This window comes from Pseudonocardia sp. Cha107L01, assembly GCF_052566575.1.
Window position 1 is genome coordinate 6,597,542 of sequence record NZ_CP199579.1, and the last position, 115,343, is coordinate 6,712,884.

The window sequence follows — 115,343 nt, forward strand, 5'->3', positions numbered from 1 at the left end:
GACGCTCGGCGGCGTTGTCCTCGGTCTGCTGACCATCCTGAAGATCCTCGACTACGGTTTCGGAGCGGTGCTCGCCCGCCCGTTCGACCCGGTGCTCGACTGGACCCTGACCGGCGACGCCGCGGCGTTCCTCACTGCCTCCCTCGGCCGGGCGGGCGCGATCGGCACCGGGTTCGCGGTGGTGTGCCTGGTCGCCTGCGTGCTCGTGGTCATGACCCGGTCGGTACTGCGCCTGACCCGACTCGTCGCCCGGCACCGAAGGGCGGCGATCCGGGCCGTGGCGGTGCTCGCGCCCGTCTGGGTCGCCTGCGCCGTGCTCGGCTCGCAGATCGTCACCCCGGTGCCCGTCGCCGCCAGGAGCCTGGCGTCCCTCGCCTACTCCAAGGCCCGCCAGGTGCCGGTGAGCCTTCACGACGAGCAGGTGTTCGCCCGCCAGGCCTCGGTCGACGCCTTCCGCGACACCCCGGGCGATCAGCTGCTGACCGGACTGCGCGGCAAGGACGTCCTCTTCACCTTTGTCGAGAGCTACGGGCGCGACGCGGTGCAGGACCCCGAGTTCGCGCCGAAGGTCGGTGCGGTGCTCGACGACGGGAACCGCCGGCTGAGCGCGGCCGGGTACGCCTCCCGGAGCGCCTTCCTGACCTCACCGGTGGCCGGCGGCGGCAGCTGGCTGGCCCACGCCACGTTCCTGTCCGGCCTGTGGATCGACACCATCCAGCGCGACCGCACCCTGGTCTCCAGCGACCGCCTGACCCTCACCGGCGCCTTCCGGCGGGCGAACTGGCGGACGGTCAGCGTCATGCCGAACACCGGTGGGGCCTGGCCGGAGGGCAAGTTCTACGGCTACGACCAGGTCTACGAGTTCGAGAACTTCCCCTACCGCGGCCCCAAGTTCGGCTGGTCCACCATGCCCGACCAGTACGCCCTGTCGGCCTTCGACCGCACCGAGATGGCCAGGCCCGGCCGCGGCCCGTTGCTGGCGGAGCTCGTCCTCACCTCCAGCCACATGCCTTGGACCCCCCTCCCCCGGATGATCAACTGGGCCGACGTCGGGGACGGCTCGGTCTACGGCCCGATGGCCGAGGAGGGCGAATCCGAGGGCGCTGTGTGGCGAGACCGGGCCAAGGTGCGCACCCAGTACGAGCGTTCCATCGAGTACTCGCTGAACAGCCTCATCTCCTACGTGGAAACCCACGGCAGCGACAATCTGGTGCTGGTCTTCCTCGGCGACCACCAGCCGGCCCCGATCGTCACCGGCGAGGGTGCCAGCCGGGACGTCCCGATCACGATCGTCGCCCGCGACCGGGCCGTCCTGGACCGGATCTCCGGGTGGGGCTGGCAGGACGGTCTGAAACCGGGCCCGAACGCCCCGGTCTGGCGAATGGACGCCTTCCGCGACCGGTTCCTGACCGCCTTCGGATCCCAGCCCGAGCCCGCCGCCGCATCGAGGTAGCCGTGCGCGACCGCCCTCGCCCGGAGCGCGGAGCCAGCGGCCGGCGCGGTGCGACCTCCGTCATGTCTCCCGCTCGCGGTGAACCGCAACCGCGTCGAATCCGTGCTGAGAACCGTGTATAGAGACTCCATGATGACCGTGATGGCCACGGCCCTGCCGAGGGCCGAGCAGCAGCAGGCGGTCGGTGCGGGCGTCCAGGTCGTCCTGCTCGCCGCGCTGTCGGCCGGCGCCGACCTCGGCCCGGTGGGCTGGCTGGCCGGGATCGGGTACACCCTGGGCCTGTGGGCTCTGCTGGCCGCCGCCGTCTGGCGAGCCGGGGTCACCACGCTCGGACCGGCCGACCTCGTCACGCTGGTGCGGGCAGTGCTCGTCGGGGGCGTCGCCGCGCTCGTCACGGAGGCGCTCTGGGACGGCGCCACCCCCGTCGCACAGCCCGTCGTCGCGGCCCTCGTCGGCACGGCCACGGTGGCGCTGGTCCTCGACGCGGTGGACGGCCAGGTCGCCCGGCGCAGCGGGACGGCGTCCGCGCTGGGCGCCCGCTTCGACATGGAGGTCGACGCGTTCCTCCTCCTCGTGCTGAGCGTCCACGTCGCCGCGCTGCTGGGCCCGTGGGTGCTGGCCATCGGCGCCATGCGCTACGCCTTCGTCGCGGCCGGCTGGATCGCACCGTGGCTGGGGTCGGCGCTGCCGACGAGGTACTCCGCCAAGGTCGTTGCCGCGGTGCAGGGGATCGTCCTCGTGGTGGCCGCCAGCGAGGTCCTGCCGCGCCCGATCGCGGTCGCGGTGGTGTCGACGGCGCTGGCCCTGCTGGTCTGGTCCTTCGGCCACGACGTGGTATGGCTGTGGCGCAACGCCCGCCCTCGACGGTCCGCGGCAGGCCCGATGACAGCCTCGGCGGCAACCCCGATGGTCCGGCCACAGCCGTGACCGCACGTCGTGTCGCGGCGCGGGTGGCCACCGCCCTGGCCGGCCTGCTCGTGCTCGTCGCCCTCATCGCCCCGAACGGCACCGCCCACCTCACGCCCGGCGCGTTCGTGCGCATCCCGATCGAGGGACTCCTCGGCGTCGCCCTCCTTCTCCTCCTGCCGGCGAGGTCGAGGCGGGTGGCAGCGGTGCTGGCCGGGGTCGCCCTCGGGCTGCTGACCATCCTGAAGATCTTCGACATGGGCTTCGCCGCGGTGCTCGCCCGGCCGTTCGACCCGGTGATCGACTGGGTCCTGCTCGGAGCCGCGGTGGGGTTCGTCAAAGCCTCGTTCGGCCAGCTCGGCGCGATCGGCTCCGTCGCCGCCGCCGCGGTTCTCGCCGCCGCCGTGCTGCTCCTGGTGACGCTGTCGGTGCTGCGCCTGACCCAGCTCGTGGTGCGGCGCAGAACCATCGCGACCCGGGCCGTCGCCGCACTCGGAGTCGTCTGGGTCTGCTGCGCCCTGCTCGGCGCGCAGATCGTCCCGGGCGTGCCGGTCGCTGCCGGGAGCGCGGCCGGCCTCGCCTACGACCATGCGCTCCAGATGCGCGCGGACCTGCGGGACCGGAAGGCGTTCGCCGCGCAGCTCGCTGTCGACCCCTTCCGGAACACCCCGGACGACAAGCTGCTGACCGCCCTGCGCGGCAAGGACGTCGTCCTCACCTTCATCGAGAGCTACGGGCGCAGCGCGATCCAGGACCCAGAGTTCGCGCCCCAGGTCGACGCCCTGCTCGCGGACGGGGACCGCCGGCTGGCCGCGGCCGGGTTCGCCGCGCGGAGCGCCTTCCTCACCTCGCCCACCTCGGGCGGCGGCAGCTGGCTGGCCCACTCCACGTTGCTGTCCGGCCTCTGGATCGACAACCAGCAGCGCTACCGCGACCTCGAAGCGAGCGACCGGCTGACCCTCACCAGCGCATTCAGGCGCGCGAGCTGGCGGACGGTCGGGGTCATGCCGGGCGTTACCTCGGACTGGCCGGAGGCCGCGTTCTACGGCTACGACAAGCTCTACGCATCCTGGGACCTCGGATACCGCGGTCCCCGGTTCAGCTTTGCCACCATGCCGGACCAGTACACCCTGCTGGCCTTCCAACGCGACGAGCGCGAGATACCGAAGCACCCCCCGCTGATGGCCCAGATCGTGCTCATGTCGAGCCACGCGCCGTGGTCGCCCCTGCCCCGGCCGGTCAGCTGGGCCGACGTCGGTGACGGCTCGATCTACGACTCCATGTCCGGCGAGAACGCCGAACCGCAGGCCATCCTGACGAGAGACCCGACCCGGGTGCGCACCGACTACCGCACTTCGATCGAGTACTCGCTGGACAGCCTCATCTCCTATGTCGAGACCTACGGCGGCGACAACCTCGTGCTCGTCTTCCTCGGCGACCACCAGCCCGCCCCGATCGTCGTCGGCGACGGCGCCAGCCGGGACGTACCGATCACGATCGTGGCCCACGACCGAGCCGTTCTGGACCGGGTCAGCGGGTGGGGCTGGCAGAATGGACTGAAGCCCGGACCACAGGCCCCGGTCTGGCGGATGGACGCATTCCGCGACCGGTTCCTGACTACCTTCGGACCGTAGGCCGTAGGTCGTTGTGCCCAGCTGTCAGCGCATCGCTCCAGGTGACCGAGGCGCACTCTGTAACACGCCTCTCGGTTGCCGCGATCCAAATAGTGCTGAGGGAGAGCCACTATGGATCTGATCGCGCGGGCGGCGTCCATGACTGTGCATGCCGCGTCGCCCTCGTCGTGGGGCGCGTCGAGAGTCAACCATGCCGCGAAGGCGGTCCGTCAGCGAAATCCGTCGGACTACCTCGAGCCGATTCTGGCCGTGTTCATCGGCGCGATCGTGCTGTCGGTGGTGCTCGGCTGGTCCCCCATCGCCTCCCTCGTGATTGTGTCGGCCCTCGTTGCGGTGCCGGCCGTGAAGGCGTGGCGCGCAAAGGCCGCGAAACAGCGTGCCATCGCCAGGCAGGCGCCGAAGGCGGCGTTCAACCTCGGAAACGTGCTCATGGAGCTCGGTCAGGTGGCGGGTGCCCGGGCGGCCTATCAGCGGGCCATCAACTCCGGCCACCCGGAGTGGGCCCCGAAAGCGGCGCTCAACCTGGGGATCCTGCTCACCGAGCACCGGGACGTGACGGGTGCCCAGGCGGCCTATCAGTGGGCCGCCAACTCCGGCGACACCGAGCAGGCGCCGAAGGCGGCGTACAACCTCGGGAACCTGCTCAACGCGCGGGGCGACGTGGCGGGCGCTCAGGCGAGCTACCAGCGGGCCGTCAACCTCGGCGACCTGGAGTGGGGGCCGAGGGCGGCGCTCAACCTGGGGGTCATGCTCAAGAGGCAGGGCGATCTGGTCGGTGCCCGGGCGGCGTTCCACTGGGCCATGGGCTCCGGTCACGCCGAGGCGGCGCCGAGGGCGGCGGTCAACCTGGGAATCACTCTCACCCAGCTCGGGCTGGTCGCGGCCGCCGGTGCGGCCTATCAGCGCGGCGTCGACTCCGGTCACGCTGAGCAGGCACCGAAGGCCGCCTTCAACCTCGGGGTCCTGCTCGCCGGCCAGGGCAATGTGATCGGCGCCCGAACGGCGTATCAGTGGGCCGTCGACTCGGGCCACGCCGAGTGGGCGCCGAAGGCGGTGCTCAACCTGGGGGTCCTGCTCAACGGGCAGGGTGATGTGGTTGGCGCCCGCGCGGCATTCCGTCAGGCCATCGACTCCGGCCACACCGAGGCCGCGGCGACAGCGGTGAACAACCTGGCCACCCTGTTCCGACACGGCATCTCCCGGCATCAAGCCGGCAAGATGGGCAGATGACCGCAGCGGTGCCTGCCGGAAGGCCATGGGCTCGTTGTACGCGGCGCTGGCACCCCCCATTTGTGCCAGCGCCTACAGCCTCCGTTGTCCGGACGACAGCACCGCTGTTGTGTCACTGTCTCCCGGCCACCCGTCCGCGTATTCCGCACGTTGACGGGTGGTCAGCATCTGGGATAGGTGTATCGCCGGCATAAGCAAGCCTTTTCCGGAAAGTTAAAACAAAGCTGTTCTTAGATTGCAAGAAGGCATGATGGCCCCACGTCGGGCGACATGGCGGTGCTGTCTCTGACTGAGGGTCAAATTATAGCGATGCTTTAATGATTCTGGATACGAAACTTCGGGGAAGTGTGGTCCGCCGTACGTCCAGCTAGGTGGCCACCGGGACCTGTGGGACTCGACGACGCGGTCCGGCCCGCACACCGCCGGCCGCGCCGTGCTCGCCCGACTCGGAGTGGCGCTCACTCGAAACGAAGCGCCTCGATGGGCTCCAGCCGCGCCGCTCGCCAGGCCGGGTAGCCCCCGGCCAGCAGCCCGATGGCCACACTGATCCCGAACGCGACCGCGATGGGGGTGATGGACAGCACCGGGCTGAACGAGCTCAGGAAGCCACCGCCGGCGCCGAGGCTCGCGAGCACCTCCTTGAGCGCCACGATCAGCCCGACACTCAAGCCGACGCCGATCAGCCCACCCAACCCGGCCAGGGTGATCGCCTCCAGGACGAACTGGGACAGGATCGCCGAGTCGCTCGCGCCGATGGCCTTGCGGGTACCGATCTCGCGGGTCCGGTCGGTCACCGACACGAGCATGATGTTGAGTACGCCGATGCCACCGACCAGCAGCGAGACGGCCGCGACCGCCGGGACGGCGCCGGTGATCAGCTGGATCAGCCCGGTGAAGGTGGCCAGCCGAGATCCGAGGTCCTGCGCCTGGAAGTCGTCGAAATCGGGGTTGGTGATGTGGTGTTGTTCGCGCAGGACCTCGATGATCTGGGCCTTGGCGGCCGCCACCTGAGCCGTTGAGGTGGCCTTGACCGTGAGCGAGCTGAGCTCGTTACCCCCGATGCCGTTGCCGAACACGCCCGACCGGGCGGCCTTGACCGGCATGATGATGACGTTGTCGCTGGCCGCGCCGTAGGACTGCATCACCCCGATGACCTTGAACAGGGCATGGTCGAGACGCAGTGTCCGACCGATCGCCGCCTGTGGGCTCGGCCCGTACAGCGCGGTCGCCACCAGAGGTCCCAGGACCGCGACCTTGGCCCCGGACTTGTCCTGCGCCTCGGTGAAGAACGATCCGTAGGCCAGCTTCTTCTGCTGCGCGGAGAGGTAGTTGAAGCTGGTTCCGGTGACCGACCCGGACAGGTACTGCGCCCCCGGGGTGGACGCCGTCACGGCCTTGGACACCTGGCCGGCGGCTCCGACGGTCGATCCGGTCACCGACGGCACCATGTCGGCCACCAGCGGCAGTTTCGCGATCGCCGCCATGTCGTCGTCGGTGAGCGGCTTGGCCGACGGGCCCCCCGGGATCGGCGACACCTTCGGCACGATGGTGATGCTGTTCGCGATCGGTTCGACCGCGGCGTTGACCGAGGCCGTCAGGCCTTGACCGAGCGAGGTGAGCAGGATGACCGCGGCGACGCCGATGATCAGCCCGAGCATGGTCAGGCCGGAGCGCAGCTTGTGCGACCGCAGACCGCGCAGGGCGATCGAGATAATGTCTCGCACAATCATGCGCGGGCTGTCCCTCGCGAAATAGGGCTCTGGAGGCGCACTGCGAGTTCCGCCACGCCGAATTGCGCAAAGCCGGCGGCTCCGTCAAGCTCGGTCATTGTCCCTAACCTCGGCACCCTCTAGATCCTCATCCTACTGATTCGAGCCGGCCACGGCGGCGCTCTTACCACCATCCCAGCCGATGCTGCAAACAGTCTGGATGAAACCTGTAAAGAACCTGAAAGGGAACGATTCCGGGGCGGTTCCAGGGAAAACACTAGTTCGGTCACTCGCACCCGCGACGAACCTCAAGGATGCGGCCGAATTTGACGGACGTCCAGCGGGTCACCGCACCGGGGCGTTCGCTGACCTCAGGTCGCATCGGGGTCGCCGCGGCTTGTGACGCGGGAGAGGTCGGGGCCCGGGTGCCACGACGCGGGCCGAAGCCGACAGCCGGGGCCCGGGGAACGTCGACGATCCTGGTCGAACCCACAGGATCGGTGTGACAGCGCGCCGGGCATCCGTTCCGACGGCCCGGCGCGCGACCTGCTGTTATGACATGACGTTGTAGGCGTCGAACCCTGTCTCCGTGGGAGGTTCGGCGAACCCGCCCTCGATGCCTTGCCCCAGTCGAGGAAGAAGTGTCCCGTCCCGGAAGGCCTCCCAGCTCTCCCGTGAATCATGAACCGCCACGATCGTCCAACCGCCTTCTGAGGCACCCGCGGCGTGGAAGATCTGCCCCTTCGGCAAACTGCCCGCTTCTGTATGGACGGCTGCCAACGTCGCGTCGTACTGCTCCTGCGTACCACCGGCAAAGAAATGGATGATCCCGTATGCCATGGTGCTGCCCCTCGCTCGCGATGCTCAACCGGTCAACGAGGAGCATGAGAGTCCTCGCGCGGGCGACAGCGGTCAATCGGCCATCCGGCGCAGCGACGGCCGTCGGCTACTGGAATGCGCCGCGGTAGGTCTGCGGACTGACGCCGGTGATCCGCTTGAAGCGGTCGCGGAACGCGGTGGGCGAGCCGAAACCGACCTGACCGGCGATCCGGTCGACCGGGTGGGCCGTGGTTTCGAGCAGGAACTGCGCCTGTCGGACACGGGCGCGGTGCAGCCACTGCAGTGGTGTGGTCCCGGTCTGCTCGCGGAACCGCCGGAGCAGTGTGCGCGCGCTCATCCCGCTGTGCCGGGCGATGTCCTCCAGGGACAGCTCGCGGGCCGCGTTGTCCTCCATCCAGCGCAGCACCGGCTCCAGCACCGAGCCTCTCGGGGTCGGCGGCTGCTCGTGGACGATGAACTGGGCCTGGCCACCCTCGCGTTCCAGCGGCATCACCGACAGGCGGGCGGCGTCGGCGGCGACGGCCGAGCCGTAGTCGCGCCGGATCAGGTGCAGGCACAGGTCGAGGCCCGCGGCGGCACCGGCCGAGGTGAGGATCTGCCCGTTGTCGACATAGAGCACATCCGGGTCGAGCTCGATCTCCGGGTACCGCTGCGCGAACGCCGAGGCGGCCACCCAGTGCGTGGTCGCGCGCAGGCCGTCGAGCAGCCCGGCCGCGGCGAGGGTGAAGGTGCCGCTGCAGATCGACGCGATCCGGGTACCCGAGGCGGCCGCGGTGCGCAACGCGTCCAGGATGTCGGCCGGAACCCGTGTCAGGACGGATCGGCCGGGCACGATGATCGTGTCGGCCTCGGTGAGCGCGCTCAGGGTCCAGGGCGCGTCGATGCGGAACAGCCCGGCGTCCACCGGGGACCCGGCGGCGCAGACACGGACGCGGTAGCCCGGGCGTCCGTCCGGGAGGCGGACCCGCCCGAACACCTCCAGCGGGGTGGCCAGGTCGAACGGGACGACCTGGTCGAGAGCGAGGACGGCCACCGTGTGCATGGCCATAACGTACGCCGCCGCCGACCGGCAACCAACGCTCATCAGTGCGTGGAACTGCCGGAACGGTGTTGGCGAGAATCCGGCGGATTGTGGCATTAACGCCACTATTGGAGTCGCCGGCTGATCGTTAACGTCGGTGCCGTCCTGGCCGTTCCCGAGGATAGGGATGCATGACGAAGATCCTTCTCTCCGTCCACGTGCTCGTCGCGATCCTCACGGTGGGCCCGGTGGCCGTCGCGGCCAGCAGGTTCGCGCCCGCGCTGCGCAGAGCGGCCGCGGCGCCCGGCGACAGTGCGGCCGCCGCATCGCTGCACACCCTGTACCGCATCTGCCGGGTCTACGCGCTGATCGGCATCGCGGTGCCGGTGTTCGGGTTCGCTACCGCAGGCGCCATGCACGTCACCGGCGACACCTGGGTGCTCCTTTCGATCGGGCTCACCTCGGTCGCCGCGGGTGTGCTCGCCCTGCTGGTACTCCCCCGGCAGCGGACCGCGCTGGCCGAGCTCGCCGCGCAGGCCCCGATCGGTCCGAGCACCGGAGCCCGGATCGCCATGGCCACCGGCGTGTTCAACCTGCTCTGGGTCGCCGTCACCGTCCTGATGATCGTCCGGCCCGGCTCCAGCACCGGCGCGTGACAGGCCATGCCTGCAAAGCTAAAACCACGAAAGGAACCACCATGACCGCTCCGGCCCGACCGAAGGTCGCGATGCTGCTCTATCCCGGGCTCACCCTGCTCGACCTGATCGCACCGCACGCCGCGTTCGCCACCACGACCGAGGCCCACCTGGTGTGGAAGACGGCAGATCCGGTGCGGTCCGACTTCGACGTCGCCGTACACCCGACGACCACCTTCGCGGACTGCCCGACGGATCTCGACGTGCTGTTCGTGCCCGGCGGCATGGGTCAGGCGCCCGTTGCCGCGGACGAAGAGGTTCTGGCGTTCCTTGCCGACCGCGGTGCCCGGGCCCAGTACGTGACCTCCGTATGCGGCGGCTCGCTGATCCTGGGCGCGGCCGGACTGCTGCGCGGGTATCGGGCGACCACCCACTGGACCGGCATCGACGTCCTCGCCCTGTTCGGCGCGGAGTACGCCGAGGGCCGGGTCGTCGTCGACCGCAACCGAATCACCGGCGGCGGGGTCACCGCTGGCCTCGACTTCGGCCTCGTCGTGCTCGCGAAACTGCTGGGCGAGGACGTCGCCAAGATGACCCAGCTGATGCTCGAGTACGCCCCGGCCCCACCCTTCGACGCCGGCACACCGCGGACCGCCGGACCCGAGCTCACCGCCATGGCACGCGCTGGCAGCGAGCAGGTGAACGAGGCGATGACGGCCGTCGCGGAGGAACTGGCGACGAAGGGCTGGGGCCGTGCCGCCTGAGGGACAGTCGACGTCGATATCCGTGACCTCGTCGAGCTGCACATCCTGGCCATGACGCGCCCCAAGGCGGCCGGTGAGCGCGGGGCCCGGCTGGCACCTTCGCCCGGCCCGGGCGACCCTCGTTGACACGGCACGGAGCCTCATCGACAAGCACCTCGTCTAACTGCGCCCCAGCCCGTGGATGTACTGGTTGTCCCTGATTCACCGCTGTCCGCCCATGCGTGACACTTTCCATAATTTCGGCCGGAATAGACGGCGTGATCCACCCCGTCACGTCTTCCGACACGAGCGCGACGATCCTGTCCGGGTCGCCGGCTGCTTCGATTATCTCGGCCGTTTTGTGGGTGGTTCCCCTCGCTCTTCGTCGTCTCCAGCATGTTTCTGCTGCTCAGGTAGGGTCGTTCTCGCCTTCCAGCAGCGGGACGACGTCGCGCCGAAAGACGTGACGCACGCTGCAATGTGTGAGCCAGGTCTCAGGCGAAAGGTGGGTGATCTCGCCTCGCCAATTCTGAGGCGGCCCTAAGGATCGATGTAACCAACCGAAGACGGGGCACGTTAAACCGGTTAAGCGCCGCGTACCGGCCAGTTACTGGAGGGGTCCACATCATGCCCGACGAGTTCATCACCTCAAGCCGGCTGGCTTCCGAGGTCACGCGCGGCGACCAGGCCGTTCTGGATGTCCGTCACGATGCGGGCGCCTGGGTGCCGGGCCACGACTACGCGGGCCCTATCTGGGCACACCAGGTCGGCTGGGTGGTGCCGCGCGGCTGGGAGGCCCCGCACGGCTGGAGCCAGCCGCCGGGCTGGAGCCAGCCGACCCACTGGGACCACGACCAGTACAGCGACTGGCGCGACCGCCACTACAGCAGCGACCACGACTGGCGCGGCTGGGAGAACAGCGACCACTTCCAGAACCACGAGCAGTGGCACGGCTGGGTGCCGGGCGCGGACTACTTCGGCCCGATCTGGGTGCACGGTGTCGGCTGGGTGACGCCGGACGGCTGGGAGGCCCCGCACGGCTGGTACCCGCCCCCCGGATGGCACGAGCCCACCCACTGGCACCACGATCAGTACCGCGACTGGTGCAACCACCACTACAGCAGCGACCACGACTGGCGCGGCTGGGAGAACCGGTATCACTGGGGCGAGCACAACCAGTGGCACGGCTGGAACGACGACCGCGGCTGGGACAACCGCGAGCACGACCACCGCGGCTGGGACGACCGTGACCACCGGGACCACGACCACCGGGACCACGACAATCACGACCACCGCACCCACGACCACGATCGCGGCGATCACGACCGCGGCGATCACGACCACCGTGAGTGGGACCGGCACGACGGCCACGACCGCGACGCTCGCCACGACTACCGCGAAGGGCACCACGACCTGCACGAGGCCCGCGAGCACTTCCGCGACGCGCGCCACGAGGTGCGCGAGGGCCGCGAGGACTTCCGTGACGGGGTCCGCGAGGAACACGAGGCACGCCGCGACTTCCGCGAGGCCAGGGCCGAGCAGCGTGACGCCGACCAGGACCTCCACAACGCACGCCACGAGGTTCACCAGGCCCGCGAGGAGCTCCGCCACGCGGACAACGGCCACGAGGTCCGCGAGGCCCGCAGCCACCTGCGCGAAGCGCGCCACGACGTGCGCGACGCACAGCACGAGGAGCGGGACGCCGACGACGACCTCCGGCACGCCCGCCACGAGCAGCACGAGGCCGACCGCGACTTCCGCGACGCACGCCACGAGTTCCGGGACGCACGCGAGGACCGCCACGAGGGGCAGCGCGACCTGCGCGACGCGCGCCACGAGTTCCGCGACGGTGACCGCGAATCCCGGCACGACTACCGGGACGGCGACCGCGACAACCGCGACAGCGACCACGACAACCGCGGCGGACACGACAACCGCGACGGCGGACACCGCGACTACCGCGACGGACAGCGCGACGGCGGGCACGACAGCCGCGACTACCGCGACTCGCGGCCCGACAACCAGCACCAGACCGGGCACGAGGTCGGAACGCACGTTCAAGCCGACCTGAGCCGTGGCTTCGACACTGGGCGAGGGGGTTACGGCGTCCAGCGCGGCCACGTCGGGGACCAGCACAATCAGCCGGCCAGCGGTATCGGCAACGGCCCCACCGTGCAGAACACCTCGTTCACCTCGCCCGCCCCGACCTACTCCAGCAGCCCCTCGTCGTTGTCCAGCAACTCGGCCGACACCAGCTCCGCGTCAGCGCAGAGCGCACCGTCCGCCGTCAGTGCCGCCGCAGCGGTAGCTCCGGTCAATGCCACACCGTTCAGCCCGCACTCCTCCGGGCATGCCGCCTCGGAGCCGCTCAGCCACAGCGTCCAGCAGGCCGCCACGGTGAACCCGGCGCACCAGCTCGACAGCGGATCGCGGTCCAGCTCGGACCCCAGCGGCCACTCGAGCCAGCATTCGAGCCAGGACTCGAGCCAGGACTTGGGGTCGAACCAGGGTGGCGGCTTCTTCGGCGGCCTGTTCGGCGGCGACCAGCAGACCAGCCAGCACACCAACCAGTCGAACGGGCACACCGACGACCGGAGCGGCAACCAGAGCCGCGGTCAACACGACGACCAGAACGGCCTGGGCACCGGCAACACGCCGCAGAACACCCAGACCGGGTCCGGCAACGACCTGGGTGGCACCCATGACCAGGGTGGCACCACCCCGCAGGGCACCACCCCGCAGGGCACCACCCCACAAGGCACCACCCCACAGGGCACCGGCAACGGCTCCACCGGCGGCGAGCACGGCCCCGGCGCGCCACAGGCCGACACCGGCACGCTGCCCGGCACCGGCACACCGGGCAGTACGAGTACGCACCCCGGCTTGCAGCCCACTCCCGGCGACACGGTCCCGAAGCCGGACACCGGCGCGCCGGCGCAGCACCAGGCACCGGCGGCGAATGCCCCGGCGGTCCCGCAGGCCGACCTCGGCGGCTCGTCCCCGTCCGGCGCCACCGCCGGCCACGGCGCGCCCTCGACCGGCGCCCCGACCCACTCGCCGCACACCACGACCGTGCAGCCGGACCACGTCTCGACGCCGACGACACACAGCGTCCCGACGCCGACAACGCACAGCACTGCGCCGGGGGCGGTGCACAGCTCGGCGCCCGGCACGCACAGCGTGCCGACCACACACAGCACGGCCCCGGCGGCGTTGCACCCGACGGATCCGAGCAGTGGGTTGGAGCCGTCCACCTCGCACAGCCTGAGCAGTGGCCTGACCACACAGGACCCGACGCACGCCGCCACACCGGCGGCGACACACGACGCCACGCACACGACCACCGATCACACCGCCGTTCAGCACTGACGCGGACGCAACCGAGGAAGTAGGACGTCGAGGTGTCCGTCACGACGCGGCAGGCCGAGCTGATCGGTAGCGCCGAGCTGGCCAGCCTGCTCGATCACGCCAACCAGCTGGTCGGTGCCACCGGCCGGCCCGACCTGATCGAGCGGCTGAGCCGGGCGCGTGCCCGGCTGGCCGGCCGAGGCATGCGCGTCGTGCTCGTCGGGGAGCCCGGCCAGGGCGCCACGTCGCTGGCCCGGGTCCTCGACCAGGTTCGGGCGAACCGGCTGCCGGGAGCGACCTTCACGGACGCCCGCGGCCGGCCGGGGCCGAACCAGGCTCGGACCCCGGACCCGGGGTCGGCCGACGTCGCGCTGTTCGTCACCGACGCCGGCCACGAGTACGGCCAGCCGGAGCTGGACGCGCTGGCTCGACTCCGGGCGCAGGGCCTCGCCGTGGTCGGCGTGCTCACCAAAATCGATATCTTCCCCCGGTGGGCCGACGTGCAGCGGGCCAACCGGAGTCGGCTGCAGGCGGCCAATCTCGACGCGCCGCCCATCCCGCTGTTCCCGGTCTCGGCCGCGCTCGGTGAGAGCGGCAGCCGCGGTGACGAGTCGGTTGCGGCGGCCTCCGGGGTACCGCAGCTCGTCGACTTCCTGCGCGACCGCGTCGGCACCAATGTCGAACCGGCGCTGCGTGACTCGGTGGTCGCCGAGATCCGCGCGGTGACCGAGGAGCTGGGCAGGGGCTGGAACGGCGAGCTGGACACGGTGCAGAGCGCGGGCGGCTCGGCGCAGGATCGGCAACAGCGCGCGGTCGCCGAGCTGGACCGGCGCCAACAACTGTCGGTGAACTGGCAGCTCGCGCTCGGCGACGGCGCGACCGAGCTGATGGCGCAGGTGGACTTCGACCTACGGGACCGGCTCCGGACGGTGATGGTCGACGCCGAAGCCGAGATCCTCAAGGCCAGCCCGGTCAAGCAGTGGCCCCAGTTCGACGCCTGGGTGCGCGGCAGGGTCGCGGAGAGCGTGCAGGCCAACTTCCAGCTGGCCAGGGAGCGCTCCCGCAAGCTGGCCGCCCAGGTAGCCGCGCAGTTGGCGGGCAATCCGGACGGCTCGCACATCGGGGTGGCCCTGCCCGACGTACGGGTGAACAACCCCGACGAGGCACTGCGCCAGATCAAGCCGATGCCGCCGTTGGAGAGCAGCAAGGGCGGCGTGGTGGCTCGGGCGGTCAACAGCCTGCGCGGGTCGTACGGCGGCGTCCTGATGGTCGGCGTGCTGACCAGCCTCGCCGGGATGGTCCTGATCAACGTCTGGTCGGTCGCGGCCGGGGTTCTGCTAGGCGTGTTCACCTTCTGGGAGGACGCCAAGAACAGCAAGGAACGCGGCAAGGCCGAGGCCAGGATGGCGGTGTCCAAGCTGACGGACGAGGCGAACTTCCGGGTTGGCGACGACCTGCGGACCCAGCTGCGCGCGGTGCACCGGACGTTGCGCGACCACTTCACCGTGATCAACGACCAGCGACTGCGGGCGGCCGCCGACACAGCCCGCACGGCCGCCGACGCCGCCCAGTACAACGGTGGCCAGCGCAGCACCCGACTGTCCGGGCTGCAGAACAACCTCGCCGAGCTGCGTCAGCTCCAGGCCCGCCTCCCCAATCACCGCGGCTGAGCTGATCGTCCGGGTGGTCTCGACGTTGCCGCAGGTCCGGTGGGGTTGGTCGCAAACCGTGACCGGCCAGTCCATATTTCGCCCGATCGAATGCACCGGGGCACCCACACCGGGCGTGGGCATAACGGCCCGCCAGCCCAGATCGACACCAGATCTATGGACTTGATCGACCGGAACCACCGGACCGCGCAGCCCCGGGGTGGCGACCGCCGCTGCCCGGAATGCGGTGCGAACAACATGGATCACTGGCCGTGGTGCTCTCTGTACAAACGTCCCCTACCAGCACAGGTGACCGGTGCCCTTCGCCTGATCGATGTCGTCCATCCCCCAGGACGTGTGGTGCAGCCGGCCTGAACGGCAACGCAGAGTTCCGTCGACGCAAGAAGTAAAACATGTATGCTTCTTTCCATGAGCGATGAGCACGCGGACTTCGACCACCCGGCCAGCAGCCGGTTCGGCACTGGCCTCGCCGAGGCTCCGCTCGTGCTCAGCCAGGAACTCGCCAACACGATCGGCATCGATCACCTGCCGGAGCTGGTGGACCTGCTCGGCCAGGTGGACACGGCGCAACACTGGATCGACGCGGTCGTGCCGCACTGGTGCGCGTCGCTCGGAGCGGACGATCCGCACCTCGTGGTCACAGCGGCAGAACTACCCCGCCTTCGCGCCGTGCGGGACGCCCTCCGATCGGTGATCGGCGAACCCGAGGACGCTCGCGGTGGCGCCCTGATCGCCGGCACCGCCGCAATAGCCGTCACCAGGGCAGGTGCCCACCTCGAGCCGGTCGGCTCGGGCGCGTCCTGGCTGGCGTCGGCAATCGCCGTTGAAGCCGCGAGTGCGCACGCTCAGGACTCGTTCCGACGACTGAAGCTCTGTCACCAACAGCGATGCGGCGTCGCGTTCTACGACCGCTCCAAGAACAACAGCAGGGTGTGGCACGACACGGCTACCTGCGGCAACCAGGTCAACTCCCGAGCGCACCGCGCTCGACGTCGCGAACAGTCCAGCTGAACTCACCGCTCGACTTCCGCGTCGAGCCTCATGTCATCAACGAGCGACATCCGGATAATGGAGAAAAGATGTCTGACGCAAAAACCCTGCTCAAGGAATTCCTCGGCAAAGGCCCACCATCTGTTCATGGGGCGCCTCGTTGCCGAGAACGGCCAGATCGCGCTGCTCCGTGAGGCGCTGAACACCGTCGCGACGGCGTCCGCACTGCTCACCGGCGGCGCACACGATCTTCCCGAGCCCACGAACGAGGTACAAAGCGAGGGCGAATCAACGATGACAATACGGCTATTTACCGCATCAGCCCCTAAGATCGAAGGAAATGCCGCGGGAATGGAGCCGCACGAAAAGGCGCGGTACCGGGCGGCCGCCGTGCTCGCCCGCCGCATCTACCCGGGCCCTCTCGGAGAGCTGGTTCACCGAGAGCTGACCGCCTACGCCGAATTCGGCTACCGCTTCAGCGACGACGGATTGATCCCACAGCTCGCGGCGGCCATCAACCATGACGTCAACGACCGGGCCCAATCACTCAGATCTCAGGGAGACAGTTAAATGATCGGTGTAGTGGGACCCACCGGGCGGGTGGGAGGCGCGCTCGCTCGGCGCCTCATCGCGGATGGCGTGCCGGTGCGGGCCCTCACCCGCGACCCCGGCAAGGCAGCCACGGGTCTCGCGGGCGCCGAGGTACAGATCAGCCGACTCGACTTCGACGACCCGAGCAGTCTCCGATCGGCCGTGCGCGGACTCGACCAGCTGTTCCTCGGCCTCGGAAGCAGCTCCAGTCAGGTCGACGCCGAAATCGCCCTGATCGAGGCCGCCGATCAGGAGGCGGTGGGACACCTGGTCAAGTTGTCGGCCGCGGGCGCGGGCGAACGGCGGATGATCGTCTTCGACTGGCACACCGCGATTGAGGAGCGAATCGCCAAACTGGCACTCCCAGCCACTCTGCTCCGACCGACCACGTTCACCGACATTCTCGCCCGGGCGGCATCGAGCGTGGCCACCAACAGCTGGGGTGGCTCCGCCGCCTCCGGGCGCGTCAACCTGATCGACACCCGCGACGTCGCGGACGCCGCCTACTCGGTACTGCGCGATGGACCGGGTGAGCACGCCCATCGGTCCTACCGCCTCGACGGACCCGAAGCGCTCTCCATGCACGACGTGGCCCGACGACTCGGCGACCTGCTCGGGAAAGAGGTCCACTACGAGGAACGCACGCCGGAACAACAGGCAGCCCACCTCACCGCCGAGGGGCTCCCACCGCTGGTGGTGGAGATCCTGCTCGGAGTGGACGAGTCCATCCGTGAGGAGTGGCTCGCCGACGGCACAACGCTGGTCAGCGAGCTCACCGGAGCACCGCCCCGTCCGGTCGACCAGTGGCTCAGCGAGCACCTAGCCGACTTCCAGGCGCGGTAGACCCCGGGCGCCTGGCGCCTGGCGCCGTCGCACCTAAGGCGACGAGAAATTGCGCGCCAGCCCGAACATGCTGATCGATCAACGAAGACGCACTCGGACCTTCCTGACACAGCCCATGACCTCGGACTTGACATCAACAATCGTTGAGGTTCTAGCGTTGTCACGGCCGACCCCCGGTGCGCTCGAGGTCTGAGACTTCGCGAGGTCGACCGATTCGACGGAGAGCGTGGCGACGTGCAGGTAGCAATGGTGACGCGGTTCGGTGCACCCGAGGTATTGGTGACGCGTGAGGTGCCGGACCCGGTCGCGGGCCCGGGCGAGGCCGTGATCGCCGTCGTGGCCGCGGACGTCCTGTGGGTCGAGACCATGATCCGTCGGACCGGCGGCGGTGAGTACTTCGACGTGACACCCCCCTACGTTCCCGGCAACGCCGTTGCAGGCAGGGTGCGAGCCGTCGGGGATGGCGTCGATCCGGCCTGGGTCGGGCGGGCCGTGGTCGCGCACACCGGCCAGCGCGGCGGGTACGCCGAGCAGGCCGTCGTCCCGGTGGAGGGGTTGTCGACGGTGCCGGACGAGATGGGGCTAGTGACGGCGGCGGCGCTGCTGCACGACGGTCCCACCGCGCTCGCCCTGGCCGAGGGCACCCGGATCGGCAGCGGGGACGCGGTCCTGGTGGTCGGCGCGAGTGGCGGGCTCGGCATCGTGTCTGTGCAGTTGGCGCGTGCGCGCGGTGCGCGCCGCGTCGTCGCCCTTGCCCGCGACGAGGGCAAGCTCGGGCGGATCCGCGAGCTGGGCGCGGACTTCGTCATCGACCTGGAGGCGCCCGACTGGGTTGAACTGGCGCGGGCCGCGCTCGGCGGCCAGGGTGCCGATGTCATTCTCGACAACGTCGGCGGGCGGGTCGGCGAGGCCGCGTTCGCGGCGATCGCGCCCCGCGGCCGGTTCTCCGCGCACGGGACTCCGAGCGGGCAGTTCGCGGCGGTCGACCCGGCGGGGGCCCACCGCGGCGGTGTCACCGTGCGCGGGATCGCGGACGTACAACTCACCGAAGCCGACCTCAAGCGGCTCACCGAGCTCGCACTCGCCGAGGCGGCCGCGGACCACATCAGGCCCGTGATCGGTCAGACGTTCCCGCTCGCCCGGGCCGCCGACGCGCACACCGCCATCGAGCGCCGAGCTGTGTTCGGTAAGACGCTGCTACTCCCCTGACCCGGCCATACCTCCGGCAGGGTCAGCCCGCGGCCGGCCCGACCAGGAGCCCGCCGAGGGGCATTCGCTCAGGCCTCGACCAGGTCAGTCGGCGTCGGGTGCTCGGCAAGCAGGTGCTCGGGCGCTGACAACCGCCAGGCTTCGAGCACAAGTTCGCTGAGCTCGTCCAGGTCGATCTTCTCCAGCTGCACGACCACCCAGCCGAACCCACCCGTGGTGAACTGCACCTCGAACACATCCGGCCGTTCGGCCACGAGGGCAAGCTGCTCGGAGATCGTCTGTTTCAGGCCCACGGTGCTGGTGCGGGGCCACAGGTAGCCGAACTTCTTGCCGTGCACGCTGAACGCCGTGTAGTGGGTCGACGTCTTGTGCTCAGCTCCCGGCAGAGCCTTCACCAGTCGCAGGAACCGCGTGATCTCAACGCCCATGGAACGAGATAATCACAGGCCGGGCCACCGGTGGCGACGGCCCGTTGGATCCGGCCGGCAGCGTCTACCTGGACCAGCCTCGCAGACAGTCCGCGATCTTCTCCAACTCGTGCAGGTCACCAGACGCGACGGACACCACGAACTCAACCCGCTCGTCCTCGGTGGCCCCGCGTACCCGCTGCCCGTTCAGCCCGAGAAAGACGAGGCACGCGGCCCAAGCCAAGCGCTTGTTCCCGTCGACCAGCGCGTGATTGCGCACCAGCGAATGCAGCAAGGCCGCCGCCTTCACCTGGAGGTCCGGGTAGGCGTCGGTCCCGAACGCCGACGCCGCCGGCCGAGCGGCCGCGGCCTCCAGCAACCCGAAGTCGCGCACCACCATGTCCGCCCCGGCCACTTCGACCGCGATCTCGAACAGATCCTCGATCGTGATACCAGCAACCTCATCGCTGTGTTACCTCGGCACCAACCACGGCGAGGGTGTTCTGCCCCCGGTCGGCCACGTGCACGGGCGCTCGAAGGACCACGTGCCGCCGCGGAGTTCCAGCTCCTTCGATGCGGTCGTGGGTCAGGCGCGCGGCCTGCCGTCCCATCTCACGCGCGGGCAGTCGGGCGGAGACCACGGCAAGCGGAGACATGTCGAAGGTGAGGAACTGGTCCATGGCGGCCAGTTCCACCGCGCCGAGAAAACGCGCCTCCATGGCCAGCAGGTCGGACACAGCCAGCTCGAGGGTGGGGGCGTTCCCGCAGATCACGGCGGTCAGGCGCTCCGGTGACTCCAGCATCGAGCGCAGGCGCTGGCGCCGGGCCGTGGGGTCGAGCGGGTCGTAGACGCGCAGCGCCGACCGCTCGGGCAGCTCGGGCAACCCGCGATCGTGCAGTGCCCGGTAGTGGCCCGACAACCGGTCCCGGACGCTGGTGGCGTCGGACTCGCTCCACAGCATGGCCGGGTGCCGGTGCCCCCGCTCGAGCATCGCCGAGGTGACCTCGTAGCCGATCGCGAAGTCGTCGAAGATCACCGCATCGGTCGGCAGACCAGGGAAGTAACGGTCGACCACGACAACCGCCACCCCGAGCCGCTGCAGCTCGTCCACCGCGCCCGCCGCCGTGGAGTGATCATGCGGGAACAGCATGACGCCCTGTGAACCGCCCGCCGCCATCCGCCGCAGCACCGCTTCCTCGCGCGCGACGTCCGGGGCGTGCTCGATCGCCAGCCGGTACCCGAGGGCGGCGCTCTCCTCGGCCATCCCGGAGAGAAGTTCGGACTCGTGCACGCCGCCCGAGCCCGGGCTGACGAAGGTCATGACCCGCTGCCCCTGCGGAACGTGCGGGAGGGTGCGGTCGGTGACGAAGGTGCCCCGGCCCCGGCGACGCACGACGAGACCGCCGGCCACCAGCTCGTTCAAGGCCCGCACCGCCGTGGTCGAGGACACCCCGTAGCGCTCGACGATCTCGCGCTGGGTGGTGAACGGCTCGTCCGGAGAGAACTCGCCCCGGGCGATGGAGGCGATCAGCTCCTGCTTGACCCACTCGAACAAGGCGACCCCGGGCGGTGGCTTCGGCGGCGCGGCGGCCGGTCGTTCCGCTGGAGATGTCACTGCCGCCCTCCCTTCCCGCCGAGTGTCCGGCCGGCACCACTTTGCAGTATTGACGCATTAAAGCGTTGAATCTAGCGTCCTACCTCGACGGAGGCGGTCGTCCCGCGACCGGGTCCCACCCACCAGCATCCACGGCCTCAACGAGGAGCCTGCATGCACGACGACCGTGCTCTCGTCGAACGCCGCATCGCGCGGATCCTGCGCGAACGGCTGCGACCAGCGGTGCACGGCGACGCGGTGCCACTGTCGGTGCAGGTCTGGCACGCACCGGGCGAGCCGCCACCGGTCGCCGAGGCCCTGGGCGCCGAGTACCGACCGGTCCGTCCCGACGAGCCGTGGGGGCCGGCGTGGGGCACCAGCTGGTTCCACCTCACCGGGTCCGTGCCGGCCGGTTGGGCCGGGCGCGCGGTGGAAGCCGTGGTCGACCTCGGGTTCACCCCGGACCGCAGCGGCTTCTCCGCCGAGGGCCTGGTCCACCGTCCCGACGGCACCGCGGTCAAGGGGCTGAACCCGCAGAACACCTGGCTCCGCATCGCGGACCGGGCCGAGGGCGGCGAGCCGGTCGACCTGTACGTCGAGGCGGCGGCAAACCCGCTCATCGAGGGCGTCGGGACGCGGCTCGGCGACGTGCTCACCGCCGGGGAGGAGCCGCTATACCGCGTGCGCCGCGTCGTGCTGGCCGCGTTCGACGAGCAGGTGTGGGACCTCGTCCAGGACGTCGAGGTGCTGTCCCAGCTCATGCACGAGCTGAGCACCGGTGACCCGCGCCGCTGGAACCTGCTGCGCGCGCTGGAACAGGCGCTCGACGGCGCACTGGATCTCAACGACATCCCGGGTACCGCCGCCTCGGCCCGCGCCGTGCTCGCCCCGCAGCTCGCCGCCCCGGCCGCGGCCAGCGCCCACCGGGTCAGCGCCGTCGGCCACGCCCACATCGACTCGGCCTGGCTGTGGCCGCTGCGGGAGACCGTGCGCAAGGTGGCCCGGACGGTCTCGAACGTCACCTCCCTGATGGACGACGACCCGGGTTTCGTGTTCGCGATGTCCTCGGCGCAGCAGTGGGCGTGGATGGAGCAGCACCGTCCCGATGTGTGGGAACGGATGCGGAAGAAGGTGGCGACCGGGCAGTTCGTGCCGGTGGGCGGCATGTGGGTGGAGTCCGACACCAACATGCCCGGCGGCGAAGCGCTGGCCCGCCAGTTGGTGCACGGCAAGCGCTTCTTCCTCGACAAGCTCGGTGTGGAGACGAACGAGGTCTGGCTGCCCGACTCGTTCGGCTACAGCGCGGCGCTCCCCCAGCTGGTGCGCCTGTCCCGGTCGCGCTGGTTCCTCACGCAGAAGATCTCCTGGAGCCAGTTCAACAAGTTCCCGCACCACACGTTCTGGTGGGAGGGCCTGGACGGCACCCGCGTGTTCACCCACTTCCCGCCGGTGGACACCTACAACTCCGAGCTGTCCGGCGCCGAGATGGCGCACCTGGTGCGCAACTTCGCCGACAAGGGTGTGGCGAACCGGTCCCTGGTGCCGTTCGGCTACGGCGACGGCGGCGGCGGCCCGACCCGGGAGATGCTGGCCAGGGCCGCGCGGCTGCGCGACCTCGAGGGCTCGGCCCGGGTGGAGATCGAGCACCCCGCGACGTTCTTCGCCAAGGCCCACGAGGACTACCCCGACGCCCCCGTCTGGGTGGGCGAGCTGTACCTCGAGCTGCACCGCGGGACGTACACCAGCCAGGCCAAGAACAAGCAGGGAAACCGGCGCAGCGAACACCTGCTGTACGAGGCCGAGCTGTGGTCGGCCACCGCGGCGGTACGCGCCGGCCACCCGTACCCGTACGACGAGCTGGACCGGATCTGGAAGACCGTCCTGCTCCACCAGTTCCACGACATCCTGCCCGGCTCGTCCATCGCCTGGGTGCACCGCGAGAGCCGGGCCACCTACCAGCGGCTCGCCGCCGAGCTCGAGGCAATCATCGGCGCCGCCCAGCGGGTGCTGGCGGGCAGTGACCAGGGAGCGGAGTCCGCCCGCACCGAGGTGGTCTTCAACGCCGCGCCGCACGCCAGGGACGGTGTCCCCGCGCAGGGCGGGGTACCGGTCCGCGAGGCGCCGCCGAAGGCCTCCCCCACCGCGACCGACGACGGTGGGTACGTCCTGGACAACGGAGTCCTGCGCGCCGCGGTGGACGCCCGGGGCCTGCTCATCTCCGTCGTCGACCTCGCCTCGGACCGGGAGGTCGTCGCCCCCGGCAGCCCCGCCAACCTGCTGCAGATCCACCCGGACCTGCCGGCCGAGTGGGATGCCTGGGACGTCGACCACACCTACCGGCGGACCGTCTCCGACCTCGTCGATCTCGACACACTCGAGCCGGTGCGGGATGCCCAACCCGGTACCGCGGCGGTGCGGGTGGTGCGCCGGTTCGGCGAGTCGTCGGCCACCCAGGTCATCTCCCTGGCCCCGGGCGCCGGGCGCGTCGACATCAGCACCGAGGTGGACTGGCACGAGTCCGAGACGTTCCTCAAAGTCGCGTTCCCGCTGGACGTGCGGGCCGAGCGCTCGACGGCGGAGACCCAGTTCGGGTACGTGCACCGGGCCACCGACACGAACACCAGCTGGGAGGCCGCCAAGTTCGAGATCTGCGCCCACCGCTACCTGCACGTGGCCGAGCCCGGCTACGGCATCGCCCTGGTGAACGACTCGACCTACGGCCACGACGTCACCCGCGCGGTGCGCCCCGACGGCGGCACCACCACGACGGTGCGGCTGTCCCTGCTGCGCGCGCCCCGCTTCCCCGACCCGGACACCGACCAGGGCGTGCACCGGCTGAGCTTCGCGCTCGTCCCCGGGGCGGACCTCGCCGACGCCACCCGGGAGGGTCTCCGGCTCAACCTGCCCGAGCGTCGGGTGGCAGGGGACGCCGTGGTCGAGCCGCTGATCCGCATCGACCACGACGGTGTGGTGGTCTCGGCGGTGAAGCTGGCCGACGACGGCTCGGGCGACGTGGTCGTCCGCCTCTACGAAGCGCTGGGGGCACGCGCGGCGGCCCGTCTCGAGCTCGGTTTCCCGGCGACCGCGGCGACCGTGACCGACCTGCTCGAGCGGCCCTTGCCCAGCTCGGAGACACCGGCGCCCCCGCTCGACGGTGGCGGCGTGGACCTGGCGTTGCGGCCGTTCCAGATCCTCACGCTGCGATTCCCGGTCGGCTAGGCACACGGACGTCGGACTGACGGAGGCGAAGATGGCAACCCACACGGAGCAGCCGACACGACGACGTACCCGCGGGAACCGGATGGTGCTCGCCGCGCTGGTGGCCGGTCTGGTCGCGGTGGCCGTTGCGGCCTGCGGCGGCGGTTCGAACAGCGGCCCGGACACCTCGAAGATCACCGTGACCTACAAACAGATCGGCGGCGAACCCGTTTACCAGGAGTTCCTCGGCGCCGCGAAAACCGAGTTCGAGAAGGCCAACCCCGGCATCACGGTGAACCTGCAGCCGATCACCGCCGCCGACAGCGACTACCTCACCAGGCTGCAGCTGCAGATGCGCTCGCCGCGCACCTCCCCGGACCTGGTGTACGAGGACACCTTCCAGATCAACTCCGACATCGAGGCCGGCTACCTGCGCCCGCTGGACGACCAGCTCAATGCCTGGCCGGACTGGCAGCAGTTCAGCGAGACCGCCAAGGGCGCCGCCAAGGCGCTGGACGGCAAGACCTACGGCGTTCCGGACGGCACCGACACCCGGGGCCTCTGGTTCAACAAGGAGATCTTCGCCAAGGCCGGGTTGCCCACCGACTGGCAGCCCAAGACCTGGGACGACGTGCTGAGTGCCGCCCGCACGATCAAGGCGAAGGTGCCCGGGGTCATCCCGTTCAACATCTTCTCGGGCAAGGGCGTCGGCGAGGCGGCCTCGATCCAGGGCTTCGAGATGCTGCTCTACGGCACCGCGGACACCCTCTACGACCTGCCTTCGCGCAAGTGGGTGCTGGGCAGCAAGGGCTTCACCGACTCCCTGCAGTTCGTCAACAGGGTGTACACCGAGCAACTCGGCCCGACCGCGGCGCAGTCGCTGGACCCGAACTTCCAGTACAAGGTCGCCCAGCAGCTGTTGCCCAAGGGCCAGCTGGCGATCGACCTGGACGGCTCGTGGGTTTCGCACAACTGGCTGCCCGGCAACGCCAGCCCGTGGCCGCGGTGGGACAGCGTGCTGGGCACGGCGGCGATGCCCACCCAGACCGGGCAGGCTCCCGGCCGGGTGAGTATGTCCGGCGGCTGGACCTGGGCGATCCCGAAGAACGCGGCGAACCCGGACAAGGCGTGGGAGTTCGTCAAGCTGATCAGTGACCGCGAGCACCACGTGAAGTTCGACATCGTCAACACCCAGATCCCGGTGCGCACCGACGTGGCCAAGGACCCGAGGTACCTCGCGGCCAACCCGACGAACGGGTTCTTCTCCTCGCTGGTCCCGGTCACCCACTACCGGCCCGCGTACGCGCTCTACCCCCGGATCTCCACCGAGATCCAGGTGGCCATGGAGTCGGTGATGACCGGGACGACCGACGTGGCGACCGCGGCCAAGACGTATGACGAGCGGGTGAAGGGCATCGCCGGCGACGCGGTGATGACCGCGGCCGGGTCGTGAGCTCGGTCGCGGCCGGGCCCCGCCGCGGGTCTGGTCCCAGCCCTGCTCCGGGCAGCACGGGTATCCGCCGCCGCAACCCGGCGGCGGTGACCCTGCTGCGGGGTATGCCGTTGGCACCGGCCGTTGTCCTGCTGCTGGTGTTCCTGGCCGGCCCGATCCTCTACTGCGTCTGGTCGGCGTTCACCGACATGGCGCTGACCGGTTCCTCCGGGTCCAGGTTCGTCGGGTTCGCCAACTTCATCCGGGCCTTCACCAGCGTCGAGTTCGGCCAGTCGCTGCTCTACACGGTGTTCTTCACGGTGGTCTCCGCGATCATCGGCCAGAACGTGCTCGGCATGGCGCTGGCGCTGCTCATGCGCGCCGGCAACAGTGTCGTGCGTGCGGTCGTGAGCGCGATCGTGATCGGGGCCTGGGTGCTTCCCGAGGTGGTGGCGGGGTACATCTGGGTGGCGTTCTTCGGGGTGGACGGCTCGCTCAACCACTTCCTCGGCTCGCTCGGGTTGTCCCCGCAGGACCTGCTGTTCAGCACACCGATCCTCGCCGTGTCGATCGCCAACATCTGGCGCGGCACCGCCTTCTCCATGCTGGTCTACTCCGCCGCACTCTCCGAGGTACCCAAGGAGATCGAGGAGGCGGCCGTCATGGACGGCGCCAGCACCTGGCGCAAGCTGATCTCGGTCATCCTGCCGATGGTGCGCCGCTCGATCGCGACGAACCTGATGCTGATCACGCTGCAGACGCTGTCGGTGTTCGGCCTGATCTGGACGATGACCAAGGGCGGGCCCAGCAACAAGAGCGAGACGCTGCCGCTGTTCGCCTACCAGCAGGCCTTCCAGTTCTCCCAGCTCGGCTACGGCACCGCGCTGGCGCTGATCCTGCTGTTCATCGGCGGCATCTTCTCCCTCGTCTACCTGCGCACGCTGCGTCTGGGGGACAGCCAGCCATGAGCACCCATGTCCCGCTCTCCCCCGCACGGTCAACCCCGGCGGCCGGGACCGTTGCCGGCGCGCGCACCGCCGTGGCCCGGAGGCGGAGTACTGCCTCGCCGCCGGTCCGCCGCGGTGTGGTCAACCTCGTGCTGCTGCTCATCGCGGCCTGCTACCTCGTGCCGATGCTGTGGCTGCTGCTGGCCGCCTTCGACGCCGGGGCGGGGCCGTCGCTGTCCTGGCCGAGCCCGTGGACGCTGGGGAACTTCCGGGCCATCCTCACCGAGGACATCACCTACCGGCCGATGGGCAACGGACTCATCCTCTGCGGCGGCGCCACCGTGCTGAACTTGGTGTGCTCGGTGCTGGCGGCCTATCCGCTCTCCCGCTACCGGTCCCGGCTGAAGCGCCCGTTCCTGCTCACCGTGCTGTTCATGACCGGGCTGCCGATCACCGCGATCATGGTGCCGGTCTACGGCTTGTTCGTGCAGGTCAACCTGATCGACACGTTCACCGGCACCATCCTGTTCATGGCCACCACGTCGCTGCCGATCTCCATCTGGCTGGCCAAGAACTTTATGGACGCGGTGCCGATCGAGCTGGAGGAGGCCGCCTGGACGGAGGGTGCCACCGCGATGCAGGCGCTGCGCCGGGTGGTCCTGCCGCTGATGTGGCCGGGCCTGGCGGTGGTCGCCCTGTTCACCTTCGTCGGGCTGTGGGGGAACTTCTTCGTCCCGTTCGTGCTGCTGCTGGACGAGAAGAACTTCCCGGCTTCGGTCAGCGTTTACACGTTCTTCGGCCAGTACGCCGAGGTGGTCTACGGCCAGCTCGCGGCGTTCTCCATGCTCTACGCGCTCCCGGCGGTGCTGCTCTACCTCGTGGTGTCCCGGCGCCTGGGTGGGGCGTTCACCTTCGGCGGCGGCCTCAAAGGCTGAGCTGGGCCGAGGTCCGCGGCTAGAGATCCTTGGTCGTGGAAACTGTGACACTTGGGCAGAGTTTTACGCTGGCGGTAACGCCCCGTCACCGACAGGGCGGCCCGGCGGCGGCCCTGGCGCGTCGATCGTCACCGAGACCAACGTCAGTCCGGTTTTTCCCGCCGGGAACCGGACTCAGGCCGACCTCGACGCATCCACCCCCCGGTTAGCAGCCTGATTCAATCTGTCGGTCACCGACTGTGACCGCCGCGGCTCCATCCCGACCACAGACCGAGCCAGGGCCCGGCGGCGTTCTGTCGGTCATTACCGCAAGTCCCCGCCCACCTCAGTGCCGATCGGGTCGCTCCCATCGGACAGGTGCGATCAACTCTCGCCCACGACGACTCCGGCGACAACCCGCACCCCGATTGACATGATCGTGGGCATCGACGCGCAGGGATTGCCCATGGACGCCGTGGTGCTCATCGGTGGCTGCGACAAAACCGTCCCCGCGCAGCTGATGGGTGCGTTCAGCGCCGGCAGACCGGCGATTCAGCTGGTCGCCGGCCCGATGATGACCGGGCGCCACCGCGGTGAACGCACCGGCGCCTGCACCGACTGCCGCAGGTTCTGGGCCCGCGTCGATCCGGAATGCACTGCGGGTGCTGCTCGCGATCGGGGGCTCGAGCAACGCGCTGATCCACCTCACCGCGATCGCGGGGCGCCTCGGCATCCCGATCGACCCCCACCAGCTCAACCAGATCAGCGACGACACACCGACCCTCGTTGCGCTCAAACCGACCGGCTCGCACTACATGGAAGACTTCCACGCCTCCGGCGGGGTGCCCGCGCTGCTGCACCGACTCCGAGACTCTCTCGAGCTCGACGCGATGACGGTCACCGGCCAGACGCTCGGCCAACTCCTCGATGCCCCGCACCCTGGTCGGACCCTCGGGTCGTGCACCCGGTCGACGATCCGATCCAGAAGACCGGCGGCCTGCTGTGGCTCAGCGGTTCTCTCGCCCCACGAGGCGCGCTGATCAAACGCTCCGCCGCCGACCCGGCGCTGTTCGAGAAGACCGGCCGCGCGGTCGTCTTCACCTCCCTCGAGGACCTCGCCGCGCGGGTCGACGACCCGGACCTCGACGTCGAGCCCGACGACTTCCTCGTCCTGCGGAACGCCGGGCCCGTCGCGACCGGTATGCCGGAAGCCGGCTACCTACCGATCCCCGCCAAGCTCGCCGCCCGGGGCGTCCGCGACATGGTCCGGCTCTCCGATGCGCGGATGAGCGGCACCGCATACGGAACGATCGTCCTGCACATCACCCCTGAAGCCGCCATCGGCGGCCCGCTGGCCCTGGTCCGCGACGGTGACCGAATCTCCCTGTCGGTGCGGACCGCCCGCCTCGACCTACTGGTCGACGAGAACGAACGTCGGCGCCGCCGGGCCGCACTGCCGACGGCAGAGACGCATCGATCCGAGTACGGGTACCGCAAGCTGTTCCGGGACCACGTCCTACAGGCCGACCACGGATGCGACTTCGACTACTGCGTACCCGCACCGAACGCTGACCTGGCCGAGGATGTCCCCACTAACCTCGTGGCGAGGTCGGATAGGACGGGGCCAGCGCGGCGGTGACCGGGTCGGTATCGGTGGTGTGCCGTGGGCGGTCGGTACCGAGCCAGCCTTGGCTGGTGCCGCCGAGTTGGTACGGCACGTTGATGACAACTACTCCGGGCGTGAACAACAGGCGTCCCTTGATCCGGAGGGCGCTCTGGTTGTGCAGCAGGTTCTGCCACCACCGCTTGGTGACGTACTCGGGGATGTAGACCGCGATGACCGCCCGGGGCTTTTCGGTGCGGAGCCGTTGGATGTAGTTGATCAGTGGTCCGAGGAGGTCGCGGTGGGGCGCCTCGAGAACCTTGAGCGACACACTGATCCCGCGCTGTTCCCAGGCGGCGCGGAGCTCTTGGGTCTCCTGCTCGTCGGTGGCCAGCGTGAGTGCCTCGAGCACGTCGGGGCGGGTTGCCTTGGCGAAGGCGAGCGCGCGTAACACGGGTTTGTGCAGCCGGGACACGAGCACGATCGCGTGCATGGTCACCGGCAGCGTCGGCGGTGTCTCGTCGGGGGCGACCTCGGCGCTGACTCGGGCGTAGTAGCGGTTGATCGCGCGCATCAGGAAGAACAGCACGATCATCGCGGCCACGGCCAACCAGGCGCCGTGTTCGATCTTGGTGGCGAACACCACGACGAGCACGATCGCGGTGGCGACCGCGCCGATGAGGTTGATCAGCTGCGAGCGGCGGATCGTGTGTCGCCCGGCGGGGTCGGTGACCTCGGCGAGCTGGGTGTTCCAGTGCCGCACCATGCCGAACTGGCTGAGGGTGAAGCTGGTGAACACACCGATGATGTAGAGCTGGATCAGTTTGTCGATGTTCGCGTCGAAGCCGATGATCAGAGCGGCGGCGGCCGCGGCGAGGACCAGGATGCCGTTGGAGAAGACCAGGCGGTCGCCGCGGTTGTAGAGCTGGCGGGGCAGATACCGATCGCGCCCCAGGATGGAGGCCAGCACCGGGAAGCCGTTGAACGCGGTGTTCGCGGCCAGGATGAGGATCCCGGCCGTGGCGGCCTGGAACAGGTAGAACAGCGGCGACCCGCCCCCGAACACCGAGACGGCGATCTGGGAGATCACCGAGGGGTTGCCGTCCGGGCTGGCTCTGGCGTGCAGCGCGACGGCGAGCACCGTGATCCCGATGAACATGGTGATCGCCAGCGCGCCCATCATGGTCAGCGTGAGCGCGGCGTTGCGGCTCTTTGGCTTGCGGAATGCGGGGACGCCGTTGCTGATCGCCTCGACACCGGTCAGTGCGGTGCATCCGGAGGCGAACGCTCTGAACAGGAGAATCAGGGTGAATACCCCGCCGAAGCTGGCCGTCTGCACGACCGGCGCGGAGGCGGTCTCGGCCGGCGCCAGGCCCCCGGTGAACCCCTTGATCGCGGCGACAACGAACATCAGCATGGTCAGTCCGACGAACCCGTAGGTGGGTACCGCGAACGCCCGCCCGGACTCCTTGGTGCCCCGCAGGTTGGCCAACACCAGCAGCAGCACGAATCCGACGGAGAGCGCCACCGCGTGCGGTTGCAGTGACCGGATGGCCGAGGTGATGGCCACCACCCCGGACACGATCGAGACGGCGACGGTCATCACGTAGTCGACCAGCAGGGCACTCGCCGCCGCAAGCGCGGCCGACTCACCGAGGTTGACCTTGCTGACCACATAGGCCCCGCCGCCGTTGGGGTAGGCGTAGCAGGTCTGGCGATACGAGGCGACCACCACCACCAGCAGCACCACCACCGCGAACCCGACCCACGGCGCCAGCGTCAACGCGGCCAACCCACCCGCCGCGAGCACGAGGACGATCTGCTCGGTGGCATAGGCCACCGACGAGATCGGGTCGCTGCAGAACACCGGCAGGGCCAGCCACTTCGGCAACAGCGTGTCACCGAGCCGGCCGCTGCGTAGCGGCCGGCCGACCAGCACCCGCTTGAGAACATCGAACACACGGACAGCGTGACAACCGCGGCCGGCAGCCGCGGTGGTCTTGACGCCTTCTTAGCGCCTCACCGGGCCACGGTGCGCTCCGGCTGGTGCAGCGGGAAGCGCAGGGCGCACACCACCGCGTCGGTGTTGCGGCCGATGAAGCGGGCCACCACGGCCCCGCGCCGGTTGAACAGCACCCGCTCCCACCAGTGCTCCGGGCGCACCTCACCGATCAACACAACCACGTGCTCCTCGGACAGGGACCGCACATACCGCGCGATCGGCGGACCGAGCACCCGGTGTGCCGAGTCGAGCAGCAGCAGCGGCACATCGGGCTGCCAGCTCACCCAGCGGCGTTGGAAGTCCCTGGCCTCGGCCACCTCGGCGGGCTCGGTACCGAACACCACATGGACCGCCACCACCCGGTCCCCCATGGACAGCGCGGTGCACAGCATCTTCTCGGCCAGCCGGGTGATCGCCACCACCGGAACCACCACCACCGACGTCGCCGGGCGCGGACTCCCCGGCTGCCGGTCCACGCCGAGATCGCCGCCGATCCGCCGGTAGGCCCGCTGCACCGCGGCGAACAGCGCCACCAGCAGCGGCACCACCAGCACCACCAGCCAGGCACCCTCGGTGAACTTCTCCACGGTGACCACCGCGGCGGCGACGGTCGAGGCCACACAGCCCATCCCGTTGATCGCCAACCGGGGACGCCAGCGCGGGCCGCGGTGTTGCAGCCAGTGCCGCACCATGCCGAGCTGGCACAGCGCGAAGCCGACGAACACACCGACCGCGAACAGCGGCACCAGGACGTTGACCTGACCGCCGGAGAACACCAGCAACCCGCCGGCCAGCACGGACAGCAACACGATGCCGGCCCGGTAGACCTGCCGGTCGGCGCGCAGCCCGAACACGTGCGGGAGAGCCCCGTCGCCGGCCAGCTTGGCCAGCAGCACCGGCAACCCGCCATAGGACGTGTTCGCCGCCACCATCAGCAGCACGACCGTGGCGAACTGCACCACGAGGTAGCCGGGCCCGGTGCCGATCGAGCCCTGTGCCAGCAGCGAGAGCAGCGTCCGGCCGTCCGTCGGCTGCGCCCCGAACAACTGGATGAGCAGTGCGAGCCCGATCAACAGCGCACCCAGGGTGACACCGAGGCCCAGTTCGGCGCGGCGTGCCCGGGCCGCCCGGTCGGCCCGGAACGACGGGGTGGCGTTCGCGATGGCCTCGATGCCGGTCAGCGCCGCGCAGCCGTTCGCGAACGCGGCAAGCACCAGCAGCACCCCGACCGAGGCGGTCACCGTGACCGGGCTGGGCGCCGGCAGCGGGTGCAGCGGGTGGCCCCGGACCAGCCCGACCACGATCAGCACCGCCAGCGCGCCGACGAAGATCGCCGCGGGCACCGCGAACAGCCGGCCACCGGCCAGCACGCCGCGCAGGTTGATCCCGACCACGACCAGCAGCGCGGCCAGGGACAGCTCCAATGTCCACGGCAGCAGCGCGGGAAACGCCGAGGTGAGAGCAGCGACCCCGGCGGCCACCGAGACAGCGACGTTGAGCACGTAGTCGACGACCAGCGAGGCGGCGGCCACCAGACCGGCGCCCGGACCGAGATTGCGCCGTGCGACGGTGTACGCGCCGCCGCCGTCCGGGTAGGCCGCGATCACCTGCCGGTAGGACGCCACCAGCACCGCGAGCAGCGCCACGATCAGCAAGGTCACCGGCAGCGTGAGGTGGATACCGGCCGCCCCCGCGGCGGCCAACGCCAGCACGATCGCCTCGGGGCCGTAGGCGCACGATGCCAGCGCATCCAGACCGAGCGCCGCCACTCCGGTGAGCACACCGAGTCGATGCCGATCCTCACCGCTGGCCACCGGCGCCGGCGATGCCGCCGTCCTGGTGATCACCATGTCGTCCCGCACCTCCGCCTGGGCGATCTGCCTTCGGCGAGGTCATGATGCGCCCGGTCGAGGAGGTCCCGGGGGGATCTATACGGAGTCCTGATGGGCGCGGTCAGGAGCCGATCGGTTCGGCGGTTCGCGCGGTCGGCGCCTCGACTGGCGCGTCGCGCGTCGCCTCGCCCAGGAGCAGGGCCCGCACGGCCGACAGGTCGGTGCTGATCGCCGCGGCACGCGTCAGCGCCTCGTCGACCATGTCGGCGAAGTGCTCCGCGCCACCGACGGACTCCATGGTCCGCGCGGAGATGAACTTGATCAGCAGCGCCGAGGTGCCCGGCGGCAGCCCGGCGAAGTGGACCGTGAGCAGGCCGTGGTCCCTGAGCAGGACGGTCGCGAGGGTCGCGGTCGCCTCGATCGGCGCGAGCGACGCGGATGCTCCGCCGGAACGCCGGTTCAGCTCGGCTCCGATCGCCTCACCGGTCAGCTTGAAGATGAACGGCGTGTTCTCCACGATGTCGCCGAGTCGGGCCCGCAGGACCTCACCCGTCTTCTTGGTGGACGCCACGAGATCGCGGACGCGTTGGTCGCTGTAACCACGCAGCGTCTCCACGATGGCCGGATAGAGCACCGGCCGGCATTCGCTGCCCAGCTCGAACGAGCGTGCGCGGGCGGCGGCGAGCAGATCGGCACGACCGCCGAGCAGCCCGACGCGCGGCCCGAGCACGCCGTACTTGTCCAGACCGGTGGCGCCGAGGTCCACACCGAGCTGAAGGCAGCGGGACTGGCCGAGCAGCGCGGGCCCCACCCGTGCGCCACCCGCGTCGTCGAGGACGACAAGGGCTCCGCGCCCGTGTGCCAGCCGGACGACCTCCCGGATGTCCGCCTCCGCCATGGCCTCGTAGGTCACGGCAAGGCGGGTCAGGGCCACGACCGACACGTCGGGCTTCCGATCGAGCGCGGCGCGGAACGCCGCCAGCCCGACCACCTCGACCAGCCGGCCGCCGGCGTCGCGGACGGCGCGGCGGACACAGGGATGGCTGTAGCTCGGTGACATCCCGATGACCGACGAGCCAGGCCTCACCGTGACCTGCATGGCGGCGTAGATGGCCGCGGTCAGGCGGTTGGTGACCGCGATGTCGTGCACGGCGTCCTCCCCGCCGAGATGCTCGAGGCCGAGCGCGCGCACCGGCTCGCCATAGAGCGCCCCCGCCCATTCGTCGTCGAGCACCCACGGCGAGAGGTCGTCGGGCAGGTGCAACCCGCGTTCCAGACCGCTGACGTTGTGCAACGGGAGCCCCCGGGCGTGCCGCTCGCGAATAACGCGCCATGCCTCGCTCAACTTCGCCACATGATCGGCGGTGCCGCGAAGGATGCTTCCCGCGGCGTAGGGCATGTCGCCTGTCTTGCCCTGGACTGCTGTTGTCACTGCTGTTGTCACTGCCCTGATCGCTCCTTCGATGTGCCGTTCGGTCGGTCCACCTCCACACAAGCAGCCACTCAGACTTGAAACAAGCTCATGTTATTGACCCCAATAGATGAGTAAATTGCAACTATGGCGGATGTACGAGGCTTACAGCTGCTCCACGAGCTCAACCTGCGAGGGACCCTGGCCGCGGCGGCCGACGCGCTCTACCTGAGCCACTCCGCCGCCAGCCATCGGCTAGCCGTTCTGGAGCGTGAGGTCGGCGTACCAGTCACCGAACGGATCGGACGCCGGCTGCGGCTGACCGAGACCGGGGTCGCTCTCGCGGCGTGTGCGCAACGACTGCAACAGGAGATCGAGACGACCGACGCCGTCATCGAACAGGCTCGCACCACGGTGGCCGGCCGGGTCCGGGTCGGGCTCTTCCAGACCGCCGCGCTGCGGATTCTGCCCCGGTTGCTGGGCGAGCTGCGGGACGAATACCCGGGCGTGGTCCTGGAGAGCACCCAGACCCTGGCCGCCTCCGCGCTCGCGTCCGTACAGACCGGCGAGCTCGATCTTGCCGTCGTGCCGTCGTACCAACACCACGCCCCGCCGCACCCGTCGGAGGCCCTTCATCACGAGCCCCTCTACACCGACCACTGGCTCCTGGTGCTGCCCCCGGACCACCGCCTGCACCAGACATCGGGCCCGATCGACATCACGGAGCTGCGCTCGGAGAACTGGATAGCCGGCGAAACGGTCACCCATTACCTCTCCCGACTCTGCCGGGACGCCGGATTCGAACCGCACGTCGTGCACCGCAGCAGTGACTACACGGTCATGACGACGCTGGTCAGCCTGGGCTACGGGATCTCCTTCATGCCGATCATCGATGAGTTGAGCTCGCTGCTTCCGCCGGTGCGGCTGCGACAGCTGAACATCTCCGGCGCCGACCAGACCGTGCTCGCCGTCCGACGCGAAAGCAGCCGAGGCCGCCCCGCGGTCGACGCGGTCTGGAGATTGATGCTTCGACGAGGACACGAGATCTGAACGCCGTCACACGTGCGCCGGGACACCGCGCTCAGGTCAGGTCAGCACGGGCCGCCAAGTACCGATGAGTTCCGGGTGCGAGCCGGGTCTACCCGTCATGACTGATTCCACAGGAACCCCGACAACCCTTTCGAACATCGGCGTGGTCATGTTCACCGTCGCCGATCAGGACGCGGCCCTCGCCTTCTACACCGAGAAGCTCGGCTTCGAGGTTCGGGGCGACATGCGCTTCGGTGAGCACGACGAGGCGCGCTGGCTCGAGGTGGCCCCGCCCGGGTCGCGGGCGCGCCTGGCGCTCAACCCACCGAGGGGCGGTCAGCCCGGCGGCAGCGCGATCGGTGTGGAGACAACGGACGTCCTGGGCGAGCACGCACGACTGAAGGCCGTCGGCGGCATCGATATCGATCCGGAGCCGATGCGCACGCCCGGTGCCCCGCTGATGTTCATGCTGCGCGACCCGGACGGCAACCACGTCGTCGTGGTGGAGGCCCCGCCCGCCCCGTAGCTCGCGGCTGTGACCGTGTGGCCCGGCCCGGGCCGGGCCACACGGTCAGAATAGATACCGAGACGAGTGACAAAAAAGTTACAGAACCGCACAGGAGCGCAAAAACAGAATTTCAGAACTGCATGCTTATGCGGTTCCCACCTTGTTAACGTCGCCGCATGCCGAAATACGTGATCGAGCGCGAAATCCCCGGCGCCGGGTCCCTGTCCGACGAAGAGATCCACGGAATCAGCGAGACGAGTAATCGAGTGCTGACGGGAATGCCGGACGTACAATGGGTGCATAGCTACGTGGTCGACGACAAGATCTTCTGCGTCTACGTCGCTCCCGATGCGGAGCGCATCCGTCAGCACGCGAAGGAGGGCGGGTTCCCCGCCAACGCGGTTCATGAGGTCGCCCGCACCATCGACCCCACAACCGGCGGCCGCTAGACCCAACGACCGGTTCCCACCGGGACGGCGGCTGGCACCGGACCCTCACCCGGATCGACTGCCGCCGGCGGCAGTCGATCCGCGCGCGCGACGGGGCGGGCTCGATGACCCAGGAGGAGGCCCGTTGCCGTACAGCCTCGGTGTGGATCTCGGCACCACGTTTGTAGCGGCGGCGATCGCACGCCGCTCAGGGGTCGGAATGGTGTCCTTGTCCGCTCAGTCCGTGGTTGCGCCGGCATTGGTCTACCTGGCTGAGGACGGGACCATCAGCACCGGGGACGCGGCCCGTCGGCGCGCGATCACCGAACCTGACCGGGTCGGCCGCGAGTTCAAGCGCCGTCTCGGCGACCCGACACCGATCAAGCTCGGCCACGAGTCCTTCGCGGTCACCGAACTGCTCGGCGCCTTGCTGCGTGACGTACTGCGCCAGGTGATCAAACTCGAACGCGAACCGCCGGAGCAGGTGGTGCTCACCCACCCGGCCAACTGGGGCCCGTTCCGCCGAGGACTGTTCGAGGAGGTCCCGGCCATCGCCGAGTTGGGCAACGCCGAGTTGGGCGACGCAGACCTGAGCAACACCGTGACGATCACCGAGCCCGCGGCGGCGGCCGCCCACTACGCGGCTGCCCGATACCTGCACGACGGACAGATCGTCGGTGTGTACGACCTGGGCGGGGGTACCTTCGACGCCACTGTTCTGCGCGGCGGTCCGGACGGCGTGGAGATCCTGGGCCACCCGGAGGGAATTGAACGGCTCGGCGGCGCGGACTTCGACGAGTCAGTCCTGGAATACGTCAACTACAGCACGGGCGGCGCACTCGACGCGCTCGACATGACCGATCCGCACACCGCCCGGGCTGTCGCACGGCTGCGGCAGGACTGCGTGCTGGCCAAGGAATCGCTGTCACACGACACCGAAACCACCATCCCGGTCTTCCTGCCGGATCGACACTTCGAGGTCACCCTGACCCGCTCCGAGTTCGAAGGCATGGTGCGCGGCCCCATCGAGTCGACCACGCAGGCACTGGTTCGCACCCTGCGCGCGGCCACGTTGGAACCATCGGACCTCAGCGCCGTGCTGCTCGTCGGAGGGTCCTCGCGCATACCGCTGGTGGCGGAACTGGTCGGCCAGGAGCTCGGGTGTCGGACCCTGGTGGATACCCACCCCAAGTTCACGGTTGCGCTCGGCGCCGCCGCCACGACCCTCCGGCGGCACCGCGTCGGACCGACCTCGGCCACCGTGGCCCCGGGGATCACCTCCGCCCCAAAGGCCGAGCCGACCGCGGTGGCGACCAGCGGGCGGGTCCGGGCGTCGGTGGCGACGGAAGCGGTCCAGCCTCTGAAGCGGGACCTGCCCGCCGGTTCTCCCCCGGCCCATGCGGCGCCCCCGAACACCCGGAACTGGGTCTTGGCATTGAGCATCGCGATGGTCGTTCTGGTGGCGATTCTGGTGATCGTGTAGCGGTCGGGAGCCGGCACGGCGAGCTCCTGAGGTACCGCTCAGGGTTGTCGCATAGTCGTCAGACGTCTAGTGTCTTAGCTTGCGCGTCAGGCGCCGGGCGCGCGGCGAGTGTCACAGAACTCGACCCAGGGGGCCGGTAGCCGATGGACGTACGCACCGAACCGCCGTCGAATGGCCCCTCCGCGCCGCTCGCACTCGACCGGCCGCACGACCACGCCCCGGTCGGCGGGGTTTTCAGGGTCCTCGGGTCGACCGAAGTCGAGGCCGGGGGGCGCCGGGTGAATCTGGGCGGGCCACTGGCGCGACGGCTGTTGACCGCCCTGATCGCGGCGCGGGGCGCGGCGGTCTCCGATCACCGTCTGGCCGAGCTGGTGTGGGGCCAGGACAGACCGCTGCCGCTGCAGGCCACCGCGGCGCTCCGCGCGTACACCTCGCGACTGCGCCGCGCGTTGGGCGAGCCGGGGCGGACGGCGCTGCGCCGGCAGGGATCGGGATATGCGTTGCGGCTTGCGCCCGATGCGACCGATGTGGCCTGGTTCACCCGCCAGGTCGAGCTGGGGCGCGAGCTTGCGGCGGCTGACCGAGCTGTTGAGGCGGTGCAGACGTTGACCGAGGCGCTCGCGTTGTGGCGGGGCGAGCCGTATGCCGATCTGGGCGACTCCGCGGAGATCGAGGCGGCCCGTTACGAGCTGACCGGTCTGCGCGACAGCGCGGTGGAAGAGCGGCTTGCGGCTCGCCTGGCCACCGGGGACAACCCCGGTGCGGTGATCGAGTTGGAGGCCGCGGTACGGCAGAGCCCGTACCGGGAGAGTCTCTGGGAGCTGCTGATCCTCGGGCTCTACCGGGCCGGGCGCCAAGGGGAAGCGCTGTCGGCGCTGCGTCGCGTGCGCACTCAGCTCGCCGAGGAACTGGGCATCGATCCGGGCCCCGGGCTGCGGGAGCTCGAACGCAAGGTGCTGGACCAGGACGCAACGCTGCTGGTTCCGGTCACCGGGTCGACGGTCGCCGACCCCGGCCTCGCCGGGCTGGGGTGGCCGTTGTCGTCGTTCTTCGGCCGTGGACGAGACCTGGAGTCGGTTGCCGAGGCGGTGCGGCAGCACCGGCTGGTGACCTTGGTAGGGCCCGCCGGCGTGGGCAAGACTCGCCTGGCCATCGAGCACCTGGCGACCCGTTCGGATTCGGACGGTCCGTGGTTGGCACGGTTGGCCGATGTCGCCCAGCCGGGCGTGCTGACCCACGCGGTGGCTGCCGCGGTGGGTGCGACCGACCTGGGTGACGATCCGCAACTGACACTGGTCCGCGCGCTGACCGCACGCACGGGGTTGCTGGTCCTGGACAACTGCGAGCACCTCGTCGCCCCGGTCGCCGACCTCACCCAGCGGCTGCTCGAACACTGTCGCGGGGTGCGGATCCTGGCGACCAGCCGGGAGGCACTCGGCCTCGACGGGGAAATCCTGCTGCCGGTGCAGCCGTTGCCCACTCACACCGACGACGGGGCAGAGGCGCCGGCGGTGACACTGCTCCTCGATCGGATACGGGCGAAGCTGCCCGACTGGACGCCCTCGGCGACCGAGCACACCTACGCCGAGCAGGTGTGCGCGGCGCTCGACGGGCTGCCCCTGGCCATCGAGCTCGCGGCGGCCAGGACACGGGTGATGAGCCTCAGGGAGATCGCCGACCGGATCGACGACAGGTTCAGCCTGCTCGGCGCCGTCCCACGCGGCTCACTGACCCCACATGCCACTCTGCGCGCCGCCATCGCCTGGAGCATCGACCAACTCGACGCCGCGGACCGCGCGCTGTTGGGCCGGTTGTGGCCCTTCGAAGGCGGGTTCACGCTCGAGGCCGCCGAGGCGGTGCGGACCACCGACTCCCCGACGATCGACTCGCTGTCCACCCTCGTCACCCGCTCCGTGCTCATCGCCGACACCACCACGGTCCCCAGCCGCTACCGGATGCTGCGGACCGTGCGTGCCTACTGCCGAGATCACGACTCCGACCCGGCCACGACCCGCAAGGTCCACGCCGACTGGGTCCGCGATCTGGTGGAACGCCGGGTCGCCGAGTTCACCACCGCGCGGGCGGGGGACGCCATGCGGAACCTCACCCTCGAGATGCCCAACCTGCGGGCCGCCGTCGACCACGACCTGGAGCACGATCCCGCCGCCGCGCTGCGCACGGTTGGTTCGCTCAACTGGTTCTGGCACCGGGGCGGTCACGGCGGCGAGGCGCTGCGACTGCTCGAAGCCGCGCTGTGGGCAGCGCCCGATGCCGCACCGCTGGACCGCGGCCATGCCCGGCTCGCCCAGATCGCGCTGAGACCGATACCTGAGGACCCCGCTGAGGTGCGGCGCGGGTACGACGACGTCTTCGCCGCTTCCAGCGCGTGCAACGACCACCCACACCGCGCACTGCACGGGCTGGCGCTCTTCCACCTCGCCACGAACTTGATCAGAATCCAGGCGGCGGATGCCGGCGACGTTGGCAGGCAGACGATCGCGGCGGGCCAGCACCTGGAGCAGGACTGGCTGATCGCCGGCGGCGAGCTCACCCTCGGTGCCGCCCTGCTCCAGCAGCGGCGCACCGCGGCGGGACGGCAGACCCTCGCCACGGCCATCGACCGGGGCACCCGATGCGGCTACGCCTGGGCCGCGGGGTGTGCACGCCTGTTCCTCGGTTGGGACATCCTGCGCGACAACGCGTCGGTCGCCGACCCGGAGTCCCGCGGCCAACAGGCCCTGATCCAGCTGCGACAGGCCTTCGCTGCATTCCAGACCGACGCGGACCAGATACTGGCACTGGCGGCGCTGGACACCGCGGCGCCCGCGCTCGGGCTCCTCGGGAACTCGAGCGACGCGCTCGCGCTACGGGCCGGGGCACACCGCCACGCCGAGACACTCGGCATGCCGCCGCGATTCTTCCAACGGATCGGCGCACTGATCGGCGACCACCTCCCGGTCCACCCGCCCAACACCGCGCCACCGATCGACCCACCCCAACCCAGCTGGGCCGCGATGATCGAACTACTCAACACACCGGCCCGCGCCGTCAGCTGAAGACGGCTCGATCGGACACCCTCGGCTCGCACTCCTGGTCCGGCATCGAGAATGATGATCGGGACCTGATCGAAGGAGTGCCAGATGCCCACGCCGTCCGAACCACTGGAGAAACTGGGCTTCCTCACCATCGGCTCGTTCGACAGCGCCGACCCCGGGCCAGGACACGAGACGACCCTGGAGGTCATCGAGCTCGGCGAGCGGCTCGGCTTCGACAGTGCCTGGGTCCGCCACCGGCACCTGCAGTACGGCATCTCCTCCCCGGTCGCGGTGTTGGCGGCCGCCACCCAGCGCACCCGGCGGATCGAGCTCGGCACCGCGGTGATCCCCCTCGGCTGGGAGAATCCCCTGCGGCTCGCCGAGGACCTCGCCACGGTCGACGTCCTGTCCGGTGGGCGCCTGAACCCCGGCGTCAGCGTGGGTCCGCCCATGCGCTTCGCCGACGTCAGGGAAGCGCTCTACCCCGACACCGCCGACGCCGAGGACTTCAGCCACGAGCGCGTCTCCCGGCTCCTGCGGCTGGTCGGCGGCGAACCGGCCAGCGGGTTCGCCGGGACCCAGGGGATCGAGGAGTTCTCCGACCGGGTGCAGCCCCACTCGCCCGGGTTGCGCGCCCGGATGTGGTACGGCGGCGCGAGCCTCAGCTCGGCGCGCCTGACCGGCGAGCACGCGATGAACTTCCTGACCAGCAGCGTGGTCAAGGCCGAACAGCCGGGGACGTTCGCCGAGATCCAGGCATCGCACATCGCGGCGTTCCGGGCGGCTCACCCGGCGGGTGCGGCCGCCCGCGTCTCGCAAGGGTTGGTCGTCGTACCCACCGACAGCGCCACCACGGCCCAGCGGGCGAAATACCAGGCCTACGCCGACGCCCGGCTCCCGCGGATCGTCACCCCAGGGACCGCAGCGGCTGTTGTTCGCCCGGGACCTCGTGGGCCCGTCCGCGCGGATCGCCGAGGAGCTGTACGCGCACGCCGGCTTCCAGCAGGTCCGCGAGGTCGTGTTCGCGCTGCCCTTCAGCTTCGCGCCCGAGGACTACCTGCAGATCCTCACCGACATCGCGAGCCACCTCGGTCCGGCACTGGGTTGGCGGCCGCCTGTCCAGGCGTGAGGTCCGGCGTGCCGGTGCATCCGGGGAGCCGAATCGAGATCGATGGCCTCGTGGACAAGAATCTCGGCACCGTCGGCAATCCGCGCGACATTCGGCGAGTATCCGGTGTCTCCGGAGAAGACGACCGCTCCGTCCTCCGTGTCGAACTGGTAGGCGAACGAGGCTGATGTCTCTGGGATCGCTGCTCTCCACGGTTCTGATGTTGATCTCGTGCGCGTACGCCCCGAGCAGGCCGGCGAGTAGCTCGTGCCCGGTGGCGGTCGGACCGTGCCGTGTCCGGCGTCGACAAGGTAGGTCCGGTCGGCGACGACCACCGCGCTCGCCACGCCACGTGCGCGCAACCGCCCAGCCCACCGCCAACCCGGCCGAAGCGAACGCGACCGGTGCATCCCGACGGGAGAAGCCCACCACTGCCCACCCTCACGTCGCGCTCGGCCGACCACATCCTCTAGATCCAGAACTGACAGACGTCGTCGACGGTCTTCCTCAGCTACCGTGCCCGATCTACCGTGCCCGGATCCTGTCCCGCAGGCGACCGAACACCCCCGCGCGGCGGATCTCGGCGCGCAGTTCCGCCCGGGTAGGAAGACGCGCGGCTACCGGTCGCGTCGGTGTCGTTCGAGCGCGGGAAGCATCTGCCCCCGAACCGAGGGCGTCGAGCCACTCTCGGGCACGGACCTGGTCGATGGGTGTCGCCTGGGTGGGTGTGCGCTGGTCGGCCATGGTTCCCCCGGTGTTCGCTCTCCCCGTCCGCAACTGGCTCGGTGGATTGACGGTCCCAGTGGCCACCGACAGTCTCGGCCGGTCGCGGGGGCTCCGTGCCGGTCCCCACCCACTTGGAGCAGCACCAACGGTCCGCCAGCGAGGTTTGCGATTCCGGGTTTGACCCGCCCAGCAGGTGGTACCCGGCGGATCAGGTTGGCATCGGCTGGTGGGAGCGGCGATATGCACATCGCGGGTGGATGGACGTCGGAACTGCTCATCGAGGAATTGAGCCTGTACGCCGGCCCCGCGGTGTGGGGATACAGAGACGCGGTCGTGGCCGCCGCCAGCGCCCTCGGCGTCGCCACCGACCACGACCCGGGCCTGGTCCAGATCGGCCTTCACCTGGCCGGCATGCCGGAATGGTTGGTGGGCTGGCGGATCGATCACGGGTGGTACCTCGTCCGCCGCCCCGGCATCGGCGGGCCCCCCACAATTGGTCCAACCCTCTACCGGGCCGACCCGGACCCTCTCGATCAGTTGCTGCCTGAACCGGCCGCGGTCGCCGGGTGGCTGCACAGTCTGAGCACTCAACGTCTGCTGGGCACCGAACGCCACCCGGACCTTGCATTGTCAGCCCCCCAGGTGGCCACCCTGCGGCAGCGACTGCGGGGCTATCTGCCCTCCGAGCCCGCCCTGCGACCCGGGTACAGCTGGTCCGAGGCCCGGCCGAGGGGTCAGGTCGCCGGCTAGCCCGCCTACCCGGTGGGCGCGGCGTAATACCCTCTTTCCGTGGCTGGCAACAGCTCGGCAACCTTGCCCATCATAAGATCCAAGTGTTTCGTCTGCTTATGATCCAGCTCTCCTCCGACTTCACTCCTGAGGTCGGAATAAGTGTATGGATTTCCCGCGAAAATGGTGACGGCCGGTTCTATCTGCCCATCCCCCAAGATGCCGGCAATCACTTCCGGCGAGATTTCATTTCGTCCCCAATCAGGCGGATACAGGCGATAGCTGCCACTTATCCCTATCGGCATGAAGACAGCCTCGCCCAGCCCTCTGTTCAGCCAGAACTTCGGGTACCCGATGAGCCCACCCCCCGTACTCGGCAGCACCTCCCGCATACCATTCACAGTTCCGTCGTCGCCCAGCCTTCCACCCTTCAACGTCGCTTCCGGGAACATCACCAGACCGTGCCCGTCCCGGGGAGCACCCATCAGTCGTCGCACCGACTCAGAGTTGCTCCCGGTAACCCCCCGCAGCTGCCGATCATTATCTGTGATGAATACTACGTCCGCCCCGTACCCCCTATCCGCGTATAAGGGGTTGAATAACGACATCAGCTTCTGTATATAGACGCCTTGCGCACCACTCTCTATTGTTGCCGCCACCGGAACCAGAAAATCTGAAACCCGGTCGTCGGCGCCGTGCTGAACCAAACTCTGAGTAATACCCGACAGTATCAGCTTGTCGGCATGACTTTGATGATTGGCATACAGTACCGGCACATATCCTTCACGAATTAACGCGCGTGCTTTCTCGATATTCTCTCGCGCACCCTCAGGGTAGGTAATAAACCTGTCTATCCGCTCGAGCATGCGAGTACGTCCTGCCCGCGTTTTTACCATTTCCTGAAGCTCGTCAAGGGGTTGCGCGGCTTTCCCATCGGTAGACACTGCTGTCTCCTCCCATGCCGGGCTCCGGCGCTGCCGGCCGCGGCGAGTCCGTGACCGGTGCGATGGCTGGAGGCAACGGTACGTCGGTGCCGCGCATCCGACGTGCTGGATTGCCGGCCTCATCGCCACGAACCATCGAGCGTCGGCCTCGGCCAGCTCCAGCAGCTCGACCGTACGCAGCCAGCCGGCCCGCCGGGAGGACCAGCTCAGGCCAGAGCTCGATGTCGGGGCCGGTGCCCCGCCCTTCGCCCCAGCCCGGCAGCGCTGACAGCCGCCCAGGCGAGCTCGGGTTTGCGGATGTCGGAATGCGCGCCGGCCAGCCACGACAGATCTCGGTTGATCACGAGGGTCGCGTCCATCCGGTAGAAGGTGCCGGCCTGCCAGTCGTACCAGCTACCCGCTGGTTCGAGGCGCCTGCTCACGACCTCGCCGTGCTGGTAGCCGTCGTGCCCGAGAGCTCCCCAGCGGTACCCGAGCTCTCTCGCCGAGGCGGCGCGGCGGGCTCGGTCATGCTGGCCGACCAGCGCGGTGGCGTTCGGGTACCACCAGCCGAGCGCTCGATCGGCGCTGGAGAACGTCGCTAGCAGCGGGCCGTCCACCCGGTTGGCGAACTCGGCGAGTGCCCCGGCCCGCGAGGGTGCGATCGGCAGCTCACTGGCGAACGAGAAGTGGCTGAACGCGCCCTGTACCGCGACGAACGACTTCACCGGGGTGGCCGGGCCCGACAACCCGGCCAGGGCGAACCCGATCAGCCGAGCCCCGAAGCTGTGGCCCACCAGGTGCACCCGCAGGCCGCGACCGGCCCGGTGCAGTCGGTCGAGCAGCGGACCGAGCCCCACCTCGCCGATCAACCCGGCCCGGTTCTTCATCTCGTAGTAGCTGAGTACCCGGGTGAGCTCGCGGCCGCCGTCCCACAGCGTGCCGAACAGATCACCGAGCCCACTTCCGGCACCGGGCGCCAGCATGGCGAGGGACTCCAGGGCGACCCGGGTGCGAGCTGTCCGCGCGATGGACTCGCCGTCGTCGTCGACAGCCCGGTTGGGCGTCGTGACCAGGCAGGACGCGAGTCGGTGCAACTCGGCGAGCCGGCCCATCTCGCGCGGCCGGGTGTCCAGCAACTGCCCGATCCGCACGAGGTGGTCGCGCTGCTCGGGAAACGCTGGGGCAAGCGCGGACACCAGCTCAGCGCCGGTCGAAGGCGTCGGAGCCGGCACCAGCGGAGTTTGCCCGCTCGCCCCGCACGCCGCGGCGGGGCCGGTCAGTACCGGCCCGTCGGCCGTCGGCTCGTCCTCGGGGAACAGCAGCGATGGCCACAGGACAGTGACGAATCCGGTGCTGGAGCGTCGAGCGGGCGGCAGCGCATCGGCGATCAGCCCGAACATCGCGTTGCTCAGCTCGCGTGCGCTGTCCCGGCCGGTGTTCCAGCCGGGGCTGAACACGAACAGGTCAGTAGGGCCGCCCTCCCCCACTGCCTCAGCAAGCCCTCCGTCGTCCACCAGGCCGCCGGACCTGTCGAACTCGATCTCCCAGTGTGCGCAGTCGGGGTGCATGCCGTTGTCGGGGTGTACCCCGTATCCGGAGCTCACGTCACAGCGCCGGAATGTCGAGCACCGTGCGGCCCACCATGGCCACCTGCCAGTCGATCGCGACCCGAGCCCGGTCGAGTTCGAGGTACGGGTCGTGCAGCGTCGCGAGGCGCTGCGCCCGGTGCCAGGCCGCGTCCTTGGCGAACACCACGGTGAGGTCGCCGACCGCGTTGGCGACCAAGGCGAAGACTCCAACGCCCAGCGTTCGTTGCAGGCGCCTCTCACAGTGGTCCCGGAGCTGGCCGACGTGGTCGGCGAACACCTGGTTGATGGCCTGGTAGTCGGCGAATTCGGCCTCCCCGTACGGTTGTCCCAGCGCCCTGCGCATGCCGAGCAGGGCGATCGCCAGATCGGGGCTGATGCTGGCGTTCCGCCCGGCCGCCGCGAACCGCAGCGTGTCGACATCCAGAGCGGGCCGGCGGACCAGCAGCACCCGCCACTCCGCCGGCAGCGGGGTGCCGGCCGCGTCCGCGAAGACCGCGTCGAAGTAGCGCGTGGCGAACTCGAGGTCCAGCCGGGTGACGAACCCGGTGTCGACCGGTTCGTGGTGCCGGATTCGCTCGCGCACTTCTCTGGTGATCTCCTGGCACAGGTAGGTCAAGCAGGCGAGCCCGTCCTCCCGGAGCGCAGGTGTGTGCCGCTCGGCGACGACCCGCAGACCGTCGATGACCGAATGCACGGCGGGTACGTCCTTGGGGAGGTACCGCAGTGCCTCGATCACCGGATGGCTGTCGCTGTTCTCCGCCATGTCGGCCCCCTTCAGCTCATGACCTTGGATCAGAGCCGCGAGGCGCACTCGGGATAGATCTATGGGTGAACTCATGACGCTCCCGCGGTCGATTGCCTGGGTCCCCAGCGTCGATCAGCGCCCTGGTTCGGCGCGTCAGGAGAACGCCCTACGCCGGCACCCTAGGACGCCGTATTTCGGTGAGCGGAGGCGTCTCGGATCAACCCGCGCCCGTGCGCGGCGCCGGCCGCGGCGAGCCGTCAGCCGGACCCGGGCCCGCCATCCGGCGGAGTTGAACGGTGCAGGAACGCACTGGCTTGCACCCGACTGTGCACACCCATCTTGGCGAAGATCCGACTGACGTGAACACCGACGGTCTTCTCGCTGATGAACAGCCGACCGGCGATCTCCCGGTTGGTCAGTCCGGAGGCCAACTCGTCGAGAACCTCCCGTTCACGGGCGGTCAGCGCGTCCAGAGCAGATGCGGTGCCTGTCCTCGGCGAGGGAATGTGCTCATGGTCGGAATCCTCATCGTCGGAATCCGGTGCGTCGAGCTGGACCCGGGCGCGCCGGGCCAGATCGGTGATCTCGGCGAGGAACGGCCCGGCGTCCAGGGAGCGGGCCGTGCGTTCGGCAAGTACCAGTTCCCGAGTGGCCGCCGCCGACCGAGCGCGGCTGGCGAGGAGCGCCTCGGCCCGCCGCAGTCGGGCATACGCGGCTGGATAGGGGTGTTCACGCTGGTCCCACAGGTCGGCGACCCGCGCCCAGATCTCGGGGTCGGACCGCCCTTCGGCCCTGGTCACCTCCGCGTCGCACATCGCGGCGAAAGTCGCGACCACATCCCGCACCGCCGGTACCGTCATGACACTGCGCCGAACCATCTCGGCACAGTGCCCACGCAGGCGCCGCACCTGCTCGGCGGACAGCGGTGCCAACCCCAGCCGAGTGGTCTCCGCCCATGCCCGGGTGCCGTGCCAGAGCAGCGGGGCCACCAGCCAGATGTCAACCTCCCCCAGCTCGACCAGCCCGAGCCCTTCCTCGACATAGCCGACCGCCAGCTCCGGGCGCGCCCGCCACATCTCCAGACCGGCCCGCAGAATCAGCAGCGGGATCCGGTGCCGAGGGCCGACCGACGAGCCGGTCAGCAGTTCGACCGCCTCCAGGTCGTTCTCCGCCGAGGCGAACCGGCCTCGTCCGACGTCCAGCCGGCACCGGGCCAGCCGTACCTCGAGCGCCTCCCCGCCGGTCGGCTCGAGCTCCCACGCCTGGGCAACCGCCTTCTCGGCCTCGTCCCAGCGTCCCAGCCGGAACAGCGCGTTGGAGGCCAGCGCCAGCAGCGCCACCCCGGCCGTGCGGGACAACCCCAGTTCCGCGACCCGTTCCGCCCCACTCCGCGCGCATGCCACACCCGCGAGGAGCTGGTTCAGCGGGCCGGACAGCAGTTCGGCCCGCCGGAGATAGGCCTCGCCGATGGCTGTCGGAGCGCCAGTCCGTTCCGCCACCGCCAAGGCCTCGACCATCGCGTCGGACCCCTTCTCGGTGTCCGCCAGGTAGGCCAGGCTGAACCCCAGAATGGCCAGCACTCTCGCCTCGACCGAGGGCAGCCCGGCCGCCCGGCTGGGCCGGAGCGCACGTCTGGCGACCGACCTCGCCGCCGCGAACTCACCGCCCTGCAACAACACGGCCGCATGCCCGGCCAGGACCTCGGCCCGTTCCGCATCCGCGCCGTGCTCGGGCAGCAGTGACAACGCCGTGCGGTAGGCGCGCTTGGCTCGGCCGCTGTGCCCGGCCGCGTACAGGTACCGGCCCATCCGGGCGGTGAGCAGCGCGGATGTCACGTTGTCGGACACCGACGGCTCGGCCAGGCGCTGCTCCAACAGCATGACGGCGTCGTCGTGCTCACCGGCGAGGTGAGCGGCTTCCGCCGCGCGCTCCCAGCACTCCGGGCGAGGCACCACCCAGTCCTCGGCCGGGACCTGGGCGGTGAGCTCCGCCGCGCGCACCCAGTGCCGGTGTGCCTCCGCATGGCCCCGGATCCGCTCGGCTGCCGTGGCGGCGGCCAGCACAGCGTCCAACGCGCGCTCCGGGGCGCCGGCAAGCTGCCAGTGGTGAGCCAACCGGGCGCTCAACGCCAGCGCGGCGACGGCGTGGTCGGAGTCCCTGCCCGCCCGCTGTCCCCGGTGCGGAGTTCGCCCCGGACCGGTCTCCGCGATCTTGGACAGCGCGGTCGCGTAACGACGGTGCAGCTCGATCCGCTCACCCGGCAGCAGGTCGGCGACCACGACCTCGGTCATCAGTCCATGCCGCAACCGGTAGCCCTCGAACTCATCGTCGACCACCACCACGCCGGCCGCGGCCGCGGCTCGCACCGCCTCCAACAGCTCCGGTTCGGGGACGTCGAGGACTTCGGCCAGCAGGGGGTGTGGCAGCGGGCCGCTGCTCACGGCAACCGCACGAGTCACGCCCTGGGCGGCGGCGGGCAGCGAGCCCACGCGGTTCAGCACGAGCTCCCGAAGGGTGGTGGGCAGGCCGAGCGCGTCGCCGGCGAGTACCGCGCGCACCGTCTCCTCGGCGATGAACGCGTTGCCCGCCGATCGCTGCCACACCATTGGTTCCAGGCCCGGCCGGTCGGGTGCCCAGGTCTCCACCAAGCTCGCCAGCGAGGTGCGGGGGAAGGGGGCGATCTCGCGCCAGGACACCTGCCGGTGTCGACGCAGCTCCCCCAGCATGCCGGCCAGCCCTGGCGCGTCACCCGCCGCGAAACTGCGGTGGGTGCCGACGAGCAGCACACGTTCGGTGGTCAAACTGGCCACGAGGTAGACGAGCAGGTCCCGGGTGGAGCGATCCGCCCACTGGAGGTCCTCGATGACCAGCACGACGACGTGCCGGTCCGCCAGCTCCACGACCGTCCGGTGGAGCGCTTCGAGGATCTGCACCCTGGGCCCGGGTTCGGCGGACAGGTCATCCAGCAGTGCCAGCCTGGGGCCGAGCAGGTCCGCGATCTCCTGATCAGGAGCGGAGCGAACACCGTGCCGGAGGGCGGAGATCACCGGCCAGAACGGAGGCGCATCCGCGATGTCGATCCCACGCCCGGCAAGGACGATGGCACCCGCGGCCCCGGCGATCCCGGTGAACTCGCTGACGAGGCGGCTCTTGCCGACGCCGGCATCGCCGCCCAGCACGACGGCCGCCATCCGGCCCGCCCCGGCGGCCTGGAAATCGGCCACCAACTCGGCCAACTCGGCGTCCCGCCCGACCAGCTGACCGGTCACTCCCCCCTCCCCCACTGGCGAGACGGTACTCAGTCACCCGAGCAACGGCCAGGGCTCGGCGGGACGGCCCGGGTCACAACAGCGGAACCTCGAGCAGCACCCGGCCGACGATGGCCGTCCGGTGATCGATTTCCGCGCTCTCCACATCGAAATCGCGCCCGGTCAATCCCGCCAGCCGCTTGGCCCGATTCCAGGCGGCATCTCTGGCGACGATGACCGCCAGCTCACCTCCCTCGTCGGCGGCGAGTGCCAGAAGTCCCCCGTCCAGCACACGCATCCACCAGTCCTCGAAATGGCGCCGCAGCGCGCGCATGTGGGAGGCGAAGATCTGGTTGATTCGGTTGTAGTCGGCGCGCTCGTCCTCCCCGAACGGCCGGCCGAGCGCTCGACACGTGCTGAGCAGCGCGAACGCCAGGTCGAAGTCAACATGCGCATTGACTCCAGCCACCGCGAACTGGAATCGATTGATCTCCGGCTCCGACCGGCGCTCCAGCAGCACCTGCCACGACTCGGGCACCGGTCGGCCGTCCGTACGAGGCAGAACCGCGGCGAAGTAGCGCTTCGCGAACTCGACATCGAGCCGGGTGATGAACTCCCGACTACGGAATTCGTTCTTCTGGATCTGCTCCCACACCTCGGTGGTGATCTCGCGATAAAGGTAGTTGAAGCAAGCCAGGCCATCCTCGCCGTACCGAGGCGGGTGCTGCTCCGCGATGTCCTGCAACGCGTCCAACCGCGCCAGCACGCCCGGCACGTCGACCGGCGGGTCACTGGGCATGGTCAGGAGCGGCACACCCGGTCCAGCATTACCGGTCTGGCGCTGGTCAGTCACAGTCACAACAGGCCCCCTGGTCATCGATCCTGCCGCCAAGAATGGGCCATTTCGGCAGGACGCTCGATGGTGCACACCCCCGAACCGCCGGGGGTGTAAACCCCAGGCGCCCGGGTCCCGCCGGCTCGCCGGAGCAGGGCGCCACCAGCTCATGCGGTCGGGCGAGCGCAAGTGGCCCCGGTTGTTCGGCTCCCGGTAACTCGGGCGTGGTGACGGTGGCATCGGGTGCCCGCACTCTCGAGGAGGTCGAGCCCGTCGATGTCGCCCGGCACGTGGGCGGCGCAGTAAGAGAGGCCCAGATGTCCTTCCTCCCCCGTCGCGCCCTCAGAGCGTTGACCGTTGCCGCCGCCGTGCTGGCGCTGGCCGCCTGCGGGCAGAGCGCGGCGCCCCAGTCGGCCGGCGCGCGCAACCCCGACGTCCTGGTCTTCGCCGCCGTGCCCTCGGAGAACGCGCAGACCCTGCAACAGGCCTACCAACCGCTCATCACCCTGCTGGCAAAGGAAACCGGTAAGAAGATCCAGTTCCAGCCCGCCACCGACTATGCGGCGGTGATCGAGGCGCAGCGCAGCGGCAAGGTGGACATCGCCCAGTACGGCCCGCTGTCCTACGTGCTGGCCCGCAACACCGGGGTCAAGGCCAGCCCGATCGCCGCGCAGCTGTCCACCAAGGGCGGCCAGTCCGGCTACCGCTCCTACGGCATCGTGCCGGCCGGCTCACCGATTCACGACCTGGCCAGCCTCCGGGGCCACAAGGTGTGCTTCGTGGATCCCAACTCGACCTCGGGCCACCTGTACCCGTCGGCGGCCCTGCTCGACGCCGGCATCAACCCGGACAAGGACATCACGCCGGTGATGACCGGCGGCCACGACGCCTCGGTGCTCGCGGTGGCAAGTGGCCAGTGCGACGCCGGGTTCGCGGAGGACTACATGGTGGACAAGATCCTGCCCAGCAAGGGCCAGCTCAAGCCGGGCCAGGTCAGCGTGCTGTGGCGGTCCGACGTGATCCCCGGTTCCCCGGTCGCGATCAGCGACGATCTCGACCCGGCGCTCAAGGCGAAGATCACCGACGTGTTCCAGACCAAGGCCAACGTCGACTACGTCAACGCCAACGGGATCTGCGCCACCAGCTGCACCGGAGTCGACGACGCCGGCGACTGGGGCTACGTGAAGGTCGACGACTCCTTCTACGACGGCGTGCGCAAGGTGTGCTCCACAACCCGGGACAAGCAGTGCGGGGCCGCGTGAGCGGGGAGCGTGACGAACCGGTCGTGCGGTTCGACCGCGTCAGCAAGCGGTTCGGCCCGGACATCCTCGGCCTGGACGATGTGTCGCTCAGCGTGCGGGCCGGCGAGGTGGTGGTGCTGCTCGGCCTGTCCGGGTCCGGCAAGTCCACCCTGCTGCGCCATGTCGACGGGCTGCAGCGGCCCAGCGCGGGCACCGTCACCGTGCACGGCACCAACGTCGGCACCGCCGGCGCCGGCGAGCTGAGGAGGCTGCGCAGGCGAATCGGCTTCGTGTTCCAGCAGTTCCACCTGATCTCCAGTCTGACTGTGCTGGAGAACGTGTGCACCGGCGCGCTCGGCGGGCTGCGTGGCCCCCGGCTCGGGCTGATCAGCTATCCAAGGCACGTCCGCCACGAGGCGCTGGGCCACCTGGAGCGGGTCGGGCTCGGCGACCGGGCGTTCCAACGGGCCGACACTCTCTCCGGCGGTCAGCAGCAACGGGTCGCGGTGGCCCGCGCGCTCATGCAGCGGCCGGACATCCTGCTCGCCGATGAGCCGGTGGCCTCCCTCGACCCGGAGTCGTCGGTGCAGATCATGCGGCTGATCCGCGAGATCAGCTCGGAGCGCCAGCTCACCGTGCTGTGCAGCCTGCACCAGGTGGACCTGGCGCTGAGCTGGGGAGACCGGGTGATCGGGCTGCGCGCCGGCCGGGTCGTCATGGACGCCCCGGTGCTCGGTCTGAGCCGTGACCAGGCGATGGCCCTGTACTCCAGGCTCGGCGCTGTGCCCGCCTCCCCGCTGGCCGCCGCCGTATGACGAGCTCAGAGCCTGTGAGTGGTACTGGTCGCTATGGCGACCAGTACCGCTCACGGGGGTGATGTGAGCGCGGGGCCGGTTACAGCCGGCGGGCGGCTGGTGGCTCGGCCCAGCCGGTCTGGGAGCGCCGCGTGGCTGGTCATCGGGGTGCTGGTCGCGCTGGGGCTGTGGGCGATCGGCGACCTGCGGATCAACCTGGCCACGCTGGCGGACAGCGCGCACAACGCGGTGGACTTCGCCGGCCGGATGTTCCCGCTGGACTTCCCGCCGCCGGGCGAGCTGCTCGCGCTGAGCGGCACCACCCTGGCGATCGTGGTGTCGGCCACCGTGCTCTCGGTGCTGATCAGCGCCCCGTTGGCGGTTCTCGCCGCGGCCAACACCACGCCCGGCCCCGCCGCCCGGCCGGCCGCCCGGGGACTGATCGTGCTGGCCAGGGCCATGCCCGACGTCGTGCTGGCGATCGTGTTCTTCCGGATCTTCGGCCTGGGCGCGATCACCGGGGTGCTGGCGATGGGACTGCACTCAGTCGGCATGGTGGGCAAGCTCTACGCGGACGCGATCGAGCAGATCGACGAAGGGCCCCGGCTGGCCGTGCGGGCCACCGGCGCCGGCCGGCTGCAGGAGCTGTTGGCCGGGGTCCTGCCGCAGGTGGCGCCGGCGTTCGTCGCGACCGCGCTGCACCGCCTGGACATCAACCTGCGCATCTCGGTGGTGCTCGGCTTCGTCGGGGTGAACGGGCTGGGCTATGCGATCGCGACCGCGCTGCAGCGGTTGGACTACCGGCGCGGCATGGCGATGGCGCTGCTGGTGCTGCTGCTCTGCGTGCTGGTCGAGCTGCTGTCCGGGGCAATCCGGCGAGCACTGCTGCGCGGCGGTTCCGACTCGGCTCCCTCGGCGGGGCCCGGCCAGGTCAGGCCCGACTGGACGGCGGCCCGGATCCGCCGGACCGGCTTCCTCGCGCTCGCTACCGCCGTGGTGCTGGCCTCGGTGTGGGGCGCCGACCTGTCACCCGCACAGTTCCTCGGCGCGCTGGGCCACCTCGGCCACACCGCCACGCTGTTCTGGCCACCGGACACCGGCGGTTTGCTGCCGACCCTGCTCGGGGACCTGGTGGAGACGGTGAAGATCGCGCTGGCAGCCACCGTGCTCGGCGCCGCGCTCGCCCTGCCCATCGGCGCGCTGGCGGCCCGGAACGTCGCGCCGAGCCCTCGGGTTGCCCGTGCATTCCGGGTGCTCATCGTGCTGGTGCGCGGTTTGCCGGAGCTGGTGCTGGCGATCGTGTTCGTGGTGATCACCGGCCTCGGCGCGGTGGCCGGGACACTGGCACTGTGCGTCGGGGCGATCGGGCTGCTCGGCAAGCTGGTCGCGGACTCGCTGGAGGAAGTGGACCCCGGCGGGGAGGATGCGCTGCGGGCCACCGGCGCGACCCGCTGGCAGGTGTTCTTCGCCGCCACCCTGCCGAGGGCCGCGCCGGCGTTCGTCGCGCACGTGCTCTACCAGCTCGACGTGAACATCCGCTCGGCCACCCTGCTCGGCATTGTCGGCGCCGGCGGCATCGGGTTCGACCTGCTCGGTGCCTCCCGGGTACTGGAGTTCGGCATGGTCACCACGATCTTGCTGCTGGTGTTCGGCACCGTGCTGCTCGTCGAGCTGCTCGCGCTGTGGCTGCGCCGGGTCGTTCGCTGACAACTGCCTCGAATGTTTACCTCCCGGGGTACCCACGGTGGCCGGAACGAGGTCATCCGGACAAGCTGGGCGCGAATCGTCTGCGGCATGACCTCTACGAGGTATCTGGAGATCGCCAATCGGCTGGCCATCGAGCTGGCCGACTGTCCGCCGGGCGCCAGGGTGGCCAGTGAACCGGAGTTGGCCGACCGGTTCGGGGTCGGCCGGGCCGCCGCCCGTTCCGCGCTGCAGGAGCTGGAGCGCCGGTTGCTGGTCCGCCGGGTGCAGGGCGCCGGCACGTTCGTCAACCGGCGCATCGACTACGTGATCTCGCACAGCCGGCCGCCGTCCTGGCACGCCACCGTCGCCGCCGCCGGCGCCACACCTCGCTCGCAGGTCAAGTCGGTACAGCGGACGGTGCTACCGGCCGGGCGCGCCGAACAACTGGACTGCCCGGCCGGTACCGCGGCGTACCGGATCGTGCGCAACTTCTACATCGATGACCTGCTCGCGTCCTGGACCGAGGAATGGATCCCGGTGGATGTGTCCCCGGACCTGGACCTGGCGGTACACGCCGTCGAGTCGATCGACCTGGTGCTGCGCCAGATGGGCCGGGTGTGCCCGGTGCGGGCCTGGTGCCGGGTCAGCTTCGACATCCCGCCGGAGGACGTGCTGCGTGGTTTGCGCATGGAGGCCAGCGTGCCGGTGTGGCAGGTGGACAGCGTCAGTCGGGACGGCGAGACCGGCCGCGGACTGATGGCCAGCACGGCGTGGACCCGGGCCGATGCGGTGCGGGTTGTGGTCGAGCTGCAGGACACCGTGCCCGCCGCCATGGGCTGAGAGCCCCGACTCACTGTGCTGGGAGCCCCGACTCGCGGGAGTGCTGGTGCTGGGGGGCGGGGCGGCGGGTGGCTTGGAAGCGGCGGTGGGCGGCGAGCAGGTCGGCCAGGCGCAGCGTCGGCCCGTCGGGGTCCTTGGCCGCGTCGTCCCAGCGGCGGACCAGTACTGCCTCGGCGGCCATCGGCTGGCCCCGGAACTCGGCCACCTCGCGCGCGTCCATCGGGCCGCCCTGCTGGCGCAGTGAGGCGATCGAGACCGGGCTCAGCAGCGCCCGGTAACCCGCGTCCGTGGCCACCAGGAACCGCTTCGCCGGCACGTGGCCCGCGATCACCCCGGCGATCCTCGGCGAGTCGAGCCTGACCAGCGCGAACCGCGCGCCGGCCGCCTCGTGCGGCAGCCCTGGCCACGCCGCGCGCACCGGCTCCGCCCGACCGACGTCGTGCAGCGTGGCGGCGAGCAGCAGTTCGTCGTCGGCCCCGGCCCGGGCGGCGAACCAGCCGGTCTGCAGGGCGTGGGTGCGCTGGTCGACCGCTTCGCCGCCGTACGGCAGCCCGACCAGCCCGTCGACCAGTGCGGCCAGCTCGTCGGTGGTCAGTGGCTCGGACCCAATCGGCGGGTTCACGGCGTGGCCTCTCCGGTGATCGTGTCGGCGATCTGCTCGGCCAGTTCCGGAGTGGCGGCGACCACGCCGGACCAGCGGCGGGACAGGTCGGTGCTGATCTCCAGCGGGCGGCCGTGCGCGTCCAGTACCGCTCCTCCGGCGGCCGGCACCGTGAGCATGGCGGCGGCCAGGTCCATGATCCGGTGGGTGTCCGATCCGGCGTCGGCGAACGCGTCGGTGGCGCCCTCGGCGACCAGTGCCGCCTCCAGGCAGCTGCTGGACAGGATGCGCACCCTGGCGGCTCGCCTGGCCACCCGCCACCACGAGTCGTCGTCCTGACCGTGCGGGCGCAGCAGGCTCACCGCGGCACCGTCCAGCTCGCGGCGCCCGCTGGTGCGGTACCGCGACGGCTGGCCGGCCGCCGCGTGCCAACATCGCCCGGTGTCCAACCAGCAGGTCAACGCCTCGGTCAGCACGCCGTCCACGGCGACCGCACCGGCGAAGCTGGCCAGGGGCACGCCGGCGACCGCGTTGGCGGTGCCGTCCACCGGGTCCACCACCAGGGTCAACGCCGAGCCGTGGTCGATCACCCCGATCTCCTCGCTGATCAGGTTCACCCGGTGCCTGTCGATCACCTCGGCGACCGCGGTGTCCACCAGGATGTCCAACAGCGTCGTCGGGGTGCCGTCGGCGCCGATCCGCACCTGTTCGCCGAGCTGCTCCCGCCGATAGCTCTGTCGGGCCGCCCCGAACGCGGTGACAGCGGCGCGGGTGACCTCGGCCAGCACCGCGCTGGTCCCGGCCGGAATGTCCGGTTCGGGCACCGGCCACACCGCGTTGGTCAGCACGGCGGCACCTGTGTCGAGCTGTATGTCGCTGTGGATGTCGCTGCTCGAAGCACCGCGCGGACGACCGGCCAACGCGCCCCGGGCGCGACCAGCGCCAGGTCCGCGCGCCGCCCGGGCGCCAGCCGGCCCCGGTCCGGCAGCCCGGCGACCAGCGCCGGGCCGTCGGTGACCAGCCGGATCGCCGCCGGCAGGTCCACCACCCGGTCACCGGCCAGTGCGAACGCCGCGGCGAGCAGACCCGAGGGCAGGTAGTCCGAGGCCAGCGCGGTGACCAGTCCCCTGGCCACCAGCTCCCGGCCGGAGGCGTTGCCGTTGTGCGAGCTGCCGCGCAGCACGTTCGGCGCGCCCATCACCACCGGCAGACCGCGCTCCCTGGCCGCCCGCGCCGCGGCGAGCGTCGTCGGGAACTCGGCCACCGCCCCGCCCCGGGCGAGCAGCTCGTCAATCTCACCGGCCGAGCTGGGATCGTGTCCGAGCAGCCGGATCCGGCCGCCCCGGGCCAGCTCACCGAGCCAGTCCAGTGCCTCCGCACGCACGTCCAGCCGGCCGCCGCGGTCGGCGATCAGGTCGTCGACGTGCCGGGCGGCCTCCGCCGCGGCCAGTCCCCTGGTGCCGATCAGGTACCGCTCGTAGTAGGCGCGGTCGGCGTACTGGCCCTGCCCCGGCGTGTGGTCCTCGTGCGAGACCAGTGCGGTGCCCGCGCCGGCACCTGCCATCGCGGCGAACCGGCGGCGCAGCCCGGCCAGGCCCTCCGGGCAGCGCACGTCCAGCCGGTACAGGATGCGGTGATCCACCAACCCGTCCACCCGGGCGTCCACGGCGGCGCACACCTGCTCCGCGCCGGCCACCGAACGGGCCAGGCCCCGGCCATGGCTCTCCTCGAACCCGGCGCCGTGGAACGCGGTGGTCACCGCGGCGGCCCGTAACTTGCCCTCGAAGGACAGCAGCGCGAACTCGATCGGCAGCTCGGCGCCCGGGCGGGGCAGCCGCTCCTTCTCCAGCCCATCGCTGTGCACGTCCACCAGCCCGGGCACACACAGCAGGCCCTGGCCGTCCACGTCGGCCGACACTCCCGGTCGGTGCGGCTCGACCGCGCTGACGGTGCCCGCGCGCACCACGACCAGGGCGTCCTCCACGATCCGGTCGGTGAGCACAGCCCGGACGTGGCCGAGCACGTAGTCCGGTGGCGGGGTGCCGAGCGTCCAATGCTCGACCCTCGGTTCGTACAGCCCGGTGTTCACGCCATCGCCTCCACCATCTGTTCCGGGGCGCCCTCGCCCGCGATCCGCCCGTCCCGCAGCAGCACCACCCGCGACGCCAGCCGGCGCATCGCGTCCAGCTCGTGGAACACCGCAAGCACCGCGACACTCCGAGTGGCCAGCGAGGCCACCAGTTGCAGCGCCGCCTCCCGGTTCGCCGGGTCGAGCGCCGAGAACGGCTCGTCGAGCAACAGCAGCCGGGGCGGGCAGACCGTGCCGGCGGCCAGGTTCACCCGCTGCCGCTCACCACCGGAGAGCAGCGAGCAGTCCACGTCCCACAGCGCTTCCTCCAGGTTCAGCCGGCGCAGCGCCCCGGCGGCGGCCTCCACCGCGCACACCCGGTCCAGACCCCGGCGCCCGGCCGCGCCGGCCACCACCTCCAGCGGCCCGGTGCGCGGCGGTGCGGCCAGGAACTGGGTGACGTAACCGAACTCCCGGCCACGCAGCCGCGCCATCGCCCTGTCGTCCAGCGAGGTCAGCTCGACGGGGTCGGAACCGGCGCCGGCCAGCAGCCGCACCGAGCCGGAGTCCGGCAGGTAGCTGCGGTGCACGCAGCGCAGCAGCGACGACTTGCCGGCGCCACTGGCACCGGCCAGCGCGACGTGCTCGCCGGCGTGCACGTCCAGATCCACGCCACGCAGCGAGGACACGGTGCGCCCGTCGATGGTGTGCAGGGTGAACGACTTGTGCAGCCGGCGGATCGAGAGCACCGGTGGCTGTTCAGGCACGGCCACTCACCTCCTGGCGGCGGCGACGAGCCGCTGCGTGTAGGGGTGGTGCGGGTCGTGGAACAGCTGGTCGGTGAGACCGCGCTCCACCACCCGCCCCAGCTGCATAACCATGGTCCGGTCGGTCAGCGCCTCGATCACCGCGAAGTCGTGGCTGACCACCACGGCCGCGACGGCCCGCTCCGCGAGCACCGCGCGCAACAGGTCCAGCACACCGGCGGCCACCGAGGCGTCCAGGCCGGTGGTCGGTTCGTCCAGCAGCAGCACCGGCGGCTCGGTGGCCAGCGCCTTGGCGATCTGCACCCGCTGGCGCATGCCGCCGGAGAAGGTGCGCACCGAGTCGTCCATCCGGGACAGCGGGATCTCCACCCGGTCCAGCAGCTCGGCGGCGCGGCGGCGGATGTCGTGGTAACCGCGCCAGCCCGCCGCGGTGAGCCGCTCGGCGATGTTCCCGCCGGCACTCACCCCCAGGTCCAGCCCCACCGCCGGGTTCTGGTGCACCACCGCCATGGTGGCGACCCGCAGCTGCCGTCGGTCCGGGCTGGACAGCCGCAGCACGTCGGTCCGCCCGTCGTCCACCTCGGCGAGCCGGACCTCGCCGCGGGTCGCGACCTCGTCACCGATCACGCAGGCCAGCACGGTCGACTTGCCGGAGCCAGACTCGCCGATCAGGCCGAGTGCCTCACCGGGAGCCACGTCGAACGACACGTCCCAGGCGGCCACCACGGCGCCGGTGGTAGGGCTGATCGCGGTGCCGTGCGCCGGTCCGGTACCGGCGACCGTGCCGTCCGGGTCGACTCCGACGGCGCCGAACACCTTGCCCATCCCGTCCACCCGCAATGCCCACTCCGGGCTGCCCGCCGAACGGACCCGGCGAGCCGGAGCCGGCCGAACCGGGGCGGTACGGGTGTCGAGCGCCCGCCGGCCCGGATCCGGGCGCAGGCTCAGCGGCGCCCGGTCGCGGTGCGCGGCGAGGTCGGCGTCCCCGGCCTGTACCCGGGCACACCACTCGGTATCGCTGCACACGTACCCGCCGCGCGCGCCGGCCTCCACCAGGAACGCGTCGTCGGAGCCGCAGCGCCGACACCGGGCACCCGGCGCATGCTCCACCTCGAACGGCACGTCGTCGAAGGCCAGCGGGGTGACGTCGGTGTGCGGCGGCACCGCGTAGATCCGCTTCTCCCGTCCGGCGCCGAACAGGTTCAGCTGCTCGCTCCGGTGCAGCCGGGGTACGTCCCAGCGCGGGATCGGCGTGGTGGCCATGACGTAGCGGCCGCCGACCAGCACCGGGTAGCCGGTGCTCTTGGTGATCATGCCGTTGCGCACCAGGTCCTCGTAGAGGCTGACCCACATCGCCGAGTAGTCCGCCTCCGCGTGCATCCGGGCACACTCGGCGACCGATTTCTGGACGCCGCGCAACGGTTCGGGCACCGGCACCTGGTAGACCAGCAGGTGCCCGGCGGTCATCGCTTCCTCGGGCACCCGGTGGCGGGTCTGCACGACCGTGGCCTCCCGGGTGTCGGCGGACTCGGCACAACCGGTGCTGGTCGCGATCAGCCGGCGCAGGTTCGCGGCGTTCACGCCGCCGTCGTCGCCCTGGTCGATGACCTTGACGGTGTCGTCCTCGCCGATCACGGCGAGCGTGACCTGCAACCCGCCGGACCCCCAGCCCCGCGCCACCGGCATCTCCCGGGACCCGAACGGCACCTGGTACCCGGGCACGCAGACGGCCGTCAGCGCGGCGCGGCGGATCTCCCGCTTGGCGCCCTCGTCGAGCAGCCCGACCGGTTCGGCGCCGGTGTCCAGCTCGGTGAGCAGTGCGCCGGTCGTGGTCATCAGCAGGCCCTCCCGGCCGGCTCGGACCGCCGAGCCGGCTCGTTGCGTGCGTTGGCCTGCAGCGCCTGTTTGCGCTCGACCATCGACCGGAACGTCACGTAGTGCGGCAGCTTCAGGTGTTCCAGGAAGCCGCCGGAGTCCAGCCCGTCGGTGGTGAGCAGCAGAAGTTGCTCCAGTGGACCGTTGCGGCCGAACCGGCGGTTGGCGATGTCCAGGTTCGCCATCGCGATGGCCTTGCGCTCGTTGTGCCCGAAACACAGCCCGTAGCCAACGTCGAACCGGGAGCGGTCCTCCTCGACACCGTCCAGGTCCTCGATCGCCTCCGCCTCGGTCACCCGGAACTCCCCGATCTGGACCGGGTTGCCGGTGTGCGGGTGGCGGACCCGCAGCGGCAGCCGCCCGTGCCGGACCTCGCCCAGGGTCACCTCGTGCAGATCGCCGTCCGGGCCGAGGATCGAGCGGTACCAGAGCGCCACCAGCGCGCCGGTCTCGGCGCGGGCCATCGCGGCCAGCGCCGCCGAGCGCGGGGCGGGCGGCCGGGCCGGGCTCCGGGTGATGTCGAACGGTTCCGGGTCGGTGCCGTCGCGGTGGTCCACCGCGAGGTCCAGCTCACGCAGCAGGTCCAGGAACCGGCGCGGGTGGCGCTGGGCATCAGTGCGTACCCGCGTCGAGGTGGCCCGGTTCGCGGTACCGTTCGTGGTGCCGTTCGTGGTGCCGTTCGTGGTGCCGGTCGGTGTCGGCCGGGTGGTCGGTTTCTCCAGCAGCCGACCGGTGTAGTCCGTCGTGCGCCCGAGCAGCTGCGGCCCGTCCGGCTCCCGGAACGCCGGCACGATGCGCCGCAGGATGAGCAGCTCGTCCGGGTCGACCGGTTCGCCGACCGCGAGGCGCGGCAGCGTGGACCGGTAGGCGCGCAACAGGTGCGACGCCTCCAGTGGGTCACCCTCCGCCTGCCGAAACGCGGCCGCGGCGCTGCCCTCGTCGTAGAGCCCCGCCTCGCCCATGACCCGGTCCACCGCCAGCCGGAACCGCGCGATCACCTGTTCGGTCGGCGCCCACGGAGCCGGCGACTGGTCCCGCGACCGTCGGACCAGGTCCTCGGCGGCCAGGATCGCGTCCAGGCCACCGCGTGCCCCCGAGTACCCCATCTCTAGTGCCCCCCGCCGGAAATCTGCGCAATAATTCCGGCACCCAGATGACGCCTGGCGGCGTTGCCGCCCTGGCGAATACCGCGGGACACTAGTTCCCCTCCTCCTCGACGGTGGTGCCGCGGGGCAGGCCGACCAGCCGGCCGTCCGGCGCGATCAGCAGCACGTCGATCCCGCTCGGGTAGCGCTGCACCACGTCCGCCCGGGCGGACACGAACCCGTCCGGCACACCGCTCGGGGCCACCGCCCGGCGCCCGGGCACCCCGGGTCCGGACAGCAGCCATCGCCGGGGCCCACCGGCCAACCCGAGCACCGGGACGGCGACCAATGCGGCGTCCTCGGGTGCCATCGGAGTGCCCCGGTGCAGCGCGCCGACCTCAGCTGGGGTGATCGGGCGCAGGGCCGCGACCAGCCGGGCACGCTCCAGCGGCACCTGGGGCGCCGACGTGGCGGTGCCCAACACCTCGCCCCAGCGCGTCGGCGTGTCAGCCCGATCCAGGACGCAGATCCCGGTTCCCAGGTCAGCGAGCGCCAGGATCGGCAGCAGGACGGGCGGCAGCCCGGCCGCATCGCTGGACCGGGGCACCGCGGTGACCGGCAGCCGAGCCGGCGCTCCGGGCCGTGCCAGCGCGTCCAACACGGCCCGGAAGACCTGCCGGGAGAGGGCCGGCGACAAGGCCGCTCGCGTGTCGGGGGTCAGGTCGGTGACGGTCAACTCAACTCCTCGAACTCGACGACGGTGGGCGCCAGCTGCGCCCATTCGCGGTCCGACCGCTCGGCCTCCCGGTCGGCCACCCGCTGGCAGAGCGCGGCCACCCGCTCGGCCATCGGGCCGCCGCCGCGGGCCTCGGCGTCCAGCAGCGCCGCCGCCAGCACCGCGGCACGGTCCTCACCCAGCCGCATCGCCCAGCCACGCTCCCCGGCCAGGTCCACCTCGGCCCGGCAGGCCAGGACGTCCCCCAGCAGGAAGCGGTGGCCTGCTACCGGTTCGCGCACCTGGGTGGACACACACCCGACCTCGGGCCCCACCAACACCCGCACCGGCGCACCGCCGGCCAGGCAGGCGTCAGCCAGCTCGCACAGCTCAGCCGACTCGGCCAAGGCCAGCAGCTCACACCGCTGCTCGGCACTCAAACCAGCTCTGAATGCACTGCTCACCCGCGTCATGACCGGGACACTGCGCCGCCAGCTGGTCCAAACAACTTCGGCCCGGCCACGACCACGGTGCCACCAGGTGAATACTCCCGGCGGTTGTATCGCCTCGTCGGGACAGACCGCGGCAGGGCACTAGTGTCCTGAGTCCGAACTCTGTCACCAGTCTCCGGCGCCCAGATGGCGCCTCGCGGCGTTGTCGTCGCGGCCGATACAACAGCGGTATCGGCCACTCCTCCGCCTTGCGATGCATCCATCTGGATCACCGGACACTGGCAACGAACCTCGGACTCAGGGCACTAGTCCAGGAGGTCCTCGATCATGATGGGGATGTGGCGGACCCGGGTGCCGGTGGCGTTGTAGATGGCGTTGGCGACGGCCGCCGCCACACCGACAGTGCCGATCTCGCCGATGCCCTTGGCACCGACAGCGTTGTGCAGCGTGTCCGGGTACTCGACGAAATGCACGTCGATGTCGGGGATGTCGGCGTTCACCGGCACCAGGTAGCCGGCGAAGTCGCCGTTGGCCAGCCGGCCGTTCTCCTCGATCTCCAGGCCCTCGTGCAACGCGGCCGAAACGCCCCAGATCATGCCGCCGATCAGCTGGCTGCGCGCCATCTGCTGGTTGATGATCCGGCCGGCGTCGAACACGCCGAGCAGCCGGGACACCCGCGCCTCCCGGGTCCACCGGTGCACCCGGACCTCGCAGAACTGGGCGCCGAACGAGCTGAACGAGTGCTTAGTCAGCTCCTCGCCGGGGGCGGACGAGCCCTTCGCGGAGAGCGAGGATCGGCCCATCGCCCGCAGCACCTCGCCGAACGTGAGCGCCGCGCCGGCGACCAGTACCTGACCGTCCGCGTAGGAGACCTCCCTGCCCTCGAATGGCGCACCCGGCGACGAGGCAAGGGCCTGCAGGTCGTCGAGGACCTTGGTCGCGGCGAGCATGATCGCGGTGCCCACGCTGGCGGTGGCGGTCGAGCCGCCGGACAGGCCACCGGGGGGCAGTGCCGAGTCGCCGAGCCTCGGCGTCACCCGCTCCGGCGCGATGTCCAGCGACTCGGCGCCGACCATGGACATGACCGTCAGCAGGCCGGTGCCAGGGTCCGCCCCGCTGGTGGTGACCTCGGCGGTGTCGTCGGCCAGCAGGGTGATCTCGACGGTGGCCGGGAAGCGCAGCGCGGGGAACATCGCGGTGGCCGTGCCGATGCCGACCAGCCAGTCGCCATCGGTGTGCCCGCGCGGTGAGCGCTGCGCCCAGCCGAACCGAGCCGCGCCGATCTGGAAGCACTCGTCGAGGTGCTTGCTCGACCACTGCAGGTCGTTGCCGGGCGGCGCGGCCGAGTTGTTCCGCATGCGCAGCTCGATCGGATCCATGCCCAGCTCGACCGCGAGCTCGTCGATCGCGCTCTCGAGCGCGAAGGACCCGGGTGCCTCGCCGGGCGCCCGCATGAACGTGGTCGGCGGGATGTGCAGCGGCACCATCTTCTGGCTGATCGCCAGGTTCTGGGTGGCGTACCACTCCCGCGAGGTGCCGTGCGAGGTCGGCTCGACGAACGACCGGTCCGCCGGCGTGCTGCAGATCGAGTCGTGCCGCAGCGCGATCAGCGTGCCGGTCCGGTCCGCGCCGAGGGTGATCGTCTGGACGGTCGCGGCCCGGCCGGCGGTGGCGGTGAAGACCTGCTCCCGGGTCAGCGCGGCCTTGACCGGCCGGTCGAGGATCCTGGCCGACGACGCCGCCAGGAACGCCGGTACGGAGGTGCGGCCCTTGCCACCGAACGCCCCGCCCACGAAGGGGTTCACCGCGTGCACCGACAGCGGCTCGGGCACCAGGGCAGCGGTCAGCTCGGACGCCTGCAGGTCGGAGCCCTGGTTGCCGCTGTAGATCGTCAGGCCGTCGGCGTCCCACACCGCCACCGCGGAGTGTGGCTCCATCGCGGCGTGGTTCTGGGTCGCGGTGGAGTACGTCGCCTCGACGACCACCGGGCTCGCCGCCAGCGCCTCCTCGATCGACTCCACCCCGTCGGCGAGGACCGTGATCGTCGGCGGCGCACCGTCCATGGCCGGCGGTGCGTCCTCGGCCGAGGCCAGGCCGTCCGTCAGCGAGGTCAGGGCCGGGCGGGCGTGGTAGGACACCTCGATGAGCATGGCGGCGTCCCTGGCCTGCTCGAAGGTCTCCGCCACCACAAAGCCGATCGGCTGGCCGTAGTAGGCGACCTCCCGGTCCTGCAGCGGAACCCAGGTCTCGCCCAGGAACGTTGCCGGCGTGCGCAGCTCCAGCGGGTCGAACGGCGAGTACACGCCGAGCACGCCCGGCGCGCTCTTCGCCGCCGTCACGTCCATCGCCGCGACCTCGCCGTGCGCGATCGTGCTGAGCAGCACGTACCCGTAGGCCATGCCGGGAAGGTTGTGGTCGGCGCCGTACCTGGCGCGGCCGGTGACCTTCAGTGCGCCGTCCAACCGGCTGGTCATCAGCGGTTCCCCTCGGTCAGTTCGAGCAGTGCGCGGACGACGGTCCGCTTGAGCAGGGACACCTTGAAACCGTTCGCGGACAACGGCGTGGCACCGTCGGCCGCCACGGATGCGGCGGCCTCGAAGGACTCCAGGCTCACCGGCGCGCCGCGCAACGCCGCCTCGACGGACTCCAGCCGCCACGGCACGGTGGCCACGCCGCCGACCGCCACCCGGGCGTCGACGATGCGCGCGTCCCGCACGTCCAGCGCGACCGCGGCGGAGCACAGCGCGAACTCGTAGGACTGCCGATCCCGCACCTTGACGTACGTCGACCGGGAAGCCCAGTCCAACCGAGGGACCAGGACCTCGGCGATCAGCTCACCGGGGCGCAGGTCGTTCTCCACCTCGGGGGAGTCACCCGGCGGGCGGTAGAAGTCGGCCAGCTCGACGGTGCGGCTTCCGGTGGCGCTGACCAGCCGGATCTGTGCGCCGAGCGCGACCAGGGCGACCGCCACGTCGCTGGCGTGGGTCGCCACACACGAGTCGCTCGTGCCCAGCAGGGCGTGCATCCGGTTGGCCCCCGAGACGGCGGGGCAGCCGCTGCCGGGATGCCGCTTGTTGCACGGCATGGCGACATCGCGGAAATACGTGCAGCGGGTGCGCTGCAACAGGTTGCCGCCGATGCTGGCCATGTTCCGCAGCTGCTGGGAAGCGCTCAACAGCAGGGCGCGGGAGATCACCGGGTATACGCCGGGGTGCGCCGCGATGTCGCTCATCCGCTCGAGCGCGCCGATCCGCAGCCCGTCGGTGGTGTTGATGCCGCGCAGTGGCAGCGCGTTGATGTCCTGGACGTGCCGCGGCGTGAGGACGTTGAGCTTCATCAGGTCGACCAGCGTGGTGCCGCCGGCGAGGAACGTGCCGGGCGCGGCGAGCGCGGCTTCGACTGTCGTGGGTGCCGTGAGCTCAAAGGGACGCATCAGCCCGCCTCGCCTGTTCGATTGCCGCGACGATGTTCGGGTAGGCCGAGCAGCGGCAGATGTTGCCGGACATGAACTCCCGGACGTCCTCGACGCCCTGCTCGATCGCGGCGACCGCCGACATGACCTGCCCGGGGGTGCAGAACCCGCACTGCAGGGCGTCCTGGTCGAGGAACGCCTGCTGGACCGGGTGCAGCTGGTCCCCTGTGGACAGTGCTTCCACCGTGGTCACCGGCTGTTTCACGGTGGCGGCCAGGGTGAGGCAGGAGAGCACCGGCCGGCCGCCGACGTGCACGGTGCAGGCACCGCACTGTCCTCGGTCGCAGCCCTTCTTGGGACCGGTGATGTCGAGGCGTTCCCGCAACGCGTCCAGCAGCGTCACGCCTGGGTCGACGCTCAGGTGGGCCGTACTACCGTTGACTATGAGAGAGATGTCCACTGATCTCTTTCCGCGGATCGCCCAGATAGGCGCCCGACAGGTGGCTCGTGGTGGTGGCGACGACGTCCGGTCTGCCGCCGAGCTGAACCGGATATTCATCCGCTTCACCCGGTGAGGCTAGCGGATTACAATCCGCTTCGCAACGAGTGCTGACCTCGGTGTAAGTCAGTCGACGTGGGTTACATTCCGCCACCAGCGAGCCAACACAGGGAGCGACGATGACGACGGGATCGGTCAGCCCCCGGCGCGCGGACACCCGGCGTAACCACGAGCGCATCCTCACCGTGGCGGCGGAGTCGCTGGCCCGGTCGGGCGAGGTCTCGTTCAACGCCATCGCGAAGGAGGCCGAGGTGGGAGTCGGCACGGTGTACCGGCATTTCCCCACCCCGGAAGCACTCATCCTCGCGGTCTACCAGCGCGAGGTGCGACACCTCGTCGACGTCGTACCGAGCCTGCTCGAGATCCACACCCCGGAACAGGCCTTCCGGATCTGGACGACCGATCACCTGGCGCGCTACATGATGACCAAGCGCGGCCTTGCCGACGCCCTGCGCGCCGCGACGGCGTCCCAGGCGTCCCACGGGGAACTGCCGGTGACCGCCCAGCAGGCCATGGTCGGCGCGGTCGCCACGCTGTTGAAGGCCAACGTCGAGGCCGGATCCGTCCGTGCGGACCTGGATCCGCAGACGGTCCTGCGCGGACTGGCCGGCCTGCTCTACCTCGACCCGAGCGGCGACTGGCGGACTCAGACGGTGAGTCTCACCGACCTGTTGTGGCGAGGAATGCACACCGACAACAGATGCGCCGGCCACTGATCCGTTGGCCGGCCAGGATCAGGCCAGGCCAAGGTGGGTGTCGTGGCCAGCGTGGCGAACACCGCCTGGGGCTGACCGACGGGCGGGGAGGTGACTTTTCGGGCAGCCTCCCCGCCTTTGTCGCGAACCGGAGAAATAGCGGGAGTCAATCAGCGGTGGTAGCGAAATCTCTGAGAAATAGCGCGCGAGCTGGTCGCCTTTTGATGCAACTCAGCTTGCATGTCCGGAAGCTTTGTTCCTGTTGGTCTCTCCAAGTGAATGATGCCAGCGAGGCGTCCGTGACACGCTCGCGGCGAACACGTAGCGATGCCTTGGCCAACCGTAAGCGAGTCCTCGAGGTGGCCAGCGAGGTGTTCGCCACCAAGGGATTGTCTGCCACCCTGGCCGACGTCGCCGCGGCCGCCGGCGTCGGAGTGGGCACGCTCTATCGCGGGTTCGAGAACAAGGACGAGCTGATCTACGTAGTCTACGAGCCGCGACTGCGTGACATCGAGATTAACGCTCGCCAGGTCGCCGAATCCGAGGACGCCTGGACCGGGCTGGTGCGGTTCATCGAGACGTCTGCCGACAACCCCGCACACGACATGGGAATGCGCCAGTTCGTCCTGGGCGGCACAACGACACACTGGGCTGGTCGCGTACCCCTCCGTCACGCAAACTCTTCGAACTGTTGGAACAGACCGACACACGGGTCCTGGCAGAACTCACTGGCCTTGTCGATCGCGCCAAGCAAGCGGGACAGCTGCGACAAGACTTCGAAGTCTCAGATATCCTGCTCGCTTCGGCGGCGATCCAATCCGCCGCGGACTTCGGCGGCACAAACCACCCGCGCCTCTACCGAAGGCTGATCGGGATACTGATCGACGGCCTTCGAACGAGCCGCTCGGAACCCACTCTGTTGTCCGAAGCCGCGGTAGGGCAGCGGAACCACAGGGAAAGTAACCGCACCACCCCGTGCAGGCAGGTTCAGCGGGCGACGCCGTAGGCGACCTGCCGCATCAGCGGGTCGTCCGAGGCGTTCATCCGCTCGCCCACCCGGCGGATCAGCTCGCCCACCGCCGTCTCACCCCACAACCACCGCTGCACCGCGTCCCCGGAGTCCTCCGGGCGCATGACGAACCGCGCCTCGGCGTAGAACGCCTTCAGGTCGTCACAGCACCAGCGGATGAAATAGGCCAACTCGGCCTCCGGCGGGCATTCCCGAGGACGGCTGGTGAGGTCTCCACCGGCCACCGCCTCCAGGAACCGCACCAGACCGCGGAACCGGGTCGGTGGCACCCCGGTCAGCCCGACCGAGCTCCGCCCGGTCCGGGCCACCCAACGTTCCTGGTAGTGCCGCATCTGGGTGACCTCATCCGCAACACCGACAGCCCGCACCGCGCCCTCGCCCAACGCGGAAGCCTGAACCGGCGCGCCGGGGACCTTGCCATCCACCTCGCCATCCACCTCGCCGGTCAGCTCGCGCAGCACCGGTGGCCGGTCCTCGAACAAGCCGAAGGCCGCGTCGAGCACCCTGCGCTGCTGGGCTGAGTCCCCCGGATTACCCAGCGGGAGGCCGAACGGGAACGGCACGTACAGGGCCCTCGGCGGCTTCAGCATCGCGCTGTGCTCCAGCACCATGCTGATCGAGACCGTCGCCAGACCAGCCGCTTCGAACGTGCGAGCGAGCACACCGACCGTGTGCGTACACAACGGTCAAGTGGGGGTCAGCAGGACAACGTCCACCCGGTCGCGCAGCAACTCCTCGGCGGCGCCGGCGGCCGACGACGCCAACGCGGGCTCCGGGTCATGCTGCGCCCCCATGAACGACAGGAACCTCGGCGCACGTTCCCCGATAACCCCCTCGGCCTCCAACTCCCGGAGCCGGTCGATCGGGAACACCACATTGATATCGCGCTGCATCGCGGTGCGGTCGAATCCGATACTCGTGTGACTCTGCACAATGTCCTGCGCCGAGACCTCCGACGGGATGACCCGGAAGCCCGGGTCCTCCCGGACGAAGGGCTCATCACCACGCCCGTGCAACCCGGCCGAGGTCACCAACGCAACCCGCGCCGAGGCCAACGTCACCGGGCCGGCATCCGGGCTGCTGTCGTACTCGGCGACCGGCTGGGCGCGCAGAACCGCCTGCATCTTGGGCGGTAGCCCGTCCAGGCGTGGCATTGCGCGACCTCCCGGCCATCGAACGTCAGTCAGTCGGACGCATGCCACTGCATTGTCACCGACCACGGCGGAGCGTCGGAAGGCGGCACATCCGTGTTCGCGGTCACGCGCCCTCAGTCGGTCGTCAGGGCGGCGCGCAGCACCGGCCCGATCTCGGCCGCCGCGTCCGGGCCGTACGCCACGCTCAGCCGCTCGGTCTCCTGAGCGGCGTCGATGGCCCACTCCTGGGTGCCGGTGGTCTCCAGCACCAGCGTGGCGAGCAGGGAGCCGAGCTGCGCGGCGCGCTCCACCCTGAGTCCGCCGTCGAGCCCGGCCAGGAAACCGGCCCGGAACGCGTCACCGCCGCCGGTCGGGTCCGCGATGTCGTGGGTCGGCACGACGTTGATGTGCAGGTCAGTACCGTCCCGGCCGACCAGTACCGAGCCCTTGTCGGACAGCGTGGTGATCCGCAGGCCGACCCGGTCGGTGAGCTCGGCCTCGCTCCAACCGGTCCGGCGGATGAGCAGCTCCCACTCGTACTCGTTGGTGAACAGGTACTTCGCCCCGTCCACCAGCGTCCGGCACTGCTCGGCGTCCAGTCGGGGCAGCTGCTGCGACGGGTCGGCGGCGAAGGGGATCCCCAGCTCTCGGGCCTCCCGGGTGTGCGCGACCATCGCGTTCGGGTCGTTCGCCCCGACCAGCACCAGCGTTATCCGGTGGCTCGCCACCAGCGGTTCCAGCGAGATCTCCCGGGCGTGGCTCATCGCTCCTGGGTAGAACGAGGCGATCTGGCACTGGTCCTCGTCGGTGGTGCAGGTGAACCGGGGGGTGTGCGCGGTGCCCACGGTGAACACGCCGGCACAGTCGACGCCGTGCCGCTCCAGCCAGTCCCGGTACTCGGCGAAGTCGGCCCCGACCGCGCCGACCAGCACCGGGCGCTGGCCGAGCACGCCCATTCCGAAGGCGATGTTGGCGCCCACCCCGCCCCGGCGGATCACCAGGTCGTCGACCAGGAAGCTCAGCGAGACCCGGTCGAGCTGCTCGGCAAGCAGTTGCTCGGCGAAGCGGCCGGGGAAGTGCATCAGGTGGTCGGTGGCGATCGAACCGGTGATGGCAGTGGTTCCGACTGGCATGGCTACTCCCGGATGGGCACGGCGCGGAACCCGAGCGGCGCCCGCGCGCCACCCGGTTACACCGTCGCTGGGGTCAGAAGATGATGGTGGTGCGCCCGTTCACGAGCACCCGGTCCTGCGCGTGCCAGGCCACCGCGCGGGCCAGCACGGCCCGCTCGATGTCGGCGCCCCGCTGAGGGAGCTCGCGGGCGGTGACCCGGTGGCTCACCCGGACCACGTCCTGCTCGATGATCGGACCCTCGTCCAGGTCCTCGGTGGCGTAGTGCGCGGTTGCCCCGATCAGCTTCACCCCGCGTTCCTTGGCACGCTCGTAGGGCCCGGCGCCGGCGAAGGCGGGCAGGAACGAGTGGTGAATGTTGATCACCGGCACGCCCACCGTGTCCAGGAAGCCGCCGGACAGGATCTGCATGTAGCGGGCCAGCACGACCAGGTCGACCCGCCCGCGTACCAGCGCCAGCTGGCGCGCCTCGGCCGCGGACTTGGTCGTCCTGCTGACCGGGATGTGCTCGAACGGCACCCCGAACGCGGCCACCTCCGGTGCCAGGTCGGCGTGGTTGGACACCACCTGGACAACCTCGATCGGCAGCTCGCCGCGCCGGGCCCGCCACAGCAGGTCGAGCAGGCAGTGGTCGTAGCGCGACACGAACAGCGCCACCCGCGTCGGTACCGAGGCGTCCCGCAGCTGGAAACGGGCACCGAGCGGATGGGCCACCTCGGCCGCGAAGGCGCGCTCCAACCCAGCCAGCTCGGCGGGCAGTCCGGGCAGGTGGAACACGATGCGCAGGAAGAACCGCCCGCCCCTTGGCCCGGTGGAGTACTGGTCGGACTGCAGGATGTTCGCGCCGCGCCGGTGCAGGAACGTGCTGATCTTCGAGACGATCCCCGGCCCGTCCACACAGGACACGACGAGCCGGCCGACGTCCCCGGCCGCGTCGGGGTCGGCTTGCCCGGTGGCCGAGGGCTGCTCGATCAGTACTGTCATGCTCAGTACCGGTAGTGCTCGGGCTTGAACGGGCCCTCGACGTCGACGCCGATGTACTCGGCCTGGTCCTTGGTGAGCGTGGTCAGCTCGCCGCCGAGGGCCAGGACGTGGATCCGGGCGACCTTCTCGTCGAGGATCTTGGGCAGCCGGTAGACGTCGCGGTTGTACTCCTCGTGCTTGGTGAACAGCTCGACCTGCGCGATCACCTGGTTGGCGAAGCTGTTGGACATCACGAAGCTGGGGTGGCCGGTGGCGTTGCCCAGGTTCATCAGCCGGCCCTCGGACAGCACGATGATCGAGTGCCCGTCCGGGAACACCCACTCGTCCACCTGCGGCTTGATGTTGATCCGGTGGATGCCCGGGTAGCGGGCCAGGCCGGCCATGTCGAGCTCGTTGTCGAAGTGCCCGACGTTGCCCAGGATCGCCTGGTGCTTCATCCTCGCCATGTGCTCGACGGTGACGATGTCCTTGTTGCCGGTGGTGGTGATGACCAGGTCCGCCCGGCCGATCACGTCGTCCAGCAGCGCGACCTGGAAACCCTCCAGCAGTGCCTGCAACGCGCAGATCGGGTCCACCTCGGCCACGATCACCCGGGCGCCCTGCCCGGACAGGGCCTCCGCCGAGCCCTTGCCGACATCGCCGAACCCGGCCACCACCGCGACCTTGCCGCCGATCAGCACGTCGGTACCCCGATTGATGCCGTCGATCAGCGAGTGCCGGATGCCGTACTTGTTGTCGAACTTCGACTTGGTCACCGAGTCGTTCACGTTGATCGCCGGGAACAACAGCTGCCCCTGCTCAGCGAGCTGATACAGCCGGTGCACGCCGGTGGTGGTCTCCTCGGTGACGCCGCGGATGTCGGCGGAGACCCGGGTCCAGCGCTGGGGGTCGGCGGCCAAGCTCCGGCGCAGCGTGTCCATGATGACCCGGAACTCCTCCGACGCGGTCAGGTCGTCGTCCTCGATCGACGGCACCACCCCGGTCGCCTCGAACTCCACCCCCTTGTGCACCAGCAGCGTCGCGTCGCCGCCGTCGTCCAGGATCATGTTCGGGCCGACCAGAGCGCCCTCGGCGTCGGTGAACAGGAACAGCTGCTCGGTGCACCACCAGTACTCCCCCAGCGACTCGCCCTTCCAGGCGAACACCGGTACCCCGGCTGGTGCCTCCGCCGTCCCGTGCGGGCCGACCACGGTCGCGGCGGCGGCGTGGTCCTGGGTGGAGAAGATGTTGCAGGACACCCACCGGACCTGCGCACCCATTGACACCAGCGTCTCGATCAGCACGGCGGTCTGCACCGTCATGTGCAGCGACCCGGCGATCCGGGCACCGTGCAACGGGCGAGCCTCGGCGTACTCCCGGCGCAGTGACATCAACCCGGGCATCTCGTGCTCGGCCAGCCGGATCTCCTTGCGGCCGAACTCGGCGAGCCCGAGGTCGGCCACCGCGAAGTCAAGCCCGTTGCGGCGCTGGTGCAGGGCGTGCCCGGGTGCTTCGGTGGTGGTCACGGTTGTTGTCACGGTTGTCGTCATGGTTTCCTTTCAGACCGAGACCGGCGCCATGGCCGGGGCGTCGGAGACGGTCAGTCCGGCGGCCCGGCGCAGCGCGTCGGCGCGGTCGGTGTGTTCCCAGGGCAGGTCGACGTCGGTACGGCCGAAATGCCCGTACGCCGAGGTCGGTGAGTAGATCGGCCGGTGCAGGTCCAGATAGCCGCGGAACGCGGCCGGGCGCAGGTCGAAGTGCTCGCTCACCAGGGCCTCGATCAAGTCCCGACCCACCCGCTCGGTACCGAACGTCTCGATCAGCACCGACACCGGCCGCGCCACCCCGATCGCATACGCCACCTGCACCTCCGCCCGCGCCGCCAACCCCGCCGCCACCACGTTCTTCGCCACGTACCGGGCGGCATAGGCCGCGGAACGGTCCACCTTCGACGGGTCCTTACCGGAGAACGCCCCACCGCCATGGCGGGCGAACCCACCGTAGGTATCCACGATGATCTTGCGGCCGGTCAGCCCGGCATCACCCACCGGGCCACCGATCACGAACCGCCCGGTCGGATTGACCAACAGATCCGCCCGCAACGCATCAGCGTCATAGAAATCCACCGGCAGCTCGTGGGTGACGACGTGGCGCCACAGATCCTCACGAATCTGCTCGGTACCGACCTCCTCCGCGTGCTGCGTGGAAATCAACACCCGCTCCACCCCGACCGGCACGTTCCCCCGGTAACGCACACTGACCTGCGTCTTCCCATCCGGGCGCAGATAACCCAGAGTGCCGTCCTTACGGACCGCCGCCAGCCGCCGCGACAGCCGGTGCGCCAACGCGATCGGCATCGGCATCAACTCGGGCGTCTCGTCGGTGGCGTAACCGAACATCATCCCCTGATCACCCGCACCGGCCCGGTCCAGCTCGTCATCCGAGAGCCTGCCCCGGTGCCCGTGCGCCCGGCTCTCCAAGGCCGAGTCGACGCCCTGGGCGATGTCCGGGGACTGCTTGTCCAGCGCCACCAACACCGCACAGCTATGCCCATCAAAACCGAACGCACCGTTGTCGTAGCCGATCCGGTTCACCGTGTCCCGCACGATCTGCGTGTAGTCCAACTGCCCCGGCGTCGTGATCTCCCCCGCCAACACCACCATCCCAGTAGTGATCAGCGTTTCACACGCCACCCTGGAGTACGGGTCACCGGTCAGAGCGGCATCCAGCACCGCATCCGATATCGCATCGGCCATCTTGTCCGGATGGCCCTCGGTCACCGACTCGGAGGTGAACAGGTACCCCCTCGGCTCCAGCTGCGTCATGGTCAGACTCCTTGCGAGACGGTGGTGCGGTCAGCGGGTTGGCTGGCTGACACGGCGGCGGTGTCGGCCGGCTCCGGGCGTTTCGGAGTGTCCGGGACGGGCCGGGGTGGCCCGGCGACCGGCTCCTGGGCAGCGAGCTCGGCCCGCACGGCCCGGGTGCCGAGCACCATGGCGGCCAGCTTCGCCCTGGCCACCGCCCCGGACACGTTGCGCAGACCGCAGTCCGGGTTGATCGTCAGGCGCTCGGCCGGGACCAGCTCGAGTGCGCTGCGGATCCGGGCGGCGATCAGCTCGGGCGTCTCGACCTCGGCGCTCTTCACGTCGATCACGCCGAGGCCGATCCCCCGGTCCCAGCCGAACTTGGCCACCACCGGCAGGTCCTGATAACCCTTGCGGGCAAACTCCAGCACCAGCTGATCCACGTGCGCGTCCAGGACGGCGGGGAACAGGAAGTCGTAGTGCCCCTCCCACAGCGGGCGGGCGTACCGGTTGCCGTAACAGACGTGCAGTGCCCAACCCACGTCCACGCCCTCGGTCACCACGTTGATCGCTTCCACCGCGGTGGCCACCTGGTCCGGGTAGCCGGCCAGGAACGGCTCGTCGATCTGCAACAGCACCGCGCCGCGGTCGGCCAGCGCCCTCGCCTCGGCGTTGAGCACCCGGGCCATCGCCAGCACCAACTCGCGCTGCTCCGGGTAGGCCTCGTTGCGCACCCGGTGAGCGAGTGAGAACGGCCCGGTGAAGGAGAACTTGATCGGACCCGTGCACTGGGACGCGGTGAACGCGAAGTCGTCCGCAAGTCCGATCGGCGCGTCCCGGGACGGCGCCAGCGGGGCGGTCAGCCGGGCCCGGTAGTAGTCGAAGTAGAAGTCCTTGGCCCTCTCGGCGATCTCGACGCCGGGCATCCTGGCCAGGAAGTAGTCGATGTCGTTGTCCCGGCGCAGCTCGCCGTCGGAGACGATATCGATCCCGGCCAGCTCCTGATCCCGCAGCGCCGCCTTGATCGCCATCTCGTGCAGGTCGTCCACCTGCGCCTGGCTCATTCGACCGCGGTAGTAGTCGGTCTTGAGCCGCTCCATCCACTCCGGTACCGGGTAGGACCCGACCACCGAGGTAGGCAGAGTAGGCAGAGTAGGCAGCCCGGGCAGCACGCGCATCAGTCCATCACCTGCGCGGTCATCGTGATGATGTTGCCGCCGCCCCGGTGGGCGAACGGTGCGTAGTGCACCTCGAAGCCCTTGCGCCGCCCGACGTGCGCCAGCAGCGGCCCGTTGACCCAGTTCACCACCGACCCGTCGTACTTGCCGGGGCCGCGGAAGTTCGTGCGGTAGGCCTGTACATCGGTGACGAACAGGTCGTGACAGACCAACTTGCCGAACGGGTGCAGCAGCTTCAGGCTGTCAGTGAAGCTGGCCAGTGCACCGTTGTTGACGTGCATCCGAACGTCCGCCCCGGACTCCAGCAGCGGCCGCAACGTCTCCCCGTTGACCGAAGGGGCCAGCTCGTACAGGTCGAGGCCGGTGAGCGGCACATAGCGCTCGGCCAGTCGCAGCGCGCTCCACACCTCACGCCAGAACAGCACCGCCGCATCCACGTCGGCGAACAGCGCCGGCGCGGCATCCGCCAACAGCGCCGGGCCAAGCCTGGGCAGCTTGCGCACCAGTGCGGCCAGCTCGTCGACCGACACCGGGGCGGGTGCTGACACCGACAGCAACTCGACCAGCCGCGCCGCCTCGGCCGCCGGCAGGAAGGCGCGGGTCTGCACCTGGTAAGTGCGCCCGCCCAGCTGGGTCACCTCGTCGGTCGGCAGGTTGTCGTAGACATTGGAGATGTAGACCAGGAACACCTTCTGCCGCAGGAAGCCCAGCGACCGGCTGGGGCGGGTGGCGTCCAGCGCAAAGGTGCTGATGTGCCCGAGATGCTCGGCGACGGCCTCCCTGGCCAGGTCCAGGACGTGCGGGGAGTAGTCGCACATCAGATAGTGCAGCCGCCGGTAGTAGCCCCGGCCGTGCTGGGCGTCCAGCGCGCGCAGCTCGTCGAGGAACACCTTCGCCTGCCCGCCGTTGCCCACTCCGAGCTCCACGACGTAGAGCTCCTCGGGCAGCGCACCGGACGCGGCCAGCCGGTCCCACACCGCGAACAACTCGCCGATCAGCCCGCGAGCGGCATCCTGGTTGCGCGCATCGCTCTCGCCTCCCGGCAGTGCCTGCTCGTAGCCACGCCCGGTCGACTTCTCCCACAGATCCAGGTCACGCCAGTACAGCGAGTTGTAGTCCCAGATCAGGGACGCGCTTCCCGGCCCGAACCCCTCCAGCCACACCCGGTCGCCGCTGCCTCCGGCGGCGCGATCGCGCAGCAACGCGGCGGCCCGCTGTTTGAGCGACGGGTCGGCGCCGCGCCTGACGTCGATGGCGATCTCCATCTGCTCCTCGCGCCCCCCGACCGGCAGCACGGCGGGGTCGGTGCCGGCATGGCGCTGTACCAGCCCGAGGATCGGCCGCAGGTCGACCGGTTCCCGGAAGTTCTGCTTGTACTGCACCCAGTCACAGACCACCCTGACCTTGTCGAGATCCGCTGAGTCCTCGCTCAACGCCTGCACGAGCGGCCCGAGCGAGGCGCCGATGTCCGGCGGCTTGCTACCCCGGAGCCTGGCGTGCGGTCGGAAGTCAACCAACATGACCGATGCCTTCCCTGGTCGATACGGCGGTGGACGAGAGTGACGGGTGGAGGTCGGGCTGGGCGGCCGGGCCCACCCCGGCGCGGCGCACGATGTCCGGCACCCCGCGCTCGTAGCCGAAGGCCATCAGGTGCACCCCGGCCACCCCGGGGATGTCCCGCAACCGCTGGATCGTCTCGATACACAGTGAGATTCCCTCGTCGGCGACGCGGTCGCCGGGAATCCCACGCAGCCTGCGCTCCACCTGCTCCGGGATGTGGATACCCGGCACACCGGTTCGCAGGAACTCCAGTACCCGCAGCGAGCGAATCGGGCCGACGCCGGCGAGCACCCAGCACCGCTCGGTCACCCCCAGCTCACGCAGCCGCGCCATCCACCGCTCGAACGCCTCGACGTCGAACACGTACTGGGTCTGGACGAACTCGGCTCCGGCCGCCACCTTCTTGGCGAGTCGCCGGGCCCGGAACTCGGCGGGCGGCGCGAACGGGTTCTCCACGGTGCCGATCAGCCAGTTGGGCCGTACCGACAACGGCAGCCCGGACATCAGCACGCCCTCGTCGCGCAGCGTGCGGGCCAACCAGGTCAGCTGCACGCCGTCCAGGTCGAACACCGGTTTCGCGTCCGGGTGGTCGCCGAATCGGGGGTGGTCCCCGGTCAGCAGCAGCACGTTGGGGATGCCCAGCGCGCCGGCGGTCAGCAGGTCGGACTGTAGGCCGATCCGGTTGCGGTCCCGGCAGGTCAGCTGCATCACCGGTTCGAGGCCGGCCCGCATCGCCAGCACGCTGCCACCCAGGCTGGACAGCCGCACATGCGCGCCTTGGTTGTCGGTCACGTTCGCCGCATCCACCCAACCGCGTAGCAACTCCGCCTTCCGCTCGACCGCGCCCGGGTCGGCGCCACGCGGCGGTCCGATCTCCGCGGTCACCGCGAAACGTCCGGAATCCAGGACCGCTCGCAGCCCGCTCACCGTGCGCACTCAGGTACCAATTCGCATTCCAGAGGCGCGGCAACCCGCGGAGAATCGATGAGCATGTTGCCCGGCTCCCTCTCGAACAAGTATCAAATCGACTTACAGAATCGCACCGGTGAACTGTGCCTGTCTCCGGGCGAACAGCCAAGATCCGAGGGTGCAAACTTGTCGATTTACACAGTCGATCTACGTGAATGGCTTAGCCGAGGGATCCGTTCCGAACGGCCGTTCTTGCCCGCTACTCAGCGGCGCCTCGCTGTCCAGGAGGGCCCGGGCGACTACAGGGCGCAATTCTTTCGGCACACCGAATTTAGATGCCCGTAGGTGAGCAACGGCCGCACGCAATTCAGAAACCTCTCGCCGAAGTGCAGCGATTGTCTCCTGGCAGTCGCACGGCCGCCCGACCTGGAGAGACTGAGAGATGCGGTCCAGCTCGCGCAGCACCGGAGCCAGGGGCGTCTCATCCCGAGTGGCGCTCATTTCTCTCCCCGATCTGAGCGGCAACTACCTCATCTACCCTAGCTAAAGGGATCGGTGCGGGATATGTGCGGAGAGCCAACGTCGGGCCACGCACAATTGGGGATCCAGACAAGCGCGTCTCCCCCGCTCGAGCCCGCCGCCGCACAGACCCCGTACCGCCCGCACAGACCGTGCACGGCCTGTGCCGCCCACAGCAGGTCTGTGCGAGCCGGGGAGACTGCCTCGATCTCGGCGCGGAGTTCGACGTTGTACGCCGCTGCGGCGACGGATCGAGGACGCGCTCGACCTGATCGACGTCGAGTAGGGGCCAGCACGGCGCAGGTCGACGCAGCGGTTCGAGCCCAGCCACCTGTCGAGTGGCGCTGCCGGGAGCAAGGTCCGTTGTCGGGCGATGTGATCCAGGCTACGTCGATACCCGGAATCGAGCGGGTGTTCCTACTGTTGGCAAGTGGGGGTGTGTCCCCAGATCCGCCCGGTGTCGTGCGGTGCTCAATTCGCTGACATTGGGGGATCTCTATGGCCAGTGCGCGTGTTGATGAGGTGCCGCTGCGGCCGGAGCTGACCGGGACCGGCCCGGACCAGCCGTCGACGCGAGCCGCGCCGACATCAACTCCACGGAGTCAGCCGCGGCCCGCTCCCCCACCGCCCAAGGAGAGAGGCTGGGGACTACCGCTCGCGATCCTGATCGTCGGGATGTTCATGTCGGTTCTCGACACCAGCATCGTCAACGTGGCCATCCCGGTAATCCAGAAGCAGTTCGGGGTCAGCACCGACCAGGCACAGTGGATCACCACTTCCTACAGCCTGTGCGAGGGCGTGGTCGTGCCGGCCAGCGCCTGGCTGGGCGAGCGGATCGGGCTACGGCGACTCTATATCTGGTCCATGCTCGGCTTTGCCGCGATCTCCGCGCTGTGCGGACTGTCCGGCAACCTCGAGACGATGGTCCTGTTCCGGATTCTGCAGGCCATCCCAGGTGGCGTCATCCAGGTCACCTGCCTGACAATGATCTACCGGATCGTGCCGCCGCAAAAGATCGGCGCCGCCATGGGCCTGTTCGGGCTCGGCGTGGTCGTGGCGCCCGGTATCGGACCGTCGCTGGGCGGTTACCTGGTCGAGTACATCGACTGGCGGTTGATCTACTACATCAACGTGCCGATCGGCATCCTCGGCACAATCGCCGCGATCGTGGTGCTCCCACGCATCGTGGGCTCCCGGGGTCACCGGTTCGACCTACCCGGATTTGTCTGCATCGCGGCCGCCTGTTTCGCCTTGCTGCTGGCCACCTCGGAGGGCCCGACCTGGGGCTGGCCCAGCTACTCGATCCTGATCCTGTTCGCCGCCGCGATCAACCTGATCGCGTTGTTCGTGGTCCGCGCACTGCAGAGCGCGCACCCATTGCTGGACGTCAGCGTCTTCAGGAGCAGGCCGTTCGTGATCTCGCTGATCCTGACAGTGTTCCTCTGCAGCGGGTTGTTCGCGATCGTGTTCTACATCCCGCAATTCCTACAGAATGGGCAGAGCCTGACCCCGTGGCACACCGGCCTGGTGTTGGTGCCGCAAGCCATGATGATGGTGGTCCTGATGCCGGTGGCCGGGCGGCTCTACGACCGGTTCGGTGCGCGCTGGCCGGCGTTCGGCGGGTCGTTGCTGGTCGGCGTCGGTTCGCTGCTGCTGAGCCGGGTCAATGTCGACATAGGCCGGCCAGAGCTGATCCTCTACCTGATGATCTGGGCCAGTGGCCTCGGGGTCGCGATGATGCCGGTCATGACCGGTGGGATCTCCTCGCTGCCGCCAGCGCTCATCAACTCCGGCAGCACGTTCAGCACGCTGACCCAGCGGGTGGCCATGGCACTCGGCCTGGCCGTCCTCACCGCCATGGCGACGACCCAGCAACGCCAGCTCATGGCAGACCGGTCGGCACTGCTGTCCGGTGTGGGCGCCGACGTCAACCCGCGGATCCTGGAAATGCAGAAGCAGGGACCGAGCGGGCTGCTGCCACTGTGGGAACAGCTGCAGAGCCAGGTCGCTGCCCAGACGTACAGCAATGTCTTCCTGGTCTGCGCGGTGCTCGGCTTCCTCGGTGCCGCCATGTCCTTCCTGCTCCCGGGCGGCGCCCCCGCTGCCGGCGAGAAACCCGTGGTCCATTGACCAGGCCAGAGATCAACCGGGTCTTGGGCGCGCGGTGACGCACCGTGTTCTCGTGACAACTGGGCGTGCACTCGTGTGACCTAGGACGGATGCCCGTATCCCAGGCACCGGCGACTCGTCATACACCGTGGCGTACCTTTCCACGCGAATCCGACGGAGGCCGATGAAGTCCCAGAGACCCGCCTGGAAGCAGCCGGCACGGCGGTGGGTCGTCTCGCTCGGGCTCGCGGTGGTCACCTTCGGGGCGTTGACCACTCCAGCCTTCGCCGACGACGACAACGCCGACGACAACACCGGCACCGACCAGAACGCGGTCGCCGCCGCCATGGCCGCGCCGTTGGTGGCCGGAACTCCCTGCACCATCACCGCCCGGGCCTGCGTGGATCTGGACTCACAGCGAGCCTGGCTGTTCGCCGACGGGGCGATCGTGCGGGGGCCGGTTAGAGTCGCCTCGGGCGGCAACGGCAAGGCCACCCCGGTCGGGCACTCGCTGCGGGTCTACCGCAAGGACGCCACACACAAGAGCCTGGAGTCACGGCTCAAGAACGGTCAACCGGCCCCGATGCCCTGGTCGGTGTTCTTCGCCGACGGGGGCATCGCCTTCCACTCCGGCAGCCCCGGCCGCTCCTCCTCGGGCTGCATCCACCTCAACGACCCCGACGCCCGCGCCTGGTTCAACTACATGGCCATCGGCGACCAGGTTCAGGTGGTGAAGGCCTCCCAGGAGCTGCCAAGGCATAAGGGGCAGCCGGCGGTCAGCAAGAAACCGGGCCAGATCGATCCGCTCCGAGGGCTCCACGACGACTCCACCGCCAACTCCGACGACAACTCCGGTGGGTCCGACTCGGACGACAACTCCGGCGACTCCGACGACGGCGGCTGATCCGCAGGTCAGAGATCGGGTCCGCGACTGTAGCCGGCTTGAACCATGCCGGTGTGTTACGTCGCGGATCAGATGGGTTTGGCAGGCGATGGGGGTATGGGATCTCGGTCGGCCGGTTGAGTACCGGTGAGTGGTGCGGTGCGCCTTCGCCGGCTCCCCGCAAGTACCCGTCGAACGATGCTGGGGCGTAGGAGTTTTCGTGGTGGGTCCACGAGCCAGCTGACCCGAGCGAACTGCTCGACGAGCGCTGAGTCGTCCCTGGCGGCGGCAAATAGGCGGTCGAGGTAGGCGTTCGCCAGCCGAGCGGTCAATGGGAGCCGTCCTGACACCTGGGGCAGGGCGAGGTCACCGCCGAGCACGAGCTGCCAGGCGGTGTCGATGGACCTCGCGGCGGCACGGAAGAACCGTCGGGGCAAGTCCGTATCGCCCTCGGCCAGGCAGTCGCGCAGCGCGTAGGCCTGCAACGTCGCAACGGTCATGCCTTGGCCGTACACGGGGTTGAAGCTGCACAGTGCGTCACCGAACACCAGGAGCCCGGCGGGGAACTGAGACATCCGCTCGTAGCGTCGCCGCAGGTTGGCGGGGAACCGGTGCGGGACAAGCTCGTCCAGGAGCTCCGCGTCGCGGATAGCAGCGAAGATGTGCGGTGGGGCGATCTCCTGGGCGAACTGGAGGAACCCCCGCGGATCGGTGGGCGGGTGGTGGCCGCCGTAGCCGCCCAACGTGAGCGTCCACCGGTCGTCCTCCTCAGCGAGCAGGAACAGCGTCGTGGGCCTGGCCGGCACCGCGCCGATGATGACCATCTTGACCCGGCCCAACGACGCCGGGGCCACGCGCAGGTGCCGGGAGACGTACTTGATGTCGATTGGCACCTGTTCCTCAGGCGGTGGCTGATAGCCCAGCTCGGACAGCCAGGTCCTCGCACGTCCGCTCCGGCCGGTCGCGTCCACGACCAGGTCGGCCTCGATGCTGTCCTCGACGCCACCGTTGCGCAGGAGCCGCACTCCGGTCACCCGCCGGTGGCCGTCGTTGGTGGTCAGGCCGACGGCCTCGCAGCTGGGGATGATCTCGACGTTCGGCAATGCGCGCAGCCGGGTTCGCACGCTGTGCTCCAGGTGTGCCCGGCTCGGTTGGTACATCGCGAAGGGCGACAGGGGATGGTCCGCCGAGCACAGCAGGTGCCCACCCGTGCAGAAGTAGAACTCGGCCATGTCGTGGAGCACCGGTACTCCGCTGGCCGCCAGCTCGGACAGAATTCCCGGGAACAGCTCCTCGATTATCTGAGCCCCTCGGGGAAGCAGTGCGTGGGCGTGGCGTCCCTGCGGAACACCTCGCCGAACGGCGCCCACCTCGGGCAGAACGTCGCGATCGACCACTGTGACCTGCTGAAAGGTCTGTGCCAGCACTGCGCCGGCACACAGGCCACCCATGCTCGCCCCGAGGACCACGCCGTGGTCGCCAAGCCCGTACATCGCCATCCCAAGCTCCACCAGAGCTGCCGCCGCGCAGAGCGCGCGTCCACCTCACCAGCGGCGCCGACGCACGACGACGCGGTGCGATGATCGCGGCAGTTTGGGCTCAGGGACGGCGGCGCGGAAGGGCTCGGTCCACTCAACGGACCGCCACTCCCGCGACCTCCTCCCAACCACCACGGCCGCGGGTCAGAAGATCCGGGCTAGAGTCACTCCGTGTGACCGAGGCTCTGATCGCTTGGCTCCGCGCCTCTGATCCGGCGTTGCGCTGGCAGGTCGAGCGCGACCTCGTGTGCGAACCGCCCGAGGTCTGGGAAGCAACGCGGGCACGGATCGCGACCGAAGGTTTCGGCGCGCGCCTACTCGCGTTCCAGGACCCGGACGGCCAGTGGGCTGGCGGTGCGTTCTTCCCCGCGGACTTCGACTTTCACGGTCCTGAGGCGGCAGAAGGTGCCGGGCAGCCCTGGACGGCGACGACGTGGACGCTCAACTCGCTGCGGGAGTGGGGCCTCGACGGCGCTGTCCTGCGCGAGCGCCGCACGGCCGAGCTTCTCGCCGAGAACAGCCGCTGGGAGTACAACGACCTGCCGTACTGGGGCGGCGAGGTCGACTGCTGCATCAACGCCTGGACGGTCGCCAACGGTCTGTGGCTCGGCGCCGACGTCACCGGCATCGTCGACTGGTTCCTCGAGCATCAACTGCCCGACGGCGGCTGGAACTGCGAGTGGATCGAGGGCTCGGCTCGATCGTCGTTCCACTCGACGCTCAACTCTCTCAAGGGACTGCTCGCCTACGACGTCGCTACCGGAGGCACCGCCGCTACGCACGCTTCGCGGCGCTCCGGCGAGGAGTATCTCCTGCGGCGCGGACTCTTCCGCCGTCTCTCGACCGGCGAACCGGTGGCGCCGTGGGTGGACCGCTTCGCCTACCCGTTCCGCTGGTCGTACAACGTGCTCAACGCGGCCGAGTACTTCCGCCAGGCTTCACTGCGCGACAGCGCGACACCGGACACGCGCATGGCTGACGCGATCGAGCTCATCCGTGCCGCCAGACAGCCGGACGGCACCTGGCTCCAAGCCCGCCGACACCCCGGGCGGGTGTGGTTCGAGGTCGACACGCCGGCGGGGGAGCCATCGAAGTGGCTGACTCTGTTCGGGACGCGAGTGCTGGCCTGGTGGGACTCCTGACTGGGTAGTTGTCCACCCCGGCCTTAGTCGTCCGTGAGATGCGCCAGCGCGACGACGAGGCGTTCTGTGATGTCGGGTGGCCACGGGAAGCTGACGGGGTCAGGTAGCCGGTGCAGACGGCGAAGAGTCGCGCCCGGGGATCGTCGCCCTCGGCGTCCCTGGGTCCTCGCAATCGCCGGCGGCGGATTCGCGGTCGCGGCTGTCCTGGAGAGCCGCCGGCTCACCCCGACCGCCGCGCCGTGGGCAGCCCGCCAGCTACCTGAGTCCAGCCGGCGCTGAGCACAGCCGCCCCGGGATCCAGCTGGCCGACCTACCAGTTCTGCCACGATGGACCCGACGGAGCCGAACCAGGTGAACGGTGGGTACATGGAACTGCTGCTGCTGTCGAACTCCCGGTCACCGGGTCAGCCGATGCTCGCGCATGCGGCTGAGGCGCTGGTCAAGTTCGTCGCCGGGCGCCGCGTCACGTTCCTGCCCTATGCGTTGGCTGATCACTCCGAATACGCAGAGGCCGTGGCCGGGGCGCTGGGCCGCTACGAGATCGAGATGACTGGGCTGCACACCTCGACCGACCCGATTGCCGACGTCCGTTCGGCGGAGGTCCTGTTCCTCGGCGGCGGCAATACCTTCCGGCTGCTGCGCGCGCTGCAGTCGCTCCGACTGGTCGAGCCGATCCGGGACGCGGCGCTCGCCGGCGCTGGGTACCTGGGCGCGAGCGCCGGCACCAACATGGCCTGCCCGACACTGCGCACCACCAATGACATGCCGATCGTGGAACCCGGGTCGTTCCAGACGCTGGACCTGATCCCGTTCCAGATCAACCCGCACTACCTCGATCCGGATCCCGCCTCGACGCACATGGGCGAGACGCGCGAAGAGCGGTTGTTGCAGTTCCTCGAGGAGAACGACGTGCCGGTACTCGGTCTGCGCGAAGGGTCCTGGTTGCTCGTCACCGGGGACGGGAAGGCGAGCCTGGGCGGACCGCACTCCGCCCGGCTGTTCGAGCGCGGTCGCGAGCCGCTCGAGCTGCCCGCCGGCGCCGAGCTGTCCTCCCTACTGGCCAGCGAACCCCGCTTCGACACGCCTTCGCACTAGTTCGGCTCGTCGGCGCCCTGTAGTCGGCACATCGGCCCGTACAGCCCGACGAGTCGGTCGAACTCCTCCGTGTCGTACCACCGGCAGCCGCCGGCGCCGTACGCCTTCGCGGCCTCGATACAGAACCGGACCGCCGACTCCACGCTGGTCAGGTCGCTGGCGCCGGTACCCGAACCCGGCACCACCGTCTCGGTGGTGATGGCCACTCCGACCACCGGTGCGGAGGTTGCGGTGGCCGGCTGCAGGATCGAGTTCACGTGGTGAACGCCGTTGCCGTATGGCGTGATGTCCTGCATGGTCAGCGGCAGGACTGCCGGCGCCCGCCCGGTCACCTGGCTGGCGATGTCCAGCAGGTCCTCGGACACCCGCAGGATCCAGCCCTGTCGGACGGTCGGCGTGATCGCGAAGCCCTGGTGGTTGCACACCCGGTTGCCCTTGGTGGTGTCGACGCTCAACACCGCGTCCATCGCGTCGTCCACCTCATGCGCGTTCATCACCTCCATGCCCACCGGCGAGTTCATGAACGGCACCGGGTCGTGCGGGCGGATCGGTGCGTCCGGGCACACGTGGGTCGCGACCAGCACATCCCCGGGTAGCAGGTCCCCCCGCGCCCGCATCCGGCCGAGCTTGGCCGCGGCCGCCAGTACGGTGAGCGCACCGTCCCCGTCGGAGACGAAGCCGATTCGTTCGGGGCGAGCGCCGATCCCGCCCAGCCGGCCGATCAACCCGAGCGTGGGCGCGGTCCCGCCGACTGTGCGCACGTTCGCCCCGGGGATGAGCACGCGCACGAACTCGGTGCTGCCCCGCTCCCCGACCACCGGGCTGACCTGGATCTCCTGCACACCCGCACCGCGCAGCCACTCGGCCACGGCGGCACCACCGATCCGGGGGTCATCGAGTAGCTCGAATCCGTCCACAACGTCCCGCCAGCTCACTTCGTCCCCGCCTCCCCCGCACTGGCTCCGAGCTCTCGACACCATGAACCCCGAGCAGGCGATGATCGGGAGCTCGCCGGAAAGGGAACAACCATCGTCGGGGTCATCGATGCCGATCACTATGAGAGCCTGGTACCACTCGGACCAGTACCAGGCCGCGGCACAGGAGCGTCAAGAGACCAGCGTGGGCCGCGTGCTACTGGTCGGCGGATGGAATCGTCCGTGGTGAAACGCCAGCCCACAGGGCGTGCCGCGAGCTCCTGAGTCAGCTCGCCCGGTCGGCGGCCGAGCGACGGGTCGCCCGGTACAGCGCGAGCACGGCCGCCACGAACACCACCACACCGATCGGGATCGCCCAGGTCCCGAAGCCCTCCCCCACCACGGCCAGCGGCGCCTCCTTACCGGTGGCGGCCACGATGCCGGCGAAGACCACGCCGAACAGGCTCTCGCCGACGATCAGCCCGGTGGCCATCAGCACGCCCAGCCGCTTCGTGAGCTCGACATCGCCACCTCGGCGCTCGGCCCAGCGGTCGTGGAGGCGGCCGAGCACCGCGCCGAGTGGGATGAGCAGGGTCAGCGACATCGGCAGGTACATGCCCATGCCGACGGCCAGCGGCGGAAGCCGGAACCTGCCGGTGCGGCTGAGTACCTCGTCGATCGCAACCACGACCGCCCCGATCGCCGCGCCGAGCCCGATCAGCCCCCAGTTCAGGTTGCCGCCGAACACCCCCTTGGCCAGCGCCGAGATCAGCGCCGCCTGCGGGGCGGGCAGCGCGTTCGGGCCGGCGCCAGGGGCGCCCGCGAAACCGAACGCGGTGCCCAGCAGGTTCAGCACCGGCGCGATCACCAGCGACCCGAAGACCACCCCGATCACCAGCGCGACCTGCTGCCGCCACGGGGTGGCGCCGACCAGCTGGCCGGTCTTGAGGTCCTGCAGGTTGTCGTTGGAGATCGTCGCGATGCTGAACACGATCGCGGTCGTGAACAACGAGTAGGCGATCAGGGCAGTGCTGTTGGTCGGGTCGCTGTTGCCGTGCGCGAGCACTGTCAGCAGTGCCACGCCGATCACGGTCAGGATGCCGACCCCGGAGATCGGGCTGTTCGACGAGCCGATCAGGCCCGCCATGTACCCGGCGACCGCCGCGATCACCGCGCCGATGACGACCACATACACCAGGCTGACCACGATCGTGCCGCCCATCGTCCCCGCCAGCGACGTGCCGTGCGTGAAGCCGTACAGCAGCAGGGCAATGGGGATCAACGCAGCCGCGCTGACCCCGGCGACGATGCCGATCGGCAGGTCGCGCTCGGTGAGACCGAGCACCTCGCCGCCGCGCCGGGCCCGGGCCGCCACCGCCGCCGACCGGATGCCCCCCACGATCGGGCCGATAATCTTCAACAGCGTCCAGATCGCGGCGACCGCCATGGCCCCGGCGCCGATGAACCGGACGTCGTGGCTGAACGTGCTGCTCACCACGTCGTCGACGTCCGCGCCGACCGGCAGGTGGCCCCAGGTGAGCGTGGGCAGCAGCACCCCGTAGGAGATCAGCAGCCCGACGAGCATGGCCGCCCCGACGCTCACCCCGACCAGATGCCCGACGCCGATCAGCGCCATCGACAGGCTGGCCCCGACGGTCGAGCCACCGCCCCCGATCCGGAACGCCACCGACAGGTCGTTGCTGAGCACCTTCAGCGCGGCCAACAGCGAGAACCCGGCGGAGGCCAGCGAGCCCACCACGATGGCCCGCAGGCCCTTCTTGTTGCCCTCGGCGCCTTCCTCGGACTCCGCGCCGACCTTGAGCGCCTCGGCCGCCGCGACGCCCTCCGGGTACGGCAGGTCGGAGCCGGTCACCAGGGCGCGGCGCAGCGGCACCGAGTACATGACGCCCAGCGTGCCGCCGATGACGCAGACCGCGACCGTCGTCCAGTACGGGAAGCCCTGCCACCAACCGATCATGATCAGGCCGGGCAGCACGAAGATGATCGAGGACAGGGTGCCCGCCGCGGACGCGATGGTCTGCACGATGTTGTTCTCGAGAATCGAGTGGTCCCGGAAGTAGCGCAGCAGCGCCATCGAGATCACCGCGGCCGGGATCGCGGTGGCGAAGGTCAGCCCGATCTTCAGCCCGAGATAGACGTTGGCGGCGGTGAACACCAGGGTGATCAGGCCACCGAGTACGACACCCCGGAAGGTGAGCTCGCGCAACGTGGTGGCGCTGGACGTGGTCGGCTCGGCCATGTATCCCCCGGTTCGGTGTCTCGAGAACCCGCCCCAGAGATTATGTGACCTTGAGCGCCAGACGATGCTGCCGCGCTTGCGCAACGGTGGTGGCACGGCGCGTGCCGAAAGCTGTGCCACAAGCGCACAGCATTCGTGTCAGATTCTTGATCTCCGTGCCCTGTCGGCAAGGGGTGAACTCTCACACGTCTTCGAGACCGGACGGACACCTGGCGTTAACCTAAGGACTGATTTCGCTGTGCCCCGGGTGGTGCCGCACATACCGCACCCAGCCTCGACCCGGCAGACGCCACAGCACGTTCACCAGGAAGGTGAGACATGCGCCCGCGCGCTGCCCGCTGCCGTTGCTGTGCCCGAACCACGCCGACCCGGGCCGGTGCCCGGTGACGCTGGCGCTCACCCGCGGCCCCGCGCTCTACCCCGCCACACTCGCTCCGGACCGCCGCACGCTGCTCGACGTGCTCGCCGAGACCGCCGCGAAGCACGCAGGCGAGGCCGCGGTCGACGCCGGCGGCACGGTGCTCACCTATCGCAGGCTGGCCGAAGAGGTCGGCATCGTCCGGCGCCGCCTCGCCTTTGCCGGCATCGGGGTCGGTGACCGCGTCGGCGTCCGGATCTCCTCCGGCACCGCCGAGCTGTACGTCGCGGTCCTCGCGGTACTCGCCGCGGGCGCCGCGTACGTCCCGGTCGACGCCGACGACCCCGAGGAGCGGGCCGAGCTCGTGTTCGGCGAGGCCGGGGTGTGCGCGGTGCTCGGCGACAACGGGTCCCTCACGACGCACGCCACGCCGATCGGCACACCGGGCGCACCCGGCCCCGACAACGACGCGTGGATCATCTTCACGTCCGGCTCGACGGGCACGCCGAAGGGCGTCGCGGTCAGCCATGGCTCCGCCGCGGCGTTCGTCGACGCCGAGGCTCGCCTTTTCCTCACCGACGAGCCGATCCAGCCCGGTGACCGGGTGCTGGCGGGGCTGTCGGTCGCGTTCGACGCCTCCTGCGAGGAGATGTGGCTCGCGTGGCGGCACGGTGCCTGCCTGGTCCCGGCACCCCGGGCCCTGGTGCGTACCGGGGTCGACCTCGGACCGTGGCTGGAGGCGCAGCGGATCACGATCGTCTCCACCGTCCCGACGCTCGCCGCGCTCTGGCCGACGGAGGCGCTGGAGGACGTGCGCCTGCTGATCTTCGGCGGGGAGTCGTGCCCGCCCGAGCTGGCCGAGCGGGTGGCCGTCGAGGGCCGCGAGGTATGGAACACCTACGGGCCGACCGAGTCCACCGTCGTCGCCTGCGCCGCCCAGCTCACCGGTGAGGGGCCGGTCCGGATCGGACTGCCGCTCGACGGGTGGGCGCTCGCCGTCGTCGACAGTGCGGGCGACCCGGTCGCGATGGGCGAGAGCGGCGAGCTGGTGATCGGCGGAGTCGGCCTCGCCCGTTATCTGGACACAGCGAAGGACGCCGCGAAGTTCGCCGCGCTGCCCTCGCTGGGCTGGGAGCGCGCCTACCGCAGCGGTGATGTGGTCCGCGCCGACGAGGCCGGGCTGCTGTTCCTCGGGCGCGCCGACGAGCAGGTCAAGCTCGGCGGGCGGCGCATCGAGCTGGGCGAGGTCGACGCCGCGCTGCTCACGCTGCCCGGCGTCCGGGGCGCGGCGGCCGCAGTGCGCCGCACCCGGGCCGGGAACCAGGTGCTGGTGGGGTACGTGGTCACCGACGGCGGTCTGGACACCGATACCGCGTCGCTGGCCCTGCGCGAGCAGCTCCCTGCCGCGCTCGTCCCGCTGCTGGCGGTGGTCGACGACCTGCCGACGCGCACGTCCGGCAAGGTCGACCGGGACGCACTGCCGTGGCCCCTGACATCGACACTGCCGGCGGCCAGCGGCGTCGACCCCGTCGCGGCGGGCCTGCTGACCCCCACCGAGGGCTGGCTGGCCGAGGGCTGGGCGGAGATCCTCGGCGTGGCGGTGACCGACCCGGGGGCCGACTTCTTCAGCCACGGCGGCGGCAGCCTGACCGCTGCGCAGCTGGTGGCACGGATCCGCACCCGGCACCCGCGGGTGTCGGTCAACGACATCTACCTGAACCCGAAGCTGGGGTCGCTGGGTGCCCGGCTAGACACACTGAGCACGACCACGGCCAGCCGGCGCGACGTCGCTCCGACGCCCCGGCGCGCGGCGTTCGCGCAAGCGCTGCTCATGGCTCCGATCCTGGCGCTGGTCGGCCTGCGCTGGGCGAGCGTCGCCGCCGCGATCTCGACGGTCGCCGCCACCGCGCTCCCGCTCCCCTGGATGCCTGCAGTGCCGTGGTGGTCGCTCGCGGTGGCCTGGCTGGTGCTGTTCAGCCCGGCTGGCCGGGTCGGGATCGCGGCGGGGGGCGTCCGGCTGCTGCTGCGTGGCGTGCGTCCCGGCAGCTATCCGCGCGGTGGCTCGGTGCACGTGCGGCTGTGGGCGGCCACCCGCCTCGCGGAGCTGTCCGGCGCGACCGGCATCTCCAGCGCGTCCTGGACCACCCGCTACGCCCGCGCGCTCGGCGCAAAGATCGGCAAGGACGTCGACCTGCACTCGCCCCCTCCCGTGACGGGCCTGCTCAAGTTGGGGCGCGGCGCGGCGGTGGAGCCGGAGGTGGATCTCGCCGGCCACTGGGTCGACGGCGATGTCGTGCACATCGGCAAGATCCGGATCGGTGCCGGGGCAACCGTCGGCTCGCGCAGCACCCTGCTGCCGGGCACGCGGATCGGCAAGGGCGCCGAGATCGCCGCGGGGTCGACGGTGCGCGGCGCCGTCCCCGCCGGTCAGCGCTGGGCCGGCTCGCCGGCGGGGCGGACCGGCAAGAGTGGCGTGCGCTGGCCGTCCTCTCGGCCACCGCGTTCGCGCACCTGGACGCTCGCCTACGGCGTCACGTCGATACTGCTCGGGCTGCTGCCCGCGGTGGCCGCGCTGCCGGCGCTGGTGATCGTCGCCGCCGGGGTCGCCGAGAGCAGCGTCAGCGGAACGAGCATCGGCGGCGCCACGACGTCGCCCTCGGCCGCGATGGGCCGGGCGCTGCTTATGGTCGCCCCCGCGACGGTGGCGTACCTGCTGGCGTACGCGGCGCTCGTCGTCGCCGGGGTGCGCCTGCTCGGCATCGGAATGGCCGAGGGCTTCCACCCGGTGCACAGCCGCGCCGGCTGGCAGGTCTGGACCACCGAGCGGCTGATGGGCATGGCTCGCACCAGCCTGTTCCCGCTGTACGCCAGCCAGTTCACGGCCGCGTGGCTGCGGTTGCTCGGCGCAAAGGTCGGCCGCGACGTGGAGGCGTCGACGGTGATCGCGCTGCCGAAGATGACCACGGTCGCGGACGGCGCGTTCCTCGCCGACGACACCATGGTCGGCACCTACGAGCTCTCCGGCGGCTGGCTGCACGTGGCGCCGTCGCGTGTCGGCAAGCAGGCGTTTCTCGGCAACTCCGGCATGACCGCGCCGGGCCGTTCGGTGCCCAACCGAGGGCTCGTCGGCGTGCTGTCCGCGACCCCGCGCAAGGCGAAGAAGGGCTCGTCGTGGCTCGGTCTGCCGCCGATGCCGCTGCGCAGGACGGTCGAGCGGGGCGACACGAGCCGCACGTTCAACCCGCCCCGCCGGCTCAAGATCGCCCGAGGGCTGATCGAGCTGTGCCGGGTGGTGCCGGTGATGTGCTCCGTCGCGCTCGCCGTGCTCGCCGTCGGGGTGCTGATGGCGGTCCAGGCCGCGGCCGGGTTCGTGGTGGCCGCGTTGCTCGCCGGCCCGCTGCTGCTCGCGGCGGGTGTCACGGCCGCCGGCGTGACGACAGCGATGAAGTGGCTGCTCGTGGGCCGGTTCCGACCGGTGGAGCACCCGCTGTGGAGCTCATTCGTCTGGCGCAACGAGCTGGCCGACACGTTCGTCGAGGTACTGGCGGTGCCGTGGCTGGTCGGGCCGGCGAGCGGCACGCCGGTGCTGACGGGGTGGCTGCGGTCGATGGGCGCGAGCATCGGGCGCGGCGTGTGGCTCGAGACGTACTGGCTGCCCGAGTCCGATCTCGTGCGGCTCGGCGACGGCGCGACCGTCAACCGGGGCTGCGTCGTGCAAACTCACCTGTTCCATGATCGGATCATGAGCATGGACGAGGTACACATCGACGAGGGCGCGACCCTCGGGCCCAACGGGATCATCCTCCCGGGCGCGGGCATCGGCGCGGCGACGACGGTCGGACCGGGATCGCTGGTCACCCGCGGCGACACCGTCCCGGCCGCGACCCGCTGGCTGGGCAACCCGATCACGACGTGGGGCTGAGCCGCAAACCGACGGTCGGCGCGGCGCGGTCGGGCGACCCGTACCTGCCAGCACACGGCAACGGTGGGTACCGGGTCGAGCACTACGAGCTGGACCTCGACTACAAGCTCGCGGCCAACCGGCTCAGCGGGCGGGCAGTGCTCACCGCCGTGGCCGACGCGCCGCTGAGCCGGTTCAGCCTCGACCTCGCCGCGTTCCGCGTGCCGAAGGTGCTCGTGGACGGCCGGCCGGCGCGGTTCACGCAGACCCGTTCGACGCGCAACGGCGACAAGCTGCACGTCACGCCGGCCCGAGCGGTCGAGGGCCCGTTCACCGTCGAGGTGCGCTACGTCGGCAACCCCGCACCGGTGTCCAGCCGCTGGGGCGACGTCGGCTGGGACGAGCTGACCGACGGCGCGCTCGTCGCCAGCCAGCCGGTCGGCGCGCCGTCCTGGTTCCCGTGCAACGACCACCCCTCGGACAAGGCGACCTACCGCATCACCGTGACCACCGCGGCGCCGTACACGGTCGCCGCCACCGGCGTACTCACCGCACGGCGCCGCTCGGCCGGCACCAGGACCTGGGTGTACGAGCGGACGGAACCCACTGCGTCGTACCTGGTCAGCGTGCAGATCGGGCGCTACGACGAGGTCGAGCTCGCCGCCGGCCCCGTGCCTCAGATCGCATTGGTCCCGGCCCGGCTGCGCAAGAGCGCCGCGCGCGACCTCGGCCGGCATCCCGCGATCATGACTGCGCTGGAGGGTTTCTTCGGCCCGTACCCGTTCGCCAACTACCAGCTCGTCGTCACCGAGGACGAGCTGGAGGACCCGATCGAGGCCCAGGGCATGTCGATCTTCGGCGCGAACCATGTCGACGGCCGGCGCACCCACGAGCGACTCGTCGTGCACGAGCTGGCGCACCAGTGGTTCGGCAACAGCCTCACCATCGCCGACTGGAGCCACATCTGGCTCAACGAAGGCTTCGCGACGTACGCGGAGTGGCTGTGGTCGGAGGCGTCCGGCGGCCGGTCCGCCGCCGCGCATGCCCGGGACTGGCACGCGCGGATGGCGGTGAAGCCGGCCGACCTCGTCCTTGCCGACCCGGGGCCGGGGCGGATGTTCGACGAGCGGGTCTACAAGCGCGGCGCCCTGGTGCTGCACGCGTTGCGCGGTCGGATGGGCGACGAGCCGTTCTTCGCGCTGCTACAGGACTGGGCGGCGCGGCATCGGCACGCGACGGTGTCCACCGCGCAGTTCGTCCAGCTGGCCGGGCAGCACGCCGCGACCGACCTCTCGGCGTTCTTCACCGCGTGGCTGCACCGGCCCGCGCTCCCCGGTATCGCCGCCCGAGACCGCTGACGTCCGACTCTCAGAACAGCCGGGAGCGGCAGAACACGCACGGCCTCGTGATCTTGTTCTCTCGGGCGCGCCGATCGGGCTAGCGGTGTGCGAGGCCGTCGATCATCAGGGCGAGGGTGAAGTCGAACCGGTCGTGGCCCTCGCCGGCGGTGAGCTCGGCGGCGTAGCGGGTGGTGTGCGGGAAGGTCTCGGCAGGCAGGGTGGTGAACCGGCGTCGCAGTTCGTCCCCGTCGAGGACCCAGGCAGCGTCATCCTGTTCCGATCGCTGGCGCCTGATCGATGCCTCGAGGCAGTGGGCGGCCACGTACAGCAGGAGGGCGACGATGGCTCAGGCGGCGGACTGCGGGGCGACGCCGCCGGCGAGCAGGATCGCCAGCATTCCTTCGCTGACGCGGAGGATCTCGAGGTCGGTGGGGGCCATGGCGAGCGCGCCGCGGGAGATTCCGGGGTATTTCAGGTACTGGTCGCGGAACTGGGCGCACACGCCGCGGATCTGCTCCCCGCCAGGACGCGGGGTCGGGCTCGGGAGGACGAGCTCGGCGCACGTCGTTCGCACCGACACCACCGACATCGCCGGCCTCGAATCCGCCCTGCACCGATGGACCGGCGCACCGTCACCCTCACCCGAGCACGAGCCGGTGGGCTGAACCTCGCCACCGGGCGCTGGGCGTCAGCTCGCCTTCGGCGGTCTCGTCGGCCCGGCGCCGACGCCGAGATCGACGAGCGCAACCTCGATCTCGTCGAGGTCGTCGTCGGTCAGGGCGAAGTCGGCGGCGCCGATCCAGCCGTCCACCTGGTCGGGCGAGCGCGGGCCGACGATCGCGCCGGTCACGCCCGGCCAGCTGAGCACCCACGCGACGGCGACAGCCGCGACCGTGGCGTCGTGGCGCGCGGCGATGGGGCGCAGGCGGTCGCGCAGTGCCAGGTTCGCCTGCAGCGCCGGCGGCGCGAAATGCGTGAAGTCGATGTGCCAGCGCCGCCAGTCCCGGCTGTCCATCAGCGCCAGTCGCTCGGCGGAGAAGGTGTCGGTCAGCAGGCCGGCCTGCAGCGGGCTGTAGCAGATGAGCCCGGTGCCGTTCTCGGCACACCAGGGCGCGAGCTCGGCCCCCGCGCGCCGGTCGATCAGCGAGAACGGCGGCTGCAGCGAGTCGACGTGGTGGATCTTCTCGCAGCGCTCGAGCAGGTCCACGTCGAAGTTGGACACGGCGCCGGCCCTGACCTTGCCCTGCTCGATCAGCCGGCCCATCTCCGCCCAGGAGTCCTCGACCGGCACGCCGGTGCCGTCCGGCCAGTGGAACTGGTAGAGGTCGATCCGCTCGACGCCAAGGCGCCGGAGCGAGGCGTCGCACTCCTGGCGGATCGAGTCCGGGCGCAGGCAGCGCACCGGGTCACCGAACACGTCCGAGTCGGACCAGCGCAGGCCGCACTTGGTGAACAGGTACGGCCGCTCCTCTTCGGGCATGCCCGCGATCGCGCGCCCGACCATCTCCTCGGCATGCCCGCGTCCGTAGACCGCCGCGGTGTCGATCCAGTTGACGCCGAGCGCCACCGCGTGGCGCAGCGCGCGCACCGAGGTGGCGTCGTCCTGCGCGCCCCAGTTGTACTTCCACTCGGCGCCCCCGATCGCCCAGCTCCCGGCGCCGACGACGCTGATGTCGTACCCCGTCCGGCCGAGCTGTCGTGTGGCGAGCGGTGTCATTCGGGTCCTCCTCGAGTTGTGGGGACACGGGACTCGGGCATGAACCTGGACAGCTCGCGCCGGTGGCTCTGCACCATCAGCTCGATGAGCTCCTCCATGGAGATCTCGCTCAGGTCCTTGTCCAGGGTCACCCGGCCCTGCTGGATCACGTTGATCCGGTCGCAGATGTCGAACAGGTGCGCGTAGTTGTGGTCGATGACGATCACCGAGATGTCCGTGTTCCGGCACAGGCCTTTGATCACGTGGATGATCAAGGCCGTCTCCTTGGCCCCCATCGCCGCGAGTGGCTCGTCGAGCAGCAGGATCTTGATGTCCTGCTGCCGGATCGCCCGGGCGACGGCGATGGCCTGGCGCTGACCGCCGGACAGCTTGGCGACCGGTACGTCGATGGACAGGATGTCGATCGCCATCTCGTCCAGGCAGCGGCGCGCGGCGGCGCGCATCGAGGAGTTCTTGAGGAACCTGAACCAGCCGCCCCCGGTGTGCTCCCGGTTCAGGAAGAGGTTGTGGAAGACGCTCAGCTCGTCCACGAGCGCGAGATCCTGGAACACCGTCTCGATGCCGTGCGCGCGGGCGTCCTGCACCGAGCGCAGTCGTATCTCCTTCCCGTCCAGATAGATCCGTCCGCTGTCCGGCTTGTGGAAGCCGGTCAGGATCTTGACGAGGGTGGACTTGCCCGCGCCGTTGTCGCCGACGAGACCGAGGATCTCGCCCCGGCGCAGATGCAGGTCGATGCCCCGCAGTGCGGTGACGGGGCCGAAGCTCATCGAGATGTCCTCGATCCGCAGGACGTCCTCGACGTCGCCTCGCCCTTCCGTCGCGGCCTCCGACGTCATCGGGGCACCGATTCCTTCCGTCGGTTGAACGGCGAACCGAGCATTCGGGCGAAGGACCCCTGCCCCGTTCCTCTGATGGTCGCCCGCTCGATCTGAACGTTGAGGAACATGGCGACCAGGATGGCGACCCCGAGGATCAGGTCATAGGCGAAGGAGTTGACCCCGATGACGTGGAAACCGTCCTCCAAGATGCCCAGCACGACCGCGCCGATGGAGGCGCCGATCATGGTGCCGCGTCCCCCGGTGAGAGCCGTGCCGCCGATCACCGCCGCGGCAACGCCGTAGAACATGAAGGTCAGCCCAGGTGTGGACGGGTCGATGCTGCCGATGTGGTAGCCGTCGAGGATGCCGATGAGGCCGCCGATGAAGGCGCACAGCACGAAGCACCAGATCTTGACGAAGTCGACCTTGATGCCGGACTCCCTGGCCGACTGCGCGTTGCCGCCGACGGCGACGACGTGCAGGCCGAAGGAGGTCCGGCGCAGCATGATGTAGAGGATCACCATGGTGGCGATCGCCCAGTAGGCCTCGGCCCAGGTCCCGCCGCCCAGTACGAGCGCGAGCGTTCCCTCGCCGACGGGGTTTGCCGGTGCCCCGTTGGAGCCGATGAGGATGACACCCTCGAGAGCGAAGGTCATTCCGAGCGTCGTGATGAACGATGGAATGTGGAGTTTGACGGTAATGAGGCCGTTGACCCATCCCACCGCGGCACATATCACCATCGAGAGGACGATCCCGAACGGGACGGGAATGCCCCCGTTGTTGAGGTGCTCGACGATAAACGGCGAGAGCACATAGACCTCGCCCACCGAAAGGTCGATCTCGCCCAAGATGAGGATCGGTACCTCGGCGAGGGCGAAGAAGGCGATCGGAGCGATGAAGCTGGCCAGTGCGGCCGCGTTGTCGCCCGTGAAGAAGTTCGGGGACTCGATCGTGAAGAAGATAATCAGCGCGAGGGCGACGACCGAGATCACCATTTCCTGCAGGTGCAGCTCGCTGAACCGTCGAAAAGCCGATGCGGACGCCCAACGGGTTTCTGGGGCGCGTGTAGCTTGGGACTCAGAATAAGAGGAGATTTCAGCACCGCCTCGCACCGGGCTCATACCTGTCTAGCGGGTTCCCGCGGACACCTGAATGGTCTTCGGCGGGGTGAGCACCACCGGCGTGGTACTGGACCCCTCCCAGCTGTCCTTGTGGTTCACGTAGTCGCCCACATTTTTGTTGTCGACGTACTTGAAGCCGGTGTTGATATTGACCGGTGTAATGAGGCCGCCAGTGATGTTGTAGAGGAACAGCTGGTAGATGGTCATTGCGCCCTGCAGGTAGGCCTGCTGGTCGACCGTGAACGCCAACTGCCCCTGGGCGATCAGGTCCAGCACCGGAACGCCGACGTCAAAGGCCGCGCCACCGACACCCTTCGCTGCCAGGCCCAGCTTCTTGATCGCCGTCGCGACGGCGACCCCGTTGCTGCCGCCGCTCGAGAACATGAACTTGACGTTCTGGTGCCCCTGGTACCAGGCCTGGATGGAGGCGAGTGCTGGCCCTTCGGTGGCACCGACGGCGACCTGGATGAAGTCGATGCCAGCCTGGTTGAACACGCTTGCGGCGCCGTCCATGCGCGGCTGCTCGTTGAGCGAGCCCGGGACACTGATCATGCCACCGACCAGGTCGCCTTTCTTCACGTGGCTGAGGATGCGGGTGGCCACGGCCACACCAGCCTGGTAAAGGTCCTGACCGATGTAGGACATGGCGTTGTTGCCCTTGCCTACCGGAGCCTCGGCGTTGTACGCAACGACCGGGATTCCGCGGCCGAGCGCCCTATTGGTCACGTCGTTGAAGGCGGTCGGGTCGACGATGCAGCAGCCGATACCGTCGACCTTGTTGTTGACCGCGACCGAAAATGCGTTGACCATCTCGGGGACGATGTCTTTCTCGGAGCCGGTCCAGTTGTAGGAGCACCCCAACAATGCGCACATGTCGTCCGCTCCGGCCCGGACGGGCACGAAGAACGGGTCAGCTGTCACATGGCAGACCAAGGTGAACTTGTAGGCGCGATGTTTGGGCCAAGGGTCGTGTGTGTCGTTTTGCGAGGTCGTCGCGGTAGTGCTTGCACAACCTGCGAGAGCTCCTATAACAGAGACAGCTGCCGCCGTGGAGCCAGCATTGCGCAACAAGCGACGCCTTGACAGTTCGTGAATTTTCGAGCTTACGTCAGATCGACCGTATCCCGCCATATCCGCTGACTCCGTTGTCCGCTATTCTGGAATTAACATCATCCTCATGGCATGAAATAGTGACTGACCGAAGACCGTCAACGTGATACCCGCGGGCGCCCTCTCCGGCACCCATTCATGATCCGCGGCCTCGGCCTTACTCCGGGAACGTCACGTTAGCCCTCTAGTGAGAGGCTGTCAACATGTCATCGTCCTGTCATGACAGGAATCGAGGAATCAGTACAGATGGAGTCAGACTCGTTCCCGCGTAAAGAGGGATGCGCTCCGCCGACGGCCACCAGGTCGTCTACGGTCACCGTTGATCGCGGCGGCGCCGGATCTCCTCGTTGATCGCGGGCACGACCTCGTGCATGTCACCGATCACGGCATAGGTCGCTCTGGTCATCATCGGCGCGTCGGCGTCGGTGTTGATCGCCAGGATCGTCTTGGAGCTCGCGCAGCCCGCCCAGTGCTGGATGGCGCCGCTGATCCCGCACGGGATGTAGAGCTCGGGCGAGATCCGGCTGCCGGTCTGGCCGACCTGCTCGTGGTGCGGACGCCAGCCGAGGCTGGTGACCACCCGGGAGACGCCGAGCGAGCCGTCGAGCAGGCCCGCCAGCTCGACGACACCGTCGAAGCCGTCCGTTCCGCCGGCACCACGCCCGGCACCGACCACGACCTTGGCAGAGCGGAGGCTCCCGGACCGGTCCGGCTCCCCTGGTTCCGTCGACACCACGCGGGCCACCAGATCGGCCTCGGTCACCTCCGGGGAGAACTCGCGCAGGGTCGCCGTCGTGGGGCTCGCGGCCGGGGTGCTCTCGACGGCGTGGCCGGCCACGCTGAACACTGCCGGTCGGTCGTCGAGCCGCATCTCCTCGAGCGCGGCTCCGCCGACCACCTGCCGGGACACTACGAACGGCTGGGACATCGCCAACGGCGTCGGGCAGGCGACGACGTTCGCGGCCATCGCCACCCCGAGCCGGGCGGCGAGGTGGGCCAACACCTCGTTGCCCCTCGGGCTGCCGGTCGCGGTCACCGCGACCGAGTCGGTGACCTGGTGCGCAGCCTGCACAGCGGCCGCCCAGACCGCGCCGCCATAGGCCGAGAACGCCTCACCGGTGGCGTGGTGCACCTCGCTCACGCCATAGGCGCCGAGCGCCTCGACGGTGCCGTCCGGCAGCTCGCCCACCACGACGGCGCGGACCGGACCGCCGCCCCCGTCACCGGTCTCGCGGGTAGCGAGGTCGCGCGCGAACGTGACCGTCTCCAGCGATGCCTCGGTGGCGCCCGACCCATCGGTCTCGACCAACACCAGGATCATCGGAGCACCCCCAGGCTCCGGAGCAGGTCGACGACGGCGGGCGCCGCCGCCGTCCCCTCGCCGAGCACCTCGACGAGGCTCGGCTGCGCGGGCGGCAGCGTGAGCCGCACCCGCCCGGAGCCCACGGGCTCCCGCCGGGGTTCTACCACCTCGACGGCGACCTTCTTGGCCTTCATCCGCCCGGTGATCGTCGGGTACCGCGGCTCGACACCGCCCTCCAGCACGGTGGCCACCGCCGGCAGCGGGACCCGGTAGGTCTCGACACCGCCGTCCGCGCCGGCACCCCGCGCTGTCGCGACCCCGTCGGTCACCTCGACCGTGTTGATGCCGTTGACCACCGGGCGGCCGAGCTCGTAGGCCAGCCGGATCCCCACCTGGAAGTCACCGGTGTCGGCGGCGTCGTTGCCGAGCAGGATCAGGTCGTAGGTGCGACCGGCGGCCTCGTGGGCGGCGACCACCGCGGCGATCTCCCTGGCCACGTCGGCGGGGCCGAACCCGACCGGGTCCGTTTCCACCAGGACGGCGCCTGTACAGCCGACGCCGAGCGCCGAGCGCAGCTGCTCGACCGCCTCGGCCGGGCCGAGGGTCAGCACGGTCGCCGCGCCCCCGCCGGCCGCGGCGATCTTCACAGCCAGCTCGACCGCGCAGCTCTCGTGCGCGCTGACGGTGAAGCCGACGAACCGCGCGTCGACCCCCTGGGCGTCGGCGGTCAGCAGGACCTCCCCGGAGAAGTCGGGCACCCGCTTGACGCAGACCAGCACGTTTGTCACGGGTTCAGCCCTTGATCCGGTCGTTGGCCGGGTCGAACAGCGGCGTGGCGTCGATGGAACCGACCGTCACCGGGTAGAGCTCCTCCATGTAGGACACCGCAAGCTGGTTGCCGACGCTCGCCTGGTCCGGCGGCAGGTACGCCAGCAGCACGTGCGCGCCGAGCGACGGTGCCGACCCGGCCGAGGTGACATAGGGGTGGTGGCCGTGGCCGTCGGTGAGGACGGCGCCGTCGCGGGTCAGGATCGGCTCCCCGCCGAGCATGTAGCGCCGCACGCCGCTGGCCGAGGTGTGGTTGTCGACGGTCATCGTGCACAGCACCGACTTCGGGGCGGCCTCGCGCTGCGCCAGGTAGGCCTCCCGGCCGACGAACTCCGCCGCCTTGACCTTCGGGCGCTGCATGCCGGCCTCGACGATCGACCGCTCGGCGTCGAGCTCGAACCCGAAGGCGCGGTAGCCCTTCTCCAGGCGGCCGGTGGTGCCGTACACCCCGATCCCGACGGGGACCGCGCCGTGCGGCCGACCGGCCTCGTGGAGCAGCTGCCACAGCCGGGCGCCCTGCTCCATCGGCACGTAGAGCTCCCAGCCCAGTTCGCCGACGTAGGAGATCCGCGACGCGAGCACCGCGAGGCTGTCGACCTCGATGTCACGGCAGGTCAGGAAGCCGAAGCCGTCGTGGCTGATGTCGTTGTCGGTGACTGCGCCGAGGATGTCGCGCGCCCGGGGGCCCCACAGGCCGATGGTGGTGTAGGCCGAGGTCAGGTCGACGAGCTGGGCACTCCCGTCGGCGGGCAGGTGGTCGGAGAACCACTTCAGGTCGGCCATGCCGTGCGCGCCGCCGGTGACCACGCGGTAGCGGTCGTGCGCCAGCCGCATCACCGTGAGATCCGACCGGAAGCCACCCTTGGCGTCGAGTACCGGGGTGTAGATCACCCGCCCGTCGGCGACGTCGGACTGGGCGACGACGATGCCCTGTACCGCGCCCGCCGCCCCCGGGCCGACGACGTCGAAGATCACGAACGCGGACAGGTCGACGATGCCGGCGCGCTCGCGCATCGCCAGGTGCTCGGCGTTGATGATCGGCGACCACCAGCGCGCGTCCCACTCGTGCTCGCGCGGCAGTACCGCGTCCCCGTACTCGGCGAGCAGGCCCTCGTTGCCGGCGTACCACATCGGGCGTTCCCAGCCCGCGGTCTCGAAGAAGACAGCGCCCGCCGCCCGCTCGGCGGCGTGCATCGGCGCGAGCCGCTTGTCGCGCTCGCCCGCCCACTGCTCGGAGGGGTGCACGATGCCGTAGGTCTTGTTGAAGGCCTCGGCGGTGCGCGAGCGCACGTGGCCTCGGGTGCGCTGGTGCGGGTAGAAGCGCGCGATGTCGGTGTGGTGGATGTCGATCTCGGAGTGGCCGTCGGTCATCCACTCCGCCACGGCCCGCCCGACGCCCGGGCCTTCCTTGATCCACACCGCGGCGGCCGACCAGAGGCCGCGGACCTCGGGGGTCTCGCCCAGGATCGGCGCGCCGTCGGGAGTGAGCGAGAGCAGGCCGTTGATGGCGTAGCGGATCTCGGCGCCCTCGGCACCGAGAGCTTCGGGCATCAGCTCCAGCGCCTGCTCCAGCTGCGGGTCGAAGTCGTCCTCGGTGAACGGCATCTCGGTGGGCGAGAGCTTCGCCTGCTCGATCGACGGGATGTCGGCCGGGTCGTGCAGGATCGCGCGGTGGGCGTAGGAGCCGACCTCCATGTCGGCGCCGTGCTGGCGCTCGTAGCAGAAGGTGTCCATGTCCCGGACGATCGGGAAGGAGATCTCGCCCTCGCGCTCGGCGAGCTGCGGAACCGGGCCGACCGAGATCATCTGGTGCACCGCGGGTGTCAGCGGGATCGCGGCGCCCGCCATCGCCGCGAGCTTCGCGCTCCAGACTCCGCAGGCGATCACGACGGTGTCGGCCTCGATGTCCCCGCCGCTGGTGCGGACCCGCCGGATGCGCCCCTGTTCGACGTCGAGGCCGGTGACCTCGACGGTCGGCACGACGGTGAGCGCACCGAGCTCAATGGCCTTCTCGCGCATGATCGTGCCGGCGCGCAGCGAGTCGACGACGCCGACCGACGGTGTCCAGAAGGCGCCCAGGATCTTGTCCTTGTCGAGGAAGGGCACCTTCTCGACGACGTGCTCGGGGCTGACCAGCTCGGCCTCGATCCCCCACGCCCGGGCCGAGGACATCCGCCGGCGCAGCTCCTCCATCCGCTCCTCGGTACGGGCGACCTCGTAGCCCCCGGACTCGGTGAAGACGCCCATCTCCTTGTACTGCCGCATCGAGTCCAGCGTCAGATCGGTGAGCTCGCGGGAGTGGTCGACCGGGAAGATGAAGTTCGAGGCGTGGCCGGTGGAGCCGCCCGGGTTGGGCATCGCCCCCTTGTCGATCTGGACGATGTCGCGCCAGCCGAGGCGGGCGAGGTGGTACACGAGGCTGTTGCCGACGATGCCGGCACCGATCACCACTACGCGTGCGGTGGGCGGAACGCTGGCCATGATCTTCCCTCCTAGAGCTCCCCTCGGGGGGACCTTGACGGGCGCCATTCCCGGCTGCACTCTAACGGTGCTTTCCGAAACACTGGTTCCACAATATGGAACTCTTTTGGGACGGATGTCGATGACGACACAGGTGGGCAGTCAGGCCGTCGACCGCGCGGCCGCGTTGCTCACGCTCGTCGTGGAGTCCGGCGCCCCACGGACCTTCACCTCGCTCGTCGACGAGCTGGGCCTGGCCAAGTCGACGACGTCCCGGCTCCTGCAGGCGCTGGAGCGCAGCCGCCTCGTCCAGCGCGACCAGGCCGGGGCGTTCCGGCCGGGCGCGCTGTTCTCCCTCTACGCCGCCCGCCCCAGCGCGGTGCACGACCTCGCCGAGCTCGCCCGACCGACGCTGGAGCGCCTGGGCGAGCTGACCGAGGAGACGGTCAACCTCGCGGTCCCGCGCGGCAGCGAGCTCGTCGAGATCGCGCAGGTGGACAGCCGCTACGTGCTGGGCGCGACCAACTGGGTGGGTGTGGACGTACCGGCCCACTGCACGGCGCTGGGCAAGGTGCTCTACGCCTTCGGCTCGCTCCCGCTGCCGAAGGGCAACCTCGAGCGCCGCACCCCGCACTCCCCGGTCGACCGGGCACAGCTCGACCACGCGCTGGTCGAGATACGCCGCCGCGGCTGGGCCGCGTCGCTCGACGAGCTGGAGCTGGGGTTGGCCGCGGTCGCCGCTCCGGTCCGCGGTGTCGACGGGGCGGTCGTGGCCGCGATCTCCGTGTCCGGGCCCACCACCCGCATCAACGACCGTGGCATCACCGCGCTCGGCGAGGTCCTCCTCACCGAGCTTCGCGGCCTCTCGACCCAGCTCGGCAACCGCGCCGCAGGCGGGGGCCTGGCATGAGGTGGTCGTCGCGCCGGGCAACCCGTTCCACCGATGAAGGAGGCAGGGCATGGGCCAGCACGTACACCCGAACTACCCGACGGTCGACCAGTCAGACCGGTCGGTCCCGATCAACCTCCGCCAATCCGGCCCGACACCGGTCGAGCTCCTGATCTCCACCCGCATCCGCAAGTCGCCGTACTGGCACCTGTCGGTCGAGGCGGGCTGCTGGCGGGCCGAGGTCTACAACCGCGTCTACCACCCCCGCGGCTACGTACGGAAGGAAGACGGCGGGGCGATGGTCGAGTACGACTCGCTGGTCAACCACGTCACCATGTGGGACGTGGCCGTGGAGCGGCAGATCCGGGTCCAGGGTCCGGACGCGGAGGCGTTCGTCGACTTCGTGATCACCCGCGACGCCACCAAGATCCCGCCGATGCGCGCCCGCTACGTGATCCTCTGCAACGACAAGGGCGGCATCCTCAACGACCCGGTGCTGCTGCGCCTGTCCGACGACGAGTTCTGGTTCAGCCTGTCCGACAGCGACCTGATGCTGTGGCTGCAGGGCGTCAACGTGGGCAAGCGCTTCGACGTGAGCATCGGGGAGATCGACGTCTGCCCGGTGCAGATCCAGGGACCTAAGTCGATCGACCTGATGACCGACCTGATCGGCCCCGATGCCGCCACGATTCCGTCCTACGGCCTGTGGTCGGGCACGGTCGCCGGCTGCGAGGTGATCGTGTCCCAGACCGGGTTCACCGGCGAGAAGGGGTACGAGATCTACCTTCGGGACGCGACGCTGCACGCGGAGACGCTGTGGAACGCGGTACTGGAGGCGGGCAAGCGGCACGAGCTGGCGGTCATCGCGCCCGCGCACCACCGCCGGGTCGCGGCGGGCATCTTGTCCTGGGGACAGGACATGGACGCCGAGACGCTCCCGTTCCAGACCAATCTCGCCTACCAGGTGCCCCGCACCAAGGCGGGCGACTACATCGGGAAGGGTGCCCTGGAATCGGCCCGCGCCGCCATGGAGGCGGGATCGCCGCCGTGGACGCACCGGTTGGTCGGCCTGGTTCTCGGGGGCAAGCCCATCGACGAATACGCACCCGACTTCTGGCTGGTCACCGGGGCCACCGACGACAAGCCGATCGGCTACGTGACCTCGCCGTGGTACTCCCCCGAGCTGGAGACCAACATCGCCATGGCGTTCGTGCCGAACGCGCTGTCCGAGCTCGGCACCGCGCTGCGGGTCCGGCTGCCCGATGCCTACGCGGCGAAGCCGGGCGAGCCGGTCGACGCCGAGGTGGTGGACATGCCATTCCGGGAGTCGGTCAACCCGAACACCCGCGAGCGGCTCAAGCAGCGGGGTCTGGACGCCGCCGTGTGACCGTCGACCGTAGGCGATCCGGTGCCACCCTGGTCGGCCTGCTCCGCCACGCACGTTACGAGGTGATCCCCACCGCGGGCGTGGCGGAGAACGTTCTCGCGCACGTGCCCCTAGAGCTCACGGTGACCGTCACGGCGTCGCCGGCGAAGGGCCTCGAGGCCACCCTTGAGCTCACCGAGCTGCTCCGGGCCGCCGGCTACCGGGTCGTACCGCACCTGTCCGCGCGGCTGGTCCGGGACGGGGCGCACCTGCGCGAGATCGTGGACCGGCTGCGCGCTGTCGGAGTCGACGACGTGTTCGTGCCGGCCGGGGACGCGGACCCGCCGGCTGGCCGGTTCGACGCCGCGTTGCCGCTGCTCGTCGAGCTGGCCCGCCTCGACGGGCCGTTCCCGAGTGTCGGCATCCCGGGGTACCCGGAGAGCCACCCGAGGATCGACGACGACGTCACTGTCCAGGCGATGTGGGACAAGCGGGGGTACGCCACCTACATCGTGAGCAACCTGTGTTTCGACGCTCGGGTGTTGGCGACCTGGGTCGCGCGGGTCCGGCGCCGCCAGGTCACTCTCCCCATCCATCTCGGGGTGGCCGGCCCGGTCGAGTCGACCAAGTTGCTCGCCATAGCCACCAAGATCGGCGTCGGGGAGTCGACCCGGTTCCTTCGCACGCACCCGTTGTGGTTGACCAACCTCATCCGGCCCGGCGGCTACTCACCCGTGCGGCTGCTGCACCGGGTGAGCAACCTGCTCACAGCACCCGACTCGGGGGTCGCCGGACTGCACGTCTACACGTTCAACCAGCTGGCCGAGACAGAGCGGTGGCGACAGCGGATGCTCGAGGGACAGCCCCGTTGACCGCCAGTAGCTCGTCCGGACCGCGCTCCAGGCAGGACATCGCCGACCCCCCGCGGTCAGGGCGCGGGCAGCCAGGCGTTGACCTTGTCCGGGTTGGCATCCACCCACTTCTTCGCCGCGGCGTCCGGGGTCATCTTGTCCTCGGCGATCGACCGGGCGACCTGGTTCTGATCGTCGTTCGTCCACTTGAAGTTCTTGATCAGCTTGTACGCGGGGCCGTTCGCGTCGGCGAACTTCTTGCTCACGATCTTGTTCAGGTCATACGGCGGGTAGTCGCAGGCGATCTTCTCGGGGTTGGCGTCACAGCCCTTGGTGTAGGGCGGCAGGTGCACCTGGACCAGCTTGAGCTCGGAGAACAACCACTGCGGCGTGTAGAAGTAGGCGAGCAGCGGGGTCTTCTTCTCCTCGGCCTGCTTGAACGCCTGGATCAGCGCCGTCTCGCTGCCGCCCTGGACCACCTTGAAGTTCAGGTTCAGGTTCTTGACCAGCGCCTCGTCATTCGTCACGTAGGACGGGTCGCCGTCGAGGAGCTGTCCCTTGTCACCGGACTCCGAGGTCTTGAACATCGGGGCGTATTTGTTCAGGTTGTGCCAGTCGGTGATGTCGGGATACTGCTGGGCCATCCACGGTGGCACGAACCAACCGATGACCCCCTTGACACCCGTTGAGCCGGCGTCCACCCCGGTCTTCTGGTCCTCGATGTACTTCTTCGTCAGGTCGGGGTGCCCCCAGTTCTCCAGTACCGCATCCACCTCACCGGTGCCGAAACCCTGCCAGGAGACCTCCTCCTTGAGGTCCTTCTTGGTGACCTTGCAGTTGAGTTTGTTCTGCAGCACGTAGCCGACCACGGCCGCGTTCGCCTCGTAGCCCACCCACGGGTTGACCGCGATGTTCACGTTCTGGCAAGTGCCGCCGGACGAGGTGCCCCCGGCGGTGTCCCCGACCTTGGCGCCACCGCATCCGGCCAGCGTCAGCGCGACGGCCGCCGCTATGCAGGTCAGCCGTAGAACCGAACAGGTGCCGATCATCTTGGGTGCCACTGCCGAACCCTCCCTGTCCTGTCCACGACTGTCGGTCACGAGACCGCGTCGGATATCCAACTCAACGATGGTGAACCGCCTGACCCGACCGGGCCGCCGCCGCTTGCGAGATCCGGTCGAGCATGATCCCCAGCACAACTATGGCCAGCCCGGCCGCCAGCCCCTTGCCGTAGAGCTCGCCCTGGGAGAAGCCGGCCACCACGTCGTAGCCCAGAGCGCCGGCGCCGACCAGGCCACCGACCACGACCATGGACAGCACATAGATCAGACCCTGGTTGGTCGCCAGCGTGAGCGCCTCCCGAGCCATCGGCAGCTGCACCTTCGTGATCGTCTGCCAGGTGCTCGAGCCGGCCGCGATGGACGCCTCGACAGTCGTCGCCGACACCCCGCGAATCCCGTCCACAATGATCTTGATGACCACCGGGGCGGCGAACACGATGGCCGCGGCGATGGCGGTGAACCTGGTCGCAGCGAACAACGCCAGGAACGGCACCAGGTAGACGAACGACGGCATGGTCTGCGCCGCGTCGAGCAGCGGTCGGATGACCCGGTCGGCTCGCCGGTTGCGGCCCATCCACACGCCGAAGACGACGCCGATCGCCATCACGATGACAGTGGCCACCAGCACCATGGCCAGCGTGGTCATTGCGTCCTGCCACACCCCGGAGGCGACAAGCAGCGCCACACAGATCGCCGAGATCGCCGCCGCGCGCACGCTGCCGATCACCACCGCGAGGGCCACGATCACCGCACCCACCAGCCACCACGGCGAGGTCACCAGCAGCGCCTGCAAGGGTTCGATCAGCACGGTAGTGATCACATCCTTGATCACACCGGTGATCGTGGAGAGTCCCGTCTGGACCCAGTCGGTGGCCACCGACGTGCCCTGGGCGATCGCGCTGCCCAGTCCGCCGTCGCCGGGGAACTCCGCGGCCCAGACATAGGTGCGGGACAGCCAGATCGCCACCAGGGTCACCACCCCGCCGATGACCAGCGAGCCACGTCGCAGCCACGGCCAGCGCGGCGGGCCGTGCCGGCGGACAGCCTCCGCGCGGGCGCTGGCGGCGGTGGTCACCCGGTCCAGCACGATGGCCAGCACCACGATCGCCAGGCCCGCGTTGAACGCGGTCCCGACGTCCAGCGTCTGCAGCGCCTTCACCACCGTCTTGCCCAGTCCTGGCGCGTCGATGAGCGCGGCGATGGTGACCATGGACAGGGCTGCCATGATCGTCTGGTTGATACCGAGGACGATCGTGCGCTTGGCGGTCGGCAGCAAGATCTTGGTCAGGGTCTGGCCGGTGGTCGAACCGAGCGACTCACCGGCCTCGCGGGTGTCGTGCGGAACTGACCGGATGCCATGCGCGGTCAGCCGCACCGCGGGCGGAGCGGCGTAGATCAGCGTCGCGATCGTCGCCGACGCGGGGCCGATCAGGAAGAACAGGGTCAGCGGCGCCAGGTAGACGAACGTCGGCATGGTCTGCATGAAGTCCAGCACCGGTGTGATGATCCGGTTGACCCGGTCGGACAGCCCGGCCCAGATTCCCAGCGGGATGCTGAACAGCAGCGCGATGATCACCGCCGACAGGGTGAGCGCGAGGGTGTCCATGCTCTCCTGCCACAGCCCCTGCAGCCCGACCACGATCAGGCCGGCCGCGGTGAGCAGCGCGACCTTCGCGTTGGCCACCGCGTAGGAGATCCAGGTGAACAGCGCGACCGCACCGAGCCAGCCGATCAGCGGGATCGGGCCGCCGAACGCGGGCTGGGCGATGATCGCCTGGATGACGCCGGTGAACTCGCCGACCACCAGACGGATGACATTGAAGAAGTAGAGGAAGATCGGGTTGGTGTCGCGGCTCGCGCCGATCGCGTCGTTGAGCTGGTTGAGCCAGCGGTGCAGGTCGGTCAGCTGCGCGGCGCCCAGCGGCAGCGTGTTGATCCCGCGCAGGATCAACCAGAGCACCAGCCACCCGACCAACACGGCGGCGACGATCATCCCTCGGGTCGGGCGGCCCAGCACCGCGCGCGGCGGCGCCACGGTTGCCATCAGGCTTGGCTTTCCGTGCCGGCCACGACGGCCAGGATCTCCTCATCGCCCACGATGCCGAGCAGGTTGCCGTTCGAGACCACCTTGACCGGCTTGTCCGCCGCGAGTACAGCTCGGGTGGCCTCGCGCACCACCACATCCGGCGAGAGCTCCGGCCCATCGAGTGGATCCTCAGGCCGCGGCGGACGCATGATCCACTTGAGGGTGAGCACGTTCGCCCTCGGTACGTCGCGAACGAAATCGCGGACGTAGTCGTCGGCCGGGGCGCCGACCAGCTCGTCTCCCGTCCCCATCTGCACCATCCGCCCATCGCGCATGATCAGGATTCGGTCGCCGAGCTTGAGCGCCTCCGACAGATCGTGGGTGATGAACACCATCGTCTTACCGACCTCATGGTGCAGTCGGATGACCTCGGTCTGCATGTCGCGGCGGATCAGTGGGTCGAGCGCGGAGAACGGCTCGTCGAAGAACAGCACGTCGGGGTCGCCGGCCAGCGCACGGGCCAGGCCGACCCGTTGCTGCATACCGCCGGAGAGCTGGTCAGGGTAGGAACGCTCATAGCCGGACAGTCCGACCAGATCGATGACCTCGCCGGCGCGCTTGAGACGCTGCGCCTTGGGCGTGCCGCTGATCTCCAGCCCATAGGCGACGTTGTCGATTACCCGGCGATGTGGCAACAGTCCGAAATGCTGGAACACCATCGAGAACTTGTGCCGGCGCAGCTCCCGCAGCTGCTTGGCATCGCAGCTCAGGATGTCCTGCCCTTGGAAGACGATCTCGCCGGACGTGGGCTCGATCAGTCGGGTCAGGCAGCGCACCAGTGTGGACTTGCCCGAACCGGAGAGGCCCATCACCACGAACACCTCGCCGGGCGACACCTCGAAACCGACGTCACTGACCGCCGCGGTGCAGCCGGTACGCGCGAGCAGTTCGCGGCGGGGCAACGCGCGCAATTCCGCCGAGCGCGCGACCTGGTCGGCCTTGGTGCCGAACACCTTCCACAACTCACGCACCGAGATAACGGGGCCGCCGCCCTCGTCCCGCGCGCGCCCGCCACCGGTAACCTGCTCAGTAGGCGCCGCCATTGGTGCACCTCTTCTCGGCCGACCGAGAACCAGATGTTGCGTATCGCGCAAGTTGCGACAGCCTTCACCCCATCGGGGCTGACCGTCAAGGACGGATTGTCCTACCTGGTCGCGCCTGCGGCTATCCGTCGACCGGACATGATTGGGCGTGGTAGAGCGGGGTCACTCAGGTCAGCTGCGACTCAGCCGGGGCAAAGTAGCCGATCCGAGAGCTGATCTGCTGTGCGCCAGGGACGAGCTTGCCCGCAACGGCATTGAAGGAGTCCACCGTCAGCCGGTAGGAAGGGCCAGCGATACTCACGGCGGCGACTACGTAGCCGCCGCCGCCACGGATCGGCGCGGCGAGCGAGTTGAGACCGGTCTCGAGTTCCTCGCTCGTGCTCGCCCACCCGCGCGCTCGTGCCCTCTTCAGCTCTGCCCGCAATGCAGCCTCGCTCGTGATCGTGTGGTTGGTGTACCGCTGCAGCTTGTTGGCGAGCACCGCGGCCAACTCTTCCTCGCTCGCCCAGGCAAGTAGCACCTTGCCGCTGGAGGACGCGTGCAGCGCGGTACGGGCGCCGACCCAGTTGCGAGCGGTCACAGCGGCGGAGCCGTGGGCCTGGATGATATTGATCGCGGCGCCGGCATCCAGTACGGCTACGTTCACCGTTTCACCGACCTCCGCGGCAAGCCGCTCGCACACCGGCCGGCTCTCCCTGGGCAGGTCGAGGTGGGCGGCGACGGCGCCGGCCAGCCGCACGATGCCGAAGCCGAGCCGGTACTTGCCCCGTTCGGTGACCTGTTCGACCAATTGGCGGTTCTCGAGCGCGACGACAAGCCGAAACGCCGTGGACTTGTGCACATTGAGCTCTTTGGCCAGCTCGGTGACGCCCGCTTCGCCTAGGCGCGCCAGCAGTTCGAGGACGCCCAGTGCCCGGTCCACCGACTGGACCTGACTGGCCGAGCCGCCCGACTCGGTCTGCCGCGCTGGGTTGTGACTCATGACACAACTGTAAGCGGAAGCGCAGTCAGACTTCGTCTCGGAACTCGTTCTTGACCAGCCGCCGGATGTCTCAGATCCAATACGACGCGGGCGGTACGGTCTCGGCGCCCTGGGCGGACAAGCCGGCACCGGACGTACGCCCGCTGAGCCAGGCGAGCAGGTCGGCCTGCGTTCCGCTGATCAGCGGTCCGTCGACGCCCAGCTCACGGCTGAGGCCGGTGTCGGTCGCCGTCAGCCGCAGGGGGCGAATCTCCGCTCGGCGGCCCAACTCCATCAGGATGTCGTCGATGACCCAGGCAGCGGTGTCCGCGGCGATGTCGCCGAACGTGTAGCCGACGGCCAGGTCCACATGGTGAACCTCGATCTCGCGCAGCCTGATGAGTGGCAGCGCGGCCGGAGCGCGCAGCTCACAGGGCCGCATCCGCACCGAGGCGCGCCACGCGACCTCGGGCAGCGCCTCGATCCCCGCTATCAACCCACACACCTTCGCCGACCCGGACCAACCACAATCGGATACCTGACCATCTCAGTCAAGTATCCGAGCTGACCCGATACTGGACGCGCACCCGCCGGGATGACAACCTCAGCGGCCCGCCGCCCGGATATTCCCGGTGCCCGTGTGCTGTGCTTCACGCTCCCGCCACCGGGCCGGGTGCGGTTACTGTGCAGGTGGGTCCGTGTCGATCCGCCGGAAAGTTGATCCCCCTGGAAGGTTGAGAGATGCCTGGTCCGGTACGTGTGCTCGTGGCACGCCGCTGGCTGGACGGGCTCGGCTCCCCTCCCGGGTTCTGTCGACCCTGACCTGGTGGTGCGGGGCGGCGAGAGTGCCGCCCACCTCCGTTCCGTCGCGTGGGTGTGCCCCGCGCGGACTCCCCGGCCCGAACCCGGAAGGACGCCGACCATGCCTGACCCGTCGCTGCCCGGCCCGTCACTGCACCTCGCTGTCGCGCTCGAGGGCGCCGGCTGGCATCCCTCGGCCTGGCGAGAGCCGCGCGCCCGGCCGACGGAGCTCCTGACCGCCGGCTACTGGGCCGATCTTGTCCGGGAGGCGGAGGCCGGGCTGCTGGACCTGGTCACCATCGAGGACTCACTCGCCCTGCAGTCCTCCAGCCCCGCCGGCCCCGACGACCGCATCGACCAGGTGCGCGGCCGCCTCGACGCGGTACTGATCGCGGCCAGGGTCGCCCCGCTGACCGGGCACATCGGGCTGGTCCCGACCACGGTCGTGACGCACACCGAGCCGTTCCACGCCTCCAAGGCGATCGCCACGCTGGACTACGTCAGCACCGGGCGCGCCGGCATCCGGGTCCGGGTCTCCTCCCGCCCCGACGAGGCCGCGCTCTTCGGCCGCCGCGACATCCCGCCGCTGCGCCTCGAGGAGGCCGACGTGCCCGGCGGGCCGCTCGCCGAGCTGTTCGACGAGGCCGCCGACTACGTCGAGGTCATTCGCCGGCTCTGGGACAGCTGGGAGGACGACGCCGAGATCCGCGACGCGGCCACCGGGCGGTTCGTCGACCGCGACAAGCTGCACTACATCGACTTCGCCGGCCAGCAGTTCTCGGTGCGGGGTCCGTCGATCACGCCGCGCCCGCCGCAGGGCCAGCCGATCGTGAGCGCGCTCGGACACCGGACGGTGGCCTACCGGTTGATCGGGCGGGCCGCCGACCTCGGCTTCGTCACGCCCCACGACGAGGCCGAGGCGCGCACGATCCTGGCGGAGGTGCGGGCCGAGCAGGTCGCCGCGGGGCGCGCCACCGACACCGTGCACGTCCTCGGCGACGTGGTGGTGTTCCTCGACGCCGACGAGAGCGCGGCGCGCGACCGCAAGGGCCGCCTGGACACGCGGCTCGGGCGTGACTACATCAGCGACGCACACGTGTTCACCGGCACGCCGGCGCAGCTCGCCGACCTGGTCCAGAGCTGGCACGAGGCTGGCCTGAGCGGGGTCCGGCTGCGCCCGGCGAGCCTCCCGCACGACCTGGAGCAGATCACCCGGGGCCTGGTGCCCGAGCTGCAACGGCGGGGGGCGTTCCGCACCGCGTACGAGGCCGACACCCTGCGTGGCCTTCTCGGCCTGCCCCGCCCCGCCAACCGTTACGCCGCGGTCTGAGCCGGAAGGACTCCCATGAGCAGCAGCCGCAAGCAGATCCACCTGGCCGCGCACTTCCCGGGCGTGAACAACACCACCGTGTGGAGCGATCCCGACGCCGGCAGCCACATCGACTTCCGGTCCTTCGTCCATCTCGCGCAGACGGCCGAGCGGGCCAAGTTCGACTTCCTGTTCCTGGCCGAGGGGCTGCGCCTGCGCGAGCAGAACGGCCTGATCTACGACCTCGACGTCGTCGGCCGACCGGACACGCTGACCGTGCTGACGGCGCTGGCCGCGGTCACCGAGCGCCTCGGCCTCGCCGGGACGATCAACTCCACCTTCAACGAGCCGTACGACATCGCCCGCCAGTTCGCCACCCTCGACCACCTGTCGGCCGGCCGCGCGGCGTGGAACGTCGTCACGTCGTGGGACGAGTTCACCGGCGAGAACTTCCGCCGCGGCGGCTTCCTGCCGAAGGAGAAGCGCTACCTGCGGGCCAAGGAGTTCCTCGCCGCGACCTGGGCGCTGTTCGACTCCTGGCGCGGCGACGAGATCGTGGCCGACGCCGAGTCCGGGGTCTTCCTCGCCGATCCGGACGCCGGGCGGTTCGCCGTGCACAGCGACCAGTTCGACATCTCCGGGCGGTTCGCCGTGCCGCGCAGCCCCCAGACCCGTCCGGTGATCCTGCAGGCCGGCGACTCCGACGAGGGCCGCGAGTTCGCCGCGTCGAGCGCCGACGCCATCTTCAGCCGGCACGGCACGCTCGACGCCGGCCGGGCGTTCTACGCCGACGTCAAGGGCCGCCTCGCCCGGTACGGCCGCACCTTCGACGATCTCAAGATCCTGCCCGCCGCGACGTTCGTGCTCGGTGACACCGCGGCGGAGGCCGAGGAGCGCGCCGATCACGTCCGCCACCAGCAGGTCAGCGGCCAGACCGCGATCAAGTTCCTGGAACAGCTGTGGAACCGCGACCTGTCCTCCTACGACCCCGACGGGCCACTGCCGACCGTCGACCCGCAGGTCGGCGAGAACACGATCGCCCGAGGCCGCGCGAGCGTGCGCATGTACCGCGACCCGCTGGCCACGGCACAGGAGTGGCGGGCGCTCGCCGAGGCCAAGCAGCTCTCGATCCGGGAGCTGATCATCGCGGTGACCGCCCGGCAGTCGTTCATCGGCACCGCCGCGCAGGTGGCCGACACCATCGACGAGTTCGTGCAGACCGACGCGAGCGACGGCTTCGTCCTCGTACCCCACATCACCCCGGGTGGGCTCGACGAGTTCGCCGACACCGTCGTCCCGCTGCTGCAGGAACGCGGGTCCTTCCGCACCGAGTACGAGGGCACCACGCTGCGCGAGCACCTCGGGCTCTCCGACGCCAGGCCACCCCTCGACGCGCCCACCGGCGCAGCCCCGTCATGACCCCATGGGCGGCCCCTCTGAGGACACCATGACCGTGCACAACTCGCTGCTCGACCTCGTCGGCGGCACCCCGCTGGTCCAGCTGCACCGC

General features: G+C 70.0%; 93 protein-coding genes and 3 pseudogenes (2 of these 96 running past the window's edge). 45 read left to right on the forward strand and 51 right to left on the reverse strand.

Features of this window, described 5'->3' with window-relative positions; translation table 11 throughout:
* The 4 genes from ACTXG6_RS31090 to ACTXG6_RS31105 form a co-directional block, all read left to right on the forward strand.
* On the forward strand, nt 1-1,453 hold the 3' portion of the coding sequence (locus ACTXG6_RS31090; RefSeq protein ID WP_445182965.1) for a sulfatase. Its footprint begins 245 nt before the window's first position; only the last 1,453 of its 1,698 coding nucleotides appear in the window; its start codon lies off the left edge, out of view; it ends in the stop codon at nt 1,451-1,453.
* A gap of 132 nt (nt 1,454-1,585) precedes the next feature.
* Complete coding sequence (locus tag ACTXG6_RS31095) at nt 1,586-2,380, forward strand: CDP-alcohol phosphatidyltransferase family protein (RefSeq protein ID WP_445182966.1); 795 nt, start codon at nt 1,586-1,588, stop codon at nt 2,378-2,380.
* The gene (locus tag ACTXG6_RS31100; protein ID WP_445182967.1) at nt 2,377-3,993 is read left to right on the forward strand and encodes a sulfatase; all 1,617 of its coding nucleotides are present in this window, start codon (nt 2,377-2,379) and stop codon (nt 3,991-3,993) included. Before ACTXG6_RS31095 ends, ACTXG6_RS31100 begins: the two co-directional genes overlap by 4 nt.
* Before the next feature lie 111 nt (nt 3,994-4,104).
* Nucleotides 4,105-5,223, forward strand: coding sequence for a tetratricopeptide repeat protein (locus tag ACTXG6_RS31105; RefSeq protein ID WP_445182968.1), 1,119 nt, complete (start codon nt 4,105-4,107; stop codon nt 5,221-5,223).
* Nucleotides 5,224-5,681: 458 nt separating this feature from the next.
* On the opposite strand, the gene ACTXG6_RS31110 is transcribed toward ACTXG6_RS31105, so the two are convergent.
* From ACTXG6_RS31110 to ACTXG6_RS31120, 3 genes are all read right to left on the reverse strand, one after another.
* The gene (locus tag ACTXG6_RS31110; RefSeq protein WP_445182969.1) at nt 5,682-6,953 is read right to left on the reverse strand and encodes an ABC transporter permease; all 1,272 of its coding nucleotides are present in this window, start codon (nt 6,951-6,953) and stop codon (nt 5,682-5,684) included.
* Nucleotides 6,954-7,484: 531 nt separating this feature from the next.
* On the reverse strand, nt 7,485-7,772 hold the full coding sequence (locus tag ACTXG6_RS31115; RefSeq protein ID WP_445182970.1) for a hypothetical protein: 288 nt from the start codon (nt 7,770-7,772) through the stop codon (nt 7,485-7,487).
* 106 nt (nt 7,773-7,878) lie between these two features.
* Nucleotides 7,879-8,814 (reverse strand): GlxA family transcriptional regulator, encoded by a 936-nt coding sequence (locus tag ACTXG6_RS31120; protein WP_445182971.1) that lies wholly within the window; start codon nt 8,812-8,814, stop codon nt 7,879-7,881.
* Between the two features lie 170 nt (nt 8,815-8,984).
* Here ACTXG6_RS31120 and ACTXG6_RS31125 point away from each other — a divergent pair, with 170 nt between their 5' ends.
* From ACTXG6_RS31125 to ACTXG6_RS31160, 8 genes are all read left to right on the forward strand, one after another.
* Nucleotides 8,985-9,449 (forward strand): hypothetical protein, encoded by a 465-nt coding sequence (locus ACTXG6_RS31125; RefSeq protein WP_445182972.1) that lies wholly within the window; start codon nt 8,985-8,987, stop codon nt 9,447-9,449.
* 41 nt (nt 9,450-9,490) lie between these two features.
* A complete protein-coding gene (locus tag ACTXG6_RS31130) occupies nt 9,491-10,192 on the forward strand; it encodes a DJ-1/PfpI family protein (RefSeq protein WP_445182973.1) in 702 nt (233 codons plus the stop codon).
* A gap of 606 nt (nt 10,193-10,798) precedes the next feature.
* On the forward strand, nt 10,799-13,540 hold the full coding sequence (locus ACTXG6_RS31135; protein WP_445182974.1) for a hypothetical protein: 2,742 nt from the start codon (nt 10,799-10,801) through the stop codon (nt 13,538-13,540).
* 32 nt (nt 13,541-13,572) lie between these two features.
* The gene (locus ACTXG6_RS31140; RefSeq protein WP_445182975.1) at nt 13,573-15,189 is read left to right on the forward strand and encodes a hypothetical protein; all 1,617 of its coding nucleotides are present in this window, start codon (nt 13,573-13,575) and stop codon (nt 15,187-15,189) included.
* 408 nt (nt 15,190-15,597) lie between these two features.
* On the forward strand, nt 15,598-16,200 hold the full coding sequence (locus ACTXG6_RS31145; protein ID WP_445182976.1) for a CGNR zinc finger domain-containing protein: 603 nt from the start codon (nt 15,598-15,600) through the stop codon (nt 16,198-16,200).
* Between the two features lie 30 nt (nt 16,201-16,230).
* Nucleotides 16,231-16,749, forward strand: a complete 519-nt coding sequence (locus tag ACTXG6_RS31150) for a hypothetical protein (protein WP_445182977.1) — start codon at nt 16,231-16,233, stop codon at nt 16,747-16,749.
* Nucleotides 16,750-17,613: an NmrA family NAD(P)-binding protein gene (locus ACTXG6_RS31155; RefSeq protein WP_445182978.1), complete on the forward strand. Its 864-nt coding sequence runs from the start codon at nt 16,750-16,752 to the stop codon at nt 17,611-17,613.
* Nucleotides 17,614-17,847: 234 nt separating this feature from the next.
* Nucleotides 17,848-18,822 (forward strand): zinc-binding dehydrogenase, encoded by a 975-nt coding sequence (locus tag ACTXG6_RS31160; RefSeq protein ID WP_445182979.1) that lies wholly within the window; start codon nt 17,848-17,850, stop codon nt 18,820-18,822.
* Between the two features lie 68 nt (nt 18,823-18,890).
* On the opposite strand, the gene ACTXG6_RS31165 is transcribed toward ACTXG6_RS31160, so the two are convergent.
* The 3 genes from ACTXG6_RS31165 to ACTXG6_RS31175 form a co-directional block, all read right to left on the reverse strand.
* Nucleotides 18,891-19,250 carry an MmcQ/YjbR family DNA-binding protein gene (locus ACTXG6_RS31165; RefSeq protein WP_445182980.1) on the reverse strand — a complete coding sequence of 120 codons (360 nt, stop codon included), beginning with the start codon at nt 19,248-19,250 and terminating at the stop codon, nt 18,891-18,893.
* A 64-nt stretch (nt 19,251-19,314) separates the two neighbouring features.
* Entirely contained in the window at nt 19,315-19,644 is a 330-nt protein-coding gene (locus tag ACTXG6_RS31170; protein WP_445182981.1) for a type II toxin-antitoxin system death-on-curing family toxin, read from the reverse strand.
* Between the two features lie 46 nt (nt 19,645-19,690).
* Nucleotides 19,691-20,845 (reverse strand): GntR family transcriptional regulator, encoded by a 1,155-nt coding sequence (locus ACTXG6_RS31175; RefSeq protein WP_445182982.1) that lies wholly within the window; start codon nt 20,843-20,845, stop codon nt 19,691-19,693.
* 153 nt (nt 20,846-20,998) lie between these two features.
* On the opposite strand from ACTXG6_RS31175, the gene ACTXG6_RS31180 reads away from it, so the two are divergent.
* The 7 genes and pseudogenes from ACTXG6_RS31180 to ACTXG6_RS31210 all read left to right on the forward strand — a co-directional run bounded on the left by ACTXG6_RS31180 (nt 20,999) and on the right by ACTXG6_RS31210 (nt 28,954).
* Nucleotides 20,999-24,043 (forward strand): alpha-mannosidase, encoded by a 3,045-nt coding sequence (locus tag ACTXG6_RS31180; RefSeq protein WP_445182983.1) that lies wholly within the window; start codon nt 20,999-21,001, stop codon nt 24,041-24,043.
* Between the two features lie 31 nt (nt 24,044-24,074).
* A complete protein-coding gene (locus tag ACTXG6_RS31185) occupies nt 24,075-25,475 on the forward strand; it encodes an extracellular solute-binding protein (protein ID WP_445182984.1) in 1,401 nt (466 codons plus the stop codon).
* Nucleotides 25,472-26,422: a carbohydrate ABC transporter permease gene (locus tag ACTXG6_RS31190; RefSeq protein ID WP_445182985.1), complete on the forward strand. Its 951-nt coding sequence runs from the start codon at nt 25,472-25,474 to the stop codon at nt 26,420-26,422. Before ACTXG6_RS31185 ends, ACTXG6_RS31190 begins: the two co-directional genes overlap by 4 nt.
* The gene (locus ACTXG6_RS31195) at nt 26,419-27,336 is read left to right on the forward strand and encodes a carbohydrate ABC transporter permease (protein WP_445182986.1); all 918 of its coding nucleotides are present in this window, start codon (nt 26,419-26,421) and stop codon (nt 27,334-27,336) included. The genes ACTXG6_RS31190 and ACTXG6_RS31195 overlap by 4 nt, the downstream gene beginning before the upstream one ends.
* 445 nt (nt 27,337-27,781) lie before the next feature.
* Nucleotides 27,782-27,893: pseudogene (locus ACTXG6_RS31200) on the forward strand (dihydroxy-acid dehydratase domain-containing protein); the annotation flags it as partial.
* Nucleotides 27,894-27,977: 84 nt separating this feature from the next.
* On the forward strand, nt 27,978-28,355 hold the full coding sequence (locus ACTXG6_RS31205; RefSeq protein WP_445182987.1) for a dihydroxy-acid dehydratase domain-containing protein: 378 nt from the start codon (nt 27,978-27,980) through the stop codon (nt 28,353-28,355).
* On the forward strand, nt 28,274-28,954 hold the full coding sequence (locus ACTXG6_RS31210) for a hypothetical protein (RefSeq protein WP_445190144.1): 681 nt from the start codon (nt 28,274-28,276) through the stop codon (nt 28,952-28,954). The genes ACTXG6_RS31205 and ACTXG6_RS31210 overlap by 82 nt, the downstream gene beginning before the upstream one ends.
* Here the strand turns inward: ACTXG6_RS31210 and ACTXG6_RS31215 are convergent.
* From ACTXG6_RS31215 to ACTXG6_RS31225, 3 genes are all read right to left on the reverse strand, one after another.
* Entirely contained in the window at nt 28,908-30,878 is a 1,971-nt protein-coding gene (locus ACTXG6_RS31215) for an APC family permease (protein WP_445182988.1), read from the reverse strand. The two genes, ACTXG6_RS31210 and ACTXG6_RS31215, sit on opposite strands and share 47 nt — an antisense overlap.
* A gap of 59 nt (nt 30,879-30,937) precedes the next feature.
* Complete coding sequence (locus tag ACTXG6_RS31220; protein ID WP_445182989.1) at nt 30,938-32,770, reverse strand: APC family permease; 1,833 nt, start codon at nt 32,768-32,770, stop codon at nt 30,938-30,940.
* 103 nt (nt 32,771-32,873) lie between these two features.
* The gene (locus tag ACTXG6_RS31225) at nt 32,874-34,184 is read right to left on the reverse strand and encodes a hypothetical protein (RefSeq protein ID WP_445182990.1); all 1,311 of its coding nucleotides are present in this window, start codon (nt 34,182-34,184) and stop codon (nt 32,874-32,876) included.
* A 126-nt stretch (nt 34,185-34,310) separates the two neighbouring features.
* Between ACTXG6_RS31225 and ACTXG6_RS31230 the strand changes: the two genes are divergently transcribed.
* From ACTXG6_RS31230 to ACTXG6_RS31260, 7 genes and pseudogenes are all read left to right on the forward strand, one after another.
* Entirely contained in the window at nt 34,311-35,213 is a 903-nt protein-coding gene (locus ACTXG6_RS31230; RefSeq protein ID WP_445182991.1) for a LysR substrate-binding domain-containing protein, read from the forward strand.
* 97 nt (nt 35,214-35,310) lie between these two features.
* Nucleotides 35,311-35,718 carry a VOC family protein gene (locus ACTXG6_RS31235; protein WP_445182992.1) on the forward strand — a complete coding sequence of 136 codons (408 nt, stop codon included), beginning with the start codon at nt 35,311-35,313 and terminating at the stop codon, nt 35,716-35,718.
* Nucleotides 35,719-35,876: 158 nt separating this feature from the next.
* Nucleotides 35,877-36,149, forward strand: coding sequence for a DUF4242 domain-containing protein (locus tag ACTXG6_RS31240; protein WP_445182993.1), 273 nt, complete (start codon nt 35,877-35,879; stop codon nt 36,147-36,149).
* Between the two features lie 124 nt (nt 36,150-36,273).
* Nucleotides 36,274-37,611 (forward strand): Hsp70 family protein, encoded by a 1,338-nt coding sequence (locus tag ACTXG6_RS31245; protein WP_445182994.1) that lies wholly within the window; start codon nt 36,274-36,276, stop codon nt 37,609-37,611.
* A gap of 143 nt (nt 37,612-37,754) precedes the next feature.
* Nucleotides 37,755-40,667: a BTAD domain-containing putative transcriptional regulator gene (locus ACTXG6_RS31250; protein ID WP_445182995.1), complete on the forward strand. Its 2,913-nt coding sequence runs from the start codon at nt 37,755-37,757 to the stop codon at nt 40,665-40,667.
* 84 nt (nt 40,668-40,751) lie between these two features.
* Nucleotides 40,752-41,775, forward strand: a pseudogene (locus tag ACTXG6_RS31255) (LLM class flavin-dependent oxidoreductase).
* 945 nt (nt 41,776-42,720) lie between these two features.
* Nucleotides 42,721-43,230: a hypothetical protein gene (locus ACTXG6_RS31260; RefSeq protein ID WP_445182996.1), complete on the forward strand. Its 510-nt coding sequence runs from the start codon at nt 42,721-42,723 to the stop codon at nt 43,228-43,230.
* 5 nt (nt 43,231-43,235) lie between these two features.
* Here the strand turns inward: ACTXG6_RS31260 and ACTXG6_RS31265 are convergent, their stop codons facing one another.
* From ACTXG6_RS31265 to ACTXG6_RS31285, 5 genes are all read right to left on the reverse strand, one after another.
* Complete coding sequence (locus ACTXG6_RS31265; protein ID WP_445182997.1) at nt 43,236-44,153, reverse strand: hypothetical protein; 918 nt, start codon at nt 44,151-44,153, stop codon at nt 43,236-43,238.
* Nucleotides 44,154-44,359: 206 nt separating this feature from the next.
* Nucleotides 44,360-45,739 carry a hypothetical protein gene (locus ACTXG6_RS31270; protein ID WP_445182998.1) on the reverse strand — a complete coding sequence of 460 codons (1,380 nt, stop codon included), beginning with the start codon at nt 45,737-45,739 and terminating at the stop codon, nt 44,360-44,362.
* A gap of 1 nt (nt 45,740) precedes the next feature.
* A complete protein-coding gene (locus ACTXG6_RS31275) occupies nt 45,741-46,487 on the reverse strand; it encodes a DUF5995 family protein (RefSeq protein ID WP_445182999.1) in 747 nt (248 codons plus the stop codon).
* Nucleotides 46,488-46,726: 239 nt separating this feature from the next.
* Complete coding sequence (locus ACTXG6_RS31280; protein ID WP_445183000.1) at nt 46,727-49,738, reverse strand: helix-turn-helix transcriptional regulator; 3,012 nt, start codon at nt 49,736-49,738, stop codon at nt 46,727-46,729.
* A 73-nt stretch (nt 49,739-49,811) separates the two neighbouring features.
* Nucleotides 49,812-50,531, reverse strand: a complete 720-nt coding sequence (locus tag ACTXG6_RS31285; protein WP_445183001.1) for a DUF5995 family protein — start codon at nt 50,529-50,531, stop codon at nt 49,812-49,814.
* Nucleotides 50,532-50,869: 338 nt separating this feature from the next.
* Here ACTXG6_RS31285 and ACTXG6_RS31290 point away from each other — a divergent pair, with 338 nt between their 5' ends.
* The 4 genes from ACTXG6_RS31290 (at nt 50,870) to ACTXG6_RS31305 (ending at nt 55,113) form a co-directional block, all read left to right on the forward strand.
* Nucleotides 50,870-51,814 (forward strand): phosphate/phosphite/phosphonate ABC transporter substrate-binding protein, encoded by a 945-nt coding sequence (locus ACTXG6_RS31290; protein ID WP_445183002.1) that lies wholly within the window; start codon nt 50,870-50,872, stop codon nt 51,812-51,814.
* The gene (gene phnC / locus ACTXG6_RS31295) at nt 51,811-52,608 is read left to right on the forward strand and encodes a phosphonate ABC transporter ATP-binding protein (protein WP_445183003.1); all 798 of its coding nucleotides are present in this window, start codon (nt 51,811-51,813) and stop codon (nt 52,606-52,608) included. The genes ACTXG6_RS31290 and phnC overlap by 4 nt, the downstream gene beginning before the upstream one ends.
* 99 nt (nt 52,609-52,707) lie before the next feature.
* Nucleotides 52,708-54,294 (forward strand): phosphonate ABC transporter, permease protein PhnE, encoded by a 1,587-nt coding sequence (phnE, locus tag ACTXG6_RS31300; RefSeq protein ID WP_445183004.1) that lies wholly within the window; start codon nt 52,708-52,710, stop codon nt 54,292-54,294.
* A gap of 87 nt (nt 54,295-54,381) precedes the next feature.
* The gene (locus ACTXG6_RS31305) at nt 54,382-55,113 is read left to right on the forward strand and encodes a GntR family transcriptional regulator (RefSeq protein ID WP_445183005.1); all 732 of its coding nucleotides are present in this window, start codon (nt 54,382-54,384) and stop codon (nt 55,111-55,113) included.
* Between the two features lie 10 nt (nt 55,114-55,123).
* Here the strand turns inward: ACTXG6_RS31305 and ACTXG6_RS31310 are convergent, their stop codons facing one another.
* The 11 genes from ACTXG6_RS31310 to ACTXG6_RS31360 form a co-directional block, all read right to left on the reverse strand.
* Nucleotides 55,124-55,735: an HD domain-containing protein gene (locus ACTXG6_RS31310; RefSeq protein ID WP_445183006.1), complete on the reverse strand. Its 612-nt coding sequence runs from the start codon at nt 55,733-55,735 to the stop codon at nt 55,124-55,126.
* Nucleotides 55,732-56,562, reverse strand: coding sequence for an inositol monophosphatase family protein (locus tag ACTXG6_RS31315; protein ID WP_445183007.1), 831 nt, complete (start codon nt 56,560-56,562; stop codon nt 55,732-55,734). Before ACTXG6_RS31315 ends, ACTXG6_RS31310 begins: the two co-directional genes overlap by 4 nt.
* Nucleotides 56,556-57,803 (reverse strand): alpha-D-ribose 1-methylphosphonate 5-triphosphate diphosphatase, encoded by a 1,248-nt coding sequence (locus tag ACTXG6_RS31320; protein WP_445183008.1) that lies wholly within the window; start codon nt 57,801-57,803, stop codon nt 56,556-56,558. Before ACTXG6_RS31320 ends, ACTXG6_RS31315 begins: the two co-directional genes overlap by 7 nt.
* Nucleotides 57,800-58,549, reverse strand: coding sequence for an ATP-binding cassette domain-containing protein (locus tag ACTXG6_RS31325; protein WP_445183009.1), 750 nt, complete (start codon nt 58,547-58,549; stop codon nt 57,800-57,802). The genes ACTXG6_RS31320 and ACTXG6_RS31325 overlap by 4 nt, the downstream gene beginning before the upstream one ends.
* A gap of 6 nt (nt 58,550-58,555) precedes the next feature.
* Complete coding sequence (locus ACTXG6_RS31330) at nt 58,556-60,385, reverse strand: alpha-D-ribose 1-methylphosphonate 5-phosphate C-P-lyase PhnJ (protein ID WP_445183010.1); 1,830 nt, start codon at nt 60,383-60,385, stop codon at nt 58,556-58,558.
* Nucleotides 60,385-61,530 (reverse strand): carbon-phosphorus lyase complex subunit PhnI, encoded by a 1,146-nt coding sequence (locus ACTXG6_RS31335; RefSeq protein WP_445183011.1) that lies wholly within the window; start codon nt 61,528-61,530, stop codon nt 60,385-60,387. The genes ACTXG6_RS31330 and ACTXG6_RS31335 overlap by 1 nt, the downstream gene beginning before the upstream one ends.
* Before the next feature lie 91 nt (nt 61,531-61,621).
* A complete protein-coding gene (phnH, locus tag ACTXG6_RS31340) occupies nt 61,622-62,245 on the reverse strand; it encodes a phosphonate C-P lyase system protein PhnH (RefSeq protein ID WP_445183012.1) in 624 nt (207 codons plus the stop codon).
* Entirely contained in the window at nt 62,242-62,664 is a 423-nt protein-coding gene (locus ACTXG6_RS31345; RefSeq protein WP_445183013.1) for a phosphonate C-P lyase system protein PhnG, read from the reverse strand. Before ACTXG6_RS31345 ends, phnH begins: the two co-directional genes overlap by 4 nt.
* Nucleotides 62,665-62,981: 317 nt before the next feature.
* The gene (locus ACTXG6_RS31350; protein ID WP_445183014.1) at nt 62,982-65,150 is read right to left on the reverse strand and encodes a xanthine dehydrogenase family protein molybdopterin-binding subunit; all 2,169 of its coding nucleotides are present in this window, start codon (nt 65,148-65,150) and stop codon (nt 62,982-62,984) included.
* Nucleotides 65,150-66,109 (reverse strand): FAD binding domain-containing protein, encoded by a 960-nt coding sequence (locus ACTXG6_RS31355; protein ID WP_445183015.1) that lies wholly within the window; start codon nt 66,107-66,109, stop codon nt 65,150-65,152. The genes ACTXG6_RS31350 and ACTXG6_RS31355 overlap by 1 nt, the downstream gene beginning before the upstream one ends.
* On the reverse strand, nt 66,096-66,548 hold the full coding sequence (locus ACTXG6_RS31360; RefSeq protein WP_445183016.1) for a (2Fe-2S)-binding protein: 453 nt from the start codon (nt 66,546-66,548) through the stop codon (nt 66,096-66,098). Before ACTXG6_RS31360 ends, ACTXG6_RS31355 begins: the two co-directional genes overlap by 14 nt.
* Before the next feature lie 218 nt (nt 66,549-66,766).
* Between ACTXG6_RS31360 and ACTXG6_RS31365 the strand changes: the two genes are divergently transcribed.
* The 3 genes and pseudogenes from ACTXG6_RS31365 (at nt 66,767) to ACTXG6_RS31375 (ending at nt 68,348) form a co-directional block, all read left to right on the forward strand.
* On the forward strand, nt 66,767-67,363 hold the full coding sequence (locus ACTXG6_RS31365; RefSeq protein WP_445183017.1) for a TetR/AcrR family transcriptional regulator: 597 nt from the start codon (nt 66,767-66,769) through the stop codon (nt 67,361-67,363).
* A gap of 203 nt (nt 67,364-67,566) precedes the next feature.
* Nucleotides 67,567-67,809: pseudogene (locus ACTXG6_RS31370) on the forward strand (TetR family transcriptional regulator); the annotation flags it as partial.
* Nucleotides 67,810-68,033: 224 nt separating this feature from the next.
* Entirely contained in the window at nt 68,034-68,348 is a 315-nt protein-coding gene (locus tag ACTXG6_RS31375; RefSeq protein WP_445183018.1) for an SbtR family transcriptional regulator, read from the forward strand.
* Here the strand turns inward: ACTXG6_RS31375 and ACTXG6_RS31380 are convergent.
* From ACTXG6_RS31380 to ACTXG6_RS31420, 9 genes are all read right to left on the reverse strand, one after another.
* A complete protein-coding gene (locus tag ACTXG6_RS31380; protein ID WP_445183019.1) occupies nt 68,330-69,034 on the reverse strand; it encodes a hypothetical protein in 705 nt (234 codons plus the stop codon). The genes ACTXG6_RS31375 and ACTXG6_RS31380 overlap by 19 nt on opposite strands.
* Nucleotides 69,035-69,058: 24 nt before the next feature.
* Nucleotides 69,059-69,526 (reverse strand): glycine/sarcosine/betaine reductase selenoprotein B family protein, encoded by a 468-nt coding sequence (locus ACTXG6_RS31385; protein WP_445183020.1) that lies wholly within the window; start codon nt 69,524-69,526, stop codon nt 69,059-69,061.
* 113 nt (nt 69,527-69,639) lie between these two features.
* Entirely contained in the window at nt 69,640-70,638 is a 999-nt protein-coding gene (locus ACTXG6_RS31390) for a carbohydrate kinase family protein (protein WP_445183021.1), read from the reverse strand.
* A 73-nt stretch (nt 70,639-70,711) separates the two neighbouring features.
* Nucleotides 70,712-71,620 (reverse strand): formyltetrahydrofolate deformylase, encoded by a 909-nt coding sequence (purU, locus tag ACTXG6_RS31395; protein ID WP_445183022.1) that lies wholly within the window; start codon nt 71,618-71,620, stop codon nt 70,712-70,714.
* Between the two features lie 2 nt (nt 71,621-71,622).
* Complete coding sequence (ahcY, locus tag ACTXG6_RS31400) at nt 71,623-73,149, reverse strand: adenosylhomocysteinase (protein WP_445183023.1); 1,527 nt, start codon at nt 73,147-73,149, stop codon at nt 71,623-71,625.
* Between the two features lie 9 nt (nt 73,150-73,158).
* The gene (gene metK / locus ACTXG6_RS31405) at nt 73,159-74,424 is read right to left on the reverse strand and encodes a methionine adenosyltransferase (protein ID WP_445183024.1); all 1,266 of its coding nucleotides are present in this window, start codon (nt 74,422-74,424) and stop codon (nt 73,159-73,161) included.
* 2 nt (nt 74,425-74,426) lie between these two features.
* Nucleotides 74,427-75,581, reverse strand: coding sequence for a hypothetical protein (locus ACTXG6_RS31410; RefSeq protein WP_445183025.1), 1,155 nt, complete (start codon nt 75,579-75,581; stop codon nt 74,427-74,429).
* Entirely contained in the window at nt 75,581-77,101 is a 1,521-nt protein-coding gene (locus tag ACTXG6_RS31415) for a hypothetical protein (protein ID WP_445183026.1), read from the reverse strand. Before ACTXG6_RS31415 ends, ACTXG6_RS31410 begins: the two co-directional genes overlap by 1 nt.
* Nucleotides 77,091-78,068, reverse strand: coding sequence for a methylenetetrahydrofolate reductase (locus ACTXG6_RS31420; protein ID WP_445183027.1), 978 nt, complete (start codon nt 78,066-78,068; stop codon nt 77,091-77,093). The genes ACTXG6_RS31415 and ACTXG6_RS31420 overlap by 11 nt, the downstream gene beginning before the upstream one ends.
* Nucleotides 78,069-79,067: 999 nt before the next feature.
* Here ACTXG6_RS31420 and ACTXG6_RS31425 point away from each other — a divergent pair.
* Nucleotides 79,068-80,699 carry an MDR family MFS transporter gene (locus ACTXG6_RS31425; protein WP_445183028.1) on the forward strand — a complete coding sequence of 544 codons (1,632 nt, stop codon included), beginning with the start codon at nt 79,068-79,070 and terminating at the stop codon, nt 80,697-80,699.
* 163 nt (nt 80,700-80,862) lie between these two features.
* Entirely contained in the window at nt 80,863-81,582 is a 720-nt protein-coding gene (locus ACTXG6_RS31430) for a L,D-transpeptidase (RefSeq protein WP_445183029.1), read from the forward strand.
* A 68-nt stretch (nt 81,583-81,650) separates the two neighbouring features.
* Here ACTXG6_RS31430 and ACTXG6_RS31435 read toward each other — a convergent pair whose 3' ends face one another.
* Complete coding sequence (locus tag ACTXG6_RS31435; protein WP_445183030.1) at nt 81,651-83,060, reverse strand: FAD-dependent oxidoreductase; 1,410 nt, start codon at nt 83,058-83,060, stop codon at nt 81,651-81,653.
* A 212-nt stretch (nt 83,061-83,272) separates the two neighbouring features.
* Here ACTXG6_RS31435 and ACTXG6_RS31440 point away from each other — a divergent pair, with 212 nt between their 5' ends.
* Together ACTXG6_RS31440 and pepE are read left to right on the forward strand one after the other, a co-directional pair.
* Nucleotides 83,273-84,241, forward strand: a complete 969-nt coding sequence (locus ACTXG6_RS31440; protein ID WP_445183031.1) for a squalene cyclase — start codon at nt 83,273-83,275, stop codon at nt 84,239-84,241.
* 366 nt (nt 84,242-84,607) lie between these two features.
* Nucleotides 84,608-85,336 (forward strand): dipeptidase PepE, encoded by a 729-nt coding sequence (gene pepE, locus ACTXG6_RS31445; protein WP_445183032.1) that lies wholly within the window; start codon nt 84,608-84,610, stop codon nt 85,334-85,336.
* Here the strand turns inward: pepE and ACTXG6_RS31450 are convergent.
* Together ACTXG6_RS31450 and ACTXG6_RS31455 are read right to left on the reverse strand one after the other, a co-directional pair.
* Nucleotides 85,333-86,271, reverse strand: coding sequence for a DUF1177 domain-containing protein (locus ACTXG6_RS31450; RefSeq protein ID WP_445183033.1), 939 nt, complete (start codon nt 86,269-86,271; stop codon nt 85,333-85,335). The genes pepE and ACTXG6_RS31450 overlap by 4 nt on opposite strands.
* Nucleotides 86,272-86,536: 265 nt before the next feature.
* Entirely contained in the window at nt 86,537-88,510 is a 1,974-nt protein-coding gene (locus tag ACTXG6_RS31455; protein ID WP_445183034.1) for an OPT family oligopeptide transporter, read from the reverse strand.
* A gap of 383 nt (nt 88,511-88,893) precedes the next feature.
* Here ACTXG6_RS31455 and ACTXG6_RS31460 point away from each other — a divergent pair, with 383 nt between their 5' ends.
* Nucleotides 88,894-92,790, forward strand: coding sequence for a Pls/PosA family non-ribosomal peptide synthetase (locus ACTXG6_RS31460; RefSeq protein ID WP_445190145.1), 3,897 nt, complete (start codon nt 88,894-88,896; stop codon nt 92,788-92,790).
* Nucleotides 92,781-94,127 (forward strand): M1 family metallopeptidase, encoded by a 1,347-nt coding sequence (locus tag ACTXG6_RS31465; RefSeq protein ID WP_445183035.1) that lies wholly within the window; start codon nt 92,781-92,783, stop codon nt 94,125-94,127. Before ACTXG6_RS31460 ends, ACTXG6_RS31465 begins: the two co-directional genes overlap by 10 nt.
* 79 nt (nt 94,128-94,206) lie before the next feature.
* Here ACTXG6_RS31465 and ACTXG6_RS31470 read toward each other — a convergent pair whose 3' ends face one another.
* The 9 genes from ACTXG6_RS31470 to ACTXG6_RS31510 form a co-directional block, all read right to left on the reverse strand.
* Nucleotides 94,207-94,431 carry a TetR/AcrR family transcriptional regulator C-terminal domain-containing protein gene (locus ACTXG6_RS31470; protein WP_445183036.1) on the reverse strand — a complete coding sequence of 75 codons (225 nt, stop codon included), beginning with the start codon at nt 94,429-94,431 and terminating at the stop codon, nt 94,207-94,209.
* A 24-nt stretch (nt 94,432-94,455) separates the two neighbouring features.
* The gene (locus ACTXG6_RS31475) at nt 94,456-94,683 is read right to left on the reverse strand and encodes a hypothetical protein (RefSeq protein ID WP_445183037.1); all 228 of its coding nucleotides are present in this window, start codon (nt 94,681-94,683) and stop codon (nt 94,456-94,458) included.
* 114 nt (nt 94,684-94,797) lie between these two features.
* Entirely contained in the window at nt 94,798-95,826 is a 1,029-nt protein-coding gene (locus ACTXG6_RS31480; RefSeq protein WP_445183038.1) for an aldo/keto reductase, read from the reverse strand.
* Nucleotides 95,823-96,662: an ATP-binding cassette domain-containing protein gene (locus ACTXG6_RS31485; protein WP_445183039.1), complete on the reverse strand. Its 840-nt coding sequence runs from the start codon at nt 96,660-96,662 to the stop codon at nt 95,823-95,825. Before ACTXG6_RS31485 ends, ACTXG6_RS31480 begins: the two co-directional genes overlap by 4 nt.
* Nucleotides 96,659-97,639 carry an ABC transporter permease gene (locus ACTXG6_RS31490; protein WP_445183040.1) on the reverse strand — a complete coding sequence of 327 codons (981 nt, stop codon included), beginning with the start codon at nt 97,637-97,639 and terminating at the stop codon, nt 96,659-96,661. The genes ACTXG6_RS31485 and ACTXG6_RS31490 overlap by 4 nt, the downstream gene beginning before the upstream one ends.
* A 132-nt stretch (nt 97,640-97,771) precedes the next feature.
* Entirely contained in the window at nt 97,772-98,686 is a 915-nt protein-coding gene (locus ACTXG6_RS31495; RefSeq protein WP_445183041.1) for a substrate-binding domain-containing protein, read from the reverse strand.
* Nucleotides 98,687-99,188: 502 nt separating this feature from the next.
* Complete coding sequence (locus ACTXG6_RS31500) at nt 99,189-100,196, reverse strand: electron transfer flavoprotein subunit alpha/FixB family protein (RefSeq protein ID WP_445183042.1); 1,008 nt, start codon at nt 100,194-100,196, stop codon at nt 99,189-99,191.
* Nucleotides 100,193-100,966, reverse strand: a complete 774-nt coding sequence (locus ACTXG6_RS31505; RefSeq protein ID WP_445183043.1) for an electron transfer flavoprotein subunit beta/FixA family protein — start codon at nt 100,964-100,966, stop codon at nt 100,193-100,195. Before ACTXG6_RS31505 ends, ACTXG6_RS31500 begins: the two co-directional genes overlap by 4 nt.
* A gap of 4 nt (nt 100,967-100,970) precedes the next feature.
* Nucleotides 100,971-103,487: a GcvT family protein gene (locus tag ACTXG6_RS31510; protein ID WP_445183044.1), complete on the reverse strand. Its 2,517-nt coding sequence runs from the start codon at nt 103,485-103,487 to the stop codon at nt 100,971-100,973.
* 121 nt (nt 103,488-103,608) lie between these two features.
* Between ACTXG6_RS31510 and ACTXG6_RS31515 the strand changes: the two genes are divergently transcribed.
* The 3 genes from ACTXG6_RS31515 to ACTXG6_RS31525 are packed head-to-tail and all read left to right on the forward strand — an operon-like array spanning nt 103,609 to nt 106,593.
* Entirely contained in the window at nt 103,609-104,376 is a 768-nt protein-coding gene (locus tag ACTXG6_RS31515) for an IclR family transcriptional regulator (RefSeq protein WP_445183045.1), read from the forward strand.
* Between the two features lie 49 nt (nt 104,377-104,425).
* Nucleotides 104,426-105,742: a glycine cleavage T C-terminal barrel domain-containing protein gene (locus tag ACTXG6_RS31520; protein ID WP_445183046.1), complete on the forward strand. Its 1,317-nt coding sequence runs from the start codon at nt 104,426-104,428 to the stop codon at nt 105,740-105,742.
* The gene (locus ACTXG6_RS31525) at nt 105,739-106,593 is read left to right on the forward strand and encodes a methylenetetrahydrofolate reductase (protein ID WP_445183047.1); all 855 of its coding nucleotides are present in this window, start codon (nt 105,739-105,741) and stop codon (nt 106,591-106,593) included. Before ACTXG6_RS31520 ends, ACTXG6_RS31525 begins: the two co-directional genes overlap by 4 nt.
* A gap of 56 nt (nt 106,594-106,649) precedes the next feature.
* Here ACTXG6_RS31525 and ACTXG6_RS31530 read toward each other — a convergent pair whose 3' ends face one another.
* From ACTXG6_RS31530 to ACTXG6_RS31550, 5 genes are all read right to left on the reverse strand, one after another.
* Nucleotides 106,650-107,633 (reverse strand): ABC transporter substrate-binding protein, encoded by a 984-nt coding sequence (locus ACTXG6_RS31530; protein ID WP_445183048.1) that lies wholly within the window; start codon nt 107,631-107,633, stop codon nt 106,650-106,652.
* 61 nt (nt 107,634-107,694) lie between these two features.
* Entirely contained in the window at nt 107,695-109,677 is a 1,983-nt protein-coding gene (locus tag ACTXG6_RS31535; RefSeq protein WP_445183049.1) for an ABC transporter permease, read from the reverse strand.
* On the reverse strand, nt 109,677-110,762 hold the full coding sequence (locus ACTXG6_RS31540) for a quaternary amine ABC transporter ATP-binding protein (RefSeq protein WP_445183050.1): 1,086 nt from the start codon (nt 110,760-110,762) through the stop codon (nt 109,677-109,679). The genes ACTXG6_RS31535 and ACTXG6_RS31540 overlap by 1 nt, the downstream gene beginning before the upstream one ends.
* A gap of 166 nt (nt 110,763-110,928) precedes the next feature.
* Nucleotides 110,929-111,744: an IclR family transcriptional regulator gene (locus ACTXG6_RS31545; protein ID WP_445183051.1), complete on the reverse strand. Its 816-nt coding sequence runs from the start codon at nt 111,742-111,744 to the stop codon at nt 110,929-110,931.
* A gap of 70 nt (nt 111,745-111,814) precedes the next feature.
* The gene (locus ACTXG6_RS31550) at nt 111,815-112,219 is read right to left on the reverse strand and encodes a hypothetical protein (protein WP_445183052.1); all 405 of its coding nucleotides are present in this window, start codon (nt 112,217-112,219) and stop codon (nt 111,815-111,817) included.
* Nucleotides 112,220-112,645: 426 nt separating this feature from the next.
* Between ACTXG6_RS31550 and ACTXG6_RS31555 the strand changes: the two genes are divergently transcribed.
* The 3 genes in view from ACTXG6_RS31555 to ACTXG6_RS31565 are tightly spaced (at most 15 nt apart) and all read left to right on the forward strand, a layout consistent with a single transcriptional unit that may run on beyond the window.
* Entirely contained in the window at nt 112,646-113,854 is a 1,209-nt protein-coding gene (locus ACTXG6_RS31555) for an LLM class flavin-dependent oxidoreductase (RefSeq protein ID WP_445183053.1), read from the forward strand.
* 15 nt (nt 113,855-113,869) lie between these two features.
* The gene (locus ACTXG6_RS31560) at nt 113,870-115,252 is read left to right on the forward strand and encodes an NtaA/DmoA family FMN-dependent monooxygenase (protein WP_445183054.1); all 1,383 of its coding nucleotides are present in this window, start codon (nt 113,870-113,872) and stop codon (nt 115,250-115,252) included.
* Between the two features lie 4 nt (nt 115,253-115,256).
* Nucleotides 115,257-115,343 carry the beginning of a pyridoxal-phosphate dependent enzyme gene (locus ACTXG6_RS31565; RefSeq protein WP_445183055.1) on the forward strand. The gene runs 1,353 nt beyond the window's last position, so 87 of the gene's 1,440 nt are visible here — the first part of the coding sequence; the start codon lies at nt 115,257-115,259; its stop codon lies beyond the right edge, outside the window.

What these genes read in the sequence shown, in the direction of transcription:
- ACTXG6_RS31095 (WP_445182966.1), top strand. Translation starts at nt 1,586, where the DNA reads ATGACCGTGATGGCCACGGCCCTGCCGAGGGCCGAGCAGCAGCAGGCG.
- ACTXG6_RS31105 (WP_445182968.1), top strand. Translation starts at nt 4,105, where the DNA reads ATGGATCTGATCGCGCGGGCGGCGTCCATGACTGTGCATGCCGCGTCG.
- ACTXG6_RS31110 (WP_445182969.1), bottom strand. Translation starts at nt 6,953, where the DNA reads ATGATTGTGCGAGACATTATCTCGATCGCCCTGCGCGGTCTGCGGTCG.
- ACTXG6_RS31115 (WP_445182970.1), bottom strand. Translation starts at nt 7,772, where the DNA reads ATGGCATACGGGATCATCCATTTCTTTGCCGGTGGTACGCAGGAGCAG.
- ACTXG6_RS31120 (WP_445182971.1), bottom strand. Translation starts at nt 8,814, where the DNA reads ATGCACACGGTGGCCGTCCTCGCTCTCGACCAGGTCGTCCCGTTCGAC.
- ACTXG6_RS31125 (WP_445182972.1), top strand. Translation starts at nt 8,985, where the DNA reads ATGACGAAGATCCTTCTCTCCGTCCACGTGCTCGTCGCGATCCTCACG.
- ACTXG6_RS31130 (WP_445182973.1), top strand. Translation starts at nt 9,491, where the DNA reads ATGACCGCTCCGGCCCGACCGAAGGTCGCGATGCTGCTCTATCCCGGG.
- ACTXG6_RS31135 (WP_445182974.1), top strand. Translation starts at nt 10,799, where the DNA reads ATGCCCGACGAGTTCATCACCTCAAGCCGGCTGGCTTCCGAGGTCACG.
- ACTXG6_RS31145 (WP_445182976.1), top strand. Translation starts at nt 15,598, where the DNA reads ATGAGCGATGAGCACGCGGACTTCGACCACCCGGCCAGCAGCCGGTTC.
- ACTXG6_RS31150 (WP_445182977.1), top strand. Translation starts at nt 16,231, where the DNA reads ATGTCATCAACGAGCGACATCCGGATAATGGAGAAAAGATGTCTGACG.
- ACTXG6_RS31155 (WP_445182978.1), top strand. Translation starts at nt 16,750, where the DNA reads ATGATCGGTGTAGTGGGACCCACCGGGCGGGTGGGAGGCGCGCTCGCT.
- ACTXG6_RS31165 (WP_445182980.1), bottom strand. Translation starts at nt 19,250, where the DNA reads ATGGGCGTTGAGATCACGCGGTTCCTGCGACTGGTGAAGGCTCTGCCG.
- ACTXG6_RS31180 (WP_445182983.1), top strand. Translation starts at nt 20,999, where the DNA reads ATGCACGACGACCGTGCTCTCGTCGAACGCCGCATCGCGCGGATCCTG.
- ACTXG6_RS31185 (WP_445182984.1), top strand. Translation starts at nt 24,075, where the DNA reads ATGGCAACCCACACGGAGCAGCCGACACGACGACGTACCCGCGGGAAC.
- ACTXG6_RS31195 (WP_445182986.1), top strand. Translation starts at nt 26,419, where the DNA reads ATGAGCACCCATGTCCCGCTCTCCCCCGCACGGTCAACCCCGGCGGCC.
- ACTXG6_RS31220 (WP_445182989.1), bottom strand. Translation starts at nt 32,770, where the DNA reads ATGGTGATCACCAGGACGGCGGCATCGCCGGCGCCGGTGGCCAGCGGT.
- ACTXG6_RS31230 (WP_445182991.1), top strand. Translation starts at nt 34,311, where the DNA reads ATGGCGGATGTACGAGGCTTACAGCTGCTCCACGAGCTCAACCTGCGA.
- ACTXG6_RS31235 (WP_445182992.1), top strand. Translation starts at nt 35,311, where the DNA reads ATGACTGATTCCACAGGAACCCCGACAACCCTTTCGAACATCGGCGTG.
- ACTXG6_RS31240 (WP_445182993.1), top strand. Translation starts at nt 35,877, where the DNA reads ATGCCGAAATACGTGATCGAGCGCGAAATCCCCGGCGCCGGGTCCCTG.
- ACTXG6_RS31250 (WP_445182995.1), top strand. Translation starts at nt 37,755, where the DNA reads ATGGACGTACGCACCGAACCGCCGTCGAATGGCCCCTCCGCGCCGCTC.
- ACTXG6_RS31260 (WP_445182996.1), top strand. Translation starts at nt 42,721, where the DNA reads ATGCACATCGCGGGTGGATGGACGTCGGAACTGCTCATCGAGGAATTG.
- ACTXG6_RS31275 (WP_445182999.1), bottom strand. Translation starts at nt 46,487, where the DNA reads ATGGCGGAGAACAGCGACAGCCATCCGGTGATCGAGGCACTGCGGTAC.
- ACTXG6_RS31290 (WP_445183002.1), top strand. Translation starts at nt 50,870, where the DNA reads ATGTCCTTCCTCCCCCGTCGCGCCCTCAGAGCGTTGACCGTTGCCGCC.
- ACTXG6_RS31305 (WP_445183005.1), top strand. Translation starts at nt 54,382, where the DNA reads ATGACCTCTACGAGGTATCTGGAGATCGCCAATCGGCTGGCCATCGAG.
- ACTXG6_RS31330 (WP_445183010.1), bottom strand. Translation starts at nt 60,385, where the DNA reads ATGACCACGACCGGCGCACTGCTCACCGAGCTGGACACCGGCGCCGAA.
- ACTXG6_RS31335 (WP_445183011.1), bottom strand. Translation starts at nt 61,530, where the DNA reads ATGGGGTACTCGGGGGCACGCGGTGGCCTGGACGCGATCCTGGCCGCC.
- ACTXG6_RS31350 (WP_445183014.1), bottom strand. Translation starts at nt 65,150, where the DNA reads ATGACCAGCCGGTTGGACGGCGCACTGAAGGTCACCGGCCGCGCCAGG.
- ACTXG6_RS31355 (WP_445183015.1), bottom strand. Translation starts at nt 66,109, where the DNA reads ATGCGTCCCTTTGAGCTCACGGCACCCACGACAGTCGAAGCCGCGCTC.
- ACTXG6_RS31365 (WP_445183017.1), top strand. Translation starts at nt 66,767, where the DNA reads ATGACGACGGGATCGGTCAGCCCCCGGCGCGCGGACACCCGGCGTAAC.
- ACTXG6_RS31385 (WP_445183020.1), bottom strand. Translation starts at nt 69,526, where the DNA reads ATGCCACGCCTGGACGGGCTACCGCCCAAGATGCAGGCGGTTCTGCGC.
- ACTXG6_RS31390 (WP_445183021.1), bottom strand. Translation starts at nt 70,638, where the DNA reads ATGCCAGTCGGAACCACTGCCATCACCGGTTCGATCGCCACCGACCAC.
- purU (WP_445183022.1), bottom strand. Translation starts at nt 71,620, where the DNA reads ATGACAGTACTGATCGAGCAGCCCTCGGCCACCGGGCAAGCCGACCCC.
- ahcY (WP_445183023.1), bottom strand. Translation starts at nt 73,149, where the DNA reads ATGACGACAACCGTGACAACAACCGTGACCACCACCGAAGCACCCGGG.
- metK (WP_445183024.1), bottom strand. Translation starts at nt 74,424, where the DNA reads ATGACGCAGCTGGAGCCGAGGGGGTACCTGTTCACCTCCGAGTCGGTG.
- ACTXG6_RS31410 (WP_445183025.1), bottom strand. Translation starts at nt 75,581, where the DNA reads ATGCGCGTGCTGCCCGGGCTGCCTACTCTGCCTACTCTGCCTACCTCG.
- ACTXG6_RS31415 (WP_445183026.1), bottom strand. Translation starts at nt 77,101, where the DNA reads ATGTTGGTTGACTTCCGACCGCACGCCAGGCTCCGGGGTAGCAAGCCG.
- ACTXG6_RS31425 (WP_445183028.1), top strand. Translation starts at nt 79,068, where the DNA reads ATGGCCAGTGCGCGTGTTGATGAGGTGCCGCTGCGGCCGGAGCTGACC.
- ACTXG6_RS31430 (WP_445183029.1), top strand. Translation starts at nt 80,863, where the DNA reads ATGAAGTCCCAGAGACCCGCCTGGAAGCAGCCGGCACGGCGGTGGGTC.
- ACTXG6_RS31435 (WP_445183030.1), bottom strand. Translation starts at nt 83,060, where the DNA reads ATGGCGATGTACGGGCTTGGCGACCACGGCGTGGTCCTCGGGGCGAGC.
- pepE (WP_445183032.1), top strand. Translation starts at nt 84,608, where the DNA reads ATGGAACTGCTGCTGCTGTCGAACTCCCGGTCACCGGGTCAGCCGATG.
- ACTXG6_RS31455 (WP_445183034.1), bottom strand. Translation starts at nt 88,510, where the DNA reads ATGGCCGAGCCGACCACGTCCAGCGCCACCACGTTGCGCGAGCTCACC.
- ACTXG6_RS31480 (WP_445183038.1), bottom strand. Translation starts at nt 95,826, where the DNA reads ATGACACCGCTCGCCACACGACAGCTCGGCCGGACGGGGTACGACATC.
- ACTXG6_RS31485 (WP_445183039.1), bottom strand. Translation starts at nt 96,662, where the DNA reads ATGACGTCGGAGGCCGCGACGGAAGGGCGAGGCGACGTCGAGGACGTC.
- ACTXG6_RS31490 (WP_445183040.1), bottom strand. Translation starts at nt 97,639, where the DNA reads ATGGTGATCTCGGTCGTCGCCCTCGCGCTGATTATCTTCTTCACGATC.
- ACTXG6_RS31500 (WP_445183042.1), bottom strand. Translation starts at nt 100,196, where the DNA reads ATGATCCTGGTGTTGGTCGAGACCGATGGGTCGGGCGCCACCGAGGCA.
- ACTXG6_RS31510 (WP_445183044.1), bottom strand. Translation starts at nt 103,487, where the DNA reads ATGGCCAGCGTTCCGCCCACCGCACGCGTAGTGGTGATCGGTGCCGGC.
- ACTXG6_RS31515 (WP_445183045.1), top strand. Translation starts at nt 103,609, where the DNA reads ATGACGACACAGGTGGGCAGTCAGGCCGTCGACCGCGCGGCCGCGTTG.
- ACTXG6_RS31520 (WP_445183046.1), top strand. Translation starts at nt 104,426, where the DNA reads ATGGGCCAGCACGTACACCCGAACTACCCGACGGTCGACCAGTCAGAC.
- ACTXG6_RS31535 (WP_445183049.1), bottom strand. Translation starts at nt 109,677, where the DNA reads ATGGCAACCGTGGCGCCGCCGCGCGCGGTGCTGGGCCGCCCGACCCGA.
- ACTXG6_RS31540 (WP_445183050.1), bottom strand. Translation starts at nt 110,762, where the DNA reads ATGGCGGCGCCTACTGAGCAGGTTACCGGTGGCGGGCGCGCGCGGGAC.
- ACTXG6_RS31545 (WP_445183051.1), bottom strand. Translation starts at nt 111,744, where the DNA reads ATGAGTCACAACCCAGCGCGGCAGACCGAGTCGGGCGGCTCGGCCAGT.
- ACTXG6_RS31555 (WP_445183053.1), top strand. Translation starts at nt 112,646, where the DNA reads ATGCCTGACCCGTCGCTGCCCGGCCCGTCACTGCACCTCGCTGTCGCG.
- ACTXG6_RS31560 (WP_445183054.1), top strand. Translation starts at nt 113,870, where the DNA reads ATGAGCAGCAGCCGCAAGCAGATCCACCTGGCCGCGCACTTCCCGGGC.